The sequence below is a fragment of the Streptosporangium sp. NPDC006930 genome, assembly GCF_040635605.1.
In the GTDB taxonomy this organism is placed as follows: domain Bacteria; phylum Actinomycetota; class Actinomycetes; order Streptosporangiales; family Streptosporangiaceae; genus Streptosporangium.
The window spans coordinates 39,967-150,288 of the sequence record NZ_JBEYID010000016.1 but is presented as its reverse complement, the minus strand read 5'-3'; the positions used below and the strand labels follow the sequence as shown (position 1 = coordinate 150,288).

Annotated in this window: 115 protein-coding genes and 3 pseudogenes (1 of these 118 only partly in view); 84 read left to right on the top strand and 34 right to left on the bottom strand. The window is 69.0% G+C overall.

Features of this window, described 5'->3' with window-relative positions; translation table 11 throughout:
- From ABZ664_RS26450 to ABZ664_RS26420, 7 genes and pseudogenes are all read left to right on the top strand, one after another.
- Window positions 1-194, top strand: the 3' portion of a protein-coding gene (locus ABZ664_RS26450; protein ID WP_362515355.1) for a uroporphyrinogen-III synthase. 1,387 nt of this gene lie to the left of the window's left edge; the window shows 194 of its 1,581 coding nt (coding positions 1,388-1,581); its start codon lies beyond the left edge, outside the window; it ends in the stop codon at window positions 192-194.
- A 241-nt stretch (window positions 195-435) separates the two neighbouring features.
- On the top strand, window positions 436-1,422 hold the full coding sequence (gene hemB, locus ABZ664_RS26445; protein ID WP_362515352.1) for a porphobilinogen synthase: 987 nt from the start codon (window positions 436-438) through the stop codon (window positions 1,420-1,422).
- Window positions 1,423-1,614: 192 nt separating this feature from the next.
- Window positions 1,615-2,256, top strand: a complete 642-nt coding sequence (locus tag ABZ664_RS26440) for a bifunctional DNA primase/polymerase (RefSeq protein ID WP_350942598.1) — start codon at window positions 1,615-1,617, stop codon at window positions 2,254-2,256.
- A gap of 42 nt (window positions 2,257-2,298) precedes the next feature.
- The gene (hemL, locus tag ABZ664_RS26435) at window positions 2,299-3,597 is read left to right on the top strand and encodes a glutamate-1-semialdehyde 2,1-aminomutase (protein ID WP_362515347.1); all 1,299 of its coding nucleotides are present in this window, start codon (window positions 2,299-2,301) and stop codon (window positions 3,595-3,597) included.
- A 494-nt stretch (window positions 3,598-4,091) separates the two neighbouring features.
- Window positions 4,092-4,319 (top strand): annotated as a pseudogene (locus ABZ664_RS26430) (Scr1 family TA system antitoxin-like transcriptional regulator); the annotation flags it as partial.
- Window positions 4,312-4,515, top strand: a complete 204-nt coding sequence (locus tag ABZ664_RS26425; protein WP_362515345.1) for a DUF397 domain-containing protein — start codon at window positions 4,312-4,314, stop codon at window positions 4,513-4,515. The pseudogene ABZ664_RS26430 and the gene ABZ664_RS26425, both read left to right, overlap by 8 nt.
- A 45-nt stretch (window positions 4,516-4,560) precedes the next feature.
- On the top strand, window positions 4,561-4,776 hold the full coding sequence (locus ABZ664_RS26420) for a DUF397 domain-containing protein (protein WP_362515343.1): 216 nt from the start codon (window positions 4,561-4,563) through the stop codon (window positions 4,774-4,776).
- An 8-nt stretch (window positions 4,777-4,784) separates the two neighbouring features.
- On the opposite strand, the gene ABZ664_RS26415 is transcribed toward ABZ664_RS26420, so the two are convergent.
- Entirely contained in the window at window positions 4,785-5,381 is a 597-nt protein-coding gene (locus ABZ664_RS26415; protein ID WP_362515341.1) for a Uma2 family endonuclease, read from the bottom strand.
- Window positions 5,382-5,468: 87 nt separating this feature from the next.
- Window positions 5,469-6,344 carry an EamA family transporter gene (locus tag ABZ664_RS26410; protein ID WP_362515338.1) on the bottom strand — a complete coding sequence of 292 codons (876 nt, stop codon included), beginning with the start codon at window positions 6,342-6,344 and terminating at the stop codon, window positions 5,469-5,471.
- A gap of 74 nt (window positions 6,345-6,418) precedes the next feature.
- On the opposite strand from ABZ664_RS26410, the gene ABZ664_RS26405 reads away from it, so the two are divergent.
- On the top strand, window positions 6,419-7,369 hold the full coding sequence (locus ABZ664_RS26405; RefSeq protein ID WP_362515336.1) for a LysR family transcriptional regulator: 951 nt from the start codon (window positions 6,419-6,421) through the stop codon (window positions 7,367-7,369).
- Between the two features lie 42 nt (window positions 7,370-7,411).
- On the opposite strand, the gene ABZ664_RS26400 is transcribed toward ABZ664_RS26405, so the two are convergent.
- Window positions 7,412-8,278, bottom strand: coding sequence for a DMT family transporter (locus ABZ664_RS26400; protein WP_362515334.1), 867 nt, complete (start codon window positions 8,276-8,278; stop codon window positions 7,412-7,414).
- A gap of 87 nt (window positions 8,279-8,365) precedes the next feature.
- Here ABZ664_RS26400 and ABZ664_RS26395 point away from each other — a divergent pair, with 87 nt between their 5' ends.
- Genes ABZ664_RS26395 through ccsA form a run of 5 tightly spaced genes read left to right on the top strand, consistent with a single transcriptional unit; the run spans window position 8,366 to window position 12,885 of the window.
- Complete coding sequence (locus ABZ664_RS26395) at window positions 8,366-8,992, top strand: histidine phosphatase family protein (protein ID WP_362515332.1); 627 nt, start codon at window positions 8,366-8,368, stop codon at window positions 8,990-8,992.
- 56 nt (window positions 8,993-9,048) lie between these two features.
- Window positions 9,049-9,618: a TlpA disulfide reductase family protein gene (locus ABZ664_RS26390; RefSeq protein ID WP_362515330.1), complete on the top strand. Its 570-nt coding sequence runs from the start codon at window positions 9,049-9,051 to the stop codon at window positions 9,616-9,618.
- Window positions 9,619-9,633: 15 nt separating this feature from the next.
- Complete coding sequence (locus ABZ664_RS26385; RefSeq protein ID WP_362515327.1) at window positions 9,634-10,368, top strand: cytochrome c biogenesis protein CcdA; 735 nt, start codon at window positions 9,634-9,636, stop codon at window positions 10,366-10,368.
- Between the two features lie 35 nt (window positions 10,369-10,403).
- Window positions 10,404-11,939: a cytochrome c biogenesis protein ResB gene (locus ABZ664_RS26380; RefSeq protein WP_362515325.1), complete on the top strand. Its 1,536-nt coding sequence runs from the start codon at window positions 10,404-10,406 to the stop codon at window positions 11,937-11,939.
- Entirely contained in the window at window positions 11,929-12,885 is a 957-nt protein-coding gene (gene ccsA, locus ABZ664_RS26375; RefSeq protein WP_362515322.1) for a cytochrome c biogenesis protein CcsA, read from the top strand. The genes ABZ664_RS26380 and ccsA overlap by 11 nt, the downstream gene beginning before the upstream one ends.
- A 163-nt stretch (window positions 12,886-13,048) precedes the next feature.
- On the opposite strand, the gene ABZ664_RS26370 is transcribed toward ccsA, so the two are convergent.
- Window positions 13,049-13,345: a PLD nuclease N-terminal domain-containing protein gene (locus tag ABZ664_RS26370; protein WP_362515320.1), complete on the bottom strand. Its 297-nt coding sequence runs from the start codon at window positions 13,343-13,345 to the stop codon at window positions 13,049-13,051.
- A gap of 192 nt (window positions 13,346-13,537) precedes the next feature.
- Between ABZ664_RS26370 and ABZ664_RS26365 the strand changes: the two genes are divergently transcribed.
- Together ABZ664_RS26365 and ABZ664_RS26360 are read left to right on the top strand one after the other, a co-directional pair.
- Window positions 13,538-14,296, top strand: a complete 759-nt coding sequence (locus tag ABZ664_RS26365; RefSeq protein WP_362515318.1) for a hypothetical protein — start codon at window positions 13,538-13,540, stop codon at window positions 14,294-14,296.
- 10 nt (window positions 14,297-14,306) lie between these two features.
- The gene (locus ABZ664_RS26360; protein ID WP_362515316.1) at window positions 14,307-14,546 is read left to right on the top strand and encodes a hypothetical protein; all 240 of its coding nucleotides are present in this window, start codon (window positions 14,307-14,309) and stop codon (window positions 14,544-14,546) included.
- A 235-nt stretch (window positions 14,547-14,781) separates the two neighbouring features.
- Here ABZ664_RS26360 and ABZ664_RS26355 read toward each other — a convergent pair whose 3' ends face one another.
- Window positions 14,782-15,021 carry a BldC family transcriptional regulator gene (locus ABZ664_RS26355; protein ID WP_012887349.1) on the bottom strand — a complete coding sequence of 80 codons (240 nt, stop codon included), beginning with the start codon at window positions 15,019-15,021 and terminating at the stop codon, window positions 14,782-14,784.
- Between the two features lie 263 nt (window positions 15,022-15,284).
- On the opposite strand from ABZ664_RS26355, the gene ABZ664_RS26350 reads away from it, so the two are divergent.
- The gene (locus tag ABZ664_RS26350; RefSeq protein ID WP_350942619.1) at window positions 15,285-15,482 is read left to right on the top strand and encodes a DUF4229 domain-containing protein; all 198 of its coding nucleotides are present in this window, start codon (window positions 15,285-15,287) and stop codon (window positions 15,480-15,482) included.
- Here ABZ664_RS26350 and ABZ664_RS26345 read toward each other — a convergent pair.
- Window positions 15,466-16,791, bottom strand: coding sequence for a hypothetical protein (locus ABZ664_RS26345; protein ID WP_362515313.1), 1,326 nt, complete (start codon window positions 16,789-16,791; stop codon window positions 15,466-15,468). The two genes, ABZ664_RS26350 and ABZ664_RS26345, sit on opposite strands and share 17 nt — an antisense overlap.
- A 78-nt stretch (window positions 16,792-16,869) precedes the next feature.
- On the opposite strand from ABZ664_RS26345, the gene ABZ664_RS26340 reads away from it, so the two are divergent.
- The 18 genes from ABZ664_RS26340 to ABZ664_RS26255 all read left to right on the top strand — a co-directional run bounded on the left by ABZ664_RS26340 (window position 16,870) and on the right by ABZ664_RS26255 (window position 36,777).
- Entirely contained in the window at window positions 16,870-17,595 is a 726-nt protein-coding gene (locus ABZ664_RS26340; protein ID WP_362515310.1) for a demethylmenaquinone methyltransferase, read from the top strand.
- 152 nt (window positions 17,596-17,747) lie between these two features.
- Complete coding sequence (locus ABZ664_RS26335) at window positions 17,748-19,025, top strand: geranylgeranyl reductase family protein (protein WP_362515308.1); 1,278 nt, start codon at window positions 17,748-17,750, stop codon at window positions 19,023-19,025.
- A 121-nt stretch (window positions 19,026-19,146) separates the two neighbouring features.
- Window positions 19,147-19,506, top strand: coding sequence for an NADH-quinone oxidoreductase subunit A (locus ABZ664_RS26330; protein ID WP_362515305.1), 360 nt, complete (start codon window positions 19,147-19,149; stop codon window positions 19,504-19,506).
- Window positions 19,507-19,508: 2 nt separating this feature from the next.
- Window positions 19,509-20,063: an NADH-quinone oxidoreductase subunit B family protein gene (locus ABZ664_RS26325; protein ID WP_350942624.1), complete on the top strand. Its 555-nt coding sequence runs from the start codon at window positions 19,509-19,511 to the stop codon at window positions 20,061-20,063.
- On the top strand, window positions 20,060-20,746 hold the full coding sequence (locus tag ABZ664_RS26320) for an NADH-quinone oxidoreductase subunit C (RefSeq protein ID WP_362515303.1): 687 nt from the start codon (window positions 20,060-20,062) through the stop codon (window positions 20,744-20,746). Before ABZ664_RS26325 ends, ABZ664_RS26320 begins: the two co-directional genes overlap by 4 nt.
- The gene (locus tag ABZ664_RS26315; RefSeq protein WP_362515301.1) at window positions 20,743-22,110 is read left to right on the top strand and encodes an NADH-quinone oxidoreductase subunit D; all 1,368 of its coding nucleotides are present in this window, start codon (window positions 20,743-20,745) and stop codon (window positions 22,108-22,110) included. Before ABZ664_RS26320 ends, ABZ664_RS26315 begins: the two co-directional genes overlap by 4 nt.
- Window positions 22,111-22,271: 161 nt before the next feature.
- A complete protein-coding gene (gene nuoE / locus ABZ664_RS26310; RefSeq protein ID WP_362515496.1) occupies window positions 22,272-22,934 on the top strand; it encodes an NADH-quinone oxidoreductase subunit NuoE in 663 nt (220 codons plus the stop codon).
- 130 nt (window positions 22,935-23,064) lie between these two features.
- The gene (gene nuoF, locus ABZ664_RS26305) at window positions 23,065-24,351 is read left to right on the top strand and encodes an NADH-quinone oxidoreductase subunit NuoF (RefSeq protein ID WP_362515299.1); all 1,287 of its coding nucleotides are present in this window, start codon (window positions 23,065-23,067) and stop codon (window positions 24,349-24,351) included.
- Between the two features lie 67 nt (window positions 24,352-24,418).
- Window positions 24,419-27,004, top strand: coding sequence for an NADH-quinone oxidoreductase subunit G (locus ABZ664_RS26300; RefSeq protein WP_362515297.1), 2,586 nt, complete (start codon window positions 24,419-24,421; stop codon window positions 27,002-27,004).
- A complete protein-coding gene (gene nuoH, locus ABZ664_RS26295) occupies window positions 27,004-28,353 on the top strand; it encodes an NADH-quinone oxidoreductase subunit NuoH (protein WP_362515295.1) in 1,350 nt (449 codons plus the stop codon). Before ABZ664_RS26300 ends, nuoH begins: the two co-directional genes overlap by 1 nt.
- Window positions 28,340-28,855, top strand: coding sequence for an NADH-quinone oxidoreductase subunit NuoI (gene nuoI / locus ABZ664_RS26290; RefSeq protein ID WP_350942633.1), 516 nt, complete (start codon window positions 28,340-28,342; stop codon window positions 28,853-28,855). Before nuoH ends, nuoI begins: the two co-directional genes overlap by 14 nt.
- Window positions 28,848-29,681 (top strand): NADH-quinone oxidoreductase subunit J, encoded by an 834-nt coding sequence (locus ABZ664_RS26285; RefSeq protein ID WP_362515292.1) that lies wholly within the window; start codon window positions 28,848-28,850, stop codon window positions 29,679-29,681. Before nuoI ends, ABZ664_RS26285 begins: the two co-directional genes overlap by 8 nt.
- Window positions 29,678-29,974, top strand: a complete 297-nt coding sequence (nuoK, locus tag ABZ664_RS26280) for an NADH-quinone oxidoreductase subunit NuoK (protein ID WP_350942636.1) — start codon at window positions 29,678-29,680, stop codon at window positions 29,972-29,974. Before ABZ664_RS26285 ends, nuoK begins: the two co-directional genes overlap by 4 nt.
- Before the next feature lie 66 nt (window positions 29,975-30,040).
- The gene (nuoL, locus tag ABZ664_RS26275) at window positions 30,041-31,903 is read left to right on the top strand and encodes an NADH-quinone oxidoreductase subunit L (RefSeq protein WP_362515494.1); all 1,863 of its coding nucleotides are present in this window, start codon (window positions 30,041-30,043) and stop codon (window positions 31,901-31,903) included.
- Window positions 31,903-33,516 (top strand): NADH-quinone oxidoreductase subunit M, encoded by a 1,614-nt coding sequence (locus tag ABZ664_RS26270; protein ID WP_362515289.1) that lies wholly within the window; start codon window positions 31,903-31,905, stop codon window positions 33,514-33,516. Before nuoL ends, ABZ664_RS26270 begins: the two co-directional genes overlap by 1 nt.
- Window positions 33,513-35,063 (top strand): NADH-quinone oxidoreductase subunit NuoN, encoded by a 1,551-nt coding sequence (gene nuoN / locus ABZ664_RS26265; protein WP_362515285.1) that lies wholly within the window; start codon window positions 33,513-33,515, stop codon window positions 35,061-35,063. Before ABZ664_RS26270 ends, nuoN begins: the two co-directional genes overlap by 4 nt.
- Window positions 35,064-35,077: 14 nt before the next feature.
- Window positions 35,078-36,073, top strand: a complete 996-nt coding sequence (locus tag ABZ664_RS26260; RefSeq protein ID WP_362515282.1) for a polyprenyl synthetase family protein — start codon at window positions 35,078-35,080, stop codon at window positions 36,071-36,073.
- A gap of 302 nt (window positions 36,074-36,375) precedes the next feature.
- The gene (locus ABZ664_RS26255) at window positions 36,376-36,777 is read left to right on the top strand and encodes a MarR family transcriptional regulator (protein ID WP_362515279.1); all 402 of its coding nucleotides are present in this window, start codon (window positions 36,376-36,378) and stop codon (window positions 36,775-36,777) included.
- On the opposite strand, the gene rarD is transcribed toward ABZ664_RS26255, so the two are convergent.
- Window positions 36,690-37,721, bottom strand: a complete 1,032-nt coding sequence (gene rarD, locus ABZ664_RS26250; protein WP_362515276.1) for an EamA family transporter RarD — start codon at window positions 37,719-37,721, stop codon at window positions 36,690-36,692. The two genes, ABZ664_RS26255 and rarD, sit on opposite strands and share 88 nt — an antisense overlap.
- Before the next feature lie 136 nt (window positions 37,722-37,857).
- Between rarD and msrA the strand changes: the two genes are divergently transcribed.
- Entirely contained in the window at window positions 37,858-38,547 is a 690-nt protein-coding gene (msrA, locus tag ABZ664_RS26245; protein WP_362515273.1) for a peptide-methionine (S)-S-oxide reductase MsrA, read from the top strand.
- 302 nt (window positions 38,548-38,849) lie between these two features.
- Complete coding sequence (locus tag ABZ664_RS26240; protein ID WP_362515271.1) at window positions 38,850-39,320, top strand: hypothetical protein; 471 nt, start codon at window positions 38,850-38,852, stop codon at window positions 39,318-39,320.
- Between the two features lie 857 nt (window positions 39,321-40,177).
- Here the strand turns inward: ABZ664_RS26240 and ABZ664_RS26235 are convergent.
- A complete protein-coding gene (locus ABZ664_RS26235; RefSeq protein WP_362515267.1) occupies window positions 40,178-41,953 on the bottom strand; it encodes an ATP-binding protein in 1,776 nt (591 codons plus the stop codon).
- Entirely contained in the window at window positions 41,950-42,636 is a 687-nt protein-coding gene (locus ABZ664_RS26230) for a response regulator transcription factor (RefSeq protein ID WP_362515264.1), read from the bottom strand. The genes ABZ664_RS26235 and ABZ664_RS26230 overlap by 4 nt, the downstream gene beginning before the upstream one ends.
- A 90-nt stretch (window positions 42,637-42,726) precedes the next feature.
- On the opposite strand from ABZ664_RS26230, the gene ABZ664_RS26225 reads away from it, so the two are divergent.
- Together ABZ664_RS26225 and ABZ664_RS26220 are read left to right on the top strand one after the other, a co-directional pair.
- Complete coding sequence (locus ABZ664_RS26225) at window positions 42,727-43,485, top strand: L,D-transpeptidase family protein (RefSeq protein ID WP_362515262.1); 759 nt, start codon at window positions 42,727-42,729, stop codon at window positions 43,483-43,485.
- A 30-nt stretch (window positions 43,486-43,515) separates the two neighbouring features.
- Window positions 43,516-43,722 (top strand): hypothetical protein, encoded by a 207-nt coding sequence (locus ABZ664_RS26220; protein WP_362515259.1) that lies wholly within the window; start codon window positions 43,516-43,518, stop codon window positions 43,720-43,722.
- A gap of 132 nt (window positions 43,723-43,854) precedes the next feature.
- On the opposite strand, the gene ABZ664_RS26215 is transcribed toward ABZ664_RS26220, so the two are convergent.
- Complete coding sequence (locus tag ABZ664_RS26215; protein WP_362515256.1) at window positions 43,855-44,874, bottom strand: TNT domain-containing protein; 1,020 nt, start codon at window positions 44,872-44,874, stop codon at window positions 43,855-43,857.
- 690 nt (window positions 44,875-45,564) lie between these two features.
- On the opposite strand from ABZ664_RS26215, the gene ABZ664_RS26210 reads away from it, so the two are divergent.
- Window positions 45,565-46,359 carry a DUF2306 domain-containing protein gene (locus ABZ664_RS26210; RefSeq protein ID WP_362515253.1) on the top strand — a complete coding sequence of 265 codons (795 nt, stop codon included), beginning with the start codon at window positions 45,565-45,567 and terminating at the stop codon, window positions 46,357-46,359.
- A 67-nt stretch (window positions 46,360-46,426) separates the two neighbouring features.
- Here ABZ664_RS26210 and ABZ664_RS26205 read toward each other — a convergent pair whose 3' ends face one another.
- Window positions 46,427-46,582 (bottom strand): hypothetical protein, encoded by a 156-nt coding sequence (locus ABZ664_RS26205; protein WP_362515252.1) that lies wholly within the window; start codon window positions 46,580-46,582, stop codon window positions 46,427-46,429.
- A 25-nt stretch (window positions 46,583-46,607) separates the two neighbouring features.
- Here ABZ664_RS26205 and ABZ664_RS26200 point away from each other — a divergent pair, with 25 nt between their 5' ends.
- Both ABZ664_RS26200 and ABZ664_RS26195 read left to right on the top strand, forming a co-directional pair.
- Window positions 46,608-47,150 carry a CGNR zinc finger domain-containing protein gene (locus ABZ664_RS26200; RefSeq protein ID WP_362515251.1) on the top strand — a complete coding sequence of 181 codons (543 nt, stop codon included), beginning with the start codon at window positions 46,608-46,610 and terminating at the stop codon, window positions 47,148-47,150.
- Window positions 47,147-47,392 (top strand): hypothetical protein, encoded by a 246-nt coding sequence (locus ABZ664_RS26195; RefSeq protein ID WP_362515249.1) that lies wholly within the window; start codon window positions 47,147-47,149, stop codon window positions 47,390-47,392. Before ABZ664_RS26200 ends, ABZ664_RS26195 begins: the two co-directional genes overlap by 4 nt.
- 308 nt (window positions 47,393-47,700) lie before the next feature.
- Here the strand turns inward: ABZ664_RS26195 and ABZ664_RS26190 are convergent, their stop codons facing one another.
- Both ABZ664_RS26190 and ABZ664_RS26185 read right to left on the bottom strand, forming a co-directional pair.
- Window positions 47,701-48,171 (bottom strand): SRPBCC domain-containing protein, encoded by a 471-nt coding sequence (locus tag ABZ664_RS26190; RefSeq protein WP_362515244.1) that lies wholly within the window; start codon window positions 48,169-48,171, stop codon window positions 47,701-47,703.
- Window positions 48,168-48,503 carry a metalloregulator ArsR/SmtB family transcription factor gene (locus ABZ664_RS26185; RefSeq protein ID WP_350942677.1) on the bottom strand — a complete coding sequence of 112 codons (336 nt, stop codon included), beginning with the start codon at window positions 48,501-48,503 and terminating at the stop codon, window positions 48,168-48,170. Before ABZ664_RS26185 ends, ABZ664_RS26190 begins: the two co-directional genes overlap by 4 nt.
- Window positions 48,504-48,740: 237 nt before the next feature.
- Between ABZ664_RS26185 and nhaA the strand changes: the two genes are divergently transcribed.
- Window positions 48,741-50,777 (top strand): Na+/H+ antiporter NhaA, encoded by a 2,037-nt coding sequence (gene nhaA, locus ABZ664_RS26180; protein ID WP_362515241.1) that lies wholly within the window; start codon window positions 48,741-48,743, stop codon window positions 50,775-50,777.
- A 238-nt stretch (window positions 50,778-51,015) separates the two neighbouring features.
- Window positions 51,016-51,591: an HD domain-containing protein gene (locus ABZ664_RS26175; RefSeq protein ID WP_362515239.1), complete on the top strand. Its 576-nt coding sequence runs from the start codon at window positions 51,016-51,018 to the stop codon at window positions 51,589-51,591.
- A gap of 12 nt (window positions 51,592-51,603) precedes the next feature.
- Here the strand turns inward: ABZ664_RS26175 and ABZ664_RS26170 are convergent, their stop codons facing one another.
- The 4 genes and pseudogenes from ABZ664_RS26170 to ABZ664_RS26155 form a co-directional block, all read right to left on the bottom strand.
- The gene (locus ABZ664_RS26170) at window positions 51,604-52,770 is read right to left on the bottom strand and encodes a CU044_5270 family protein (protein ID WP_362515236.1); all 1,167 of its coding nucleotides are present in this window, start codon (window positions 52,768-52,770) and stop codon (window positions 51,604-51,606) included.
- Window positions 52,767-53,294 carry a sigma-70 family RNA polymerase sigma factor gene (locus ABZ664_RS26165; RefSeq protein WP_362515234.1) on the bottom strand — a complete coding sequence of 176 codons (528 nt, stop codon included), beginning with the start codon at window positions 53,292-53,294 and terminating at the stop codon, window positions 52,767-52,769. The genes ABZ664_RS26170 and ABZ664_RS26165 overlap by 4 nt, the downstream gene beginning before the upstream one ends.
- A 249-nt stretch (window positions 53,295-53,543) precedes the next feature.
- Window positions 53,544-53,984 carry a hypothetical protein gene (locus ABZ664_RS26160; RefSeq protein ID WP_362515509.1) on the bottom strand — a complete coding sequence of 147 codons (441 nt, stop codon included), beginning with the start codon at window positions 53,982-53,984 and terminating at the stop codon, window positions 53,544-53,546.
- Window positions 53,985-54,281: 297 nt separating this feature from the next.
- A pseudogene (locus ABZ664_RS26155) lies at window positions 54,282-54,491 on the bottom strand (helix-turn-helix transcriptional regulator); the annotation flags it as partial.
- Window positions 54,492-54,713: 222 nt separating this feature from the next.
- On the opposite strand from ABZ664_RS26155, the gene ABZ664_RS26150 reads away from it, so the two are divergent.
- From ABZ664_RS26150 to ABZ664_RS26140, 3 genes are all read left to right on the top strand, one after another.
- Window positions 54,714-56,066 (top strand): M23 family metallopeptidase, encoded by a 1,353-nt coding sequence (locus tag ABZ664_RS26150; protein WP_362515232.1) that lies wholly within the window; start codon window positions 54,714-54,716, stop codon window positions 56,064-56,066.
- A gap of 122 nt (window positions 56,067-56,188) precedes the next feature.
- Entirely contained in the window at window positions 56,189-56,770 is a 582-nt protein-coding gene (locus tag ABZ664_RS26145; protein ID WP_362515230.1) for a TetR family transcriptional regulator, read from the top strand.
- 300 nt (window positions 56,771-57,070) lie between these two features.
- Window positions 57,071-57,964: an SDR family NAD(P)-dependent oxidoreductase gene (locus tag ABZ664_RS26140; RefSeq protein ID WP_362515227.1), complete on the top strand. Its 894-nt coding sequence runs from the start codon at window positions 57,071-57,073 to the stop codon at window positions 57,962-57,964.
- 165 nt (window positions 57,965-58,129) lie between these two features.
- On the opposite strand, the gene ABZ664_RS26135 is transcribed toward ABZ664_RS26140, so the two are convergent.
- The 4 genes from ABZ664_RS26135 to ABZ664_RS26120 all read right to left on the bottom strand — a co-directional run bounded on the left by ABZ664_RS26135 (window position 58,130) and on the right by ABZ664_RS26120 (window position 62,862).
- Complete coding sequence (locus ABZ664_RS26135) at window positions 58,130-59,119, bottom strand: NAD(P)-dependent alcohol dehydrogenase (RefSeq protein ID WP_362515225.1); 990 nt, start codon at window positions 59,117-59,119, stop codon at window positions 58,130-58,132.
- A gap of 259 nt (window positions 59,120-59,378) precedes the next feature.
- Window positions 59,379-60,035 carry a response regulator transcription factor gene (locus tag ABZ664_RS26130; RefSeq protein ID WP_362515223.1) on the bottom strand — a complete coding sequence of 219 codons (657 nt, stop codon included), beginning with the start codon at window positions 60,033-60,035 and terminating at the stop codon, window positions 59,379-59,381.
- Window positions 60,032-61,171, bottom strand: a complete 1,140-nt coding sequence (locus tag ABZ664_RS26125) for a sensor histidine kinase (RefSeq protein ID WP_362515221.1) — start codon at window positions 61,169-61,171, stop codon at window positions 60,032-60,034. Before ABZ664_RS26125 ends, ABZ664_RS26130 begins: the two co-directional genes overlap by 4 nt.
- Window positions 61,172-61,467: 296 nt before the next feature.
- Window positions 61,468-62,862: an aromatic acid/H+ symport family MFS transporter gene (locus ABZ664_RS26120; RefSeq protein ID WP_362515219.1), complete on the bottom strand. Its 1,395-nt coding sequence runs from the start codon at window positions 62,860-62,862 to the stop codon at window positions 61,468-61,470.
- Window positions 62,863-63,651: 789 nt separating this feature from the next.
- On the opposite strand from ABZ664_RS26120, the gene ABZ664_RS26115 reads away from it, so the two are divergent.
- The gene (locus tag ABZ664_RS26115; protein ID WP_362515217.1) at window positions 63,652-64,593 is read left to right on the top strand and encodes a hypothetical protein; all 942 of its coding nucleotides are present in this window, start codon (window positions 63,652-63,654) and stop codon (window positions 64,591-64,593) included.
- A gap of 27 nt (window positions 64,594-64,620) precedes the next feature.
- Here ABZ664_RS26115 and ABZ664_RS26110 read toward each other — a convergent pair whose 3' ends face one another.
- Both ABZ664_RS26110 and ABZ664_RS26105 read right to left on the bottom strand, forming a co-directional pair.
- Window positions 64,621-66,021: an FAD-binding oxidoreductase gene (locus tag ABZ664_RS26110; RefSeq protein ID WP_362515215.1), complete on the bottom strand. Its 1,401-nt coding sequence runs from the start codon at window positions 66,019-66,021 to the stop codon at window positions 64,621-64,623.
- A gap of 480 nt (window positions 66,022-66,501) precedes the next feature.
- Complete coding sequence (locus tag ABZ664_RS26105) at window positions 66,502-66,819, bottom strand: hypothetical protein (protein WP_362515212.1); 318 nt, start codon at window positions 66,817-66,819, stop codon at window positions 66,502-66,504.
- Window positions 66,820-67,028: 209 nt separating this feature from the next.
- On the opposite strand from ABZ664_RS26105, the gene ABZ664_RS26100 reads away from it, so the two are divergent.
- Together ABZ664_RS26100 and ABZ664_RS26095 are read left to right on the top strand one after the other, a co-directional pair.
- A complete protein-coding gene (locus ABZ664_RS26100) occupies window positions 67,029-67,571 on the top strand; it encodes an anti-sigma factor antagonist (protein WP_362515208.1) in 543 nt (180 codons plus the stop codon).
- Between the two features lie 186 nt (window positions 67,572-67,757).
- Window positions 67,758-68,249: a GNAT family protein gene (locus ABZ664_RS26095; protein WP_362515205.1), complete on the top strand. Its 492-nt coding sequence runs from the start codon at window positions 67,758-67,760 to the stop codon at window positions 68,247-68,249.
- Window positions 68,250-68,310: 61 nt separating this feature from the next.
- On the opposite strand, the gene ABZ664_RS26090 is transcribed toward ABZ664_RS26095, so the two are convergent.
- Both ABZ664_RS26090 and ABZ664_RS26085 read right to left on the bottom strand, forming a co-directional pair.
- Window positions 68,311-68,739, bottom strand: coding sequence for a DUF742 domain-containing protein (locus tag ABZ664_RS26090; protein WP_362515201.1), 429 nt, complete (start codon window positions 68,737-68,739; stop codon window positions 68,311-68,313).
- Window positions 68,736-70,751 carry a nitrate- and nitrite sensing domain-containing protein gene (locus ABZ664_RS26085; RefSeq protein ID WP_362515198.1) on the bottom strand — a complete coding sequence of 672 codons (2,016 nt, stop codon included), beginning with the start codon at window positions 70,749-70,751 and terminating at the stop codon, window positions 68,736-68,738. The genes ABZ664_RS26090 and ABZ664_RS26085 overlap by 4 nt, the downstream gene beginning before the upstream one ends.
- A gap of 276 nt (window positions 70,752-71,027) precedes the next feature.
- Here ABZ664_RS26085 and ABZ664_RS26080 point away from each other — a divergent pair, with 276 nt between their 5' ends.
- Window positions 71,028-71,369 carry a hypothetical protein gene (locus tag ABZ664_RS26080; protein ID WP_362515195.1) on the top strand — a complete coding sequence of 114 codons (342 nt, stop codon included), beginning with the start codon at window positions 71,028-71,030 and terminating at the stop codon, window positions 71,367-71,369.
- Here the strand turns inward: ABZ664_RS26080 and ABZ664_RS26075 are convergent.
- Window positions 71,279-71,590, bottom strand: a complete 312-nt coding sequence (locus tag ABZ664_RS26075; protein WP_362515191.1) for a barstar family protein — start codon at window positions 71,588-71,590, stop codon at window positions 71,279-71,281. The genes ABZ664_RS26080 and ABZ664_RS26075 overlap by 91 nt on opposite strands.
- A gap of 480 nt (window positions 71,591-72,070) precedes the next feature.
- Here ABZ664_RS26075 and ABZ664_RS26070 point away from each other — a divergent pair, with 480 nt between their 5' ends.
- The 17 genes from ABZ664_RS26070 to ABZ664_RS25990 all read left to right on the top strand — a co-directional run bounded on the left by ABZ664_RS26070 (window position 72,071) and on the right by ABZ664_RS25990 (window position 90,752).
- A complete protein-coding gene (locus tag ABZ664_RS26070) occupies window positions 72,071-72,439 on the top strand; it encodes a hypothetical protein (protein WP_362515187.1) in 369 nt (122 codons plus the stop codon).
- Window positions 72,440-72,630: 191 nt separating this feature from the next.
- The gene (locus ABZ664_RS26065) at window positions 72,631-74,139 is read left to right on the top strand and encodes a sugar transferase (RefSeq protein ID WP_362515491.1); all 1,509 of its coding nucleotides are present in this window, start codon (window positions 72,631-72,633) and stop codon (window positions 74,137-74,139) included.
- The gene (locus ABZ664_RS26060; protein WP_362515184.1) at window positions 74,139-75,206 is read left to right on the top strand and encodes a glucose-1-phosphate thymidylyltransferase; all 1,068 of its coding nucleotides are present in this window, start codon (window positions 74,139-74,141) and stop codon (window positions 75,204-75,206) included. The genes ABZ664_RS26065 and ABZ664_RS26060 overlap by 1 nt, the downstream gene beginning before the upstream one ends.
- Window positions 75,203-76,345, top strand: coding sequence for a dTDP-glucose 4,6-dehydratase (gene rfbB, locus ABZ664_RS26055; RefSeq protein WP_362515181.1), 1,143 nt, complete (start codon window positions 75,203-75,205; stop codon window positions 76,343-76,345). Before ABZ664_RS26060 ends, rfbB begins: the two co-directional genes overlap by 4 nt.
- Entirely contained in the window at window positions 76,342-77,199 is an 858-nt protein-coding gene (gene rfbD / locus ABZ664_RS26050; protein ID WP_362515179.1) for a dTDP-4-dehydrorhamnose reductase, read from the top strand. Before rfbB ends, rfbD begins: the two co-directional genes overlap by 4 nt.
- 120 nt (window positions 77,200-77,319) lie before the next feature.
- Window positions 77,320-78,738 (top strand): class I SAM-dependent methyltransferase, encoded by a 1,419-nt coding sequence (locus tag ABZ664_RS26045; RefSeq protein WP_362515176.1) that lies wholly within the window; start codon window positions 77,320-77,322, stop codon window positions 78,736-78,738.
- The gene (locus tag ABZ664_RS26040; RefSeq protein WP_362515173.1) at window positions 78,735-79,664 is read left to right on the top strand and encodes a sugar phosphate nucleotidyltransferase; all 930 of its coding nucleotides are present in this window, start codon (window positions 78,735-78,737) and stop codon (window positions 79,662-79,664) included. The genes ABZ664_RS26045 and ABZ664_RS26040 overlap by 4 nt, the downstream gene beginning before the upstream one ends.
- Window positions 79,661-80,311 (top strand): PIG-L deacetylase family protein, encoded by a 651-nt coding sequence (locus ABZ664_RS26035; RefSeq protein ID WP_362515169.1) that lies wholly within the window; start codon window positions 79,661-79,663, stop codon window positions 80,309-80,311. The genes ABZ664_RS26040 and ABZ664_RS26035 overlap by 4 nt, the downstream gene beginning before the upstream one ends.
- Before the next feature lie 7 nt (window positions 80,312-80,318).
- On the top strand, window positions 80,319-81,353 hold the full coding sequence (locus ABZ664_RS26030; protein ID WP_362515167.1) for an SDR family oxidoreductase: 1,035 nt from the start codon (window positions 80,319-80,321) through the stop codon (window positions 81,351-81,353).
- A complete protein-coding gene (locus ABZ664_RS26025) occupies window positions 81,350-82,726 on the top strand; it encodes a DUF4910 domain-containing protein (protein WP_362515165.1) in 1,377 nt (458 codons plus the stop codon). The genes ABZ664_RS26030 and ABZ664_RS26025 overlap by 4 nt, the downstream gene beginning before the upstream one ends.
- Complete coding sequence (locus ABZ664_RS26020; protein WP_362515163.1) at window positions 82,723-83,766, top strand: hypothetical protein; 1,044 nt, start codon at window positions 82,723-82,725, stop codon at window positions 83,764-83,766. Before ABZ664_RS26025 ends, ABZ664_RS26020 begins: the two co-directional genes overlap by 4 nt.
- Before the next feature lie 67 nt (window positions 83,767-83,833).
- Entirely contained in the window at window positions 83,834-85,357 is a 1,524-nt protein-coding gene (locus ABZ664_RS26015; RefSeq protein ID WP_362515161.1) for a lipopolysaccharide biosynthesis protein, read from the top strand.
- Between the two features lie 51 nt (window positions 85,358-85,408).
- The gene (locus tag ABZ664_RS26010; RefSeq protein ID WP_362515159.1) at window positions 85,409-86,302 is read left to right on the top strand and encodes a glycosyltransferase family 2 protein; all 894 of its coding nucleotides are present in this window, start codon (window positions 85,409-85,411) and stop codon (window positions 86,300-86,302) included.
- Between the two features lie 137 nt (window positions 86,303-86,439).
- Window positions 86,440-87,336, top strand: a complete 897-nt coding sequence (locus tag ABZ664_RS26005) for a hypothetical protein (protein WP_362515157.1) — start codon at window positions 86,440-86,442, stop codon at window positions 87,334-87,336.
- A gap of 219 nt (window positions 87,337-87,555) precedes the next feature.
- Window positions 87,556-88,539: a hypothetical protein gene (locus ABZ664_RS26000; RefSeq protein WP_362515155.1), complete on the top strand. Its 984-nt coding sequence runs from the start codon at window positions 87,556-87,558 to the stop codon at window positions 88,537-88,539.
- 101 nt (window positions 88,540-88,640) lie between these two features.
- Entirely contained in the window at window positions 88,641-89,351 is a 711-nt protein-coding gene (locus ABZ664_RS25995; protein WP_362515153.1) for a hypothetical protein, read from the top strand.
- Window positions 89,352-89,360: 9 nt separating this feature from the next.
- Window positions 89,361-90,752 (top strand): O-antigen ligase family protein, encoded by a 1,392-nt coding sequence (locus tag ABZ664_RS25990; protein ID WP_362515151.1) that lies wholly within the window; start codon window positions 89,361-89,363, stop codon window positions 90,750-90,752.
- Window positions 90,753-90,796: 44 nt separating this feature from the next.
- Here ABZ664_RS25990 and ABZ664_RS25985 read toward each other — a convergent pair whose 3' ends face one another.
- A complete protein-coding gene (locus ABZ664_RS25985) occupies window positions 90,797-91,345 on the bottom strand; it encodes a dTDP-4-dehydrorhamnose 3,5-epimerase family protein (protein ID WP_362515149.1) in 549 nt (182 codons plus the stop codon).
- Between the two features lie 69 nt (window positions 91,346-91,414).
- On the opposite strand from ABZ664_RS25985, the gene ABZ664_RS25980 reads away from it, so the two are divergent.
- Genes ABZ664_RS25980 through ABZ664_RS25970 form a run of 3 tightly spaced genes read left to right on the top strand, consistent with a single transcriptional unit; the run spans window position 91,415 to window position 95,764 of the window.
- Window positions 91,415-92,200, top strand: a complete 786-nt coding sequence (locus tag ABZ664_RS25980; RefSeq protein WP_362515147.1) for a WecB/TagA/CpsF family glycosyltransferase — start codon at window positions 91,415-91,417, stop codon at window positions 92,198-92,200.
- A gap of 59 nt (window positions 92,201-92,259) precedes the next feature.
- Window positions 92,260-94,365, top strand: a complete 2,106-nt coding sequence (locus ABZ664_RS25975; protein WP_362515145.1) for a glycosyltransferase — start codon at window positions 92,260-92,262, stop codon at window positions 94,363-94,365.
- Between the two features lie 13 nt (window positions 94,366-94,378).
- Complete coding sequence (locus ABZ664_RS25970) at window positions 94,379-95,764, top strand: hypothetical protein (protein ID WP_362515143.1); 1,386 nt, start codon at window positions 94,379-94,381, stop codon at window positions 95,762-95,764.
- Between the two features lie 101 nt (window positions 95,765-95,865).
- Here ABZ664_RS25970 and ABZ664_RS25965 read toward each other — a convergent pair whose 3' ends face one another.
- Both ABZ664_RS25965 and ABZ664_RS25960 read right to left on the bottom strand, forming a co-directional pair.
- Window positions 95,866-96,615, bottom strand: coding sequence for an ATP-binding protein (locus ABZ664_RS25965; protein ID WP_362515141.1), 750 nt, complete (start codon window positions 96,613-96,615; stop codon window positions 95,866-95,868).
- Entirely contained in the window at window positions 96,612-97,037 is a 426-nt protein-coding gene (locus ABZ664_RS25960) for a hypothetical protein (protein ID WP_362515139.1), read from the bottom strand. The genes ABZ664_RS25965 and ABZ664_RS25960 overlap by 4 nt, the downstream gene beginning before the upstream one ends.
- A 460-nt stretch (window positions 97,038-97,497) precedes the next feature.
- Between ABZ664_RS25960 and ABZ664_RS25955 the strand changes: the two genes are divergently transcribed.
- Together ABZ664_RS25955 and ABZ664_RS25950 are read left to right on the top strand one after the other, a co-directional pair.
- Complete coding sequence (locus tag ABZ664_RS25955) at window positions 97,498-98,319, top strand: helix-turn-helix transcriptional regulator (RefSeq protein WP_362515137.1); 822 nt, start codon at window positions 97,498-97,500, stop codon at window positions 98,317-98,319.
- The gene (locus ABZ664_RS25950) at window positions 98,310-98,522 is read left to right on the top strand and encodes a DUF397 domain-containing protein (protein ID WP_362515135.1); all 213 of its coding nucleotides are present in this window, start codon (window positions 98,310-98,312) and stop codon (window positions 98,520-98,522) included. The genes ABZ664_RS25955 and ABZ664_RS25950 overlap by 10 nt, the downstream gene beginning before the upstream one ends.
- A 39-nt stretch (window positions 98,523-98,561) precedes the next feature.
- Here ABZ664_RS25950 and ABZ664_RS25945 read toward each other — a convergent pair whose 3' ends face one another.
- Window positions 98,562-98,726 carry a hypothetical protein gene (locus tag ABZ664_RS25945; protein WP_362515133.1) on the bottom strand — a complete coding sequence of 55 codons (165 nt, stop codon included), beginning with the start codon at window positions 98,724-98,726 and terminating at the stop codon, window positions 98,562-98,564.
- A gap of 123 nt (window positions 98,727-98,849) precedes the next feature.
- A complete protein-coding gene (locus ABZ664_RS25940; RefSeq protein ID WP_362515129.1) occupies window positions 98,850-99,593 on the bottom strand; it encodes an MBL fold metallo-hydrolase in 744 nt (247 codons plus the stop codon).
- 190 nt (window positions 99,594-99,783) lie between these two features.
- Here ABZ664_RS25940 and ABZ664_RS25935 point away from each other — a divergent pair, with 190 nt between their 5' ends.
- The 6 genes and pseudogenes from ABZ664_RS25935 to ABZ664_RS25910 form a co-directional block, all read left to right on the top strand.
- Window positions 99,784-99,954, top strand: a complete 171-nt coding sequence (locus tag ABZ664_RS25935) for a hypothetical protein (protein WP_362515126.1) — start codon at window positions 99,784-99,786, stop codon at window positions 99,952-99,954.
- A 338-nt stretch (window positions 99,955-100,292) separates the two neighbouring features.
- Window positions 100,293-100,589: a hypothetical protein gene (locus ABZ664_RS25930; RefSeq protein ID WP_362515122.1), complete on the top strand. Its 297-nt coding sequence runs from the start codon at window positions 100,293-100,295 to the stop codon at window positions 100,587-100,589.
- A gap of 209 nt (window positions 100,590-100,798) precedes the next feature.
- The gene (locus ABZ664_RS25925; protein WP_362515119.1) at window positions 100,799-100,948 is read left to right on the top strand and encodes a hypothetical protein; all 150 of its coding nucleotides are present in this window, start codon (window positions 100,799-100,801) and stop codon (window positions 100,946-100,948) included.
- Entirely contained in the window at window positions 100,935-101,306 is a 372-nt protein-coding gene (locus ABZ664_RS25920) for a MerR family transcriptional regulator (protein WP_362515115.1), read from the top strand. The genes ABZ664_RS25925 and ABZ664_RS25920 overlap by 14 nt, the downstream gene beginning before the upstream one ends.
- Before the next feature lie 35 nt (window positions 101,307-101,341).
- Window positions 101,342-102,370 (top strand): zinc-binding dehydrogenase, encoded by a 1,029-nt coding sequence (locus tag ABZ664_RS25915; protein ID WP_362515112.1) that lies wholly within the window; start codon window positions 101,342-101,344, stop codon window positions 102,368-102,370.
- Window positions 102,367-102,474 (top strand): annotated as a pseudogene (locus ABZ664_RS25910) (IS481 family transposase); the annotation flags it as partial. The gene ABZ664_RS25915 and the pseudogene ABZ664_RS25910, both read left to right, overlap by 4 nt.
- Window positions 102,475-102,484: 10 nt before the next feature.
- Here the strand turns inward: ABZ664_RS25910 and ABZ664_RS25905 are convergent.
- Window positions 102,485-103,000: a hypothetical protein gene (locus ABZ664_RS25905; RefSeq protein WP_362515110.1), complete on the bottom strand. Its 516-nt coding sequence runs from the start codon at window positions 102,998-103,000 to the stop codon at window positions 102,485-102,487.
- Window positions 103,001-103,302: 302 nt separating this feature from the next.
- Between ABZ664_RS25905 and ABZ664_RS25900 the strand changes: the two genes are divergently transcribed.
- On the top strand, window positions 103,303-104,433 hold the full coding sequence (locus ABZ664_RS25900) for a LuxR C-terminal-related transcriptional regulator (RefSeq protein ID WP_362515107.1): 1,131 nt from the start codon (window positions 103,303-103,305) through the stop codon (window positions 104,431-104,433).
- A gap of 34 nt (window positions 104,434-104,467) precedes the next feature.
- Here the strand turns inward: ABZ664_RS25900 and ABZ664_RS25895 are convergent, their stop codons facing one another.
- Entirely contained in the window at window positions 104,468-104,947 is a 480-nt protein-coding gene (locus tag ABZ664_RS25895; protein WP_362515104.1) for a MerR family transcriptional regulator, read from the bottom strand.
- On the opposite strand from ABZ664_RS25895, the gene ABZ664_RS25890 reads away from it, so the two are divergent.
- From ABZ664_RS25890 to ABZ664_RS25870, 5 genes are all read left to right on the top strand, one after another.
- Window positions 104,940-105,626: a methyltransferase domain-containing protein gene (locus ABZ664_RS25890; protein WP_362515101.1), complete on the top strand. Its 687-nt coding sequence runs from the start codon at window positions 104,940-104,942 to the stop codon at window positions 105,624-105,626. The two genes, ABZ664_RS25895 and ABZ664_RS25890, sit on opposite strands and share 8 nt — an antisense overlap.
- A 139-nt stretch (window positions 105,627-105,765) precedes the next feature.
- On the top strand, window positions 105,766-106,434 hold the full coding sequence (locus ABZ664_RS25885; protein ID WP_362515097.1) for a DNA alkylation repair protein: 669 nt from the start codon (window positions 105,766-105,768) through the stop codon (window positions 106,432-106,434).
- Window positions 106,435-106,593: 159 nt separating this feature from the next.
- Window positions 106,594-107,427, top strand: a complete 834-nt coding sequence (locus ABZ664_RS25880) for a CPBP family intramembrane glutamic endopeptidase (RefSeq protein ID WP_362515094.1) — start codon at window positions 106,594-106,596, stop codon at window positions 107,425-107,427.
- Window positions 107,424-108,581 carry a histidine kinase gene (locus ABZ664_RS25875; RefSeq protein ID WP_362515091.1) on the top strand — a complete coding sequence of 386 codons (1,158 nt, stop codon included), beginning with the start codon at window positions 107,424-107,426 and terminating at the stop codon, window positions 108,579-108,581. The genes ABZ664_RS25880 and ABZ664_RS25875 overlap by 4 nt, the downstream gene beginning before the upstream one ends.
- Window positions 108,578-109,237 carry a response regulator transcription factor gene (locus tag ABZ664_RS25870; RefSeq protein WP_362515088.1) on the top strand — a complete coding sequence of 220 codons (660 nt, stop codon included), beginning with the start codon at window positions 108,578-108,580 and terminating at the stop codon, window positions 109,235-109,237. Before ABZ664_RS25875 ends, ABZ664_RS25870 begins: the two co-directional genes overlap by 4 nt.
- A 150-nt stretch (window positions 109,238-109,387) precedes the next feature.
- Here ABZ664_RS25870 and ABZ664_RS25865 read toward each other — a convergent pair.
- A partial coding sequence (locus ABZ664_RS25865) for a hypothetical protein (protein WP_362515084.1) occupies window positions 109,388-110,322 on the bottom strand: 935 nt, incomplete at its 5' end.

The window sequence follows — 110,322 nt, the reverse complement described above, 5'->3', positions numbered from 1 at the left end:
GCCCGCAGACCGCCAAAACCGCCGAGGAGTTCGGACTCCGCGTCGACGTCATGGCCGACAAACCTGCGGCTTCCGCCCTCGCGGCGGCGCTCGCCGAGTATGGTGCCAAGCAGCGGCAGGCCGCGGTCATGGCGGGGGACACCCCTCGTAGGCCCTCGCAGACCCGGCGGGGAGCCCGGCGCCGCGCGAAGTAACCTTGGAAGTGGTCGCCGCCCGCGCACGACGGGCGGGCGGGCCGCGTTCGACGGCCCCCGGCGAGCGTCGCGGGCCGTGATCGGCGTTGCGGTGACACCACGATCGGTCTCACGATCGATCTCATGATCGGCGTTGCGGTCGGCGGCACGATCGGTGCCGCGTCGCGTGGTGAGTCAGGAACACACAACCGAGATCCTCCGGCCCGCGGTTCCCTTACCGGCCGGGGGGAGGGGAAGCACCATGACGGCTCAGTTCCCTGTCGCGCGTCCGCGCAGGCTCCGTCGTACGGCGTCGATGCGCCGGATGGTGGCCGGGACCCGGCTGCACCCGGCGGAGCTCGTGCTGCCGATGTTCGTGAAGGAGGGCATCACCGAGCCGAATCCGATCGGCTCGATGCCCGGGGTGTTCCAGCACACCCGCGACTCGCTGCGCAAGGCCGCCCACGAGGCCGCCGAGGCCGGGGTCGGCGGGCTGATCCTGTTCGGCATCCCCGAGGTGAAGGACGGCCGGGGCTCGGCGGCCGACGACCCGGAGGGAATCGTCCAGCGCGCCGTCGCCGACCTGGTCGCCGACGTGGGCGATGCGCTGGTCGTGATGACCGACACCTGCCTGGACGAGTTCACCGACCACGGGCACTGCGGCATCCTGACCCCCGAGGGGGAGGTCGACAACGACGCCACCCTGGAGCGCTACGCGTCCTCCGCAGTGGCCCAGGCGCGGGCCGGGTCGCAGGTCATCGCGCCGAGCGGCATGATGGACGGCCAGGTCGCGGCGATCAGGGCGGCCCTGGACGGTGACGGCTTCGAGCAGGTCCCGATCCTGGCGTACTCGGCGAAGTACGCCTCGGCGTTCTACGGCCCGTTTCGCGAGGCGGCCGAGTGCGCTCCCCGGTTCGGTGACCGCAACGCCTACCAGCAGGACGCGGCGGGACCGATCGGTGAGGCGCTGCGCGAGGTGAGGCTGGACCTCGACGAGGGCGCCGACGCCGTGATGGTCAAGCCCGCGCTGGCCTACCTCGACATCCTGCGCCAGGTGCGCGACGCCGTGGACGTGCCGGTGGCGGCGTACCAGGTCAGCGGCGAGTACGCGATGGTCGAGGCCGCGGCGGCGAACGGCTGGGTCGACCGGGACCGGGTGATCATGGAGTCGCTGGTCGCGATCCGCAGGGCCGGGGCCGACATGATCCTCACCTACTGGGCCACCGAGGTGGCGGGGAAACTGAGATGAGACCGGCGGCGCGTGCCGAGAACTGGAGGTTCGCCGCTTGATGGAGAAGCGGGTGCGTTAGAGTGCGATAACCGGTGCGGATGTGTCCCAGGTGGCGTAAACCCTGGATATTCGACGTTCTGACTGACCAGAGTGTGGACAGGTCGACCGCATCCGGGGTGCACGCGGGATGCGCGGACGACGGAGGACACAATGGTCGGGGTACCGATGGTTCGTCGAAGCAGACGGCATGGCCATCCGAAGCAGATGATCAACTTTGTGCTGGAGTACGCCGCCCTGGGCTGGGCGAGCTGTCCCGGCGCGAAGCCGCTGAAGGGCGGTTCGCGCTCCTGTTCCTGCGACAGGATCGGCTGCCCCGACCCGGGGGCACACCCGCTCTCGCGGGCCTGGCAGATGCAGGCCACCACCGACCCGGCCCTGCTCACCAACTGGTGGCGGTACGAGCCGGAGGCGAACGTGATCCTCCCCACGGGACGGGTGTTCGACGTCTTCGACGTACCGCTCGCCGCGGGGCGCACCACCCTCGCGAACATGGACTCCGCCGGAGTCGCCTCGGGCCCGGTCGCCGTCAACGGCGACCGGGCCCTGTTCTATGTGGCCACCAGGAACGCCTCCGACGACGAGGACGAGTGGTGGACCTGCGCGCTGGACTTCGGTCCTTCCACCATCGAGGAGATGCCCGGCCTGCGCTGGCACTGCCGCGACAGCTACGTCCTCGCCCCGCCCTCGCTCCTGCCGACCGGTGGATCCGGCTCATGGCTGCGCCCGCCAGACGGACGCCCGCTGCCCGACCCGCTGCGCGTCCTCGACTGGCTCGCCGACACCTGCGAGTGACGCTTTTTCCGGGGCCCTTCGGTGACTACTACCCTGGAGGGCGTGAGCCGTACTGAGAACTCCGAGGCCCTGTTCGCCCGCGCACGTGAGATCGTCCCCGGAGGCGTCAACTCCCCGGTCCGAGCCTTCGGCGCCGTCGGCGGGACACCGCGCTTCATGACCTCGGGGCAGGGGCCCTACATCACCGACGTCGACGGCAACCGCTACGTCGACCTGGTCTGCTCGTGGGGACCGATGATCCTCGGCCACCGGCACCCCGCCGTGATCGAGGCCCTTCAGGAGGCGCTGCGCGACGGCACCTCGTTCGGTACGGCGACACCCGGCGAGGTCGAGCTCGCCGAGGAGATCGTCGCCCGCGTCGAGCCGGTGGAGAAGGTCCGCCTGGTCAGCTCCGGTACCGAGGCCACCATGTCCGCGGTGCGGCTGGCCCGCGGATTCACCGGCCGGTCCAAGATCGTGAAGTTCGCGGGCTGCTACCACGGCCACGTCGACGCCCTCCTCGCCTCGGCCGGCTCCGGAGTGGTGACCTTCGGTCTGCCCGACACCCCGGGGGTGACCGGCGCCTCGGCCGCCGACACCGTGGTGCTGCCGTACAACTCGGTCGAGGCGGTCACGGAGGCGTTCCAGACCTTCGGCGCCGAGATCGCGTGTGTGATCACCGAGGCGTGTCCGGCCAACATGGGTGTCGTCCCGCCGCTCGACGGGTTCAACGCCACGCTGCGCGAGCTGTGCACCGCGCACGGCGCCCTGCTCATCGTCGACGAGGTGCTCACCGGGTTCCGGGTGTCGGAGTCCGGCTGGTACGGGCTCGACCCGGTCGAGGCCGACCTCATGACCTTCGGCAAGGTCATGGGCGGGGGCCTGCCCGCCGCCGCGTTCGGCGGGCGGGCGGACGTGATGGCGCACCTGGCCCCTGAGGGGCCGGTCTACCAGGCGGGCACCCTGTCGGGAAACCCGCTCGCCTGCGTCGCCGGCCTCGCCACCCTGCGCGCCTGCGACGAGGGGGTCTACGACCGGGTCGACGCCGCCGCTCTGGTCATCGGCCGCGCCGCCGCCGACGCCCTCTCGGCGGCCGGGGTGCCGCACCGCCTGCAGCGGGCCGGGAGCCTGTTCTCCATCTTCTTCACCGACGAGCGGGTCACCGACTTCGGCATCGCCCAGAAGCAGGACACCGCCGCCTACCGGGCGTTCTTCCACTCGATGCTGGAGCAGGGCGTCTACCTGCCTCCTTCGGCGTACGAGGCGTGGTTCCTGTCCTCCGCCCATGATGATGAGGCTCTTTCCCGTATCGCCGAGGCGCTTCCCGCTGCCGCTAAGGCCGCGGCTTCTGTTTCTGGTTAGCGGTGTGAGTGTTCGTTGGTGCCCGGCTGGGTGTTTCGGGCGGTCAGGGTTTCTTGTGGGGATGTGTTCCTGCTTCGGGCGGTGAGGGTTCGCTCGTGGGGGGCGCGTTCGTGCTTTGGTGGGTGCTTTGGTGGGTGCGCGCTCCGGGCGGTCGTCGTTGGTGACGGGTCTGGGTGTCCGGCCGGTGTTCAAGGTGGGTGCGCGCTCCGGTGGGCGGGTGCTCCGGGCGGCCGTCGTTGGTGGTCGTCTGGTGGGTCAGGCCTCCGGCCTGGCGGGCGCGCTGGTTGCGGATTTTTATAAGCCGCCCGGAACACCCACCCACCTCCGCACACGGCCCGTCTCGCCGTAGGTGGTGCGGTCCGTAGTGGCTTTCTTACGGGCCGCCCAGGGTGCGCTGGGACGCTGAAGCAATCCGTACGGGGTCGTTCGGGGTCCGTCGCCGTAGCTGAAGCGCCGGTGCGGAAAGGAGCGCAGCGGACTCGCCGTATAGCGCCGGAGCACACGCTGGACTGGAAGGGGCGTTCACCGTCCTGTCCTTTTCGGAAGAGATCGATCCCGCCGTCGCCTACGTCGAAGGTACGGCCGGTGACGTCTATATCGAGAGCTCAGATCAGGTAGATCGCTATAAAATGACATTCGCACGCATATGTGGTGCGGCTCTGTCCCCAGAGGCATCCATGGGACTGATCACCGAGGCGAAGGAGCAGTTACACCATGACTGATCTGACGAACATCCTCTGGCGCAAGAGCAGCTTGAGCGGCAGCGGCAACAACTGCGTTGAAGTCGCCCGTATGGACAACCGCTACCTCGTCCGTGACTCCAAGGATCCCGACGGCGCCGTACTTTCCTTCTCGTCGGGTGGCTGGACAGCCTTCCTGAGTCGCGTCAAGACCGGAGACTTCGACACACGCCCTTGAGTGTGTGATCGGTCTACGAAGATCCCCAGTCGTGAGGGGGTACAAATGCCTCGGTCTTACCTGGCCTATGTCTTGTGGCGTAAGAGCAGTCTCAGTGGCAATGGGGGTGCCGACTGCGTGGAGGTCGCCGTTGGCCTTCCTGGTGTTGTGGGCCTTCGAGACAGCAAAGATTCCTCAGGCCCGGTGCTGCTTTTTTCCTTTGAGAACTGGCGAACCTTCGTCAGGGGCGTCAAGGGCGGTGATTTCGACGACCTGGGCTGATCCGGGGTCTACCTGGGAAGGTTGCTGAGGTCGATGGTGATGGGGAAGGGGACGGGTACGGTCAACCGGTTGTGGTGGATGCCGGTGAGAGCGTATGCGTGGGTGGCTGGGTCGAGTTCGTAGACGTAGACCACAGGGGAGCCGCTGTTGTTCTCCACCCGCCAGAAGTGTGGGATGCCCGCCTCGGCGTAGCGGGAGGGCTTGGTCTTGCGGTCGCGGTCCTCGGACTCGGGGGAGACCACTTCGACGGCGAGGTGCACCTCGCCGGGGGTGTAGAAAGTCCGTTCATCGTCATCGGCTGCTTTCACGTCAACGACCACGACGTCGGGGCAGGGACGCATCCGGTGGCCGAGCTTGACGTCCATCTGGAGCACGGCCGCGACGTGCTCGGGAGCCTGGGAGTTCAGGGCCACGCGAAGGCCGAACAGCACACGCTCGTGGAAGCGTTTTTGGGGGGACATGAAGACGAGAGCTCCATCGATGAGTTCGACGTGCTTGAAGAAGTCGGGTTCGCCGTTCGGCCCCTCAGTCGGGAGGTTGTCGAGGTCGTCGGCGGTCCATCCCCACGGGGGAGGGGAGGGCCAGTAGTCGAGTGCGGCGCTCACGTCGGTCACCGTAACATCGTCCCCGTCACTTGGTGTGTTCATTCAGATCGTCTCCGTTGCCCTCGTTTCATTCTCTCCCGTTTTGGCCTAAACGGAAGAAGGTGAGGGCACTGAGGAGGGAAGAGGCCGGGCGCGGGTGCTGGAGTAGAGGACGCCGGAGATGATCAGGGTGGCGGCGAGGAGTTTGGTGGGGGAGATCGACTCGCCGGTGAACAGGGCGGCGGAGGACATGCCGAAGACCGGGACGAGCAGGGCGGAGGGGGCGACCACCGAGGCGTCGTAGCGCTGGAGCAGGAAGCCCCAGATGCCGAAGCCGCCGAGGGTGGAGATCAGTGAGACGTAGAGGACCGAGAGGCTGCCCTCCACGGAGAACTCCAGGTGGGGGACGCCCTCGACCAGCAGGGACAGGGCCGTCATGGGCAGGGCCGCGACCGCGCTGACCCAGACCATGAAGCGGAACGAGTTGGGTGGGGCGGCGTTCCTGACCGCGATGTTGCCCATGCCCCAGAAGAACGCCGCGCCGATGACCAGCAGGAACGCGCCGATGGGGCTGCCGGTGCCCAGGTCGGTGGCGATCAGCGCCAGACCGGCGAACGCGACCGCCATGCCGGTGATCCGCCGCCGGGTGAGCCGTTCGCCCAGGAGGGCGACCGCCAGGATCGCGGTGAAGATCGCCTGGACCTGGACGACGAGCGAGGTGAGCCCGGCGGGCATGCCCGCCCGCATGCCGGTCAGCAGCAGGGCGTACTGGCCGATGCCGAGCGTGGCGCCGGCCACGAGGACCTTTCGCCAGGGCACCCCGGGGCCGCCGACGAGCAGTACGGCGGGGAAGGCGGCGAGCAGGAAGCGCAGCGCCACGTAGAGCAGCGGGGGGAAGTGCCGGAGCCCGGCCTCCATCACCACGAAGTTGAAGCCCCACAGGGCGGTGAGGGTGATGGCGAGGAGGAGGTGCCGGGTACGCATGCAGCAATCGTCGTTTCCGACGACATTTCAGCACAAGCGAGAACTTCTTGCTTGTGTCGTTTAGAGTTGCTTACATGTTGGATCTCAACCGGCTCAAGGCCCTGCACGCGGTTTCCGTCTACGGTTCGGTGGGGGCCGCGGCCGAGGCGCTCATGGTGACTCCGTCGGCGGTCTCCCAGCAGCTGGCCAAGCTGGAGCGGGAGACGGGGGCGCCCCTGCTGGAGCGTCACGGGCGCGGGGTGCGGCTGACCGACGCGGCCGGGTTGCTCGCCGACCACGCCGAGCGCATCCTCGCGCTGGTCGAGATGGCGGAGGCCGATTTCGAGGCGCTGCGCGGCGAGGTCGTGGGGCGGCTGGGCATCGGCGCCTTCCCCACGGCGGCGAGGGGCCTGATGCCCGCCGCGCTCGCACTGTTGCGCTCACGCCACCCCGACCTGCGCCTGCAGCTCATGGAGCGCGAGCCGGAACGGCAGATCCGTGAGGTGGCGAGGGGCGAGCTCGACCTCGCGGTGATCCAGGACTGGATGAACCGTCCGATGGCGATCCCCGAGGGGTTGTCCCGGGCCACGCTCTTCGACGACATCGCCGACGTGATCCTGCCCGCGTCGCATCCGCTGGCGGGGCGTCCCGAGATCGAGCTCGCCGAGATGTCGGGGGAGCAGTGGATCAGCTCCTCACCCGGTACGGTCTGCCACGACTGGCTGGTCTACACGCTGCGCTCGGCCGAGCTGGAGCCGGACATCACCTGCATGGCGGACGAGTATCCGACCCAGATGGCCCTGGTCGCGGCGGAGCAGGGGTGCGCGATCATCCCCCGGCTGGGCCGCGACTTCGTCCCGCAGGGGGTGCGGGTCGTCCCGATCCGGTCGCGTCCGACGCGCAGGATCTACGCGCTCTGGCGCAGTGACGCCGCCCGCCGCCCGGCCATCCGCGCCGCGGTGGAGGCGCTGAAGGCCGTCTCGGTCGAATTTCGCGGGCCTGTGTCCGAGCCCGTCGAGTCGGCGACGATTCCGGTCGGTGGGTGAGCGACGCCAGGTCGATCGGGGCGTTCACCTCCGTCCTCACTGTCAGCCGAGGGCGATCGTCACCACGCCGCCGACGATGACGCAGGCCGCGAGCAGCCGCCGGGTCAGGTCGCCCTCGGCGAGCAGTCTGCCGCCGAGCACCACCGCCACGAGCACGCTGACCTCGCGTACCGGGGCCACCGCGCTGATCGGCGAGAACGTGTACGCGGTCAGCGCGAGGAGGTAGGAGAGGGGCATCAGCACCGCCGCGCCCAGCACCCGCGCCCGGTGCTTCCGCCAGACGGGCAGGATCAGGCCCCTGCGGCGGGAGCCGAGCACCGGCGAGGTGAGGACGAGGGCGCGGCCGAGGTCGCCGCCGTAGTTGAGCAGGATCGGCGCGACCGCGAAGGCGCTGACGACCTGCTTGTCCCAGACGGTGTACGCCGCGATGAACAGTCCTGTGGCGAGCCCGTACCCGATCCCGCCCAGGTCCTGGCGGCTGGGCCCGTGCGCCGCGCCGAGCAGGAAGACGCCCACCCCGACGAGCAGGATTCCCGCGACGCCGACCGCGCCCGGCCGCTCGCCCAGGAAGAGGATGGCCACCAGGCTGGCCAGCATCGGCCCGGTGCCCCGGGCGATCGGGTAGACCATGGAGAGGTCGCCGTGCCGGTAGCCGCGCTGGAGCAGCATGAAGTAGCCCAGGTGCAGCGTGGTGCTGGCGGCGATCACCGCGAGGTCGGCCCAGGAGGGGCCGGTGCCGCCGAGGAGGAGATAGCCCACCGCGACCGGGGTCCAGACGAGGGTGGACGCGGCGGCGACCATCCAGACGAAGACGACACCGTCGGCGTCCGCCGCCTGCTTGCTCATGAGGTTCCAGCAGGCGTGGGCGACGGCGGAGGAGAGGACGAGGGCGAGCGCGAGGGGGCTCACGGGGGTGACCCTATCCTGCCTCGTTCGACTCGAGTGACCCACCTGCCAGGCCATCACCCCGTGCCTCTCGGTAGGCTGGCGAACACCATGGCTGAGACCACCGTCGTTCACCTCCTGCGCCACGGTGAGGTGCACAATCCCGCGAACGTCCTGTACGGCAGGCTTCCCGACTACCACCTCTCCGACAACGGCATCCAGATGGCCGAGACGGTGGCGAAGGCGGTCGCCGGACGCGACGTCACCGCGCTGTTCTCCTCGCCGCTGGAGCGCGCCCAGGAGACGGCGGCCCCGCTCGCCGCGACCTTCCACCTGGACGTCACGATCGACGAGCGGCTCATCGAGGCCGAGAACATCTTCGAGGGCCTCTCCGTCGGTAGCTTCCGTAATCCGCGCTTCTACCGCTACCTGTGGAACCCGCTCCGCCCCTCCTGGGGGGAGCGTTACATCCACATGGTCAGCCGGATGAGGGCCGCGATCGACACCGCCCGTGACGCGGCGCGCGGCCATGAGGCGATCATGGTCAGCCACCAGCTCCCGATCTGGACGATCAGGCTCGCGGCCGAGGGCAGGCGCCTGCCGCACGACCCGCGCCGTAGACAGTGCGGCCTCGCCAGCCTCACGAGCTTCTCCTTCGAGGGGAACCGTCTGATCAGCGTCGGATACAGCGAGCCCGCGGCCGCGCTCGTCAAACGCCCCACTGTGCCGGGCGCCTGACTCCGCCGGTACAGTGATTGCTCTACCGGTTGTAGTACAGGGAGCCTCCGTCACCCATGCGCGCACAATCCTTCGCCGCCGTCGCGCTGCTGATCGCCGTGGCCGGATGCGCCGGAAACCAGGGGTCGCAGCCACAGAGCGGTGACACCCGTTTCGTGGCCGGTGACGGAAAGATCACCCTGTTCCAGGCCGCTGACCGCAAGGTCGCCCCGCAGGTGGAGGGGGAGACCCTCGACGGGGGCACCGCGAACCTCGCGGCGCACAAGGGCAAGATCGTGGTGCTCAACTTCTGGGCCTCATGGTGCGCGCCCTGCCGGGCCGAGGCGCCGGTGCTCAAGGACATCTACGCCAAGAAGAAGGCCGAGGGCGTGGAGTTCCTCGGCATCGACTTCAAGGACCGCAAGGCCGACGCCCTCGCCTTCGAACGCAGCCACGAGCCGGGTTACCCGAGCATCTTCGACCAGCCGGGCAAGGTCGCCCTCTCCTTCCAGGGGACGGTCCCGCCGGCGGCCATCCCGTCGACCCTGATCATCGACCGGCAGGGCAGGATCGCCGCCAGGGCCCTCGGCGCGGTGAAGTACAACGACCTTCTCGACGCCGTGACCAAGGTCGGCGATGAGAGATAACCGCTCGGGGTCGTCGTGAGCGCCGACCTCGTGGGCACCGTCGCCGGCGGCTCGCTGGCGCTGGCACTGCCGATCGCGGTCGCGGCCGGGCTGGTGTCGTTCATGTCGCCGTGCGTGCTGCCGCTGGTCCCCGGCTACCTGTCGTACGTGACGGGCATGAGCGCCGACCCCAGGCGGGGGCGCATGGTGGCGGGCATCGTGCTGTTCGTCCTGGGCTTCGCGGTCGTGTTCGTGGCCGGGGGAGCGCTCTTCGGCGGCCTCGGCGCGGTGCTGTTCACCAACGCGGGGATCATCACGCGGGTGCTCGGCGTCCTCACGATCGTGCTCGGCCTCGCCTTCATGGGGGTGATTCCGGGTCTGCAGCGCGATTTCCGCATCCATCGGGTCCCGGCCGCGGGGCTGGCCGGGGCGCCCCTGCTCGGCCTGGTGTTCGGCCTGGGCTGGACCCCCTGCATCGGCCCCACCCTCGGGGTCGTGCTCACCCTCGGTTTGAACGAGGGCAGCGCCGGTCGCGGCGCGATACTCGCCTTCGCGTACGCGCTCGGCCTCGGCCTGCCGTTCGTGGCGGCCGGGCTGGCGTACAGCAGGGCGTTGAGGACGTTCAAGGCGGTACGCCGGCACTCGCGGCTGATCACGAGGGCGGGCGGCGTCATGCTGGTTGTTGTTGGGGTGCTGCTCGTCACCGGGCTTTGGGGGCAGCTCGTCGCGATGACGCAGGGCTGGGTCGGCGGATTCGAGCCGGTGATCTGATGGTGTCGGTCGACCCGAAGACGGGGGAGCGAACGGTGAGCGAGGCGCGGCGGCCCGCGGGTCTCGGGGTCGTGGGGTGGGCGCGCTGGTTCTGGCGGACGCTCACCTCGATGCGGACCGCGCTGATCCTGCTGTTCCTGTTCGCCCTGGGCACCATTCCCGGCTCGATCTGGCCGCAGCGCGGGGTCTCCGACGCCATGGTCGCCCAGTACTTCGACGACAGCCCCGGGCTCGCCGAGTGGCTGGACAGGTTCTGGCTGTTCGACGTCTTCAGGGCGCCCTGGTTCGCCGCGATCTACCTTCTGCTGTTCGTGTCCCTGATCGGCTGCGTGCTTCCCCGCACCGCGACCCACCTGCGGGAGCTGCGCAGGAAGCCGCCCGCGGCGCCGCGCAACCTGGGCAGGCTGCCCCAGCACGCCTCCTTCGAGGCGGATCTCACCGTCGAGGAGGCCGCCGCGAGGCTGCGCGCCAGGCGGTTCCGGGTGACCACCGGGCCCGGCTGGGTCGCCGGGGAGAAGGGCTACCTGCGCGAGACCGGCAACCTGCTGTTCCACGTGGCCCTGCTCGGCCTGCTGGTCGCGGTCGGGATGGGGTCGCTGTACGGCTACCGGGGCAACGTGCTGGTCGTGGAGGGCGAGGGGTTCGCCAACACGGTCGCGGCCTACGACCGCTACATGCCGGGCACCCAGGTGAACGCCGAGTCGCTGGAGCCGTTCTCCTTCACCGTCGACGACTTCCAGGCGACCTACATCGCGCAGGGCGAGAAGAGGGGGCAGGCCCTCGACTACGAGGCCAGGCTCAAGGTCGAGGACGCCCCGGGCGCGGCCCCGCGCGACTACGTGCTGAAGGTGAACGAGCCGCTGGACGTCAACGGCACGCTGAGCTACCTGATCGACCACGGCTACGCGCCGACCTTCAAGATCACCGACGGTGAGGGCGAGGTCGCCTTCGACGGGCCGGTGCCCTGCCTGGTGGTCCAGCCCGCCACCTTCACCTCCGAGTGCGTGATCAAGGTCCCGGACGCGCGGCCGGAGCAGCTCGGCGTCCTCGTCGGCTTCCTGCCGACGACCGTCCCGATGGGCTCGGAGTGGGTCTCGGTCTTCCCCGGCGCCGCGAACCCCACCGCCCAGGTGTACGGCGCGTTCGCCGGTGACCTGGGGCTGAAGGACGGCCGGCCGCAGTCGGTCTACGAGCTCGACCCGGCGAGCCTGAAGAAGATGAAGCCGCTGGTCATGAAGGCCGACCCGCTGGCGCTCGGCGAGAAGCTCACACTGCCGAACGGCGCGGGCTCGATCGAGTTCACCGGCGTGCGGGAGTGGATCGCCCTGCAGATCACCCACGACCCGGGCCGGATGCCCGCGCTCGTGGCCTCGATCCTCTGTGTCGTCGGCCTCGTGCTGACCCTGACCGTCCGTCGCCGCAGGATATGGGTGCGGATCCACGGGGACCGCAAGGTCGAGGCGGGCGGCCTCACGCGCACCGAGGGCGGCGATTTCAGCGAGGAGTTCACCGAGATCGTCTCCGTTTTGAACCCAGGAGTTCCCGATTCAGGAGTGAAGGATGTCCGCTGAGGTCGACGTCGGTCTCGCCACGCTGAGCGATCAGCTCATCTTGGCGACGGTGCTGTTCTACGTCTTCGCAATGATCGCTTACGCCTTCGACCTGGCCTTCGGCCGACCGGCGAGGGCGTCGGCCCGCGTGGACCGGCCCGTCCTGGCAGGTGTCGGCGGGAGCGAGCCGGCCGACGCGGCCCCCGCCGAGGGCGGTCCCGCGGTCAAGGCGCCGCCCGCCTGGGTGGTGTGGGTGGGGCCGGTGGGTGTCGGGCTGAGCTGGCTCGGCTGGGCCGCCAACCTCGCCTCCATTCTCACCCGTGGCCTGGCCGTGGACCGGTGGCCGTGGGGCAACATGTACGAGTTCGTCGTCGCGATGTGCTTCGCGGCGGTGAGCGCGTTCCTGTTCATGCAGCTCCGCTACCCGATCCGCTTCCTCGGCGCGTTCGTCACGGTCGCGGCCGCGCTGGGGCTCGGTTTCGCCGTACGGTACCTGCACGTGCAGGCCGGTCCCGTGGTGCCCGCGCTGAACTCGTACTGGCTCGTGATCCATGTGTCGGCGGCGATCGTCGCGAGCGGGCTGTTCATCGTGGCGGGAGTCTGCGGCATCCTCTATCTGGTCAGGAAGGACACCTCGGTCCGGCTGCCGTCCCGGCAGGACCTGGAGCGGGTCGCGCACCGGGCCATCGTGATCGGCTTCCCGATCTGGACCTTCGCCGTCATCGCCGGGGCGCTCTGGGCCGACAAGGCGTGGGGCCGTTACTGGGGCTGGGACCCCAAGGAGATCTGGGCGTTCATCACCTGGATCGTCTACGCCGCCTACCTGCACGCCAGGGCCACCGCGGGCTGGAAGGGAAAGGCGGCCACGATCGTGCAGCTCATCGCCTTCGCCTGCCTGCTGTTCAACCTGGTCGGGGTGAACATTTTCATCGGAGGGCTGCACTCCTACGCCGAGATGCCCGGCTGATTCTCGACACCGAGATTTCCTCGGGTTGAATTCTTCCATTGGGATTTCCGGCCGAATTCCCACGCCGAATTTCCCGCCGATCCTCGCACCGGGGTTCGCGCGGGAATTCGGCCGACCTTAACGACCGTATCGGGCACGCACAAAGATCGATTCCGGTGCGTTCTCAGTCGTCGTCGCGCAGTCGGCGGTCGAGATCCTTGAGGAAGTCGGGGTCGTCGTCGGGGCCCTTCGGGGCCTCGGGGCGCGACGGCCTGTCCTCGACACGGAGGAAGCGGGGCGGCCTGGGGCCGGTCGGCCGACCGAGCAACAGCCAGAAGACACCCCCCGCCACCGGCATCAGCACCACGATGAGCACCCAGAGGAGCTTGGGGAGGTTCCTGGATTCCTTGTCCGGCGTGGTGATGACGTCAAACAGGCAGTAAAGCCAGAAGGCGAGTATCGCCAGACCAAGCAGGGGCATGCCCGAACTGTAAGCCATCATGAGACCTGCTGCGGTCCGGCACCACGTTACGGATGACTGGCAAGGCTCCCACCCCTTACCGTAGGAGCCGTTGCCACTTCCCCAGGGGGTGTGATGGCACATTCGGGCGACAAGGGCCGCCATCGACGGCGGTGGTGGCAGCGAGGTCCGGCCACGCGTGCGGAGAGTGCCGTGAGGGAGGCTCCGCGTGAGGTTCCCCGCGAGGCGGAGCGCAGGGTCGGGACGGTCACGGCCCCGGTGGCCGACCGCCCGCAGTACACCTGGAGAGACTTCGAGCTCGACGACGAGAGTCCCCGGGCCCAGCCCAACTCTCCCGACACCCCCGACCTGGGTGACGGCCTGCGCCACTGCGGGCGTCTGGAGCGCATCCTGCACCGCCAGTGGGACTCGCGGTGGGAGGCGCCGCCCCCCGAGGCCGTACGGGCGGTGGAGAGCCTCGCGAGGCTGCCCGACGCGTTGAAGGACAAGCTGGCCGACGGGCTCGACGGCATCTACGTCGGCGCGGGCGGCGTGCCCGACCTGGACGACATGGGATACCTGCGCGGCGCGCCGCTCCCCTCGGGCCGGGCGACGTGGGACATCTGCGCCGGGGCGTACGGCGACCGCAAGATCGTGGTGGGAGACCGGCCCTCACCCACCCCCGACGTGATGATGCACGAGGTCGGGCACGCCCTGGACGACGTGGACGCCCCCGGCGGCGGCTGGGTGTCCGACTCCCCGGAGTTCGCCGCCCTTTACGACCAGTGTGTTCCCGCGCTCGCCTCGGCGTTCCATCTCCAGTCTGCGGACCTGGGCCGCAAGGAGTTCTTCGCCGACGCCTTCGCCGCGATCGTCTCCCGGCAGCGCCCCGCGCTGGTCGACATGCTGGGCGGCGACACACGAATGGCGCTCAACGTCATGTTGTTCTTCAACCGGCGCTACGGAATCTAGGTGATCTGGGATGTACGTCGTCAGGCTCGCCGACGGGACCCTGCGCGTGCCGCAGACCCTGGTCGGCGATGACGGGCGTCTGATCGGCAACGCCTACGTGGAGGTCTCTCCGGGAGATCCCGACTACGACCGATGGCTTGCCGAGTCACTCACCGAGGAAGAGTGGGCCGAGCGACGGCGCCGATGGCTGGAGGAGAACGACGAGCTGGAGCGGGAGTTCCTGGCGTTCAAGGCCGAGCAGGAGACCTAGAGGCTCCGAGGGCCGCACAGGGCGTCGTTCGAGGCCGGGCGAGAAAGCCGGAACCGGGGAGATCGGGAGCCGGAGCGCGCCGGGCGGGTTCAAGCGAGGAAGGCTGTGGAGCGGGTGGGCCGGTGACGGGGGAGGTCACCGTCCGTGTCGTGTCGTGGCTCACACGACTCCACGGTGACCCTGCGGCTTCCGGGTAAGGCGCGCAGGATCACCGATGGTGTGACGTCCTAAGTCGTCAGACGCGCGGGGACTCGCCTGCCGGCCGTTCGGCCGTCAAGACGTCCTCTCCACGCAGAAGGGCGTGCACTTCCGACTCGCGGAAACGCCGGTGCCCTCCGGGGGTACGGATGCTGCTGATGCGGCCTGCCGCGGCCCAGCGTGTAACCGTCTTTGGGTCGACCCGGAAGAGGGCGGCAACCTCTCCGGGCGTCAGCAGACGCTCGCTGCTACTCTCCACAATCTCTCCCCCTCGCATCCCGCTTCCTGCCAGCGGGCGGACAGGTAACCAGTGTGCCGAGCGAAGCCTGATTTATCCGTGCTTTCCAACAAAGATCACGGGTTGTTATCTACTGCCTGCCCGATTGTTATATGATAGAGCCTTTTTGGGACTCTCGTGGGTGTTTCTTTACGAAACAGATCTCTTGGGAAGACTAGCAGCGCTCGCAGTCCATGCGAAGAGTTACCCGTAGGGCCACCGCGATCGCGACCGGGTGGGTGGAGTGACGTAGCCTCGACGCTGTGCATCCCGTCATCGTTTACACCGCGTCCAGGATCGGCCTGCTGGCCGTGAGCCTGGGAGTGCTCTATATCCTCGGCCTGCGTCAGCCCCTGGTTCTCCTGATCGCCGCATTCCTGGTCAGCGGTGTGGCCAGTTACGTCCTGCTCTCGAAGCAGAGAGACGCGGTGAGCGAGCGAATCACTAAGAACCGGGAGTGATCGGCAACGGGAACATGCCGACCCGGGCATGGTACTCGTGACCAAGGCGAGTTGTGTCACTACCAACCAGTAATCCGCCGGGATGCGCGAGGAATGCCTTGACCCCGATTCCGCGGTCCCGCGTGGGGTTCCATGCCAGGGCCCTGCCGGTGCGCGGATGGATCGCGCCGATTCCCGGCCGCGCCACCGCCCCCGGACCCGCGGAGTCACGTCCGTCCGGATTGTTCAGCCAGCGCTGGTGCCCGCCGACGTAGACGGCCGCCCCCGTCGCCGCCACCGAATACAGCGAGTCGCCCCCGGTGTGGTTCACCCATGTCGGCTTCACCGCGCCGCGCGCGCCGGTCTCGAAGCGGGCTGCGGTGTCGCACATCCTGTCCGGACCTCCGGGCCCGCCGGTCGTGACGACGACGAGATAGCTCCCGTCGGGGGCGAAGTCCACCCCTCGCAGATAGCCGGGGAAGTCGGCCATGCACCGGCCCCGGTAGGCGTCGGTCCGCCACGGCGCGACCGCGGCCGGGGAGGGGGCGAGGCCGGGCGACGAGCCGTCGGGTGAGGCGGCGTTCGGCGCGACGAGGCCGGGAGGGGTGACGGAGATCAGGCCGAGCTGGGCGCGCGACAGGCCGCCCAGGGTGGTGAAGTCGCCGGCGACCGCGAGCCTGCCGTGGCTGAGGGCCATCGCGTGGATCCTCGTCCTGCCGCCCCTGGGCGCGCCGGGCTCGATCGTGAAGGACGGGTCGGCCGCGCCGGTGACGGCGTCGAGCCTCGCCAGCGCCGTACGGGCGAGGGGGCCGACGTGGGTGAAGTCGCCGCCCGCGTAGAGGTGGCGTCCGAGCCTGGCCAGGCCGGTGACCGCGCCGCCGCGCACCTGGGCGCCGAAGTGGGAGACCGGTGAGCCGTCGGAGAGCCGGAGCAGGACCAGGCCCCGCGTCTGGGCCCCGCCGGTCTTCGTGAACCGCCCGCCCGCGTAGACGGTGCCGCGGACCCCCGCCGCCAGCGCCTGGACCGGCCGGTCCAGGCGCGGCGCGAATCCGGGCAGGACCCGGCCGGTGGCCAGGTCGTACGCGAAGAGGTTGGAGCGCGCCAGCACCGTCGCGCTCCCGGCCTCGCGCACCTCGCCGAACGAGCCGCCCACCACCACCGTGCCGCCCACCAGCGCGATGGCGTTCACGATCCCGTCGAGCACGTGGGGAGTGGTGTCCACCGGGTCGACCGAGACGACCCCGCCGTGCTTCGTGGTGCCGGCGACGGCGACCCCCGCGGGGAGCAGGGTGAGGGCCGCGACCAGCGCGTAAGTGGCTCTGGCAAACATTCGACAATTTTTAGCATGCCGACGGTAATGGAATGACTACTTTCCGTGGATTGTCGGGGCGGCCCTAGGGTGGGAGTCATGACGCGCGCTTCTCTGGACAAGCAGCCGCACGAGGTCGCCGCGATGTTCGATCGCACGGCCAGGCGGTACGACCTTGTCAACGACGTTATCTCCCTGGGCCAGGTCCGGCTGTGGCGCAAGGCCGCCGCCGCGGCCGTCGACGCGGGCCCCGGCGAGCTGGTCCTCGACCTGGGTGCGGGCACCGGTACGTCCACCGACGCGTTCACCACGCTGGGCGCCCGCGCCATCGCCTCCGACTTCTCGCTCGGCATGCTGAGCACCGGGGTGAGGCGCAGGGGCGGCTCCGGCATCCACGGAGGGGGCGTGCGGGGGGTCAGCTTCGTCGCGGGCGACGCGCTGCGGCTCCCCTTCGCCGACGGGGTCTTCGACGCGGTGACGATCTCCACGGCGCTGCGCAACGTGCACGACACCGGCCAGGCGCTGCGCGAGATGTACCGGGTGGCGAGGCCGGGCGCGCGGCTGGTGATCCTGGAGTTCTCGCACCCGACGCCGAAGTCGTTCGACCTCGTGTACTCGCAGTACCTGATGAAGCTGATGCCGCGCGCCGCGAAGCTCTTCGGCTCCAACGACGACTCCTACGAGTATCTGGCGGAGTCGATCAGGGCCTGGCCGGACCAGGCGGGGCTGGCGAAGATCATCCAGGGGGCGGGCTGGGAGCGCGTGGCCTGGCGTAATCTGACGATGGGGATCGTGGCCCTCCACCGTGCGTACAAGCCCTCCTGAGTTTCTCAGGCGATGGCGACACCCGCCTGACACTTTGCCCTCCGAAGGCGTTAGACTTCGGCGCGACAAGTTTGTGAAGACCTTCACAAAGGAACGAAAGGCCCCTTACCCCGAGGCCCCCACAGCGTGTAGGACAGGACAGGACAGGTCCCGTGACCGTGCCAGCCGCCACACAGCGGAAAGTCGCTGAGGCTGACGCCGACGTCATCGTCGTCGGCGCCGGGCCCGCCGGTTCGACAACCGCTTTCCATCTCGCGCAGGCGGGGCTCGACGTCCTGCTGCTCGAGAAGACCACCTTCCCGCGCGAGAAAGTCTGCGGCGACGGGCTGACCCCCCGGGCGGTGAAGCGGCTCATCGCGATGGGGATCGACATCGACGCCCCCGGCTGGGTCCGCAACAAGGGCCTGCGCGTGGTCGGCGGCGGGATGCGCTTCGAGCTCGACTGGCCCGAGCTGTCGAGTTACCCCGACTTCGGCCTGGTCCGCACCCGCCAGGACTTCGACGAGATCCTCGCCGCCAACGCGGTCAAGGCGGGCGCCCGCCTGCTGCAGGGGGTGAACGTCACCGCCCCGATCCTCGACGAGCGCAGCGGGCACATCGTCGGCGTCGTCGCGAAGCGGGACGGCGAGGAGGTCACCTACCGCTCGCGGCTGGTGGTCGCCGCCGACGGCAACTCCACCCGCGTCTCCCTCGCGATGGGGCTGCACAAGCGCGAGGACCGCCCGATGGGCGTCGCGGTGCGGACATACTTCGAGAGCCCCCGCCACGACGACGACTACCTGGAGACCTGGCTGGAGCTGTGGGACGGCGACACCCTGCTGCCCGGCTACGGCTGGATCTTCGGCGTCGGCGACGGCACCTCCAACGTGGGCCTCGGACTGCTGAACACCAGCGAGTCCTTCAAGGGCATGGACTACCGCGACCTGCTCAAGCGTTGGGTGAAGGGGATGCCCCCCGAGTGGGGCTACGTCGAGGAGAACATGACGACCCCCATCAGGGGCGCCGCGCTGCCCATGGCCTTCAACCGCCAGCCGCACTACACGCGGGGCCTGGTGCTGGTGGGCGACGCGGGCGGGATGATCAACCCGTTCAACGGCGAGGGCATCGCGTACGCGATGGAGAGCGGCCACATCGCCGCCGAGACGGTCGTCCAGGCGCTCGGCAGGGTCACCCCCGCGCAGCGGGAGCGCGTGCTGCGCGCTTACCCCCAGAGGCTGAAAGACGCATACGGTGGTTACTTCACCCTCGGCAGGGGGTTCGTGGAGCTGATCGGGCATCGCGGGGTGATGAACTTCGCCACGCGTCACGCGTTGCCGCACCCCCACCTGATGCGGTTCGCGCTCAAGCTCCTTGCTAATCTCACCGACCGGCGAGGTGACGCGTCCGACCGCATCATCAACGCCCTGTCGAAGGTGGCGCCACCGGCATGAGGTCGACAAGTGCCGAGCACCTGGAGCCGTGGGCGATGATCGCTTTGCCTAGACTTTCGAAATACACCACAACGCAGAGCTACGCGCCGGCGCGCGTGGAGATGGGAGAGGAGGCGTAGCGATGGAGTTGTACGCACCCATCCTGGTGCTCGCCGTGCTCGCGGCGGGATTTGCGATCTTCTCGGTGACGATCGCCCCCTTCACCGGTCCCAAGCGCTGGAACCGCGCGAAACTCGACGCCTACGAATGCGGCATCGAGCCGACGCCCCAGCCCGTGGGCGGAGGACGCTTCCCGCTGAAGTACATGATCACCGCGATGTTGTTCATCGTGTTCGACATCGAGATCATCTTCCTCTATCCGTGGGCGGTCGCGTTCGACAAGCTCGGGATCTTCGGGTTGGTCGAGATGCTGCTGTTCATCGTCACCGTGCTCGTGGCCTACGCGTACGTGTGGCGCCGCAAGGGTCTGGACTGGGACTAGATATGGGTCTTGAAGAGAAACTTCCGAGCGGGTTCATGCTCAGCACGGTCGAGCAGGTCGCCGGCTGGGCGCGCAAGAACTCCGTCTGGCCGGCGACGTTCGGCCTCGCATGCTGCGCCATCGAGCTGATGTCCACCGGCGGTCCCAAGCACGACCTGGCGCGCTTCGGCATGGAGCGTGCCTCGGCGTCTCCGCGCCAGGCCGACCTGATGATCGTCGCGGGACGGCTTTCGCAGAAGATGGCCCCGGTGCTGCGCCAGATCTACGACCAGATGGCCGAGCCCAAGTGGGTCATCGCGATGGGCGTCTGCGCCTCCAGCGGCGGCATGTTCAACAACTACGCGATCGTGCAGGGCGTCGACCACGTCGTCCCCGTCGACATCTACCTTCCCGGCTGCCCGCCGCGCCCCGAGATGCTCATCGACGCGATCGTCAAGCTGCACGACAAGATCCAGAACATGAAGTTCGGCGCGCACCGCGCCAAGCAGATCGACGAGCTCGAACTGCAGGCCCTGCGGACGCTGCCGCTGATCGACCAGGGGAGCGCCAAGAAATGACGAGCGAACCCACCGAGAACCTCCCCGAGGTGCCGAAGCAGCCGATCGCCCATCTGGGCATGTTCGGCGCCTCGGGCACCGGTGACACCTCTGGCTACGGCCGCCTCGTCGTGCGGCGCAAGCCCGAACTGTCCAGCGCCCGCCCGTACGGCGGCTACTTCGACACCATCGCCGACGAGCTGGAGCGCGCCCTCGGCGGCGACCTCGGCGAGGCCGTCGAGCGCGTGGTCGTCGACCGCGGCGAGCTGACCTTCCACGTCAAGCGTGAGCGCCTGCTCGACGTGATGAGGATCCTGCGCGACGACGCCGCCCTGCGCTTCGAGCTCTCGCTCGGCGTCTCCGGCGTGCACTACCCCCACCTGGAGGGCGAGGAGCTGCACGCGGTGATCCACCTGTGCTCGATCACCCACAACCGCCGCCTGCGCGTCGAGGTCTCCTGCCCCGACGACGACCGGCACATCCCCTCCACGGTCTCCGTCTACCCGACGCACGACTGGCACGAACGCGAGACCTGGGACTTCTTCGGCATCGTCTTCGACGGGCACCCGGCGCTGACCCGGATCATGATGCCCGACGACTGGGACGGTCACCCCCAGCGCAAGGACTACCCGCTCGGCGGCATCCCGGTCGAGTACCGCGGCGCCGAGATCCCCGCGCCGGACCAGAGGAGGTCCTACACATGAGCGTCCCTCACCAGGAGACGAAAGAGACCATCGACGGCCCGTACGACGCGTACGACGAGGCCACCGAGGGCAAGGTCTACACCGTCTCGGGCAACGACTGGAGCGAGCTGGTCGAGAGCCTCTCCGGCCAGCAGGACCAGCAGCTCGTCATCAACATGGGCCCCCAGCACCCGTCCACGCACGGCGTGCTCCGCCTGGTCCTGAACCTGGACGGCGAGACGGTCACCGAGGCCCGCACGGTCATCGGCTACCTGCACACCGGCATCGAGAAGAACCTCGAATACCGGACGTGGACCCAGGGCACGACGTTCGTCACCCGGATGGACTACCTGGCGCCGATCTTCAACGAGACCGCCTACTGCATGGGCGTCGAGCGGCTGCTGGGCATCACCGACCGGGTCCCCGAGCGGGCCCAGGCGATCCGCGTGATGATGATGGAGCTCACCCGGATCTCCTCGCACATGGTGGCGATCGGCACCTTCGGCATGGAGCTGGGCGCGACCACGCCGTTCCTCTTCGGGTCGCGCGAGCGCGAGATGGTGCTCGACGTGATGGAGTACATCACCGGCCTGCGGATGAACATGGCCTACGTCAGGCCGGGAGGCGTCTCCGTCGACCTGCCCGCGGGCGCCGTCGACAAGGTCGGCGAGCTGCTCAAGGTCATGCCGGGGCGCATCAGGGACATGCGCAAGATGCTGGACGCGAACCCGGTCTACCTGGCCCGCACCAAGGACGTCGCCTACCTCGACCTCACCGGCTGCATGGCGCTGGGCGTCACCGGCCCGATGCTGCGGGCCGCCGGCCTGCCGTGGGACCTGCGCAAGTCGCAGCCCTACTGCGGCTACGAGACCTACGAGTTCGACGTCCCGACCGAGAAGACCGCCGACGTCTACGGCCGCTACCTGGTACGGGTCGCCGAGATGGAGGAGTCGCTCAAGATCATTGAGCAGGCTCTCGACCGTCTCTCCGGGCCGCTCAAGAACGGCCGGGTGATGGTCGACGACAAGAAGATCGGCTGGCCCGCGCAGCTCGCGCTCGGCCCCGACGGCCTGGGCAACTCGCCCGACCACATCGCGCACATCATGAGCGGCTCCATGGAGGCGCTGATCCACCACTTCAAGCTGGTGACCGAGGGCTTCCGGGTCCCGGCGGGGCAGGCGTACGCCGCCGTCGAGTCGCCCAGGGGCGAGCTCGGCGCCCACGTGGTCAGCGACGGCGGGACCCGCCCCTACCGCGTACACTTCCGCGACCCGTCCTTCACGAACCTGCAGGCCATGCCCGTGACGTGCGAGGGCGGCATGATCGCCGACGTCATCTCGGCGGTGGCCTCGATCGACCCGGTGATGGGAGGTGTCGACCGATGAGTTCCAGCAAGGGCCAGGACGGCCGGCCGGCGCACGAGAAGCTCGACGCGAGCACGGGCACCGGCCTGACGGGCGAGAGCGCCCTCGGGACGACCACCGCCCTGGGCGGCGAGCCCTCGAACGAGGCCGCCCGCACGGGCGGCGAGGAGGTGAGCGCGACCGTGACCAAGGGGTACGCGCCGGAAGTGCGGGAGCGCCTGGAGCGCGACGCCAAGGAGATCATCGGCCGCTACCCGAAGCCGCGGTCGGCCCTGCTGCCCCTGCTGCACCTGGTGCAGTCGGAGGACGGCTACGTCTCCGACGACGGCCACGAGTTCTGCGCCGAGATACTCGGCCTGAGCAAGGCCGAGGTGGTCGGTGTCTCCACCTTCTACACGATGTACAAGCGCAGGCCGATGGGCCAGTACCACGTGGGCGTGTGCATCAACACGCTCTGCGCGGTGATGGGCGGCGACCAGATCTGGGACGAACTGTCCGAGCACACCGGCATCGGCCACGACGAGACGACCTCCGACGGCAAGGTCTCGCTGGAGCGGCTGGAGTGCAACGCCGCCTGCGACTTCGCCCCGGTGATGATGGTCAACTGGGAGTTCTTCGACAACCAGACCCCGGCGTCGGCCAAGCAGCTCGTCGACGACCTCAGGGACGGCAAGGAACTCTCCCCGACCCGGGGTCCGAAGAAGCTCTGCACGTTCAAGGAGGCCTCCCGGGTGCTCGCGGGCCTGCCCGACGGCCTGGCCGGCGACGGCCCCTCCGCGAAGGGCGCCTCCCTGGAGGGCCTGAAGATCGCGAAGGCGAACGGATGGAAGGCTCCGGAGGCGTGAGCGTGACACGGAGCGGAGCCACCACGAGCGGGCGCGCCGGTCAGACCGGCGCGTGCGGGCGTAACGAGCGTGCCGACAGGCACGGCGCGGCCTCGTCACGGAGCGACGGGCTGTCAGGCGAGGAGACGAAGTGACCACTCTCACCCCGGTTCTCACCGCGAACTGGGACCAGCCCAACTCCTTCACCCTGGAGGGCTACGGCGACTACTCGGCGGCCAAGAAGGCGCTGGGCATGGACCCCGACGCCGTCATCCAGGCCGTCAAGGACTCCGGACTGCGCGGCCGAGGCGGCGCGGGCTTCCCCACCGGCATGAAGTGGGGCTTCATCCCCCAGGGGGACGGCAAGCCGCACTATCTGGTGGTGAACGCCGACGAGTCCGAGCCGGGCACGTGCAAGGACATCCCGCTGATGATGGCGAACCCGCACGCGCTCGTCGAGGGCGTCATCATCACCGCGTACGCGATCCGGGCCAACCACGCCTTCATCTACGTGCGCGGCGAGGTGCTGCACGTCGTGCGCCGCCTGCAGGCGGCCGTGGCCGAGGCGTACGCCAAGGGCCACCTCGGCACCGACCTGTTCGGCTCCGGCTTCGACCTGGATCTGGTCGTGCACAGTGGCGCCGGCGCCTACATCTGCGGCGAGGAGACGGCGCTGCTCGACTCGCTGGAGGGCTACCGCGGCCAACCTCGGCTCAAGCCCCCCTTCCCCGCCGTGGCGGGCCTGTACGCCTCGCCGACCGTCGTCAACAACGTCGAGTCTGTCGCGAGTGTTCCCTCCATCATCGCGAACGGCGCCGACTGGTTCGCCGGGATGGGCACGGAGAAGTCCAAGGGCTTCGGCATCTTCTCGCTGAGCGGCCACGTGACCAGGCCCGGCCAGTACGAGGCCCCGCTCGGCATCACGCTGCGCGAGCTGCTGGAGATGTCCGGCGGCATCCGCGAGGGCCACCGGCTCAAGTTCTGGACCCCCGGCGGGTCGAGCACCCCGATCTTCACCGACGAGCACCTCGACGTCCCGCTGGACTTCGAGTCCGTCGGGGCGAAGGGCTCGATGCTCGGCACCCGAGCCCTGCAGATCTTCGACGAGACCACCTGCGTGGTGCGCGCGGTGCTCCGCTGGACGGAGTTCTACGCGCACGAGTCGTGCGGCAAGTGTACCCCCTGCCGGGAGGGCACCTTCTGGCTCAAGCAGGTGCTCAAGCGGCTGGAGAAGGGGCAGGGCACCGAAGAGGACCTGACCACGATCACCGACATCGCCGACAACATCCTGGGACGCTCCTTCTGCGCCCTGGGCGACGGTGCCACCAGCCCCATCCACTCGTCGGTGAAGCACTTCCGCGACGAATACCTCAAGCACTTCGAGATCGGCGGCTGCCCGTTCGATCACGCCCCGTCCACGGTGTGGGGTGCCCAGTGAGCGCGCGGATCCAGGCAACCGGCAAGCACAGCACCGTCTCGGTCACCAGGCCGACGGAGGAGACGCCATGACCGTCGAAACCACCCCGGAGCAGCAGGCGCCGGTGAACCTGGTCACCGTCACCATCGACGGCTTCCAGGTGAGCGTCCCCAAGGGCACGCTCATCATCCGGGCCGCCGAGCTGCTCGGCATCCAGATCCCCCGGTTCTGCGACCACCCGCTGCTTGAGCCGGCCGCCAACTGCCGCCAGTGCCTGGTGGACATCCCCGACGCCGGCAACGGCCGCGGCTTCCCCAAGCCGCAGCCCTCCTGCGCGATCGAGGTCGCCGAGGGCATGGTCGTCCAGACCCAGCTCACCTCCCCGGTCGCCGAGAAGGCGCAGCGCGGCGTGATGGAGCTGCTGCTCCTGAACCACCCGCTCGACTGCCCGGTCTGCGACAAGGGCGGCGAGTGCCCGTTGCAGAACCAGGCGATGTCCAACGGCCAGGGCGAGAGCCGCTTCACGGAGAAGAAGCGGATCTTCGAGAAGCCGGTCGCGCTCTCCTCGGAGGTGCTGCTCGACCGCGAGCGCTGCGTCCAGTGCGCGCGCTGCATCCGCTTCTCCGACGAGATCGCCGGCGACCCGCTCATCGACTTCTTCGAGCGCGGGGCCAAGGAGCAGGTCGCCACCGCCGACGGCCGCCCGTTCGAGTCCTACTTCTCGGGCAACACCGTGCAGATCTGCCCGGTGGGCGCGCTGACCGGTGCCGCGTACCGCTTCCAGGCCCGCCCGTTCGACCTGGTCTCCACGCCCAGCGCCTGCGAGCACTGCGCGAGCGGCTGCTCGCTGCGCACCGACCACCGGCGCGGCAAGGTCACCCGCCGCCTCGCCGGGGACGACCCCGAGGTGAACGAGGAGTGGAACTGCGACAAGGGTCGCTGGGCCTTCACCTACGCGACCCAGCCCGACCGGCTGAAGACCCCCCTCGTCCGTGACGAGGAGGGACGCCTGGTCCCCGCCTCCTGGCCCGAGGCGTTCGCCGCGGCCGCCAAGGGCCTGTCCGCGGCGCGCGGGCGCGCGGGCGTGCTGGTCGGCGGTCGCCTCACCGTCGAGGAGGCGTATGGGTACGCGAAGTTCGCCCGGATCGCCCTCGGCACGAACGACATCGACTTCCGCGCCAGGCCGCACTCCGAGGAGGAGGCGCGGTTCCTGGCGCACGCCGTCGCCGGCCGGGGCATCGAGGTCCGCTACGCCGACCTGGAAAAGGCGCCCGCGGTGCTTCTGGCGGGGTTCGAGCCCGACGAGGAGTCGCCGATCGTCTTCCTGCGCCTGCGCAAGGCGGCACGGAAGAAGGGCCTGAAGGTCTTCTCGGTCGCGCCGTTCGCCGGCCCCGGCCTGGCGAAGATGGGCGGCACCCTCATCCCGGCGGTGCCGGGCTCGGAGACCGCCGTGCTGGACGACCTGGCCACCGTGGACGCGATCGCCGCCGAGGCGATCAGGCAGCCGGGCACGATCATTCTCGCCGGTGAGCGGCTCGCCACCGTGCCGGGCGCGCTCTCGGCGCTGCTGCGGCTCGCCGACTCCACCGGCGCCCGGCTGGCCTGGATCCCGCGCCGCGCCGGCGAGCGCGGCGCGATCGAGGCCGGTGCGCTGCCGAACCTGCTGCCGATCGGCCGCCCGGTCGGCGACGAGACCGCCCGCGCCGAGGTGGCGAGGGCCTGGAACGTCGCCTCACTGCCCGAGGGTGAGGGCCGCGACACCACCGCCATGCTGGCGGCGGCGCTCGACGGCCAGATCGACGCCCTCGTCGTCGCCGGTGTCGACCCCTACGACCTGCCGGCGCCGCAGGCCGCACTGCTCGCCCTGGAGAACACCCCGTTCATCGTGAGCCTGGAGCAGCGCGCCAGTGCGGTCACCGACCGCGCCGACGTGGTGCTCCCCGTCGCCGTGGTGGCCGAGAAGTCGGGCACCTTCGTCGACTGGGAGGGACGCGGGCGCACCTTCGCCGAGGCGATCCCGGTTCCGGGGATCATGAGTGACCTGCGGGTCGTCTCCGCCATCGCCGACGCGATGGACGTGCACCTCGGCCTGCCCGACCCGGCCGCCGCCCGCCGCGAGCTCGGCTCGATCGGCGCGTGGCGCGGCTCCAGGGCAGCCGCCCCCGACGCGGCAGGCCGGACCGCGGCCGGGCCGCGGGCGGGAGAGGCCGTCCTGGCCAGCTGGCACCTGCTGCTCGACGACGGTCGCCTGCAGGCCGGAGAGCCGTACCTGGCGGGCACCGCCCGCCCGGCACACGCGCTGGTGTCGGAGTCGACCGCGGCCGAGTCCGGCCTGGTCGACGGCGGCGAGATCGTCGTCAGCACCGAGCGCGGCTCGCTGAGCCTGCCGGTGCGGATCGCGGACCTGCCCGACCGGGTGGTGTGGCTGCCCGCCAACTCCGCGGGACGCTCGGTCACCCGGGACCTGCGCGCCGTCGCCGGTGACGTCGTCAGGATCGGCGCCTCCTCGCCAGGCCCCGTGTCCTGGGAAGACGCCGCCGTCGCGCCCGCCGCGGCGAGCCCGGTCACGCCGGGCTCGGCGAGCACCGTCGCGGGCACCGGACCCGACGAGCGTGCCACCGGCACGACGGCCGGCGAGGCACGTGCCGCCGGCGAAGCCAACGAGGAGCGGTAATGAATGCCCGGACTCTTCTAGCGGCCGATCCGACCCTCGCCGACTTCGGCAAGGACCCGCTCTGGATCAGCATCATCAAGGCCGTCGTCATCTTCATCGTCCTGATGCTGGGCGTGCTGTTCGGCGTGTGGTTCGAGCGCAAGCTCATCTCCCGCATGCAGAACCGGTACGGCCCCAACCGGGCGGGCAAGTTCGGGTTGCTCCAGTCGGTGGCCGACGGTCTCAAGATGGGGCTGAAGGAAGACCTGATGCCCAGGACCGTCGACAAGGTGATCTACTTCATCGCCCCGGTCGTCCTGGCGGTCCCGGCCTTCATGGCCTTCTCCGTGATCCCGATGGGCCCGATGGTCTCGATGTTCGGGGTGCAGACGCCGCTGCAGCTCACCGACCTTCCGGTCGCGGTGCTGCTGGTGCTCGCGATGGCCTCGATCGGCGTGTACGGCATCGTGCTGGCCGGCTGGGGCTCGCGCTCCCCCTACTCGATGCTCGGCGGCCTGCGGGCCAGCGCCCAGGTGGTCTCGTACGAGATTGCGATGGGCCTGTCGTTCGTGGGGGTCTTCCTGTTCGCCGGGACCCTCTCCACCTCGGAGATCGTCGCGAAGCAGGCGTCCGGCGGGGAGCTCAACCTGTTCGGCCTGCAGCTCTCGATGCCCTCCTGGTACATGGTCCTGCTGATCCCGTCCTTCCTGATCTACATCATCACGATGCTGGGCGAGACGAACCGGGTCCCCTTCGACCTGCCCGAGGGTGAGGGCGAGCTGGTCGGCGGTTTCCAGACCGAATACTCCAACTCGTTGAAGTTCGCGGTCATCATGCTCGCCGAGTACGTCAACGTCTTCGTGGTCTCCGCGGTCTCCATCACCCTGTTCATGGGCGGCTGGCGGGCCCCGTGGCCGATCTCGATGTGGGACGGGGCCAACACCGGCTGGTGGCCGCTGCTGTGGTTCTTCCTCAAGATGGTGCTGGTCTTCTCCTTCTTCGTCTGGTGCCGCGCCTCGCTGCCGCGCGTCAGGTACGACCAGCTGATGGCCCTCGGCTGGAAGATCCTCATCCCGGTCAACCTGGCCTGGATCATGCTCGTCGCCACGGTGCGGGCCCTGCAGCTGGAGGGCACCGACCGCTCGCTCGTGCTCATCCTGGCCGCGGTCGTGATGATCGCCTGCCTCGGGATCTGGTGGCGCTTCGACAGTGTGCTGCAGAAGCGCAAGGAGGCCAAGGCCGCCCAGGTCGAGGCCGAGTTCGAGCAACTCCAAGCCGAGCCGTCCGCGGGTGGCTTCCCGGTGCCGCCGCTCGACCTGCCGCACTACCACGGTGTAGCGCGCAAGGAGGTTCCCAGTGGGAGCAACTGATTGGCTGAACCCGATAAAGGGGTTCGGCGTGACCTTCCACACGATGTTCAAGAAGGTCGAGACGGTCAACTATCCCGAGGAGCAGCGGCCCACGGCGCCGCGCTTCCACGGCCGGCACCAGCTCAACCGCTGGCCCGACGGCCTGGAGAAGTGCGTCGGCTGTGAGCTGTGCGCCTGGGCGTGTCCGGCCGACGCGATCTTCGTCGAGGGCGCGGACAACACCGACGAGGAGCGGTTCTCGCCGGGTGAGCGCTACGGGCGCACCTACCAGATCAACTATCTGCGGTGCATCCTGTGCGGCCTGTGCATCGAGGCGTGCCCGACACGGGCGCTCACGATGACCAACGAGTACGACCTCGCCGACACCAGCCGTGAGAGCCTGATCTACACCAAGGAGATGCTGCTCGCGCCGCTCGGTCCCGGCATGGAGATCCCGCCGCACCCCATGCGTCTCGGCGAGAACGAAGAGGACTACTACCGGCTGGGACGTAACAATGGGTGAGACCATCACGTTCTGGGTTCTCGCGGTCGTCTCGGTGGGGGCCGCCCTCGGGCTCGTCTTCAGCCGCAGGGCGGTCTACTCGGCGCTGATGCTGGGCGTCGTCATGCTGTCGCTCGCCGTGCTGTACGCCGTCCAGGAGGCCCCCTTCCTCGCCGCGGTGCAGATCATCGTCTACACCGGCGCGGTCATGATGCTCTTCCTGTTCGTCCTGATGCTCGTCGGCGTCGACTCCGCCGACTCACTGGTCGAGACGATCAGGGGACAGCGCCTGTGGGCGTCCGTCGCGGGCCTGAGCTTCGCGGTGCTGCTCGCCCTGGGTGTCGGCAACGCCGTCTACGCCGCGCCCGTCGGCCTCGACGCGGCCGTGCAGGCGGCGGGCGGCAACGTGCCCGGCCTGGCGGAGCTCATCTTCACCAGATACGTCTTCGCCTTCGAGGTCACCTCGGCGCTGCTGATCACCGCCGCGCTCGGCGCGATGGTGCTGGCGCACCGCGAGCGCATCCGGCCCAAGGCCACCCAGCGTGACCTGGCCCGCGCCCGCTTCGCCGGCCCGCAGCCCTCGCCGCTGCCGGGACCCGGCACCTACGCGCTGCACAACGCGATCGACATGCCGGCCCTGCTGCCCGACGGCACGGTCTCGGAGAAGTCCGTCAACCGGGTGCTCGCCCGGCAGGTCGCGGAGGGCTTTGAGCCGACCGACCCGGAGAAGGCGGCGCTCATCAAGCAGGTCCTGGAGAAGGAGGCGGCGCAGGGCCGTGACTCCGACTCGGGCGACGAGCCCGTCCATGTGAGGGACGCGGCACTCCAGCAGGAGGACGGCAAGTGACGACTCACTATCTGGTGCTCTCCGCGCTGCTGTTCGCGATCGGCGCCGTCGGTGTGCTGGTGCGGCGCAACGCGATCGTGGTGTTCATGTGCGTGGAGCTCATGCTCAACGCCTGCAACCTCGCGTTCGTCACCTTCGCCAGGCAGCATGGCAACCTGGACGGCCAGATCATCGCGTTCTTCGTGATGGTGGTGGCCGCGGCCGAGGTCGTCGTCGGCCTCGCCATCATCGTGATGATCTTCCGAACCCGCAGGTCCGCGTCGGTGGACGACGCCAACCTGCTGAAGTACTAAGAGGTGGCCGTGGAACCCGCTGAGATCATCCAGCATTCCGGGGGCGTGATCGGAGTCTCCTGGCTCATGATCGCCCTCCCGCTGCTCGGCGCCGCGGTCCTGTTGCTGGGCGGGCGTCGCACCGACCGCTGGGGGCACCTCCTCGGCGTCGCGATGTCCCTGGGCGCCTTCGTGGTGGCGGTCGCCGCCTTCGTCGAGATCCTCGGCCTGCCCGAAGCGCAGCGCCGTCAGGGCGTCTCGCTCTACCAGTTCATCCCCGGCCTCGCCGACATGGGGCTGCTGATCGACCCGCTCTCGATCAGCTTCGCCCTGCTGATCACCGGTGTGGGATCGCTGATCCACATCTACTCGATCGGCTACATGTCGCACGACCAGGACCGGCGCAGGTTCTTCGCGTACCTGAACCTGTTCGTCGCGGCGATGCTCCTGCTGGTGCTGGCCGACAACTACGTCGCCCTGTTCATCGGATGGGAGGGCGTGGGCCTCGCCTCGTACCTGCTCATCGGGTTCTGGCAGTTCAAGCCCTCGGCGGCGGCCGCGGCGAAGAAGGCCTTCATCGTCAACCGCGTCGGTGACGTCGGCCTGCTGATCGCGATCTTCACGATGTTCACGACGTTCGGCACGGTCGCCTTCGGCGAGCTGTCCGGCCAGACCGTGAGCGGGGCGATCCAGTCCGGCGGCGCCTCGCAGGGCACGATCACCGCGATCGGCCTGCTGCTGCTCCTGGGCGCCTGCGGCAAGTCGGCCCAGCTGCCGCTGCAGTCGTGGCTGCTGGACGCGATGGAGGGCCCGACCCCGGTCTCGGCGCTCATCCACGCCGCGACCATGGTCACCGCGGGCGTCTACCTGGTCGTCCGCTCCGGTGCGTTCTTCGAGGCGGCCCCGACCGCGCAGCTCGTCGTGACGATCGTCGGTGTGGCCACGCTGCTCGCCGGTGCGATCATCGGTTGCGCCAAGGACGACATCAAGAAGGGCCTCGCGGGCTCGACGATGTCGCAGATCGGCTACATGATGCTCGGCGCGGGCCTCGGCCCCGTCGGCTACGCGTTCGCCATCGCGCACCTGATCGGGCACGGCTTCTTCAAGGCCAACATGTTCCTCGGGGCGGGCTCGGTGATGCACGCCATGAACGACGAGGTCGACATGCGCAAGTACGGCGGGCTGTTCTCGGTGATGAAGGTCACCGCGGCCACCTTCATCGTCGGCTACCTCGCGATCATCGGCTTCCCGCTGCTGTCCGGTTACTTCACCAAGGACGGCATCATCGAGACGGCGATGCACCACAACCAGATCCTGGGCTGGCTCGCGGTCCTGGGCGCGGGCATCACCGGCTTCTACATGTCGCGGATGGTCTTCATGACCTTCTTCGGCAAGAAGCGCTGGGCCGACGACGTGCACCCGCACGAGTCGCCCTCGGTGATGACCGTGCCGCTCATCGTGCTCTCGATCGGCTCGATCGTCCTGGGCGCCTTCATGATCCTGGACAACCGGCTCATGAGGTTCCTCGCCCCTGCGGTGGGCCTGCCCGAGGAGCTCCCCGGGTTCCACCCCTTCAGCGTCCCCGGCCTGACCACGCTCGCGCTGGTCGCCGTCGGTGTCGTGCTCGCCTGGTTCCGCTACGGTGCCGCCGAGGTTCCCCGGGTCGCCCCGCGCGGCTCGTTCGTCACCACCTTCGCCCGCCGTGACCTGTACGGCGACGCGCTGAACGAGGCGCTGTTCATGCGCCCCGGCCAGTGGCTGGCCCGCATCGCGGTGTTCTTCGACAACCGCGGCATCGACGGCCTGGTCAACGGCCTGGCGGCGGGGATCGGCGGGACCTCCGGGCGGCTGCGCCGCATCCAGACCGGCTACGTGCGGTCCTACGCGTTGTCCATCCTCTTCGGTGCCGCCGTGGTCGTTGGCGCGCTGCTCTACGTAGGGAACATGTGATGCCCTGGCTCTCGACCCTGATGGCCGTGCCCGTTCTGGGCGCGGTGGGTGTCTCCCTTGTCAAGAGTGACAAGCTCGCCAAGCAGCTGGCCCTGGTGGTCTCGCTCGTCGTGCTGGCGCTCACCGGCGCCATCGCGGCCCAGTTCAGCCCGAACTCCGAGACGCGGTTCCAGTTCGCCGAGGTCTACGAGTGGATCCCGAGCTTCGGCGTCCGCTACGGCGTCGGCGTCGACGGCATCGCCCTGGTGCTGATCGCGCTGTCGGCGGTGCTCGTGCCGATCGTGATCCTCGCCTCCTGGCACGACGCCGACGGCTCGGGGGCCGCGGCACCGCCCAAGCGGTCGGTGAAGACCTACTTCGCGCTGCTGCTGGTGCTGGAAGCGATGATGATCGGCGTCTTCGCGGCGACCGACGTCTTCCTGTTCTACGTCTTCTTCGAAGCCATGCTCATCCCGATGTACTTCATGATCGGGTCGTACGGCGGGGCGCAGCGGTCCTACGCGGCCGTGAAGTTCCTGCTGTACTCGCTCTTCGGCGGCCTGCTCATGCTGGTCGCGGTGATCGCGCTCTACGTGGTCGCCGAGAAGAACACCTTCATGTTCCCCGAACTGATCGGGGCCGTTCAGGACCCGACCACGCAGAAGTGGCTCTTCGCGGGCTTCTTCATCGCGTTCGCGGTGAAGGCGCCGCTGTGGCCGTTCCACACCTGGCTGCCCGACGCCGCCGCGCAGGCCCCGGCCGGTGCCGCGGTGCTGCTGGTGGGCGTGCTGGACAAGGTCGGTACGTACGGGATGCTCCGCTTCTGCCTGGAGCTGTTCCCCGAGGCGTCGAAGTTCTTCACCCCGCTGGTGATCGTGCTCGCGGTCGTGGGCATCGTCTACGGCGCGATCGTGGCGATCGGCCAGACCGACATGAAGCGCCTGATCGCCTACACCTCGATCTCGCACTTCGGCTTCATCGCGCTGGGCGTCTTCGCGATGACCGCGAACGCGGGCGCGGGCGCCACCCTCTACATGGTGAACCACGGCTTCTCGACCGGCGCGCTGTTCCTCATCGCCGGATTCCTGATCTACCGTCGGGGTTCCAGTCAGATCGCCGACTACGGAGGCGTGCAGAAGGTCGCCCCGCTGCTCGCGGGCACCTTCCTGATCGCCGGTCTTTCCGGGCTCTCCCTGCCGGGTCTGTCCACGTTCGTCAGCGAGTTCATGGTCCTGGTCGGCACCTACGAGCGCTACCCGATCCCGGCGATCATCGCGACGAGCGGCGTCGTCCTCGCGGCCGTCTACGTCCTGTGGATGTACCAGCGCATGATGACCGGTGCCACGAACCCGGCGTACGCCGTGGCCGCCTCCTCCGCGAAGGAGCCGGTCTCCTCGGGGGAGGAGCCCGTGCGGGTCGAGGGTGACTCCCCGAAGAGGACCTACGCCATGCCCGATCTCGACCGGCGCGAGAGGCTCGTGGTGATCCCGCTGATCGCGGTGCTCCTCGCCCTGGGCTTCTTCCCCAAGCCGGTGCTCGACGTGATCAATCCCGCGGTGGACAAGACGCTCACCAGCGTCAAGATCGACCAGCCCAACCCCGCCGTGGCAGACCAGAAGGGGGCCGGCGAGTGAACGGCACCATCAAAGCCCCGATGATCGAGTACGCGTTGCTCTCGCCGGTGCTGCTCGTCTTCGGCGCGGCCATTCTCGGCGTGCTGATCGAGGCGTTCGCGCCCCGCTACCTGCGCAAGTCGATCCACATGCCGCTCACGCTGCTCGCCCTGCTCGGGGCGTTCCTCATGACGGTGCTCAACGCCGTCAACGGCCTGCCGGACACCCCGGCGGCGATGGGCTCCATCGCGGTGGACGGGCCCTCCCTGTTCATCTGGGGCATCATCCTCGTTCTCGCCCTGGTCAGCACGCTCCTGATCAACGACGAGGATCAGTTCGTCGCGCAGGCGGCGGCGGTGCCGGGAAGCCCCGACGAGGAGGAGGCGATCCTCAGCGGTCACGCCCAGACCGAGGTCTATCCGCTGCTGCTGTTCTCGGTCGGCGGCATGCTGCTCTTCGCCGCATCCAACGACCTGCTGGTCATGTTCGTCGCGCTTGAGGTCCTGTCCCTGCCGCTGTACCTGCTCTGTGGCCTGGCCCGTCGTCGCCGCCTGCTCTCGCAGGAGGCCTCGGTCAAGTACTTCCTGCTCGGCGCGTTCTCCTCGGCCTTCTTCCTGTACGGGATGGCCCTGGTCTACGGCTACGCCGGGTCGGTGGACCTGCGGGCCATCAGCGACTCGCTCAGCGCGGTCAGCGGCCAGGAGACGCTGCTGCTGATCGGTACCGCGATGCTCGGCATCGGCCTGCTCTTCAAGATCGGAGCCGCGCCGTTCCAGGCGTGGAAGCCTGACGTCTACCAGGGCGCGCCCACCGCGGTCACCGCCCTGATGGCCTCCACCGTGCTCGTCGCGGCCTTCGGCGCCGTCCTCAGGGTCTTCTGGGTGGCTCTGGGCGGTCTTGAGTGGAACTGGAAGCCGGTCATGTGGGGCGTCGCGATCCTGACGATGATCGTCGGCGCGGTCCTGGCCATCACCCAGACCGAGATCAAGCGGATGCTCGCCTACTCCTCGATCGCGCACGCGGGCTTCCTGCTCACCGGTGTCGTCGCGGTCGGCGCCGCCGAGCAGAACGCGCAGGCCCTGTCGGCGATCCTGTTCTACCTGGCCGCGTACGGCTTCACCACGGTCGGCGCCTTCGCGGTCGTCACCATGGTCCGCGACGCGGGCGGCGAGGCCGGGCACCTGTCCCGGTGGGCGGGTCTGGGCAAGCGCGCCCCGGTGCTCGCGGGCATCTTCGCCTTCTTCCTGCTCGCCTTCGCCGGCATCCCGCTCACCAGCGGCTTCTTCGGTAAGTACGCCGTTTTCTCCGCGGCGGTCGCCGGTGACGCGCTGCCGCTGGTCGTCGTGGGTGTGGTCAGCTCGGCGATCGCGGCGTTCTTCTACGTCCGCGTCATCGTGCTGATGTTCTTCAGCGAGCCCTCCGCCGACGGGCCGTCCATCGCGGCTCCCACGGTGGGCACCTCGGCTGTGGTCGCTCTCGCGGCAGCGGCTACGGTAGTGCTCGGAGTCTTCCCGCAGCCGGTGCTCGATCTCGCGGACAAGGCTGCGTCCGCGCTGTTCATTCGCTAGAGGAGTAACGTTTCATGGCTGCGCCACCGGTTGTTGATCTCCCTCTTGTCGACGAACGGCTGGCGCAGGACCTCGCTACCGGACTGGCGGAGGTCGAGAAACTGCTGCGGTCCTCGGTGCAGAGCGAGGACGCCTTCGTCACGGAGGCGTCCAAGCACCTCATCGAGGCCGGCGGTAAGAGGTTCCGGGCGATGCTGGTCCTGCTCGCCGCCCAGTTCGGCTCACCGGAGTCCGAGGGCGTGGTGCCGGGGGCCGTGGTGATCGAGCTGACCCACCTGGCGACGCTCTATCACGACGACGTGATGGACGAGGCCTCGGTCCGCAGGGGCTCCGCCTCGGCGAACGCCCGCTGGAACAACACCGTGGCCATCCTGACCGGCGACTACCTGTTCGCCCAGGCGTCGGAGATCCTCGCGGACCTCGGCTCCGACATCATCAGGATCCAGGCCCAGACGTTCTCCCGCCTGGTGCGCGGCCAGATTCGCGAGACCATCGGCCCGCGCCCCGGTGACGACCCGGTGGCCCACTACATCGGGGTGCTGGCCGACAAGACCGGCTCGCTGGTGGCCACCGGCGGCCGGTTGGGCGCGATGCTCAGCGGTGCCCCGCCCGAGATCATCGAGCGTGTGACCCGGGCCTGCGAGGCGATCGGGGTCGCCTGGCAGCTCGGCGACGACCTGCTCGACGTCGCCGCCGAGACGGGCGAGTCGGGCAAGACGCCAGGAACCGACCTGCGCGAGGGCATCAAGACCCTTCCGGTGCTCTACGTCCTCGCCTCGGACGCTCCCGAGAACGCCCGCCTACGCGAGCTGCTGGCCGGTCCGGTGGCGGAGGAGGACATCGAGGAGGCCCTGCGCCTGCTCCGCGCCGACCCCGCCATGGAGCGTGCCCGCGCCGAGCTGCTCGCCTGGGCCGACCGTGCCCGCGAGGCGCTCGCCGGCCTTCCCGACATCCCGGCCCGCGCCGCCTACCTGGCACTGTGCGACTACGTGGTGGAGCGGTCCGGCTGACGCTCGGCCCATCGTGTGGGTCGGGCCGGGTCCCGTCGCCCGGCACGTGCCGGGGAGCCGTTCTGCCTGGTCCTGACCACGTCGGGGAGTTGTTCGCCCGGCCCTGACCCCGCCGGGGGCCGGTCACCTGACCCGCGCGACCACGTCGTGAAACGTTCGGGCCGGCTGTCGCGGGCATGATCACCGGCCGGCTCGGCCAAGCCTGTTTTTCGTGTCTTTTCCACGATATTACTTGCAGATAAAAGCAAATAATGTACGTGCATGTAGACTCCTGCCGATGGAACACCCTGGGAGGAATCACCATGTCATGGGACCGTTTCGCCCTCTTACACGCTCGCGTGGAGGCGGAGTTGACCAAGGCACTCCAGCGCGGGCACGGCCTCGGCCTGTCGGAGTACCGCGCACTGGGACGGCTCGCCACCGCTCCTAGCGGCTGTATGCGCATGCAGGAGCTCGCCGAGGCGGTGGGACTCAACCAGAGCTCGGTGACCCGTCTCGTCGCCCGCCTCGAAGGGGCCGGGATGACCCGGCGCGACCTCTGCTCGGACGACCGTCGAGGCGTCTACTCGGTGATCACCGATGAGGGGCGCACCCGCCTGGCGGGGGCCACGCCCACCTACGAGCGCTCCCTCGCCGCGGCCCTGGAACAGGCTGACATCGACCCGGAGCTCAGCCCTCTCGTCCTCGCCGTACGCGGCTCCTGACCGTCCCCGGTCACCGTTTCCACGTTCCCGGTCTCTCGTACCGGGACGGATTTCGCGGCCGTTCGGCGGGACCGGGCGGCCGTTCTGAGGCTGTCCCAGGTGAAGACCGCCAGTGCCAGCCAGATGACACAGAACCCCAGCCAGCGACTGGGCGGCATGACCTCCCGCATGACGAACACGCCGCACAGGAACTGCAGCAGCGGGGCGATGTACTGCAGCAGGCCGATCGTGGTGAGCGGTATCCGGATCGCGGAGGCGGTGAAGCAGAGCAGCGGGACGGCGGTGACCACACCCGCCCCGGCCAGCAGCAACGCGTGGCCCGCTCCCACGTTGCCGAACGTGTTCGTTCCCTGCTGTTCCAGATAGACCAGGTAGCCCAGCGCGGGTAGCAGCAGCACCAGCGTCTCGACCGTCATGCTCTCCGCCGCGCCCACCCCGGCGGTCTTCTTTACCAGCCCGTACGTGCCGAAGCTGGCGGCCAGCACGAGCGCGATCCACGGCGGACGTCCGTAGTCGAAGGCGAGGATGACCACCGCCACCGTGCCCAGTCCCACCGCGACCCACTGCCACCTTCGCAGCCGCTCCTTCAGCAGGAACACTCCGAAGAGCACGCTGACCAGCGGGTTGATGAAGTAGCCGAGAGCTCCTTCGACCACGTTGCCGCTGTTGACGGCGTAGATGTAGAGGCCCCAGTTGACCGTGATGATCGCCGCCGCCAGGACGAGGAGGCCGAGCTTCCGCGGAGTGCGCAGGAGTGCGCGGAACCAGGACCAGTGGCGTCGTACCGCCAGGATGGCGACCACGGCGACGAGGGACCACGCGATACGGTGAGCGAGGATCTCCAGGGCGGTGGAGGGCTTCAGGAGCGGCCAGTACAGCGGGAACAGTCCCCACATGCTGTAGGCGGCGATGCCGTACAGGACTCCCCGGCGTGTTTCAGGCATGTAGCCCATCTTCGCCCCTTACTTTATTTAACACAATTTAGTAGTGCTTTTCTCTCTGTTAAGAGATCCTTACGGGAACACGGAGGGGCGGCCCATGGTTGCCTCCTGGTGAGAACGTGTCAGGAGGAGGTTCACAATGGGCTGGTTGTTCGGCAAGGACAAGACGACGATGGTGTCCCCGGAGAACGCGCTCCCGGGCCGCCCCACACCGATCATGGCGCCCGGCCGCCACGCTGTCCTCGACTCTCCGCTCGCCCCGCCGTACCCCGAGGGAAGCGAGATCGCAGACTTCGGCCTCGGCTGTTTCTGGGGCGCCGAGCGCATCTTCTGGCAGACCCCGGGCGTGATCTCCACCTCGGTCGGATACGCGGGTGGCTACACCCAGAACCCCACGTACGAGGAGGTCTGCAGCGGCCAGACCGGTCACACCGAGCTCGTCCGCGTCGTCTTCGACCCCTCCAAGGTGTCGTACGAGGAGCTGCTGCGCGTCTTCTGGGAGGCGCACAACCCCACCCAGGGCATGCGCCAGGGCAACGACGTCGGCACGCAGTATCGCTCGGCGATCTACTTCAACTCCCCCGAGCAGGAGAAGTCGGCTCTCACCTCGCGTGACGCCTACCAGCAGGTGCTCACCGAGTCGGGCTACGGCCCCATCACCACCGAGATCGCCCCGGCGGGTGCCTACTACCTTGCCGAGGAGTATCACCAGCAGTACCTCTACAAGAACCCGAACGGCTACTGCGGCATCGGCGGCACCAACGTCAAGCTAGGTGACCCATCTGAGTGGGGCGCCTGCCAGACGGGCCTGGTTCCGACCGAGGAGTAGCACCGACTTCACCGGTACGGCTCGCGCCGGGCTTCTGGGGGCAGACCGTACCCGCCTGCGGGGCTCGCCTCTGCCTTCCTGGTCGTGAGCCGTGTCCGTCTGCGCGGCTTCGCCGTTGCTCCTTCATCGAGCTGGGAACTGATTCAGGGCGACCTTCTAAGGGCTGCTGCGCGATTCATGCCTGTTTTTCGCGCTGAGAGTCATTTGGCCGCTCGATCTGGCCTGCTTACTGCCAGGCGACCGTGCGAGGCCCCTTCCCTGGTTCACCAACTTCAGAATGTGTTCTGACTTACGATGGCAGGGTGAGCACCATCAACGCCGACGCCGTCACCTTCTCGGACCTGTCGAGAAACCCCCGAGCCGTCGCCGAACGCGCCGCACGCCTCGGTCGGGTACGCGTCACCCACCGCGATGCCCCGGACTTCTACCTGATCGCCGCCGACCGTGAGGATCAGCGCGGGCAGACGCTGGCTACGGCATCCCGTCTGTTCCTCGCGCTCATCAAGCACGATCCGACCGCCCGCACGCTGGTCATCGCCATGCCCGAGGTCTTCCCCTGGGTCCGCCACCTCACCTCCGCCGAACTGCGTGCCTTCACGCTCGAACTGGTGGAGGCGCTCTCCGACGCCGCGGAACTCGATGTCGATGTCACCACACAGGAGGTCATCGCGGGCTGGCGGGCGACCGCTCGGATCAAGGCCGACCCCGTGCACTACGCCCAGGCTCGCAAAGCCACAAGTGGCGACTTCGGGCCGGTAGAGGTTTCAGCATGAGTCCGAAGCGTGGCGACCGGGTCACGGTCCCGCCTTCGGAGGACGAATGGGATATCCGGTTCGGTACCGGTGATGCGGTCAAGGGGTGGGAGGAGTTGTGCCGTCACGCCCTGGGCAACACACGCCGATGTTTCGAGGCACTGCGAGCCGATCCACGCTCACGGGCAGATCATGAGCGTCAACATCGCCTACGCGGTGACCTCGCGACTCACCGTCATAACGGCCAGGACCTGGAGCAATGGGAGTTCGAGGTCACCAGTGGCGGGCGTGTCCGCTATGCCATCGATGACACCACTCGCACTGTCTGGGTCGTCTACGCCTCACCTCGTCACCCAAAAGACACCGACGGCTGAAACCGGAGGCGGGACCCAACCAGGTGATCTCTTGTCCGGACCGCGGTTAGCCTCCCGAGCCTCGGTGATCACTGCGGCATCGGCGGCACCGGCGTGAGCTACCCCGTCGGCCTGACCTCCGGCTAGGCCTGACCTGGATTTCACCGGCCGTACTCCATCCGGGTGCGGCCGGCAGCACCTGTTCATGACCCAGAACGGCCGCTGCGGCATCGACGGCACCAACGTCAAGCCAGGTGACCCGTCCGAGTGGCCCGCCCGTCCGAGTGGCCCGCCTGCCATACGGGCCTGGTCCCGACCGAGGAGTGGCGCCGACTTCACCGGTACGGCTCGCGCCCGGCTTCCGCCGCGTTCCTGGTCGTGAGCCGGGTCCGTCCGCGCGGCCTCGCCATTGCTCCTCGAAAGACACCGATGGCTGAAAGAGGTGCGTACACATACCCTGCGTCTCGTCCACCTCGATGAGGCCGAGTCGCGCCAGGAGTGGTCGCCCGCTCGCTTCGGGTCTCGCTATGAAGGAAGGCGCAGGGTGAACGTCGTGCGAACGCCTGGCACGCTGGTGGCCGTGGCCGTGCCGCCGTGCGCCTCGGCCAGGTTGCGCACGATGGCGAGCCCGAGTCCGCTGCCCCCGGTCCGCCGGTTGCGGGACTTCTCGGCCCGCCAGAACCTGTCGAAGACGTGGGGGAGATACTCGGCGCGGATCCCGACCCCCGTGTCGGTCACCTCGATGACGACCCGGTCGCCGTCCTGGCGGGCGCACAGCGTGATGTGCCCGCCGCGTGGCGTGTAGCGCAGGGAGTTGGTGACCAGGTTGCCGACGGCCTGACGGAGTCGTACCGGATCCGCGGTCAGCGAGGGGTCGCCGATGACGGCGGTGGTCAGGGTGAGCCCCGCGGCCTCTGCCCGGCTTCGGTGAGCGGTGGCCACCTGGTCGAGAAGGTCGCCGAGGTGAACGGGTTCGACGTGCAGACGGAGTTTGCCCGCGTCGGCGAGGGCGAGCTCCTGAAGGTCGTCGACGATGTGCTGCAACAGCAGGATCTCCTCGACCAGCGAGGCGATCAGCGCCGGGTCGAGCTCGGCGACGCCGTCCTGGGCCGCCTCCAGCCACCCCCTGAGGTTGCTCAGCGGGGTCCGCAGCTCGTGGGAGACGTCGCTGACCATGGCCTTGCGCTGCTCCTCCATGCGCTGAAGGTGTTCCGACATCTCGTTGAACGCCGTGGCGAGCTCGTTGATCTCGCCGGTCGTCCTGACGGTGACGCGGGCGGAGCTGTCCCCGTCACGCATCCGTCGCGCGGCGTGGGTGAGCGCGTTGACGGGCATGACCAGGCGCCGGGCCGCCATGACGCTCACGCCCACGGTCAGCACGAGCACGAGGAGGGCGGCGCCGGCGATCGAGGGGAGCGGGAAGCGCTGGCCGGCGGCCTCGGCGGGGGAGCCGATGTACAGGTAGGCCGCGGGGGCGACGTAGGGATCGAGTTGCTCCTTGCGGGCGGTGACGATGCAGGACGAGATCGTCTGATCGGGTTCCGCGCCAGGAGGTCGCCTCTCCTTGGAAACCCAGGCGAAGTCGAGGCCGACCGAGCCCCGTTCCTTGCTCTTTCCTTTGAGGCACCTGCCGACCAGGTGGTTGAGCTGTTTCAACGCGGCCTTCTCGGTGCGCGTCGGCGTGCTGAAGATGGTGGCGTCGCAGACGTCCCTCAGCATGGCGGCCTCGCGCGGCATCGGGCGCGGCTCCTGGTCGGCTTCCATGGCGGTCGTCGTCACGACGGGCCGGCCGGTGTTCGAGACGGTCATCTGTACGGTCTGTCTGACACGGCCCGCACAGATGGCGTAGGTGTCGACGGCCTTGACCAGCCGGGCGCGCTCGGAGGCGGGCAGCAGGAAAGGACCCACCGCGCGTGGATCGATCCGGTCCCTGGCCGCCCCAGGCACCAGGGTCACGTCCACGGCCAGCGGGTCGACGACGGCCGACACCCTGGAGGGCAGTGGGGTCCCGGGGGTCGCCGAGTCCGCGATGAGGACGCCCTTCTCGGTGGTCAACGCGATGCGACGGCTGTGACGGGCGGCGAGATCACGTACGGTGACGGCGACGCCCGACCAGTCCGGATGGCTGGAGGCGTAGCCGAGGAGGTTGTTGTTGATCTGGGCGTCGCTGGCCAGTGTCTGCCCCTGCTCGCGCTGGATGGCGCCGGAGGTGCTGCTCGCGGCCAGCCACGCCGTCGCGCTGATCGAGCAGACCGCCACGACGGCCGAACTCGTGAGCAGCCTGACGAACAGCGACCTCATGTGTGGGTCAGCTTGTAGCCGACGCCGTACACGGTCAGCAACCGGACCGGGCGGCGCGGATCAGGCTCGATCTTCCTGCGCAGGTTCATCACGTGCACGTCGACCGTGCGTTCGGTGATGAACCTGTCGAAGCCGTGGACACGCTCCAGCAGTTGCTTCCTGGTGAACACCCGTTCCGGCTCGGCGGCCAGCGTCTCGATGATCCGGAACTCCGCGAGCGTACACTCCACCGGCGTGCCCGCCGCGGTGACGGTGTGCCTGATCGGGTCCACGACGAGATCGCCCGCCTGGAACAGCCGCCGGTCGGCGTCCTGGGACTTGCCGGTACGGCGCAGCAGCGTCCGCACGCGGGCCATCAGTTCACGGGGGCTGTACGGCTTGGCCACGTAGTCGTCGGCGCCGAGGTCGAGCCCCAGCAACAGGTCGTCCTCGGTGGACCTGGCGGTCAGCATCAGGATCGGCAGGTCGGACTCGGCACGTAGCACCCGGCAGACGTCCAGCCCGTCGACCTTCGGCATCATCACGTCGAGCACCACGAGGCCGGGATCCGCCCGCCGGGCCTCGTCGATCGCGGAACGCCCGTCGTGCACGACGAGGACCTCGTGGCCCTCCCGCTCCAGATACCGCCTGAGCAGTTCGGCCTGCTTGGGATCGTCCTCGGCGACCAGTACGTACGCGCACATGACCTGAGGTTATGCGCATGCCAGGGGTGCATATGGGATCTGCATGACAACCAAACAGGTTTCACACATTCTGTCGCGAGGCTGTGGCGGGTGAGAACCAACCTGCTCGGTACGGCCGCCGCGGTGACACTCGTCCTCCTGCTGACCGGCTGTGCGGCCGACGCGCGCGGCGCCGTAGGGCATGAGCCTCCGAGCGGTGGCGCGCGGCCGGAGTCTCCGAGCGGTGGCGCGCGGCCGGAGTCGGCGAGCGGCGTCGGATCGAAGATCGCGAGCGTCAAGGGGGCTCGGATCACGGTCTACCGGAACAAGGAGGGGGTGGTCCAGCGGACGATCACGAGCCCCAACGACTACGGCGCGACGCGGGTCTTCCTGGTGGACCGTGACGAGGGTGAGTGGCTCCAGGTGCTGCTGCCGATTCGGCCGAACGGCAGCAAGGGCTGGATCAGGGCCACCGACGTGACGCTCGCGGAGACCTCCCACCGGGTGGAGATCGATCGCGGGGCGTTCAGGTTCACGGTCTACGACGGCGACCGGGCCGTCAGGACGGGCAAGGTCGCGACGGGCGAGGCGGGAACGCCGACGCCTCCGGGCCGCTACTTCTTCACCGAGCTGGTGAAACCCGTCGACGACGGCGGGGCCTACGGCGCCTACGCCTTCGGGCTGAGCGGCTTCTCGCCCGTGCTGAAGAGCTTCGCCGGAGGCCCGGGCCAGCTGGCGGTTCACGGGACGAACAAGCAGTCCGCCATCGGCACACGAGCCAGCCATGGCTGCGTCCGGGTCGGCGACGACGACATCAGGTGGATGGCGAAGAACCTGGCGATCGGTACTCCGGTCGTCATCAAGGGCTGAGGCCCGACTCGAATGAACAGGGGAATCCATATGAAGATCAAAGCCACGCTCATCGGCTTCAGCGCGGCGCTGGCCCTGGCCGCGGGTCTCGCGGGCTTTTCCGGTACGGCCGCGGCCGATCCCAGGGAGCCGTCCGCCTCACCCTCCCCGGCCCCGGCCGAGCGCCGGCCCGCGGTCGAGGAGCCGAGGCCGGTCCCGAGAGAGGCCGTCGTCGTCAGGCCGGCCTACACCGGCTGATCATGGAGCATCGCCGCGGTTTCCGGGGCCCGCGGCGACGTTTCTTGGCGCCTGCGGGCTCATGACGGTCCTCTCCTGCCCGCGGTCGCGTCGGCGACCAGGCCATCGCGGGCAGGAGCAGGACTCCGCTCCTCAGAGACGCGACGACCGGTGCGGCCGCGGGCGATCAGCCGGCCTTCCCGCCGCGGATATCCGCTGGTCGGCGGCTGTCGGCGGCCGGTTGACGGCCCGACCGCGAGAGGGAGAGGCGTGACGTGTGTCGGGGCCGAGGCCTTCGCGTCCCGCCGAGGCGAAGCACCGCCCGGCGGCAGACCGCTTCGCCCTCACCGACGGTGAACAGAGAGGTTTTCCGGCGTCGGCTCTTTCTGTCGGCTCGTCCTGGTCGGCGTCCTCGGGCACCGTCATTCCTACGGTGATTCGGTGAGGCGGGGGAGGGGGAGGCAGGATGGGCGGTGGAAGCTCCTCCAGGTATCCGTTCTGCAGCAGCCAGCTCACCGGAACCTCATCGCTCGTCTGCGGGGCGTCGGGAATGTACTTGCTGAGCACGTGATACTGCGTGCCCCAGCCCGGCATCTGGAACGCGAGGGAGACCGGGCCCACGTCGACGCGGAACGACTTGAGCACCTTGAACACGTGATAGTTGCACAGGTGCGTGGGATCCAGCGGGTTGGTGTTCAGATTTCGCGGTGGCAGCGCGCGCCTGGTGAACAGGTCTCCCATCGGCGCAAAGAACGAGCCTCCGTAGCCGCCGAAACGGTCGAGTTTCATGCCGATCTGCAAAAACGTCGTCTTGACCAGCGGCCTGCCGTTGGGGTAGTCGCCGGAGTTGGCGAATCCGGAGTTGGGCGGGTAGCGATAGTCGTTCACGGTGTAGTTCCAGTAGCGCGAGAGGAAGTGCTGGGGGGTGAGACCGCCCAGTGGCACGTAGCCGCGCAGGAGTGCGCCGAGATAGCCGGTCCGTGGCAGGAGTGTCGGTCCGAGGTCCGGGTCTCCGGTCACGTACGGCGGTCCGCAGACCTGCGCCCCGTTCTGCGGGCTCTGGTCATGAGCCGCTCTCTCGGCAGACGGCGGTGCGGGTTGGAGATCCGCCAAGGTGATCAGTGGGGTTTTCCGCTGGGCGGGGCTGTCGGCACGCGCGGCCGTATCGCTCATGGCGCAGACCATCGCGCATATCGCGGTGGCCAGTACGACGCTCCGTCGGTAATGTGGCATGACTTCCCTGCTGGTGTTAAAGGCAGACGGACGAGAATTGACCGACCACAGGCGATTCGATGACACGCCGACCTGCGATGCGCGCAGAAGAACCAGATGCCTCGGCTCCAAAAGCGAGAGGGTCATCCAAATTCGGGCACGTCGGTACAGGTGTGGTCGTACACGTTGGATCAGTGATCGATTCCTACATTCCCGATGTCGCGCGGATTGCATTGTCGAAGCCATAAGGGAAGGGCAAAAAATGCGACGGGAAAGCGTTGTCTCGCCATATGACAAATGTCGGAATATGCGAGCTCTTGCGTGTTGAGTTAGCTATGTGCGCTATTTGCGGATCTCGTCATGATAATGTGGGGAAAATGGGCGGAGGTGTACGCAGACCTTTCGCCGGGTGTCGCCGACACCTCTGTGATCGCGGTGGCCGGCAGACTCGGAGCGCCCGAGGCGGCCACGTCCGGTCGCCGTCATCTTCGTTCGGCGAGTGCCGGGCAAAGGTCATGGGAGTGAGCGGTTTCCGGGCCGCGGGGAGCTCGACGTGAGCCGAAAGTACGGCTCGCCGATGGATGATCGGCCGGTTCGGATCGGACCGTCCTGCCGATGAGCGTCCGGGGTGCCGGCCGTCACGATCGGATCATGACCGATGAGAGCTCGACGGGACGACCCCCGTCCGCGCAGTCACCGCGAAGCAGCCGGTCGACGAATGACCGGAACACGGCGGAGACCTTCGCTGTTCGTGGCCACAACGTCGCCACAGCCTCCCGGCGGCCGGGCTGGCTCCTGCCCACCGCGCTGATCGCGCTCAGTGCCGTTCCGATGATCGCCGGAGCCGTCCGCCTGACCGAGTTGACGGTCGGCGCGGAGATCACGCCGGGAAACGCGCGGTTCTTCGCGGCACCTCTGCCGGTGGTGCTGCACATTTTCAGCGTCAGCGTGTACAGCATCCTGGGAGCTTTCCAGTTCGCCCCCCGTTTCCGTGGCCGTAGACCGGGCTGGCACCGCATCGCCGGGCGGGTCCTGGTTCTCTGCGGCCTCGTCGCGGCGCTTTCCGGTCTGTGGATGAACCTGTTCTATCCCCGCCCCGTCGGTGACGGTGATCTTCTCGCCGGCATCCGGCTCGTGTTCGGCTCCGCGATGGTCGTGGCCATCGTTCTCGGCTTCACCGCGATCCGGCGGAGGGACATCGCCCGGCACCGCGCCTGGATGATGCGCGGTTATGCGATCGGCCTGGGTGCGGGCACGCAGGCGCTGACCCACCTGCCGTGGTTCCTGATTTTCGGGACGCCCGACGAGTTCCCCAGAGCACTACTCGTGGCCGCAGGCTGGGTGATCAACCTCGCCGTGGCCGAATGGTTCATTCGCAGGCGGCCGGTCGGTCGGAGTCGCGTCTCTGCGGGCCGTACCTCCGTGGGCGGCCTCGCCGACCGGTGAAGGCGACAGCGGCGTCCGGCCTCCATGATCCATGTCGGCGGCGCGCCCGGTCGGATGGGGCGCGCCGCTAGGCGCTCCACGCCACCACCGTCGTGGCGGGCGGGTCGAGGGCCTCGCACAGCACCCGCCAGGTACCGCAGTGGCAGGCCTGGTAGCGCACCAGCCCTTCGCTGGTGCGGTGGTGGGAGCGGGTGTGCCAGTCATGTCCGTCGTGGTCGTTCATGGATCCAGCGTGCTGTAATGGCATTGTGCATCTCAACCCTTACGGAGCGGACGCGGTCCTGCTGATGGCGGACCTGGTCAACTTCCCGCCCGCCTCCCTCGACGACCTGGTGAAACGGTGCGCGGACGCCGGCCTCGTCATCGACCGCTCCCCGGAGGAGGCCGACCTGGCCGCCGCGCTCAACCTGTCCGAGCGGTGGTGCGAGATCGTCGACACCCGCGACGAGCGCGCACGGGTCGCGCTGCTCAACGACCTGCTGGCCACCTCGGCGGCGTATCCCCGCGTCACCGACCACGCCGGAACCGGCTGGCACCTGCACTATCGCGACACGGGCCTGTCGCTCGGCGGCGTACTGCGCGCACTGGTCGCGGTGGGCACCGCCCTGCATCTGACGGGGCGCGGCATGTCACGGCTGGCGCGCTGCGCACGCGACGGCTGTGGGCTGGTCTACGCGGACGTCTCGCGGAGCGGCCGGCAACGCTACTGCTCGCCGCGCTGCGCCAACCGCGACGCGGTGCGGCGGCACCGGGCCAGGCACGCTCCTCCTTCTGCGGTGGATCGGCAGTGAACCTCTGCGGGCTGCTGTGGGTCGCCGCCACCGCCGCCGCGGCGGCCGGTGTCCCGATGCCGACCTGGCTCCGTATCGCCGGTGTGATCGCCGCGATCTCAGGTTTGGCCGCGGTCGCGCTTCCGTGGACGACCGGGACCGACGGGCCGACGGCGGCGCTGGAACAACTCGGGTACGCTCTCCACCTGCCGATCATGACCTGGTACGGGGCGCTGGGCTGGCGGTACCTGCGTGACCGGTGACCGTGAACCTGTACATCCTTTCGGCCGTGCGGCTCTGAGTGAGGCGCCGAAGGTGCCGCCGCGCTGCCGGCGGCCCCAACGTCAAGCCAGGCGGCCCACTGCGTGGGTCTCGTCAGGTGGTGCGAGGCCGATCGGAGAGTGACCGCGATCGCGCGGGAAGCCCGGGACAACGACTTTCGGGTCGTCGTCAGCGCGATGACACCGATCGAGGCCCAGGCCGACCGGACATCGAGGTCTACGGTCGGCCCGACCTCTGGCGAGGCGTGGACCCGCGGGTTGAGCCGGATCCTGGATCTTCGCGCTCTCCTTCAGGGCCGCGTCTGCACGCCGCGCAGGTACGTCTCGATCCGGTCGAGTGCTCCCGGCAGGACCTCTCCCACGAAGAAGTCGCGCATCTCGGGCGTCGGGAATCCGGTCTGCGTCACGGTGAAAAGCGTTCCGTCCTCGTGCTCCTCGAACGTGATCTCGATCGTGGTGGTCATGGTCATGCCGTCCGGGCTGGAGCCGACGGATTCGGTGACCAGACGATGCGGGCGGTCGATGACCAGGAAGGTCTGCGTCTCTCGAAACAGGGTTTCGGGGTCAGGCCCCCACACCGCGGTCTGCCGGCCTCCGACGCGCAGGTCGACGTCGATCTCGACGATGCCGGGTTTCTCGTTGAGGATGTTGAACCAGATCTTCTGCTTCTCGGCGTCGGTGTAGGCGTCGAAGACCTCTTCCGGCTTCGCGGGCAGGACACGGCTCAGGTGGAGCCGATCGGTCTCGATGTTCTGGGTCATTGGTCGTCTTCCTTCGTGAGGGTGAAGTAGGCGTCGAGGCCGTCGAGCCGACGTTCCCAGAGCCGCTGGTAGAACCTGATCCAGGACATGGCGTCCTCCAGTCGTTCGGTGCCGAGGCGACACTGCCGCGATCGTCCGACCTTCTCCGTGGTGACCAGCCCGGCGTTCTCCAGGACGTGCACGTGCTTCTTCATGCCGGTGAGCGACATGTCGAACGGTGCGGCCAGTTCGCCGATCGTGGCGGGCCCCTGGCCGAGCCGGATGAGGATCTGTCGTCGCGTGGCATCTGCGAGGGCCGCGAACGTGCGGTCAAGGACCTCTTGCTGAACCATATGGTTCACTATAGCTCATTGAACCATGTGGTTCAATGATTGGTCTGGAGTGCTCCCGCTCGCCCCCTGGCCGGTTACCGCGTCGCCACGTGGTCGCGTGCCGTCGTCACGTGCTGACGGTTTTCGGTGGACATCGCGTCCCTCTACGAGGTTGCGGGCCTTCGCCATATACTGACGGCTTTTCAGCGGATGCTGTGTCCCCTGCCGTGCCCCCACGAGGTTCCGAGGACCTGACGTATGGCGAACTCGACGACCACTCGGCAATCACCGAATCCTGAGCAGGTCGACGCGCACTCGGTCACCTCGCGTTCGATCGCCGAGCGCGTTCGTGCGTTGGGCCAAAACCGGATCGGGGCGTTGCTCCTGCTGCTCGCGACCTTCGCCGCGATCATCTGGGCGAACGCCTCTCCCGGCTCACACGACGCCTTCTGGGACACGCACCTCACCATCGGTGTCGGCGATCTTCATCTCGACTTCACCCTGCACGCGCTCGTGAACGACGCGTTCATGGCGATCTTCTTCTTCACCGTCGGGCTCGAAGTGCGCCGCGAGTTCGCGATCGGTGAGCTCACCAGCTGGTCCCGGGCGGTCGTGCCGGTGGCCGCGGCCGTCGCGGGGCTCGCGATCCCCGCGTTGCTGTTCGTGCTGATCGCCGGGGGGTCGGGGCACGAGTACGCGTGGGGCGTCGTGATCTCGACCGATACCGCGTTCCTGGTGGGCGCCCTCGCTCTGATCGGCCCGCGGATACCGGGCAGGCTGAGGGTCTTCCTCCTCGCCCTCGCGGTGGTCGACGACATCGGCGCGCTCAGCATCATCGCGATCATGTACACCGAGAACCTCGACCCCCTCCCGCTGATCGTCGCGGCGGCCGGGCTCGCGGGCGTCTACTTCACCCGGTACCTGCGCGGCGGGCGCGGTCCCGTGTACGGCACGCTGGCGATCATCGTCTGGCTGGCGTTCCTCGCCTCAGGCGTGCACCCCACCCTGGCGGGCGTCGCCATCGCCCTTCTCGTACCGGTCTACCGACCCGATCGACGGGACGTCGAGCACGCTCTCGACCTCGCGCGTGTGTTCCGCCAGTCACCGAACACCGCGTACGCCCGCGCGGCGGCGAACAGCCTGCGGGAGTCGATCTCGATCAACGAACGGCTCCAGTCGGCGTACGCCCCGTACGTCGCCTACGTCATCCTGCCCCTGTTCGCGTTGGCGAACGCCGGCGTCGAGATCAGCCAGGAAAACCTCGCCGCGGCGCTTCGATCACCCCTGACCTGGGGCATTGTGGCCGGTCTCGTGGCGGGCAAGTTCGTCGGCGTCTTCGGCTCCACCGCGATCCTTCGCGTCCTGCGACTTGGAGAGCTCGGACCCGGGCTGACGCTCGACCGCGTCGCGGGCGGGGCCGCGCTGTGCGGTATCGGCTTCACGATCTCGCTGTTCATCGTCGACCTCGCGATCGACGACCCGGCGGCACAGAACGAGGCGCGAGTCGGGGTGCTCGCGGCATCCGTCATCGCCCTCCTCATCGCGACGGTGATCTTCCGTGTCTCCGACGCCCTGCGCCCGGGACCCGACTCCGAGGCGGCGCTCGCCCGCCCGGTCGATCCGAAGCGGGACCACGTCTTCGGACCGGTGGACGCGCCCTACACCATCGTCGAGTACGGCGACTTCCAGTGTGGCTTCTGCCTCAAGGCCTCCGGTTCCATCCTGGAGGTGCACGAGGTCCTCGGCGACGAACTCCGATACGTCTGGCGGCACGCGCCACTCACGCAGTATCACCCGAACGCCCTCGCGGGCGCCGAGGCAGCCGAGGCCGCGGCGCTTCAGGGCAGGTTCTTCGAGTTCGAGCGCGGCCTGTTCGCGGACCAGGAGAACCAGCGGCCGTCCGACATCATCCGCCTCGCGCGCGACCTCGGACTCGACGTGGAGAAGTTCGAGCGGGACCTCACGGCACCGGAGGTCACCGGCAGGGTCCGCGACGACATGCTGGACGCCGAGGCGATGGGCATCACGGCGGTGCCGACGCTCTTCGTCAACGGCCGTCGGCACGTCGGCCCCTACGACGCGCAGTCCCTCATCCGCGCGCTGGAGAAGTCGCGCCGGGACGTCGCGCCCGCCCTACCGGAGGCGGTCGAGACCCTCGCGCCCACCGCACCGGGCTCACTCGGTACGGCCTCCGCACCGGAGGCGGCCGAGCCCGGTGCGGAGGCCGTACCGGGCTCGGCCGACGCCCCCGCGCGGGAGGCTGACCGGTCTCCTGATCGCCCGGAGACGACCTGACGGCACGAGAGGGAACCTCTCGTGTGAGCCTCGCCCGTGCCGCGTGCCGCGTGCCGCGTGCCGCGTGCCGCGTGCCGCGTGCCGCGGGCCGCGGGCCCGACGCCGGACACGCTGACCACGGGCGACACTCAAGGAAGCGGTCATCCGTACGCTGGAGGAGGCCACCGCGGTCCGCGTCGGAAACGGGGCGGTCGGCTACGCGCCGCGCATGATCCACCGAGGGGGAGAGGGGATTTCCATGGCGGAGGAACTGTCGAATCTGACGGGCCTGCTGTACGAGATCGGGCTGCTCAAGCGTTACCGGCGCACGGGCTGGCTGGTCGCGGGGGTACGTGACCCCGAGAGCATCGCCGACCACTCCTTCAGGACGGCGGTCATCGCGAGTGTGATCACGGCGTTGGAGGGCGGAAATCCCGAGCGTGCGGCGTTCATGAGCCTCTTCCACGACACGCAGGAGACCCGCATCACCGACATCCCCTATCTCGGCAAGCTGTACCTGAAGGCGACGCCGAACGAGGAGGTCACCGCCGACCAGGTGCGCGGGGTTCCCGGACCGGTGGCGGAGATGGTGAGCGGCGCGGTCGGCGAGTACGAGGAGAAGGCCAGTCTCGAAGCGGTCTGCGCCCGGGACGCCGACAAGCTCGAATGCCTGATTCAGGCGATCGAGTACCGCGAGCAGGGCCACCAGAACGTCCAGCCGTGGATCGACAGCTCACTCGCCGCACTGAAGACGACGTCCGCGAAGCGCCTCGCGGACGAGGCGCTTCGCACGGGGTCGCTGGAATGGGTGAAACGCGTCCTGAACGGAGGCTGAGACACCTCGCGGTTACGGCTTGACCGGCTCCCGGTCGGTCCACTCGGCCTTGACGATCGCGTTCCAGTGGACGGCGGTGCCCGGCTTCGCCCAGCCGTAGGTCCCGGTCGGGGCGACGGCGACGAACCGGTCCGTGAGCAGGATGCCGGTCCGCGGGTCGACGACGAGCTGGCGCTCGAACTCGCCGGTGGGCCACCTCTCGGTACGGGCGATGCCCTCGCCCCTGCGGTCCAGCGCGTCGGTCACCTCACCCAGCGACCGCACGCCGTCCAGCCCGGCGAGCACCTGGTAGGCCGCAGCCCGGACGGCGGGCTTGACGGGCATGTCGCTCAACAGGCCCGCGGTCACCTGGAAGAGCCAGGAGTCGGCGTCCTGCGGGTCGCCCTCGGATTCGGTGCTGTGCCCCCGGTACCCCTTGAGCAGGTACGCCTTCAGCTCGGCCGCGGTCGTGGGCAGATCTTGGAGCTCGGCCATCGAGACGTTCTTGCCGGCCAGGTCGGCGACCTTGTCGCCCACGTTGACAGCGTTCCCGAAGGGCTTGCCGCCCTTGGCCTCGATGATCAGCTGTGCCTTGGCGTCGGCGTTCTTGTCCATCTTGTCTATGGTCACCGTCCACGTGGACGGCGAGCCGTCCCGCTTCCAGGCCTCCTCCGAGCCGGACGCGGGCTTGGTGCCGAGGTTCTGGGACACCCACCAGCTTTCCCGTTCAGGCGAGCGGGCGATCCACGTCTGGCTGCGGTCCAGGCTGTCCACCGTGTACCGCGCCTTGGTGCCCACCTGCTGGGTGCTGCCGCTCACTTTCTCGACGTACCAGTAGGCCCCGCTGCCCTGTTGGGCCTTGAGCGACGACTCGGCCGCGACGAGGAGGAGCTGCCTGGCCGACAGCCGCGCCACCGGCTCCGACGAGTGCGTCGTCGGCTGCCGGTCCGTGGCGATCGGGGAGCCCGGGGGCGGTGTCGTGCCGCCGGTCGTGGTGATCGTCACGGCCACGGCGGCGGTGGCGGCGGCCACGCCCGCCAGCCCGAGCGCCCACCCCGGCCTGGGGATACCGGCCTTGCGGGTGCGCCCCTTCCTGGGCTGTGACATGGCGTAGGAGAGTTCGGTGGCACGGGTGTGCTCGTCGGCCGGGGTGTCGAGATGGGCCGGGCGGGCCGCCCGCAGCTGGTCCATCGGGTTCATGACCACTCCTCACTGAGATTGCGCACCCGGGGCTTGGGGCGGATCGCCGGTGCCGACTTCATCGCGTGGACCAGCCGCTTGCGGGCCCGATGGAGCCGTACGCGGAAGGTCGCGGCGGAACATCCGATGACGCGTGCCGCTTCGCGCGGCGTGAGTCCCTGCCAGGCCACCAGGATCAGCAGCTCGCGCTCGTCCTGGTTCAACGAGGCGAGCGCGGTCATGACGGCGAGGCGTTCGGCGACCTGGTCGGCGTGGTCCTCCGCGGTCCACGCGCGCAGCTCGCGGGCGAGCGACTCGCGCCGGATCTCGGCGCGGACGTTGTCGCGAAGCACGTTGCGGGCCACGCCAAGCAGCCATGGCAGGGCGGGCTCCGGTATGTCGTCGAACCGCCGCCAGGCGATCGCGAACGTCTCGCTCACCACCTCGTCGGCGATCTGCCTGCCCGCCTGGCTGACCACGTAGGCCCAGACCCGTTGTCGGCATTCGTCATACATCGTGGTGAACCGCTGTGACTCGTCCGTCACCGCCTGGCCCCCCTTCGTCCCGGATGATTGCTTCGACACCGGGAAGTGGGCCGGGATCCTCAGATGTTACAAACGACTCAAAATCACCCCTCACCTGGAAGTCGCGGGGACCCTTCGTCACCGTGTGCGGCGGCACCTACGTTCGGGCGGGTGACTTCGGGGCGGCAGAGGTTACGACAGAGGGTTCGGTGTGCGCCGGAAACGCGGCGTCCGGATCATCGGCCGAGAGGGAGGACGACTGACTGATATTCATCGCATGTCTCCGCATGGCGGCATGTTCTGGATGGGATGAGTGGGGGCGATGACGTTTTCGGCTCCGACGTAGCCCCAGCCCCCCAAGTGGCTCTTGCCCGGCTCCGCGCGGTCTCCCAGGGTGTAGTACCAGACCCTCTCCCGGTCATCCTGGACGCGGCCCAGTCGCCAGCAGACGAACCAGCTCTTCGCGGTGTCCAGGGTCGCTATTTTCTCCGTGCTCTCCGCGTCGAGGTAGAGCGGTGCCTCGGTTCGGCTGGCGCACACGAAGTCTCTGGTCCAGACATAGCCGCCCTGCCGTTTGTCCACATGCTCGATCCCTTTGCGGTCGACGCAGGCATGGACGCTTTGCGCGTCCGCCCTGAAGTCCAGGCCGAGGCGCCAGAAGAGGACTCCGCCCATGACCAGGAGTCCCATCCCCGCCAGCGTCCACCACATGAGCCTCCTGCGCGGGAACGGGCGCTGCTCGGACGGGCCCTTCGAGGGGGGCGGGGAGGCCGGTGACGGACGAGAAAGCGTACGCGGTGACGCTTTCCGGTCATCCGGAAACGGAGATAGGGATACATTCGGTGACGTCGCGCGGTCGCCGGGAAGCTTGGCGGGCTGTTCCGTGTCGAGTTCCGCTTCGGGCACATATGAGGTCTGCGTCCGTACCCACCGCCGGTGCAGCTCGATGATTTCTGCCTGACTCGCCCGACATTCCTTGGCGAACTGCTCCAAGAGGGTGAAACGCGGTGGCACTCCGGCTCCGGAGCAGTAACGGTGCAGGGTGGATTTGCCGATGTTGAGCCTCTTGGCAAGGGCGTCGTAACTACGGCCGGTTTTGTCCTTCAAGTGGCGCAGATATGCGGCCAGATCCTCGACGGCAGAGGGCTCTGACAATCCAGGCTCCCGAGCTTCGGACCCGAGTTCGTACCCGAGTTTGATACCCCAAAGGGTAGTCATAAGGACGTCAGTATCTATGGATATATCCCGCCTTATCCCACAGTGCGTGGGATTGCGCTGGTCAGAGTGGTTTTTCGTCCCATGAATCCTTGCCTGCCTCGTCCCTCTTGCGATGGGACGGGCCCTCGGCCACGGTGATGCTCGTCAGACGGAGATGATCCACAGGTCTGACCAGGACCCATCGGTCATACCGACCACTGGACCGTCAGGAGATACATGTTCATGAGTTCGTTCTCTTTCCTCTCCCCGCAGCGAGGAAAAAGACGTCCCACGGGGGTGGCGGCGGTGACCACGGTGGTGGCCGCTCTTCTCGTCGGCGGCCTGCCGGCTCTTCCGGCACACGCGACCGCGGCGGCCCCCAACCTCCAACTACCCTTCCCCTGCGATCAGAAGTGGCGGCTGGACACCTGGGGGCATGCCCCGGCACTCGACATGGTCAAGGAGCCGGACCAGCACGGCACCGAGGGAGCCACGCTGGTAGCACCCGCCGCTGGAACGGTGAATCAGTCGTTCTACCACAGCAACGCCGGCAACGTGATCCAGATCAATCACGGCGGCGGCTACTTCACCACCTACCTGCACCTGCAGTCCCGGGCCGTGAACGTGGGCACGAAGGTGGCACGGGGGGCCACCATCGGGAAGGTCGGCCGGACGGGGCCCACGGCCAACGACCACCCACACCTCCACTTCGAGCTCGGTCACGACTCGAACGGTGACGGAGAGGCGTCCTGGGGATTCGCGGGCTCCGAGCGGGTCAAGCCGACGTTCAACGGCGTCACCTACGGCGGCGGCAACAACCAGACCTCCAGGAACGTCACCAGCCGCAACTGCGACGACCCTCCCAACCCGGGTCTGGGGGTGTTGGAGTTCTATCTGACCGATGACTGGGCTTCCGAGGAGGCGACTCGGGCGGTCGTCAAGTACGGCAACAGTCCGATGGTGCCGATCGTGGGTGACTGGGACGGTAATGGTTACGACACGGTGAGTACCTATGATCCGACCACGGGCCGGTTCTACATCAGTAACAATCCGGCCGGTGGAAAGGCCGAGTACACCTTTCAGTACGGCAACGCGAATGTCGGGGCGGTTCCGTTCGTGGGGGACTGGAATGGTGACGGCTCGGACGAGGTGGGGGTGCGCATGGGCAACGTGTTCCATATGCGTACCAGCCCGGTCACCGAGCCGGATGTCGAGACGACGGTGAAGGTGTCCTACGGCGACACTCCGATGATTCCGTTGGCGGGTGACTGGGACGGTAATGGTTACGACACCGTCAGTGCCTACGATCCGCGTACGGGGCAGTTCCTCATCAGTAACAATCCGGCCGGTGGGAAGGCCGAGTTCACCTTCAAGTACGGCAATGTCAACTCCGTTCCGTTGGTGGGCGACTGGAACGGTGACGGCTCGGACGAGGTGGGGGTGCGCATGGGCAACGTGTTCTATATGCGTACCAACCCGGTTACCGATACGAAGAGGGAGGTCACTCATTCGGTGAGTTACGGCAACACCGCCGACCTGCCCGTGATCGGCGACTGGAACAACGACGGCAAGGACACCCAGGGCACCGTCCGCTGACCTCGACCCTCGACCCGTGGATGTTCGCGCACTCCTCCGGCAGACGACCGCAGCGCCTGAGGAGTGCGCACCCACGTTTGGTGCCGCACGGCGCCTGACCGGCGAACCGTTAGGCTGACGTGATGACACCCGGTGCTGAGCGTGAGACGACGTTGCGCGCGGACGCGGCGCGCAACCGCGCTCGGGTGTTACAGGTCGCGAGGGAGCAGTTGGCCGCGGGTGACGACTCGCTCATGCTGAACACCATCGCCCGGCTCGCGGGGGTGGGCGTCGGGACCGTGTACCGGCATTTTCCCAACCGGCACGCGCTGCTGGAAGCACTGCTCGCGGAACGCTTTCAGCAGTTCGTCCATGAGGCGCAGGTCGCGGCGGCCGACGAGGACGCGCGTGCCGGTCTGCACCGCCTCCTGCGTTTCGCTCTCGAACACGCGTTGAACGACGCCGGGTTCGCGGCGGTGCTCGGATCCGCCAGCGACGTCGACGCGCGGACCTCGGCGATGAAGGCCGAGCTCGACCGGGCCGTCGCGGAACTGCTCGACCGTGCCCGCGACGCGGGGGTCGTCCGGCATGACGTCGAGGCGGACGACATCCGCCGCCTGCTCTGCGGCGTCGAGCACGCGGTCCGCTCCGGCGACGATGACGCCAGGCACGCGCGGATCTATCTCGACGTTCTCCTTGAAGGGCTGCGTCCCCCGCCGCGCTGAGAGGCCGAAAGACCGCCTACCGCGCCGAGGGACCGAAAGGCCGCACACCGCGCTGACTTTGAGGGGCGGCCACCCTTGCTGACGGTGTCCGGGACCTTTGAGAGCCGTTCCCCGCGCTGACGGCGGTCCGAAGCCGTTGAAAGCTCGCCTCCGGTGGTGGCGGCGGTCGGGAAATCCAGGTCCGGAGGTACGCCGCCGCATGCCCGTTCCGTCTAATCGGATAGCCATCCGTTTATGCTACGGTACGAGCCAGGAAACGGATGGCTATCCGATTAGGACCGGTAGGCGGAGGGCGGAGCCATGGAAAAACGGGCTGTGGTGACAGCGGGGACCGGGGGGATCGGCCTGGAGACCGCGATGGGGCTCGCGGCGATCGGTTACGCGGTGACCGTGGTGGGGCGGAACGCCGAGCGGGGCGCCCGCGCGGTCGAGCGGATCGACGCGGTGGCGACCGGTCCGGCGGCGAGGTTCGTCGCCGCGGATCTCGCCTCACTCGACGCCGTACGAGCGCTCGCGGCCGGCTTTGCCGAGGAAGGGCCACTGAAGGTTCTGGTCAACAACGTCGGGGCGATGTTCGCCGACCGGCAGCAGACGGTGGACGGAATCGAGGCGTCGTTCGCGGTGAACCACCTCTCCCCGTACCTGCTGACCGAGCTGCTGCTGGAAACGCTCCGTGCCGGAGGGCCGAGCCGGATCGTGAACATCACCTCGGGGTCGATCCGGACGGCCAAACGCTCCTTCGACGCCATCGAGCCACCGGGCGGCTACTACGGCTTCCACTGGTACGGCCGGGCGAAGCTCGCCAACCTCGCCTACACCCTGGACCTGGCGGAACGGCTGCGCGGCACCGGCATCTCGGTCTTCGCGGCCGATCCGGGTGGCGCGGCCACCGACATGACCGACGGCACCATGAGGTCGCCCAAAATCGTCTCGCCGGGGCTGCGGCTGCTCTGGCCGCTGGTCCGGCGAGTCTTCGAACGCGCCACGTCCGGTCCCGCGTCGGTGGCGGCACGGCCGTCGATCCTCGCCGCGGCCGACGCCTCGCTCGACGGGCGGACCGGCCTCGTCATCGGGCCAAGGGCACGTCCCGTCACCCCCTTCGCCCCCGCCGCCGACCCGCGAACGGCGAAGGCCGTCCTCACACTCAGCCGGCAGGCGGCCCCGCTCGCTCCACCCGCCGACGTGATCGCATGAGGTGAACCACCGCCGACGGTACGCGAACCGGAACCCGGGCGGCTCCAGCCGACGGCCGGCCTCCCGCGTCGCTCAGGAGCAGGAGGGTTTCGAATGTTCCGGTCGCTCGCGGGAGATGATCGTCGTGCGCGTGGCGGGTCGGGCGTCTCAGAGTGTTCGGGCATCTCAGAGCGTGATGATGACCTTTCCCGGAGCGTGCCCCTCCTCCTGGTATCGGACGGCCGTCTGGGTGTCCTTGAACGGGTAGCCCCGGTCGATGACCGGGGTGACCTTCCCCGCCTCGATGAGCTCGGTCAGCGTGATCAGGTTCTGCCTGTTCCCCACGCCTCGGGTCGCGTCCACGATGACCGCCCTCTGGGACACGAACGGCGAGACCGCGAGTGCCGTGAACATGTGACTCATGGGCCGCAGCCACCGGCCGGCCCGCCCGCCGATGAGGACGTAGGCCCCCTTGGGAGTCAGCGCCCGCCGGCACGCCGAGACCGAGTGGCCCCCCGCGATGTCCAGCAGGAGGTCGTAGCGCTTTCCACTGCGGGTGAAGTCCTCCTTGGAGTAGTCGATGACCTCGTCCGCGCCGAGCGACCGGACCAGGTCCATCTTCCTCGTGCTGCAGACGCCGGTGACCTCCGCGCCGAGCGCCCGGGCGATCTGCACGGCGAACGTCCCCACACCTCCCGAGGCCCCGTTGATGAGGACCTTCTGCCCCGGCTGCAGCCGTCCCTCGTCACGCAGGCCCAGCAGGGCGCTGATGCCCGCCATCGGCACCGCCGCCGCCTGCTCGTACGACAGGTTCTGAGGTTTCGGCGCGAGCCTGTCCTGCCCGACGCACACGTACTCGGCGAGGCCGCCCTGCTTGAGCAGCGCGAACACCTCGTCGCCGGGGCGGAACCCCGTCACGTTCCTGCCGACGGCCTCGACCTGCCCGGCCATGTCGGCGCCCAGGATGTCGATCTTCGGTTTGCGCAGCCCGAGGAGGCCGCCGCCCATCAGGCGCGCGGCGTAGGGCTCGCCTCTCATGATGTGCCAGTCGTAGGGCTGGACGGAGGTGGCACGCACCCGGACGAGCACCTCGTCGTCGCCGGGAACGGGCGTGTCGACGTCCGTCAGGTCGAGGACATCGGGTGAGCCGTACGAGCGCAGAACAAATGCCTTCAACGCATTCTCCTCATCCATCGCGGGTGGGTGCGGATCCGCCGGGAGCGCCGTACTCGTGGACCGATGTCGTGGCCGGCATCGGGTGAGGCGAAGGCGCCTGCCGGGTGGCATCGAGCGTGTCCCGTGCCACGAAAATCAATGTAGGAGGGCCCCGCGAAGAGCTCATCGGGCGAAAGTACGCCCGATCGATGGATGATCGGCCAGGCGATTCCGGCCCCTCACGCGCAGCCGCGCCGAGGGACCCGTCACCGCGGCGGGATCAGCTCTTGACGCGCCTGGTCTCGTAGGCCCACATCGCGATCTCGACGCGGTTGCGGGCGCCGAGCTTGGCCATCAGGCTGGCGATGTGCGTCTTGACGGTGCTGAGCGAGATGTGGAACTCGTCGGCGATCTCGTTGTTGGTCCGCCCCCGCGCCACGGTGACGAGGATCTGCTCCTCCCGGTCCGTGAGCGCCTCGATGGGTTGCGACACCGCTGAGGTGGGCCCGGTCTCGGCGAAGGCGCCGAGCAGCCGAGCGGTGATGCTCGGGGCGATGAGCGCGTCGCCGTTCGCGGCGGCGTGGATGGCCTGGGTGAGCAGGACGGTGCCCGCGTCCTTGAGCAGGAAACCCCGCGCGCCGGCCCTCAGCGCGGCGTAGACGTATTCGTCCAGGTCGAACGTGGTGATGACGACGACGGCGAGAGGATCCTCGACGGTCGGCCCGGCGAGGAGGCGGGTGGCCTGGATGCCGTCGAGACCGGGCATGCGAATGTCGAACAGGCACACGTCGGGGCGCAGGCGCCGCGCGAGTTCGACGGCTCGCCGCCCGTCGGCGGCCTCGCCGACGACGTCGATGTCCGGCTGGGCGTCGAGAATCATCGAGAGTCCGGTACGGACGATCTCCTGGTCGTCGGCGACGAGCACCCGGATGCTCATGTGACCGACCCGGTGCGGGGCAGCACGGCGGTGACGGTCCAGCCTCGGTTGGGGTTCGGGCCGGCCTCGCAGGTGCCGCCGAGCAGGTCGGCGCGTTCGATCATGCCGATGAGCCCGTACCCCGGCGGTCCTGGCGGGCGGATGGAACCGGTGTCGCCGTCGTCGCTCACCCGCAGGTGCACCGACGTGTCGTCGGCGCTGACGCGGACCGCGACGTAGGTGGCGTGACGGGCGTGCCGCCGGGCGTTGGTGACCGCCTCCTGGGCGAGGCGGTAGATCGCGGCCTCGACCGACGGGGGGAGGTCGCCGAGGTCGTCGGGGATCTCCACCTCGACGGACAGGTCGGACGAGTCCTGGCTCGCGAGTTGCCGGAGATCGGTGACACGCCGGCCGGGTGCCATGTCCGCCGGCTCGTCCCTGCGCAGGACACGGACCATGGCGCGCATCTCGGCGAGGGCGCGCGACGCCTCGGCCTCGATCACCTGGAGCGCCTCTGTCGCGGCGTTCGGCCGCGCCGCCGAGGTGGCGATGCCCGCCTGGGCGCGGATCGCCATCGCCGAGACGTGATGGGCGACGGTGTCGTGCAGGTCGCGGGCGAGCTGCTCGCGTTCGAGCAGCTTGACCTGGTCGAGCTCGCGTGCCCTCGCCCTCGCCCGATACCGGAGCGTCCCGCCCAGCGCGACGGCGGAGAACACGACGGCGAACCCGGCGATCGCGTTGGCGGGGGCGAGGCGGCCGAAGACGATCGAGAGCCCGACCGCGACGAGGATGATCGCCAACCCGATCACGACCTCGCGCCCGGACCCCCAGCGGACCAACGCGTACACCACGATCAGGAGGTACACCATCGTGTTCGTCTCCGCGGAGACGCCGCCCGTCAGCAGGGGGGCCAGGCTCGTGGTGCCGAAGACGATCGCGACCACCAGCAGCGGTCTGGTCCGGCGCCACAACAGCGTTGGGACCAGCCCGATGGTGACCGCCACCGAGAGGACCCGCGACGGAAGATCCGGTCGCAGCGCTCCTTCGAGCAGTGCGATCGGCACGAGCAGTCCCACCAGCGCCCAGTCCCGCCACACCCGCACCGGCGGGTCGGGGGGACGGGGCTCATCCCACACGGATCGCACAAGGGGGAGCACCCCATCATGGTACGAGAGGTCGTACCGATCTGGATCGGCCCAAAGTAGGAGAGAGGCGTTCACCGAAAGTTCGGCGTTCTGGCGGTTCGGCGGTTTGGTGGTCCGACGCTTTCGCGGTTCAGCGGTTCAGCGGTTCAGCGGTTCAGCGGTTCAGCGGTTCAGCGGTTCAGCGGTTCAGCGGTTCAGCGGTACGGAGGGATGGCGGTTCGGTGCTTTGGGGGTTCAGCGATTCGGAGGGGTGGCGGTCCGGCCGCCACCCCTCCTAAGGTGTTTCCCCGACTCCCCCGACGGGGTCGTCACCGCATGACCTCGTGGGAGGTCTGCGCCCGCCTCTGGGACGGGATGGTGCCGAGCGCACCGCTTTCCACGGGGAGTGTCTCGACCACCGACGCCCGCCGACGGCGGTTGGCGCGCGGGATCGCGGCGATGAACAGCGCGCCCAGCAGGGCGGGCAGGACGAACCCGTAGAAGTTCCACTCGAATCCGAGCCCGGAACCCAGCAGCCAGCCGCCCAGGAGCGGCCCGGCGATCGCACCGGCCCTGCCCACGCCGAGCGTCCAGCCGAGGGCCGAGCCCCTGCCCGCGGCCGGGTAGAAGATCGCGACGTAGCCGTTGACCAGGATCTGGGTCCCCACGCTGCCGAGTCCCGCGACGGCGACGCAGAGCATCAGCAGGCCGGTGCCGAGGTCGAAGCTCATCAGGTAGATGGACACGGTGGCGGCGAGGAAGGCGCAGACCGTGATGGCCTTGGCCCCGATCCTGTCGGCGAGGACGGACATCACGATGGTGCCGACGATCGCTCCGATGTTCAGGACGAGCAGGAATCGCAGTGAGGGGCCGAGGGGATAGCCGGCCTGGCGCATGATCTGCGGCAGCCAGGTGTTGAGACCGTAGACCAGCAGCAGGCCGCAGAAACTGGCAGCTCCGAAGAGCAGGGTGGCGGCGAGGTAGCCCCGCCGGAACGGCAGGGTGAAACCCTTCCTGTCGCGCGGCTCGCCGGGCTCACCGGCCTCACCGTGACCGTTGCCGAGGTCAAGCCCGTAGCGGGCGGCCACCGCCTCGGCCTCCGCCCGGCGTCCCCGCGCGAGCAGGTAGCTCGCCGACTCGGGAAGCAGCCAGATCGCGAGCGGCAGGATCAGCACGATGGGCGCGGCTCCGACCAGGAACATCACGCGCCAGCCGTGTTCGGCGAGAAGCGCCATCGCCACCAGCGCGGTCAGGCAACCGCCCACCGGATAACCACAGAACATGAGCGCGTTGTAGAGATTGCGCCGGTTCTTCGGGGCGTATTCGACGGTCAGAGCGATCGTCGTCGGCACGACGCCTCCGAGACCGAGGCCCGCGACGAAACGGAACAGGCCGAGGAGTTCGGGGGACGACGCCGTGGAACAGAGTGCCATCGCGACGGAGAACCACGCGATGCTGACGAGGATTATCTTGCGCCGCCCGACGACGTCGGTGATCATTCCCGCGACGACCGCGCCGATCAACATTCCGATCAGCGCGTAGCTGCCGATCGCCCCGGCCTGCGCCGGAGTGAGCGCCCATTCCTGGTTGCCGAGCAGGCTGGGAACGACCGACCCGTAGACGATCAGGTCGTAGCCGTCGAAGACGATGGTGAAGAAGCAGATGGCGACAACGGCGAGCCCGCTCCTGGGGCGCGCGGGTGACGAACGCTCGGTCGTGTGCATTGTTCACTCCGGGACGTGAGGCTCGGATATGGGCGTTGTGGCGAAATTACAACGCGTGCACGACGACGGTCCAATAAAACTTGGCACCGAAAACGATAAGGGTGTTTTAATTTCCGGTTTTCACTGTCTTTCTGTGTGTGAAAGGCGTGGTGGGCTGTAATTAATATATGGATATTGGGTTGATCGTAGATTCTGGGACTTTTGAGAGGACCGGAAGGCGAGTCGTCCCTGCCGGAGCGGCGGGCGGACCGGCGGGGTCTCCGGAAAATCTCACCACTTGTGATCGCCTTGGTGTGTCGAGGGCCGGCCGGGCGCGGCCTGTCCACCCGATGCCCGTCCGGTCGGCGTCCGCGTCCCCGTCCGGTGGCGCCCGCTCGCCCTCCGCGTCCCCGTGCCGGTGTGGGAGAAGGCGTGCTGCCCGGCCGCGCCGTCAGTTCTCGTCGGCGGGCATGGCGAGAAGTCGAATGTGTGTGGCGAGAAGTCGAATGTGTGTGGCGAGAAGTCGGACGTGCGTGGAAGGCGTGCCGGAGGCTTTGGGGGGAGGGTGTCGTGGCGCGGCCATGCCTGCTGTGCGCCCGCATCCGGCCGCACCTGTGGAGAGGGCTGTACGCCGCTCCACGGTGACCTGGTTCCTGTCTGCGGCGAAAAGAAATGAGCTGTGTGCGCCTGGAAGGTTCCAATCGGCTGAAGTCGAGAGGGATAAGTGATATAAGTATTAAAAAATCACTTATCAATAGCGATTCTGGTATACGGGATATTTGTGGTGGTATGAGAGCTTTCTTATTGTCCGTGGTGGCCGTTGGCACGCTGATCACCGTCATCGGCTGGATGGGTGCCATCGACATCCGAGACACCTTCTCCGCCTCGGCCGTGAGCCCCGCCGCGAGTGACAAGCGGGAGATCAGGAGCTTCGCGGAGGCGGGCCAGGGCGTGAGCGGCGCCTCCACGCCGGTGGACAGCGGGCTGAGCACCGCTCCCACCGCGACGGACAAGCGGGTGGTCAAGACCTCCGTGACGAAGGTCGGCGGCAAGTCCTACCTCAGGGTGCAGGTGACGAACGGGTACGGCGCCGCGAGGCGGTTCTCCGTGAAACAACGGGTCTGCCTGAAGAAGAAGTGCCGGACGGTGACGACCGCCCTGTCGGTGAACGCCGGGCGGACGGCCTGGCAGGAAACGTATCTCGGTGTCGGCAGCTACAAGAAGAGCGGCACCTTCTCCGTCTCCGCGACGAAGCCGAAGCCGAAGCCGAAGCCGGCGAAGTCCACCCCCGCACCCCGGGTGACCGTCACCGTGGGACCCACGCCCCCGGCCGTGACCACCACGATCACGGTGACCGAGACCGTAACCACCACGGTGACCGCGACCGTCACCGCCACCGCCACCGTGACGGCCACCGCCACGGTGACCGCCACACCGACGTTCACTCCTTGGCCGACGCCCACTCCCTGGCCGACACCCACCCCCACGCTGCCACCCAGCGTGGAGCCGACCGGTCCGTTCTGCGCCGCGCCCCCCAACATCTACGGGTTCACGTTCTGCCCCACGGGAAACCGGGTGTATCCGCCGGCGGACGAAGCCTGCCTGGTTTTCCGGTGCATCGAGAACTTCCGCAACGGGACGGGCTACCTGGTCATGTGCAACGACGGCACGGTGAGCATGTCGGGCGGGCTCAACGGAGTCTGCTCCCAACACGGCGGGTGGCAGCGGGACATCAACCGCAACACCGCCTGAGCCCGCGGCCACTCGTGAACGTGACGTTCAGACGCGGGGCACGACGTGGCCGAAACGGAACATCCGGGTCGGGTCGTAGTGGTCCTTGAGGGCGGCGAGCCTGCGCAGCGTCGGCTGCGGCCACGCGCGGGACAGGTCGGCGGGCGCGAGCGCCGACCCGTGGAAGTTGAGCTGCGTCCCGCCGGTCTGCCAGGGAGCGAGGGCGTCGATCACGGCACCGCCCACGGCGGGGATGACGGTGTCCAGCAGTTCCGGCACGGGAGCGCCGATCACCAGCAGGGAGAAGGCCGCGTCCCGCCCGCCCACGGCGTTCGGCAGGTGCGGCTCGCGGGCCAGCGCCCCGCCCAGGTGGCGCAGTTCCACGACGGTGAGGGGCACGTCGGCCGCCGGGCCCGCCACCGCGAGGAGTGCCTCCAGGGTCTCCTCGCCGAGCTCGCGGAGGAGGGCGCCGCGATCCCAGGCCGGCAGGGGGTCGACCGGGTCCCTGTGCACGGAGTCGATCGCGCCGAACGGCATCTGCCCGATCTCGCCGAAGATCGGCTCGGCGACGGCCCGCATCGGGGCGAGAAGGGCCTCCGCCTCCTGGGCGTCGCCGAGGTGGACGAAGCGCAGGTGGGTCACGAAACGCCCGCGCAGCGGCGGCGGGAGCTGGGGCAGCGGGGGCAGGCGCAGCATCGCCACCGAGGTGGTCGTGGTCTCCGGCAGCGTGTCGGTCCAGGTCCGGTAGGCGTGCAGGACAGCCGAGGTGTCCTCGGCGCTGAAGTAGAGGCAGCCTCCGTGCAGGGTCGACACGGGGAACAGGTCGACGACCATGGAGGTGACCACGCCGAGGCTGCCCTTGCCGCCGCGCAGCCCCCAGAACAGGTCGGGCTCCGTGTTCCGGTCCGTCACCCGGATCGTGCCGTCCGAGGTCACGACGGTGATCTCCCGTACGTGGTCGGCGGCGAAACCGAAGGTTCGTGACATGGGGCCGATGCCGCCGCCCAGCGTGTAGCCCACCGCTCCGACACCCGACGACGAGCCGCTCAGGGGGGCCAGGCCGTGCGGGGTCGCCTGCTCGATCACGTCGGCCCAGCGGGAGCCGGCGCCGATCCGCGCGCTGCGGCCGGACGGGTCGACGGTGACCTCGCGCATCCTGGAGGTGTTGATCAGCAGCGCCCCGTCGGCCGCCTGGACCGCGCCGTGGCCAGTGGCCTGTACGGCGACGGGAAGGGAGTGAGCCGCCGCGAAGCGGATCGCCGCCGCGACGTCCTCCGCGCCGGTGGCGCCCACGACGAGGGCGGGCCGGTGCAGGATCGCGGTGTTGAATCCGGCGATCTCCTCGTCGTAACCGTCCTGCCCGGGGGTCAGGACAGGGCCGACGACCTGGTGGCGCAGGGTTGCCAGCCCTCCGCCGAGGTCTTCCGCCGGGGGAAAGACGGTGGTCATGAGCGTTCTCCAGTGCTTCGTGGTGCGGGTGGGGGGCCCGGTGCCGATCGGACGGCCCCTCATTTCTCGCATCCGGCACTTGGAGATGACTGTATTACCACTGGTATCGCGGCTGCTCGGGGGTTCCGGTAGGACGAGACGGTCGTGTTCCGGTTTGGCGGCGTGCGCTCGGGGCGCTCGATCCGTGGGCGACGGAGGGCGGGTCAGGCACTCGGCCGAGGCATTACTCGACAAGGCCCAGGCGCATGCCGAGCGGGTGAAGAAGATCCACCGGCGCCCTGGGCCGTGGTGCCTTGAACACCGCGGTGTTGTGCCGGCCGAGAAGATCCGTGGTGCCTTGAACACCGCGGTGTTGTGCCGGCCGAGAAGATCCGTGGTGCCTTGAACACCGCGGTGTCGTGCCGGCCGAGAAGATCCGTGTGAGCCGATCTCCTGCCGGGTCCCCGCGCCGGTGGTCCCCCTCGGTGTCGCCCGTCGTGTTCAGTGGTCCTTTTTCCGCGTGGCGGGAGTCCGTTGATCCGCCTCGTCGGCCAGCTGATCTTCCACGATGGCGCACCAGCGATGCCATCGCGCTAGATCGAGATGCTCCTCCACATCGCCCACCCCCGCCTCGGCCATGAGCTGGTGGCTGCTCGCCGCCGCCTCGTGGGCGTTGACCAGCGCGTGGTGACCGTGATTGGCGAGTGATTCGCTAACAGCCAGATTCACGGCTATCTCTCCCATTGTCTTCGGTCGGTCAGAAAATTCGTCGCCGAGCCCCTTCCCGGTGAAGTCGCGGCTCTCCGAATCGTCGCTCATAGCTGCTGAGTGCCCCACACGCCCTAGATCTATCTGCGACCTCCCATCCGATGTGAACGATTTCCGTACGTGGGAGCCGCGCGCCGGGTCCGGAGGGTCCCAAGCCCAGGACGCGATTCGCTTACGGGCGGGTTGCAGTTGGCCGGAGAGGGTCTTCTCACCAAGATCTTTAAAATAGCCTCGGCTCAACCGGCATAAGGATCGTGGGGATGACGACGCGGCTTGATCTCTCGGTTCGCAGGCACGAAGGCGCCTCGGTGATCGTGCTCGCCGGTGAGCTGGACAAGCTGTCCAGCCCGCGGCTCCGTGATGTCCTGGTCACGCAGCTGGACGACGGGGTGGGGCACCTGATCCTCGATGTCACCGCTCTGAGATTCTGCGACTCCACCGGTCTGTGGACCATGTTGGAGCTCCAGCGGCGCGCGAGTGCGGCGGGGGGCTGCCTACGGCTGGTCGGTGTTCACGGGGTTCTGGAACGGATCCTGACGGTCACCGGCCTCGCGAGCGCGTTCTCCCTCGACCCCGACGTCCCCGCGTCACTGCGGGCCGTGACCCCGGCGGCCTCGGATGCGGAGGCCCTGCCATCTGTGCCCCCTGCGGCCCCGGACGTGGAGGTCCCACCACCCATGACCCCTGCGGCCTCGGATGCGGAGGTCCCACGGTCCGTGGACTCATCCGCCCCGGGCACGGAGCCCCCGCCATCCGCCGCCCCATCCGCACCGGACGCGGAGCCCTCCTCCGGCCCGTGCTGAGACGAGGCCCTTCATGGCGGCGGTATGGCCGGCCGCGGTGAGGACCGCCCTGTCGCCCCTGAAACCGCTCTCACCAGATCTGTTTCTCCTTCATGGCCCACCCCGGCCGCACGGTGCCGCTCCTCTCCCGCCGGATTCGGTGTCCGCGCACTTCACGGGCCGGTCGACGGGTACTACCCTGCACGAATGACGGAAGTGGAGTTGCGCGGATGGCGACCCGACGACATGCCGGTCGTGCTCGACGCGTTCGCCTCTCCGGACATGGCGGATCAGGCGGCCCGGCCCATCGACACCGCGCAGGCGGCGCTGGAGTGGATGGGGCTGTGGGGGTTTCGTGACGACGCGCGGGCGTTCGCCGTGGTCTCCAACGGCGAGGTCGTGGGAAACGTCGCGGTGAGCAACATCGACGCGCACGGCACCGGCTGGGTCTCCTACTGGACGCTCCCGCGCGCCAGGGGGCGGGGGGTCGCCGTGGCCGCCACCAGGAAGATGACCGAGTGGGCGTTCGGGGAGCGGGGCCTGTTCCGCCTGGAACTGGCACACCGGGTCGGTAACACCGCCTCCTGCGCGGTGGCGACCAGGGCCGGATTTCTGCCCGAGGGCGTCGAGCGGGCCAAGATCAGCTACGAGGGCGTCCGCTACGACGTGGAGCGGCACGCCCGCCTGGCCACCGACTGACCGATCGAGCGGCGGTCCTCGGGTACGTCGGCGGCCCCTCGATCGTTGACGAGACGGTGGTTCAGAGGCTTCTGAGACCGGCGAGGAGATCACGGAGCAGGTTCTCGCGGGGGATCGCGGACGGGGGTGCCGGGGGCCGTACGGCGATCAGGCCGCTGTCGCGCAGGTCGCCGAGGAGCACCCGGAGCACCCCGACGGCGAGGGCGGTCCGTGCGGCCAGTTCGACGACGGGGGTCGGCGCGCGGCAGGCGTTCAGGATCGCCAGGTGCTCGGGCTGCAGCCCCTGGTGGGGGTCGCCGACCGTCACCACGCCGTTCGCCGCCCGGTCACCGCGTCCGGCCGGGGGCCGCGGCCCCCGGTGGTGGTCGACCGCCACCACCACGGACATGAGGTCGAAATGGGCTCCCGTGACCCTGGTCCGGCCGCGGGTCATCGTGTAGGGGCGGATGATCGGGCCGTGCTCCCGGTCGATCGGGCGCTCCTGTGTCACGGTCCATCCTCCTGCCCGGTCTGCCCGGCGCGTCGCCGTCCGTCGGGGAGCGCTCCGGACACGCCGCTCGGGACGGCGCCTCCGCCCTCGCGGGTCTCCCGGGTTCCCGCGATCGAGTTCCCCCGGGAGGGGCGTTCCGCGGGTACGGTCTGGCGCACCCGTCTGGGCAGTTCGTCGCCCGGGGGTAACCGTTCGACCTCGACCGAGTGGATGAACCGGGGATCGGCCGGCTCGACCACCAGCTCGCCGGGGAGCAGCACGATCGCCGTGGTGCCGCCGAAGGGGGAGGGGCGCAGGAAGACGCGGATGTCGTGCCGGACGGCGAGCTGCGCGACGACGAACAGGCCGAGCCGGTCGCTGTCCGCCAGGTCGAACTCGGGCGGGTCGGCCAGCAGCGCGTTGAGCCGGGCGGTCTCCTCGGCGGAGATGCCAAGCCCTCTGTCCTCGACCTCGATGGCGTAGCCCTTCGCGACCGTGTCGCCGTGGACGCGTACGGAGGTGTGCGGGGGGGAGAACATGGCGGCGTTCTCGACCAGTTCGGCGAGGAGGTGGATCACGTCGGTGGCGACCGCGCCGACCACGGACGGGCCGTGCGGGACGCCGATCGTCACGCGCGGGTAGTCCTCGACCTCCTCGACCGCGGCGCGGACCACGTCGTAGATCGTGACCGGGTCCCGCCATCCCCGTCCTGGAGCGGCACCGGACAGGATGAGCAGGCCCTCGGAGTGGCGGCGCATCCGGGTGGTGAGGTGGTCCAGGCGGAAAAGGTCCTCAAGGGCCGCCGGGTCGTCGGTCCGCCGCTGCATGCCCTCCAGCATGGTCAACTGCCGGTACAGCAGGGACTGGCTGCGCCTGGCGAGGTTCACGAAGACCTTGTTGACGCCCTTGCGCATCCGGGCCTGGCCGACGGCGGCCTCGACCGCGGTGCGCTGTACGGAGGAGAACGCCCTGGCGACCTCGGCGACCTCGGTGGTGCCACCCGTCTTGATCTCGGGAGCCTCCGAGGAGACGTCCTCGCCCCGCCGGAGCCGCTGGACCACGTCCGGCAGCCGCTTGCCCGCGAGATCGAGCGCCGCCTGCTGGAGGCCGACGAGTTCACCGGCGAGCCTCCGGCCGAACCGTACCGAGACGAAGACGGACAGCCCGACCGCGACCAGGCCGAGCCCTCCGGCGAGACCGATCCGGACCATGATGTCCCCGGCGAGGGGCGCCGTCCGCTCGCTGATGCGCATGCCGACGTCCCCGGCCCGCCTGTCGAAGTCGTCGGAGAGCCGTCCGGCGACGCCGGCCCAGGCGGGTTCGGGCACGGCCGACGCGACGACGGCTTCCTCGATCCTCTCGAACGAGGAGTGGTCGGAGGAGTCGCGCAGCGGGGTGTAGAGCGACTGGAACTCCGGGTCGAGCTGGTCGAAGCCCATGGAGTAGAGGAGCCTGCGGCCGGTGACCAGCTGACCGAACCTCGCGCGTTCCCCGGGGCTCATGGTCCCCTCGACGGCGGCTCCCGATATCAGCGCGGCCTGCTGGCTGAGCATCTCGCGGCTCCGCCCGACCATGACGACGGCCCGCGTCTGGTCGGTCAGCTCCATGTCGGCGGATATCCGGATCTTCTCGTAGGTGTCGAAGGCGGCCGCGATGATCCCGCTGTAGGCGTCGAGGACCCGCAACCGGGGCTCGGTACGGGTGTCGACTCCTCTGCGGATCTCGGGGAGCCGGTTCAGCGAGGCGAGGAGCCCGCTCAGGCGGTCCCAGGTGGCGGGGGTGACGTCGGGACGGGCTTCGGCGGTGAGTTGTTCCAGCTCGGCTCGGGCGCCGTTCGTCCGCAGGCGCTGGGCGTCCAGTTGCGAGCGCGGGACGCCGACGTCTCCCAGGACGGAGAGCGACAGCATCCGCTCGTGCTGGAGCGCGGTGGTCACCTTCCTGGTGGGTACGACCACGTGCTCGTAACCGCTACGGATCTTGAGTAACTCATGCCCGTCCTGCACCGTGAGGCTGGCCGCAAATACCCAAATCACTACAAGGGATATAATAGGTACCAAGAGTAAGGCGAAAATCTTTACCCTGATTGAGTATTTTCGGCTGGCCATAATACCTCGCACACCTTGAGATGCGTGGTTAACAATGGCCAAACATAGCAATGTGGGTCACTTGGGACCAGGCGTGCACGTGAGTCACGTTGAGATGATTTATCACGTTACGTTGGTCCGGAACCACGAGCACCTCATGGTCGGCCCGGAATCACGAGTCCCTCATGAGTGTCTCTGAGATGGTCGAACAGGAGGGGGCCGACGATGCGGAAGATCGCGGACCTGATCGAAACCGAGGCCGAGCGCGCCGACCGGGCGGCGCTGGCCCGCGGCGGCGAGCTGGCGAGGGCGGGAGCGGTGCAGCTGGTCAGGTTCGGACCGCCGCGGGTGACCGCCGAGGTGGACGACGGCGCCGCGTGCGTCGACTTCCGGCTCGTCGACGAGACCCTCCGCTGGCACTGCAGCTGTCCCGAGGGCAGGCAGGGTGTCTTCTGCGCCCACTGCGTGGCGACGGCTCAGTCGGTCAGGATCAGGACGGACAAGAAGGAATCTCCCGTCGCGCCGTCGGCGACGGCCTCGGAGAGAACGGTGAGAATCGCGTCGTAGGCCGGGCGGTCCTCCGCCCGGAGCGTCGACGGCTCCGACCAGATCAGCACGTGCTCGCCCGGTGGCAGCCACGACAGGTCGGTCAGCACGTCGTAGAGCGCGTCGAGGTTGTGCCCGAAGGTGCCCGGCAGGTCGAGGGCCTCGGCGATCGTGTCCATCGCCTCGGCCGAAGTGGTGATCTTCACGCCGTCCAGCGGGTGCGGCGTGGCGCCGCCGAGCATGGACCGGACCTCCGTGGCCGGCCCATGGCGAAACGTTCCCCTGGACACCGTGGTCATCGTCGCCCCCCGCGGGTGACGGCGGGCATGTCCGTGCGGTCGCCGGTCTCGTGGGCGGCGCCTTTGGTCACCATCGGCCATGCCCCCTGAGCTGCGTGGTCGGCACTGTCTCTGGGAGATCTCACCCCGCCGAACTACCCGCGCGCGAACCCGCGAAAACGGGGTGACGGGCGTGTCTTCGCTGCTCACGGCCTGGTTGAGCATCTGCCCGGCGAGCCGCTCGTCGCTTGGCGTGCACGTCTGCCCGGCGAGCCGCTCGTCGCTTGGCGTGCACGTCTGCCTGGCGAGCCGCTCGTCGCTTGGCCGAGCGGCTGGCGGGGGAGGTGGCCGCGGGGCGTCTCGATCACAGTCGGGGTGATCATCGGGGACCGACTTGCATGGCTCTATTGCACGCGGAGCCCTGAAGTCGTCACAATCGCGCCCATGCACGGCAACTCAGTGCCGGACTCCTACGTATATGTCACCGAAGAAGGCGTGGCCCGTCACTACGAGGACGGCAGCGTTGACGCCCTCGCGTGGGAGGACGTCGTCGAGGTGCGGATAGTGGGCGATACGGACCCGGACGGCTCAGACGACTCGGACATTCTGTACATCCTTCTCGATCGACAAGGTCAGGGGTGTGTGGTGCCCCACTCGGCGACCGATGCGACCTTCCTCGCCCGTCTTCGATATCTCCCGGATTTCGACCTCGACCGGCTCGGCGCGGCGGTGGAGTCCGCGCCCGACGATTATGTCGTCGTATGGCGCAGTCCAGAACCACCTTCTGCTCTCCCGGATTTTGAATACGACTGATTCCCTCATTGCTCCCAAATGCAGCGGCCAAACTTACACGTTTGGATCGTTCCGTCAAGATGCCATCTCTGCCGTACTTCGGCCAATAGTGGACAGTGGTCGGTATTCCCCTACTCAATGGTGATCACTAGGATTTCCTAGGGTATCCACGCTCCTGATGCATTAGGGGATGCTGTCAACCATTGAATGAGATGCGCGGCGCCTTATTTGGCTGCCGCGGGGCATCTCGGGTGGGACGGGATGATATGAGAGTGGAAACCGAGGAGCTCGCCGTCGGGCTTCTCAAAGGTCCCGCACGCACCGATCCAAGCATCTGGACGCGATCCTATGTCCGTATCCTTCTTGCCGGGGATATCGCGTGCTCTGTCATCGCCTGTGAGGCCGTTCTGGGCGTTCGGCTGTGGTTCGGCGCCTTCATTCCGGTGGAGGAGGCCCTGCTCGGGCTGGGTCTCGCTCTGATCTGGCCGCTCGCCCTGGCGTCCGGAGGCGCCTATCGCCAGCGTACGCACGGTGAGGGTACGGACGAATTCCGGGCGGTTTTCAATGGTGCCGCCGGCCTGACGGCGGCGGTTGCGATCGGTGCGTATGTCACGCAAACTCCGATCGCCCGGAGTTTTGTCATGGCGATGTTCCCACTCGCTTTCACCCTCACGCTTTTCTTCCGCTACCGGATGCGCAAGCGGCTTCACCGCAGGCGCTCACGCGGCGACTACATGCGCCATGTGGTCGCCGTCGGCCATCGGGAGTCGGTGCTCGACCTGGTGATGCAGCTGCGCAGGCAGCCGCACCACGGCATGACCGTCGTCGCCGCGTGCCTGCCCGCCGGCCCCGACCTGGTGGAGATCGACGGGGTTCCGGTCCTCGGCAACTTCTCCGACGTGCCCACGGTGGTGGCCGAGGTCAACGCCGACGCCGTCGCGGTTTTGGCCTGTCCGGAATTGGACGGCGCCGCGCTGCGCAGGCTCGCCTGGGGGCTGGAGGACGCCCGCACCGACCTGTTCGTGGCCCCCGCGCTCATGGACGTGGCGGGCCCGCGCATCAGCATCAGCCCGGTCGCGGGCATGCCGCTCCTGCATGTCGAGCACCCCGACTTCCGCGGCGCCCGGCGACTGGCGAAGAGCCTGTTCGACCGGGCGGGGGCGGGTCTCGCCCTCCTGGTGCTGGGGGCGCCCATGCTGGTGATCGCCGGGCTGATTCGCGCGACGAGCCCGGGACCCGCCCTCTTTCGCCAGGTCAGGGTAGGTAAGGGAGGCACAGAGTTCCAGGTCGTGAAATTTCGCACGATGGTGGTCGATGCGGAGCAGCTCAAGATCGACCTGGAGCGCGAGAACGAGTTCGACGGTGTCCTCTTCAAGATTAGGAACGATCCAAGAATCACCCGCGTGGGTGCCTTCCTGCGCCGATACTCCCTCGACGAGCTACCCCAGCTGCTCAACGTGCTGCGCGGCGAGATGTCCCTCGTCGGTCCGCGCCCTCCCCTGCCCGACGAGGTCAGGCAGTACGGCGCCGACGTACGCCGCCGCCTCGTCGTGAGCCCGGGCATGACCGGCCTGTGGCAGGTCAGCGGGCGCTCGGACCTGACCTGGGAGGAGTCGGTTCGCCTGGACCTCCGCTACGTCGAGAACTGGTCGCTCTTTCTGGACCTGCAGATCCTCTGGAAGACCTGGGGCGCCGTGACCGGCGGAGAAGGGGCCTACTAGTGAAAGCACTCGTGCTCGCCGGAGGGTCGGGCACCCGGCTACGGCCGATCACCCACACCTCCGCCAAGCAGCTCGTCCCCGTCGCCAACAAGCCCGTGCTCTTCTACGGGCTGGAGGCGATCGCCGCCGCGGGCATCCGTGAGATCGGGATCGTCGTGGGCGACACGTACGCCGAGATCGAGGCGGCCGTCGGCGACGGCCGCGCGTTCGGGCTGGAGGTCACCTACGTCCGGCAGCGGGCGCCGCTGGGCCTGGCCCACGCGGTGCTCGTCGCCCGCGACTACCTCGGCGACGACGACTTCGTCATGTATCTCGGCGACAACTTCATCGTCGGCGGCATCAACGACGTCGTCGAGCGCTTCGCCCGCGAGCGGCCCGCGGCCCACATCATGCTCACCAAGGTCGGAGATCCCCGGCAGTTCGGGGTCGCCGAACTCGACGCCACCGGCCGGGTGATCGGCCTGGAGGAGAAACCGCCCGTACCCAAGAGCGACCTCGCGCTGGTCGGCGTCTACCTGTTCACCGCCGCGATCCACGAGGCGGTGGCCGAGCTCAAGCCGTCGTGGCGGGGAGAGCTGGAGATCACCGACGCCCTTCACTGGCTGATCGCCGACGGGCGGAGGGTCGAGTCCTCCCTCATCTCCGGCTACTGGAAGGACACCGGGAACGTCACCGACATGCTGGAGGTGAACCGGCTGGTGCTGGAGTCCCTGCGGCCACGTCTGGACGGCCTGGTCGACGAGGCGAGCCAGCTGATCGGCCGGGTGGTCGTCGAGGAGGGTGCCACGATCGAGCGGTCCCGCGTCGTCGGACCCGCGATCATCGGCCCGGGAGCCCGGATCCGCGACAGCTACATCGGCCCCTTCACCTCGATCGCGGCGGACTGCGCGATCAGCGCGAGCGAGATCGAGTACTCGATCGTCCTGCCCAGGTCCTCGATCGCCGGGGTCTCGCGCATCGAGGCGTCCCTCATCGGCCACGACGTCGAGGTCACCCCCGCCCCCACCACCCCCAGAGCCCACCGCCTCGTGCTGGGCGATCACAGCAAGGTCCAGATCAGTTCATGACAACAGCCGACAGCGGGACGACCTCCACTCCGTCGAAAACTCCGTCGAAGGTTTTGGTCACCGGGGGAGCCGGATTCATCGGCTCCCACTTCGCCCGCCTGCTCGCCGCGAGCGGGACCGCCGTGACGGTCCTCGACAAGCTCACCTACGCGGGAAACCGGGCCAACCTGAAAGGGACGCCCCACGACTTCGTGCACGGCGACGTCTGCGACACCGAACTCCTGGCGGGGCTCGTCCCCGGCCACGACCTCGTCGTCAACTTCGCCGCCGAGTCCCACGTCGACCGGTCGATCGACGGCGCCGCCGACTTCGTGAGGACCAACGTCCTCGGTACGCAGGCGCTGATGCAGGCCTGCCTGGAGGCGGGCACCCCGAGGGTGGTGCAGGTCTCGACCGACGAGGTGTACGGGTCGATCGACGAGGGCTCCTGGGACGAGGGCGCGCGGCTCGGCCCGCGCTCGCCCTACGCCGCGGCGAAGGCGAGCGGAGACATGGTCGCCCAGGCGTACGCGATCACCCACGGCCTGCCGGTCTCCATCACGCGCTGCGGCAACAACTACGGCCCCCGCCAGTATCCGGAGAAGCTGATCCCGCTCTTCGTCACCCGCCTCCTGCGGGGGCACAGGGTCCCGCTCTACGGTGACGGCGGCAACGTCCGCGACTGGGTCCACGTCGAAGACCACTGCGCGGGCATCCGCATCGTCGCCGAGCGCGGCGAACCCGGCGAGGTCTACCACATCGCCGGTACGGCGGAGCTGAGCAACATCGAGCTCACCGCCCGGCTCCTTGAGGCCTGCGGCGCCGGATGGGACATGGTCGAGCGCGTCCCCGACCGCAAGGGGCACGACCGCCGCTACTCCCTGGACGACTCCAGGCTCCGCGCGCTCGGCTACCGGCCGTCCGTGCCGTTCGAGCGCGGCCTGGCGGAGACGGTCCGCTGGTACGAGGAGAACCCCGGCTGGTGGGAGGCCGCCGCGGAGGAGGCGGGCGCCGGCCCGGCGGGGCCGGTGGGCGCGGCCGGTTCGGCGGCCTCGGTGAGTCCAGCCGGTCCAGCCGGTCCAGCCGGTTCGGCCGGTCCGGCGGGTCCGGCGGGGATGGCCGGTGCGGTGGACGGACGGCGAGGAGGGGCGGCCGGATGACCCGCTGGATGATCATCGGTGCCTCCGGCATGCTCGGGACCGAGTTGGCGGCCCGCCTGCGTGCCGAGAAACACCCCTTCCTCGCGTTCGGCAGGCACGAGCTGGACCTCTGTGACACGCCCGCCGTACACCACCTGATCGCGGCCTGCAGGCCCGACGTCGTGGTCAACTGCGCCGCGTGGAACGCCGTCGACGAGGCGGAGACGCGGGAGGACGAGGCGCTCGCGGTCAACGGCACCGCGGTGCGCGCGCTCGCCGAGGCGTGCGGGCGCGTCGGCGCGCGGATGATCCAGCCCTCCAGTGACTACGTCTTCGACGGCACCGCGCTGGACCCCTACCCCGAGGACGCGCGGCCCTGCCCGGTCAACGCGTACGGCAGGACCAAGCTCGCGGGTGAGCGCGCCGTGCTCGAGATGCTGCCGCGCGGCGGCTACGTGGTGCGCACGGCCTGGCTCTACGCCGCGACCGGCCACAACTTCGTCCGCACGATGATCCGCCTGGAGGGTGAGGGGATGGCCCCCGAGGTCGTCGGCGACCAGTTCGGCCAGCCCACCTGGGCCGGTGACCTCGCGGCGAGGATCGTCGACCTGGCGGTGAGTGAGGCGCCGCCCGGCGTCTACCACGCCACCAACTCGGGCCACACGAGCTGGTACGACCTGGCGAGGGAGGTCTTCACGCTGCTCGGCGCCGATCCCGGCCGGGTGAAGGAGATCCCCTCCAAGGACCTCACGCGTCCCGCGCCCCGGCCCGCGTACAGCGTGCTGGGGCACGACGGCTGGCCCAGGGCGGGCCTGCCGCCGATGCGGCACTGGAAAGAGGCGCTGAGGGAGTCCCGTGTGCTCGCGGCGGGCTAGCGGGGGCGTCCGTGTCGAGGGCCGGGCACGGGAGGGGCCGGGCGGGGCCCGGTCGCCGGGCACGAGAACGACCCAGTCGAAGAACCGTCGGACCGCGTCACGCGGCGAGGGAGCGCATTCATGACAACCTGCAGGCTGTGCGGCTCGACGAGCCTCGCCAGCGTCGTCGACCTCGGGGCGACACCGCCCTGCGAGCGGTTCCTCACCGAGCCGCAGCTGGAGGAGCCAGAGGTCACCTACCCGCTGCACCTGCGGGTCTGCACCGACTGCTGGCTCGCGCAGATCCCGCCGATGATCACCCCGGAGGAGACCTTCACCGAGTACGCCTACTTCTCCTCGTACTCCACCTCGTGGGTGGAGCACGCGCGGGAGTTCGTGCGCGGGGCGGCCGAGCGGCTCGGGCTGGGGGCCGGGTCGTTCGTGGTCGAGGTGGCGAGCAACGACGGATACCTGCTGCGGCACGTCGTCGAGCGGGGCATCCGCTGCCTGGGCGTCGAGCCGTCGGAGAACGTCGGCCAGGCCGCCAGGGACGCCGGGGTGCCGACCGTCACGGCGTTCCTCGGCCCGGAGACCGGCGCCTCGGTGCGCGCGGAGCACGGGCCCGCCGACCTGGTGGTCGCCAACAACGTCTACGCCCACATCCCGGACATCGTCGGCTTCACCCGGGGGTTGCGCGCCCTCGTGGCCGACGACGGCTGGGTCTCCATCGAGGTCCAGCACCTGCTCACCCTGATGGAGCGTAACCAGTACGACACGATCTACCACGAGCACTTCCAGTACTACACGGTCGCCTCCGCCCAGCGCGCCCTCGCCGCCGGCGGGCTCGCTCTCGTGGACGTCGAGTCGCTGCCCACGCACGGGGGCTCGATCCGCCTGTGGGCGAGACCGTTGGAGGCCGTGGACGCGCAGGGGGAGCAGGGCATCCGGGGAGAGTGGGGCGTCCTGGGGGAGCCGGGCGTCCGGGGAGAGCCGGGCGGACAGGACGGGCCGAGCGAGCAGAACGGCTCGGGTGAGCGAAACGGCTCGGGCGAGCGGAACGGCTCGGACAAGCAGAACGGGTCGGGCGAGCGGAACGGGTCGCCGGACGGACCGAGCGAGCGGGTGGCCGCGCTGCTCGCGGCGGAGAAGGCCGCCGGTCTGCACGAGCTGTCCGGGTACGCCGAGTTCGGCGAGCGGGTGGCGCGGGTGCGGCGGGACCTGCTGGGCTTCCTCCTCGACGCCGCCCGCGAGGGCAGGACCGTCGCGGGCTACGGAGCGCCGGGCAAGGGCAACACCCTGCTCAACCACTGCGGCATCCGGCCCGACCTGCTTCCTTTCACCGTCGACCGCAACCCGTACAAGCACGGCAGGTTCACCCCCGGCACGCGCGTACCGATCCTGCCGCCGGAGAGGCTCGCCGAGGAGCGGCCCGACTACGTGCTGGTCCTGCCGTGGAACCTCCGCGAGGAGCTCGTCGACCAGCTGTCCTTCGTGCACGCCTGGGGAGGCCGGCTGGTCTTCCCCATCCCCAATCTGGAGATCGTCGAGGTGAACCCGTGAAGGTCGTCCTCTTCTGCGGCGGATACGGCACCAGGATGCGGGCCGGCACCCCCGGTGACGTGCCCAAGCCCATGCAGCTCGTGGGGCCCCGGCCGCTCATCTGGCATGTGATGCGCTACTACGCGCACTTCGGGCACACGGAGTTCATCCTCTGCCTGGGGTACGGCGCGCACCACATCAAGGACTTCTTCCTGAACTACCAGGAGACGACGTCCAACGACTTCGTCCTGCGCGCGGGCAGGGTCGAGCTGCTGTCCACCGACATCTCCGACTGGTCGATCTCGTTCGTGCAGACCGGGATCGCCTCCCCGATCGGCGAGCGGCTGCGCCGGGTCCGCGACCACCTGGACGGCGAGGAGATGTTCCTCGCCAACTACGCCGACGTGCTCACCGACGCGCCGCTGCCGGAGATCGTCGACCGCTTCGCCCGGTCGGGCGCGGGCGCGTCGATGATGGTGGTGCCGCCCGCCGACACCTTCCACTGCATCGAGCTGGGGGAGCGCGGCACGGTCGGCGGGATCACGCCGGTCAGCGAGATGCCGCTCTGGGTGAACGGCGGATACTTCGTGCTCCGCCAGGAGATCTTCGACCACATCCCGGAGGGCGGCGACCTGGTCGCGGACGGCTGCGCGGAGCTGGCCAAGCGCGGCAGGCTGCTCGCCTACCCGCACCGCGGCTACTGGCGGCCCACGGACACGGTCAAGGAGCGGGTGGCCCTCGACGAGGCGTACTCGCGCGGCGACCGCCCCTGGGCACTGTGGGAGCGCGGGCCCGTACCCGGACTCGTGACGGCCCCGGAACGCGACCCCGTACCCGGATCCGTGACGGCCCCGGAGCGTGAGCCCGCGCCGGTGCTCGGGCAGGCGCCGGGGTACGAGTCGGCGGCGGTGCTCGAAGGCGGGCCCGCGGCGGTGACGGTCACGTGATCCGGTTCAGAGCGGCCAGGACGGCCCGGATCGCGCTGCTCGCCGCGCACTGCGACGACCTGGCGATCGGGGCGGGCGGCAGCCTGCTCACCCTCTGCTCCGCGCGCCCCGGCGTCCAGGTGGACGCCCTGGTGCTCTCCGGCGGCGGAACCGAGCGGGAGGACGAGGAACGCGCCGCGCTCGACGCGTTCTGCCCCGGCGCCGACCTGCGGCTCACCGTGCTCAAGCTGCCCGACGGGCGGTTGCCCGCGCGCTGGGAGGAGGCGAAGGAGGCGGTGGAGGAGCTGCGGGCGCGTACCGACCCCGACCTGCTGTTCGCGCCGAACCCGGCCGACGCCCACCAGGACCACCGGGGCCTGGCCAAGCTGGTGCCCACGGCCTTCCGCGATCACCAGGTGCTCGGCTACGAGATCGCCAAATGGGACGGGGACCTGGGGCGGCCCACGACCTACCAGCCGCTCACCCCGGAGATCGCCGAGGCGAAGGTGGGCCTGCTCCACCGCCACTACCCGTCGCAGCGCCACCGCTCCTGGTACGACCGCGAGGCGTTCCTGGGACTGGCCCGCATCCGCGGGATCGAGTGCCACGCCCGCTACGCCGAGGCGTTCCACGTCAACAAGCTGACCTTCGATCTGGCTGGAGGCTGAACCGGATATGCGCGTGCTGCTGACCGGGCACCAGGGCTACCTGGGGAGTGTGATGGCCCCGGTGCTCGCCGCCGCGGGCCACGAGGTGACCGGGCTCGACTCCGGGCTTTTCGCCGGATGCCTGCTGGGGCCCGCGCCCGACGACCCGCGGGGACACGCGGTCGACCTGCGGGACGTCACCCCCGAGGTCCTGGCGGGGGTCGACGCGGTGGTGCACCTCGCCGCGCTCTCCAACGACCCGCTGGGCGCGCTCGCGCCCGAGCTGACCTACGACATCAACCACCGCGCGGCGGTGCGCCTGGCGAGGCTGGCCCGCGACGCGGGCGTGCGCCGGTTCCTGTACGCGTCCACCTGCTCGGTCTACGGAGCCTCAGGCTCGGACCTGGTCGACGAGGACGCGCCGCTGCGCCCGGTCACCCCGTACGCCGACTCCAAGGTCCGGGTGGAGAACGACCTGCTCACGCTGGCCGACGACGACTTCAGCCCGGTGTTCCTGCGCAACGCCACCGCGTTCGGGTTCTCGCCCAGGCTGCGCGCGGACATCGTGCTGAACAACCTCGTCGGGCACGCGCTGCTGTCCGGGGAGGTCAGGGTGCTGTCCGACGGCACCCCGTGGCGCCCGCTGGTGCACGCCGCCGACATCGCGAACGCCTTCGCGATGGCACTGGACGCACCGCGCGACGCCGTCCACGCGAAGGCGTTCAACGTCGGCACCGAGGAGAACAACGTGACGGTGGCGGAGATCGCCGCCGAGGTCGCGGAGGCGGTGCCCGGCTCCGAGGTCGTGATCACCGGGGAGGCCGGGGCCGACCCGCGCTCCTACCGGGTCGACTTCTCCCGCATCCGCGACGCGCTCCCCGGCTACCGGGCGCTGTGGACGGTGAAGGCGGGCGCGGTCGAGCTGGTCGAGGCGTACGGGCGGTTCGGCCTGACCGAGGACGCCTTCCGGCGCCGTTTCACCCGGCTGGCGTGGCTGTCGGCCCGTCGCGAGACCGGAACCGTCGACGGCGCGCTGCGACCACGGCGGGACGGTGAACGATGACGGGCGAGGGCGGCGAACGACGGACACCGGGAGCGGAGTACGGCGGCGCGGCGCCGGGGGTGAGAGGCGACGGCGAGACGTCGGAGGTGGAGAACGGCGAGGCGCGGGAGATGCACGACCTCGTGGAGCGGCTCTACCCGCTCTGCAGGAGCATCACCGGTGACGGCGTGCGCCGCACCCTGGATATCGTCGAGGAGTTCCTCCGCCTGCAGGTCCGCGAGGTGCCGACGGGCACCCAGGTCCTCGACTGGACGGTGCCCAGGGAGTGGAACATCCGCGACGCCTACGTCAAGGACGCCTCGGGGACCAGGGTCGTCGACTTCGCCGCCTCCAACCTGCACGTGGTCGGCTACAGCGTCCCCGTGGCGGCGACCATGACCCTGGACGAGCTCCGGCCACACCTGCACACGCTCCCCGAGCAGCCCTCCCTGATCCCGTACCGCACGAGCTACTACGCGGAGACGTGGGGCTTCTGCCTCGCCCACGACACCCTGGAGAGCCTGGAGGACGGGCCGTACGAGGTCATGATCGACTCCACGCTCGCCGACGGGCACCTCACCTACGGCGAGCACGTGGTGCCCGGCAGGGTCGCCGAGGAGGTGCTCGTCTCCTGCCACGTGTGCCACCCCTCGCTCGCCAACGACAACCTGGCGGGCATCGCGGTGGCGGTCAGGCTCGCGCGGCGGCTCGCCGGCGCCGACCCGTGGTACACCTACCGCTTCCTGTTCGCGCCGGGCACCATCGGCGCGATCAGCTGGCTGGCGCGCAACAGGGAGCGCGCGAGCCGGATCAGGCACGGCCTGGTACTGGCCTGCGCGGGGGACCGCGGCCCGCTGACGTACAAGCGCAGCAGGCAGGGCGACGCCGAGATCGACAGGGCCGTCCGGCACGTCCTGCGAAGCTCGGGGCGCGCCCACACGGTCGTCGACTTCTCCCCGTACGGCTACGACGAACGGCAGTTCTGCTCGCCCGGCTTCGACCTGCCCGTCGGCTCGCTCACCAGGACCCCGTACGCGGGCTACCCGGAGTATCACACCTCCGCCGACAACCCGGACTTCGTCTCTCCCGAGGCGATGGCCGACACCCTGGAGACCTGCTGGGAGGTCACCCGGGTGCTTGAGGACAACCGCGCCTACCTCAACCTCAGCCCGTACGGGGAACCGCAGCTGGGCAGGCGGGGCCTGTACGGGTCGCTGGGCGGGCGCAGCGACACCAAGGAGACCCAGATGGCGATGTTGTGGGTGCTGAACCTCTCCGACGGGAGGCACAGCCTCCTGGACATCGCGGAACGTTCGGATCTTCCCTTCCGTGCCGTGGCGGAGGCGGCGGGGGCCCTTCGTGGTTCGGGACTTCTCAAGGAGTGTTCGCTGTGACGCGGTTCCAGGTAGTGACGGGCTCCCGGGCGAGCGTGGCGCTCAACCTCCGGGTCGGCGAGACGGTGGAGGTGCTCGGCGAGGCCGAGATCATGGCCACGCTGGACGAGAAGGGGGAGCTGGACCAGCTGCCCTTCATGCCGGAGATGCTCGCCTTCTGCGGGCGGCGGCTCACCGTGCACAAGGTGGCGCACAAGCTCTGCGACACGATCGGCGGCAGCGGCATGCGGCGGATGGAGCGCGCCGTCCACCTGACCGGTGCCCGCTGCGACGGGCAGGCGCACGGCGGCTGCCAGACGGCCTGCCAGTTCTACTGGAAGGAGGCCTGGCTCAAGCGGGTGGACCCCGACTCGCCGGCCTCCCCCGCCCCTGTCTCCACCGGCGAGAACGGTCTCGCCGAAGGCAGGCCCCTGCTGCCGATCCTGCGGGCCGCCACCAGGAAGGAGCCGGGCCCCGACGGGGAGGAGCGCTTCTCCTGCCAGGCGACCGAGCTGCTGCGCGCCGCACCCACCTGCCTGCCCTTCAAGGACGTCAGGCAGTACGTCACCGACGTGCGCAGCGGGAACGTGGGCGTGCCCTGGATGCTGCGCTCGTTCCTCGTGGGACTGTTCAACCGCTTCCAGCAGGTGGCGAAGCGCATCCTGCCCAGGTGGATGTGGATCAAGGGCGGGATGCGCTGGGGGTTCGTCAGGGGCGAGGCGGGGCCCACCACGCCGACGCTGAGCCTGGACCTGCGCCCGGGAGAGCTCGTCCGGGTGAAGTCCAAGGAGGAGATCCTCAAGACGCTCAACGACGACCTGCTCAACCGCGGCATGGGGTTCGAGGAGGAGATGTCGCGCTACTGCGGCCACGTCGCGCGGGTGAGCGCCCGCGTCGAGAAGTGTCTGGACGAGAAGACCGGCCGCATGCTGCGGATGAAGAACCCCTGCATCATCCTCGACGACGTCATCTGCGCGGGCGCGTACAACGTCAGCTGCCCACGCGAGTTCGTCCCCTTCTGGCGGGAGATCTGGCTCGAACGCGTCGAGGAGCCCGGCTGAGCGGGCCGTCCCATGAAACAGACGGCGAAACAGACGGATCAGACGGAGAGACGGGCGGAAGACACGGATGGAGCAGCGGACCGAGCCGAACCGTGAACAGGACGGGGACGCCGGTGAGCAGGTCGGGACGATCGGCAGGAAGGCCGGTCGAGGGCTGCGCTGGAGTCTCCTGGGCAACCTGGGCACGAAGGCGACCACCTTCGTCATGGGACTGGTGCTCGCCCGGCTCCTCGTGCCCGAGGACTTCGGCCTCTACGCCATCGCGCTCGCCGCGACCACCTTCGTCATGCACGTCAACGACGTCGGCATCATCGCCGCCACCGTGCAGTGGCGGGGCAGGGTCGAGGAGATGGCGCCGACGGCGACGGTGATGGCCGTGGCGTTCAGCGCGGGGATGTACGGGATCTTCTGGGTGGTGGCCCCGTACTTCGCGGAGCTGGCGGGCAGCGCGGAGGCCACCCCGGTGGTCCGGCTGCTCACCGTGATCATCCTCATCGACGGCGTCACCGCCGTGCGGGCGGGCTCGCTGATGCGCGGGTTCGGGCACGACAGGCTGACCAAGGCCAACATCGCGGGCTCGCTGGTCAACGCCGGGGTGGCCATCGCGCTCGCCGCGAACGGTGCCGGTGCCTACAGCTTCGCCTGCGGGCAGGTGGCGGCCAACACGGTCACCGGCGCGCTGGTGCTCGCCTGGGCCGGGCTGCCGTTCCGCGTCGGCTTCGACCGGGAGGTGGCGGTCAGGCTCCTGCGGTTCGGGGCACCGCTGGCCCTGGGGCTCGGTATCGAGGCGGTGCTGATGAACGCCGACTACGTCATCGTCGGCGCCGTGCTCGGCCCCGTCGCCCTCGGCTTCTACCTGCTCGCGTTCAACGTCTCCAGCTGGGTGCCCAGCGTGATCGGGACCGCCCTGCGCTACGTCACCGTGCCCAGTTTCTCGCGGCTGGCCGAGCAGCGGTCGGAGTCGTTGTCGCTGGGAGTGCAGCGGTCGGTGCCGTTGCTGGTCGCGTTCGTGCTGCCGGTCGCCGTGGTGACGGCCACGCTGGCCCCGGCGATCGTGGCGTTCCTCTACGGCGAGAAGTGGGCTCCGGCCGCCGGGGTCCTGGCGCTGCTGGCGGTCCTGATGGTCGTGCGGATGCTCACCTCCCTCGCCTTCGACATCCTCACCTCGGCGGGCGCCACCAAGGCGACCGTGTGGATGAACCTCGCCTGGGCCGTGGCGCTGGTGCCCGCCCTGTGGGTGGGCACGCACTGGTACGGCATCCGCGGCGCGGCGGTCGGGCACGCGCTCGCCGGCGTCCTGGTCGCCCTGCCGGTGTCGGCGTTGATGCTGAGCCGCGCGGGGGTGCGTCTCGCCCCGATCCTGCCCGCCCTCCTGCGCCCGCTGCTGGGCGCCGTGGTCGCGGCGGCCGTCACGACGACGCTCACCGGCCTGACGGACGGGCTGACGGGCGGCGGGGTGACCGCGGTTTCCGCGTTCGTCCAGCTCTGCGTGGCCGGAGGCGGGGGACTGCTCGCGTACGTCCTGATCGCCGTACCCATGACACGGCTCAAACAGCTGGGCGCACGGGTGGTCCCCGCCCGCGCCCGCTGACGGAACACCCGAACCCACGAGACCGACGAGATCTGCGAGAGGAGAGGTCGGATGGAGAACTCCGACACGCTGGTGTCCATCGTGCTTCCCGTACGCAACGGGGCCGGACGGATCGAGGGCGCGATCCGTTCGGTGCTCGGCCAGGACCACGAGCGCCTCCAGCTGGTGATCTCCGACAACGCGTCCACGGACGGCACCGAGGAGATCTGCCGCGACCTGGCCGCGACCGACGACCGGATCGTCTATCGCAGGCACCCGGAGAACGTGGGCCTGTTCGACAACTTCGTTCGTACGACCGAGCTGGTGGCGGGCACGTTCTTCCGCTGGGTGGGCGACGACGACCGGTTGGAGCCCACATGCGTGTCCCGGTCTCTCCAGGCGTTCGCGGAGGACGACCGGCTCGTCCTGGTCACCACGCAGGTCGCCTACACCGGCCCCGACGGGACCGTGACCACCACTCCCCTCGATCGCTCCGGACTCACCTCGGACGACCCGGTCGAGCGGTTCGCCGAGATGCTGGGGCTGCTCAACGAGAGTCACCTGCTCATCGACCCGCTGTACGGCACGCTGCGGCGCGACCCCCTCGCGAGGATCCCCCGGCGGAACATGCTCCGCGAGGACGAGGTGTTCGCGGCGAAGCTCGCTCTCGCCGGACCGTGGGGACACGTCCCCGAGGTCCTCGCCCACCGCAACTGGAAGCACGACAGCCTCTCCGCGATCGCCCGACGACTCGACGTGCCGCCCTGGCGGGCCCGCTGCTCCACCGTCCTGCAGTGCGCGGAACTGTTCCGCTGGCTGCGGCAGGCCGATCTCACCGCCGACCAGCGCCACCGCGCCCGCGCCGCCGTACTCGGCATGTACGCGCGGCGCCAGCGGCTCACCGCGGCCCGCCGGGGCCGCAGGCTCGCGCTGCTCGCCTCGGGGTTCGTCCCCGGTGGACGGTGAGCGATGTTCACTCGTGAGGCCGTCGCCGAGCCGCGGACCCCCGAGCCTCGAAACCGGGGACCTCGAATTCCGAGATCCAGGACCTTCCCCGTCCCTCCCGGTGATCCCAGACCAGTGATTCCAGAAAGGAGAACCCCGTGACCACCGTCTTCTCCAACAGCCTGGTGGATGACGACACGCGCAGGGAACTGCTCTACCAAGGGCAGGTCTTCGTCTACTCGGCGACGCCCGCCTCCACCCTGCTCGCCCTCTTCGCCAGGGAGCTGATCGCCGAGGCGTTCGGCGAACGTGACCCGGAGACCGCGCAGTTCGACATGCCGGTGGAGGAGTTCGCCGCCCTGCTCGCCCGGCTCAAGCCCCGCTTCATCCATCATCCCCGGTGCAAGGAACTGCTGCCCGCGGTGCTGGAGGAGCTGGGCTGCGACCTGGACCGCACCTACTTCGACGTGCCCCGGTTGCGCACCTCCACCTCCCACGACTACCTCACCTCCGGCATCTCCTACGCCTTCCATCCTCATCGTGACTGCTGGTACTCGGCCCCGTTCAACCAGCTCAACTGGTGGATCCCCGTCTTCGAGGTGGTCCCGGAGAACGTGATGGCCTTCCACCCCCAGTACTTCGCCAGCCCGGTGCGCAACGGCAGCGCGCGCTACGACTACGCGGAGTGGAACAGGACCAGCCGTCTCACCGCCGCACAGCACGTGCGCGGCGACACCAGGGACCAGCCGCGTCCCGAGGAGGCCGTCGTGCTCGACCCGCAGGTGCGGGTGGTGCCGGAGCCGGGTGGCGTCATGCTGTTCTCCGGCGCCCAGCTGCACTCCACGGTGCCCAACACCTCGGGCAGGACCCGCTTCAGCATCGACTTCCGCACGGTGAACATCGACGACGTGCGCACCCACCGGGGCGCACGCAACGTGGACGCGAAGTGCACCGGCACCACCCTGCGCGACTTCGTACGCTGCTCCGACCTCGACCCGATGCCGGAGGAACTGGCGCTGGAGTACGAGGCGGAGGCCCTGAGCAGGGTCGGGTGAGCGGCGGATCCACGGCCACACGGCCACACGGCCGTGACGCCGACGCCGTGACGTCGCCGACATCGTGACGCCGTGACCGTGACGCCGTGACCGTGACACCGACGCCGTGATGCCGGGTGACGCCCGGTGACGCCCGTAGTGACAAGGAGTTCGTGTGCCGCGACCAATACGCATCGTGTCCTGGGCGTCTGGCGCGCTCGGGGGAGCGGGGACGACGTAGTGGAGTTCTGGAAGACCATCCTCGACCTCGCCAAAAGGAAGCGGGTCGGGTTTCCGCTGGTCGGCATGGCGCTCCTCGCCGCCGTGGTCGTCTTCTTCCTGGTGCCCCCGCGCTACGTGTCGAGCGCCTCCATGGTGCTGACCACGCCCCCCGCGGGAGGAACGACGGACCCGGCCAAGCCGCTGGGGCGGAGCAACCCGCTGCTGCAGTTCAGCGACGGCCTCAGAACCACGGCGGGCATCCTCATCCTGTCCATGAACACCGAGGCGGTCGCGACGGAACTGGGGATCGTGAAGGACGGTCCCGTCGAGGTCACGATCAACGACGGACGCACCAACCCCAACATGCTGGGCATCCTCATGAACGGCCCGTTCGTGTACGTGGAGGTGGAGAGCGACTCGGCCGAGGTCACCCGTACGATCATGGCCAGAACCCAGTTCCGCCTCAGGACCGAGCTGGTCCGCAGGCAGGAGGTGCTCGGCGCCCCCCGCTCCACCTTCATCGGGTTCGTGGAGGTGGTGCCCGCCGGCCTCCCCGTGATGAACCGGAGCGGTACGTGGCAGGCCGCGGGTGGAGCGGCGTTCGCCGTCGTCTTTCTCGGGCTGGGCGCCACGTACGCGGTGGAGCGCCGCAGGGTGTTCCGGCGAAGGGCCGAGGCCGGGAGGCCCGACGAGCCCCGCCCGGACACGGCCCCCGCCCTGCCCATGGAGACGGCCGGGGCAGGCCGGACCGACGAGACGAGTCCCGGTGACCATCAGGAAAAGGGCCGGGCGCGCGAGGGCGGCGAGGAAGACGGGGAGCCCGCGGCCGACAGGGAGGGCAACGGCCGTGGGAGCCGTGACGGCAAGAGCGGCAGGGGACCTGGAAGCCGCGACGGCAGAGGTGCCCCCGAGCCTCAGGTCACCGTGTACCCGGCGGAGGTGATGTCCCCGGCGCCCTCGGCGACACCCGGACGACAGCGACACGCGGACGACGACACATAGACCACGACACGTAGCGACGACATGTGAACGGCTACCCGCAGGCGACGACACGCAGAACGGCGACGAGCAGGCGACCGCGACAGGCATACGGAGGGAAACGCGTGGACTTCTGGGGGACCGTACTCATCGTGTTACGGCGTTGGTACGTCGCCCTGCCGGCGTTCCTGCTGTCCATCGGCGGCGCGTTGGGCGTCTACTCGTCGATCCCGACGGTCTACGTCTCGAATGCGGTGCTCGTGCTGACCATCCCGCCCACCGGTGGAAGCCTGCCGAACGATCCCGAGCGCCCCAACGGGCTGACCAACCCCCTGCTGAACTTCGACTGGGGCCTGAGCATGTCCGCCTCGATCCTCATCCAGGTGATCAGCGCGCCGGAGACGGTGGAGTCGCTCGGCGTCCACCCCGAAGGTGACACCACCTTCACGGCCACCAACGGCAGCACCAACCCGGAGGCACTGGACGGCGGGCCGTTCGTGTACATCGAGGGTACGAGCACATCGCCGGCCGGGGCGCGGGACATCGTGACGCGGGTGAGGGACCGGGCGAGGATCGAGCTCGCCGGTCGCCAGAGGCAGCTCGACGCACCACCGGCGACCTACATCACGATGGACGAGATGGTGCCGCCGACGGAGCCGCAACCCCAGCGAGGGGGGAAGATGCGCGGGGCCGCCGCCGCACTGCTGCTCGGGGTGCTCGCCAGTCTCGCCTCGGTGTTCTCCCTGGAGAGTTTCCTGGACGCCAGACGGCGAAGGCGCGGGGTGCCCGTGGCGGCGTCCGGGTTGCCCGCCGAGCCCTCCCTCCTGAGGCGGTGAGGGCTCGGCATGGCCTCCACACTTCGCACGGCCTCGGCACCGGCCCCCGTGTCCGTCGCCTCCCTCGACCGTCCCGGCCTCCGCCGTGCCGACGGTGCCACCCTCGCCGCCGCGTTCGCGGTGGTCCTCATGCTGTCTCCGGCGCGGCTGGTCTTCCGCGGCCTGCCCTTCTCGCTCACGCCCGCCGACGCGGTCGGTCTCTTCGCCGCGCTGTGGTGGTTCTGCGCGCACCTCACCACCACACTCGGCGCGGCGAAGGGCTCCAATCCCGTACGTACCGCGCTGTTTTTGTACAGCGTGGCGATGCTGGCCACCTACGGATACTCCAGCGCCGCCTACCTGCCGCCCGACGAGCTCGACATGGCCGACCACAGCATCGTCCTCGTGGTGGCGACGGTGGGCATCGGTCTTCAGGCGTGCGACGGCATCCGGGGGCGGGATCGGCTGGACTTCGTCCTGAGGTGTCTCGTGATCTCCGGTGCGGCCGTCGGGGTCATCGCGGCACTCCAGTTCGTGCTCGAATTCGACCTGACGAAGTACCTGACCTTCCCCGGTTTCCGGTTCACCTCGGATCTGCCGGCGATCCTCGAAAGAAACACCCTGCGCCGGGTCGCGGCGACCGCCGGACACCCCATCGAGCTCGGTGTGGTCTGCGCGATGATCATTCCTCTCGCGCTGCACTACGCGTTCGGCGCCCGCGACCGGGGTGAGCCCTCCCTGCGGTGGTGGGTCTGCTGCGGGCTGATCGGTACGGGGCTGATGTTCTCCGTGTCGCGCTCCGCGGTCCTCGGGATCGCCGTCGTCGGCGCGGTGCTGGTCACCGGGTGGCCCGCGCGCAGGCGGCTGTGGGCGGCGATCGGCGGCGCGGGCTTCCTGGTCGTGATGAAGGTCGCCGTGCCCGGCCTGATGAGCGTCTTCCTCGGGCTGTTCACCAGCCTGTCCAGCGATTCGAGCATCCAGTACCGGACGCACGACTACGCGGTGGCGGCCACCGAGATCGGAAACCACTTCTGGGTCGGCAGAGGACTGGGCACCTGGTACGCGCCCAAGCATCTGATCTTCGACAACCAGTACATCCTGTCGCTGGTGGAGACCGGGGTCATCGGCATGGCCACCTTCGCAGGGATCTTCCTCACCGGTATCTGGGCGGCGTTACGCGTCCGTCGCCTCAGCTCCGACCCCGCCGTACGGGACCTGGGGCTCACCCTGGCCGCGTGCCTGGTCGTCCCCCTGGTCGGGGCGGCCACCTTCGACCTGCGCTCGTTCGCGATCGTGACGGGCCTGTCGTTCCTGATCATCGGGTCCGCCGGCTCACTGCTGCGCGCCACCCGGCAGCCGAGGACTCGGGCCGTCCGCCCGCCGGAGAAACCGGGCGGAGAAGCCGGGCGGGGAGTGCGGTGAAGGGGCCGGTGAGGTCACCGAGACCGATGAGGTCGCCGGGAGGATCACCCCACCAGCCGGTCGCGCAGGTCGGCCCAGGATCCCGCGGCCAGGTCGCGCTCGCTGATCGCGGTGACCGGCAGCGGCCAGCCGATGGCGAGGTCGGGGTCGTCGTAGCGGACGGAGACGTCCTCGGCGGGGTCGTGCTCCCGGTCGATCCGGTAGCAGACGTCGGCCTGCTCGGTCAGTGCCTGATAGCCGTGCAACAAGCCAGGAGGAACGTAGAGGTGAACGAACGTCTCATCGTCGAGAACCACCGACATCTGGCGGCCGAAGGTGGGGGAGTCCGGCCTGGCGTCGACGAGCACGTCGTGTACGGCCCCTCGGGCGCACCGGACGAGCTTGGCCTCCCCCCGGCCGCCCCGGCCGTGCAGGGCCCTGATCGTCCCCAGCCGGGACCGCGACTGACTGTCCTGGACGAACGCCTCGGGCCGCAGCCCGTGGGCGGCGGCGAGCGTCGCGTCGAAGGTGCGGGTGAACAGCCCGCGATCGTCCCTGTGCTGGGTGGGGACGAACAGCAGGACACCGTCGATCTCGGCGCGTTCGACTCTCATGCGCCCATCTTTCCGGTTCCCGAACCTCCCGGTCACGAAGAAACGAAAAACGGTACCCGCTCGCCGGAGATGCCCGAGGCCGGGTTCGCGCGGATCAGGGTCGGGGCCGTCGAGGTCATGGCGGTCAGCGAGGAGGAGCTTCTCGACCACGTGGCGGAAGGGTGGCGGCGAGGGCGCGGCGGCGCGATCGTCACCGCGAACGTCGACATCGTCCGCGCCGCCACGCGCGACCCCGCCCTCGCGAACCTCGTCACCCGCTCCGAGATCGTGGTCGCCGACGGCATGCCGGTGGTCTGGGCGTCGAGGCTCGCCGGTCTGGCGGTTCCCGGAAGGGTCACCGGCGCCTCGCTCGTACACTCCCTCACCGGGCGGGCCGCGCGCGAGAACCGTTCGGTCTACCTGCTCGGAGGGGAGCCCGGCGTGCCGGAGGCCGCGGCGCGCGCTCTCGCCGAACGCTGCCAGGGACTGCGCGTGGCGGGCACCTGCTCGCCTCCCTTCGGGTTCGACGGCACGCCGGACGGGGTGCGTGCGGTGGTCGAGGAGGTGGTCGCCGCCGTACCCGACCTCGTCCTCGTCGGGCTGGGCTTCCCCAAGCAGGAAAGGGTGATCGAGGCGCTCAGGGCGGAGCTGCCCGACGCCTGGTATCTCGGCTGCGGGGCCGGGATCCCCATGGCGGCCGGGCGGTTCAGCCGAGCCCCCGGGGCGGTGCAGCGGGTGGGCGCGGAGTGGCTGTACCGGCTCGCCCTGGAGCCGCGCCGCCTGGCCCGCCGCTACCTGCGCGACGACGCGCCGTTCGCGATCGCCCTCCTCGCGGGCGCCCTGCGCACCCGCCTCACACCGGGGCGACGCCCATGACCGCCGACTCCCCGACCGCTCTCCCCGTACGGTCCTCTTCCACGAGAAACGGCTCCGACATGGCTGTTCCAGACTGGCCCCCGCTCGCCATAGTGATCGTCACGTATTCGAGTGGCAAGGTCATCGAAGACTGCCTGCGCTCGCTCGACGCGGCACTCGCAGACGCGGGTCCCGCACGGGTCGTGGTGGTGGACAACGCCTCGGCCGACGACACCGTCGCGCGGGTGCGCGAGGTCGCTCCGGAGGCCGAGGTGATCCAGACCGGGCGCAACGCGGGCTTCGCAGCCGGAGTGAACGCGGGCATCGCCGCCGCGGACGGCTGCGACGTACTGGTGCTGAACCCCGACATCCGGCTCGCGCCCGGTTCCGTGCTCCTGCTCAGGCAGGCGCTCGCCCTGCCGGGAACCGGGATCGCCGCCCCCCGCCTCACCGGTGAGACGGGGGAGCTCCACCTCTCCCTGCGCAGGCGCCCCACCGTGCCGAGGGCGCTCGGGGAGGCGCTGCTCGGCGGGCACAGGGCCGGGCGGATCCCGGCGCTCGGCGAGTTGGTCGTGGACCCGGCCGCCTATGACAGGCCGCAGACGGCCGACTGGGTGTCCGGTGCGGCCTGGATGATCTCCCGCACGTGCCTGGACGCCCTGGACCCCCTGGAGGAGCGCTACTTCCTGTACTCGGAGGAGACCGAGTACATGCTCAGGGCGGGGGAGGCGGGCTTCGCCGTCCGGTACGAGCCCCGTGCCGTGGCGGTGCATCTCGGTGGCGAGCAGTCCACGTCGAGCATGCTGTGGGCGCTGTCGTCGGCCAACCGGGTCCGGATGCACCGGGAGCGGTACGGCCGCCCACGCGGGCAGCTGATGCGGCTGGCCGTCGGGCTCAACGAGCTGGTCCGCGCGGTCGCGAAGGGCCGGGCGGGCGGGAGGCGACACCGGGCCGCCCTGCGCCAGCTGTTCCCCCTGCGCGAGTGGCCCCCCCTACCCGGCGAGGCAGCGGCACCCTCCCCCGGCTACGTCTGCTTCTCGGCGCAGGACTGGTGGTACCACAACCGAGCGCACTCGGACTTCCAGCTCATGCGTTCGATCGCCGCTCACCGGAAGGTCCTCGTCGTCAACAGCATCGGGATGCGCATGCCGATGCCGGGCAGGTCCACGCAGGTGCTGCGACGCGTCGGGCGCAAGCTGCGCAGCGTCGCGATGCTCGTCAGGAGGCCGCTGCGGGAGCTGCCCGGCTTCTACGTGATGTCCCCGCTGCCGCTGCCCTTCTACGGGTCGCCGCTGGCGAGGCGGGTGAACGCCCTGCTGGTCCGTGCCCAGGTGCTCGCCGTCTCGTGGGCACTCGGCCTGCGCCGACCCGTGATCATGGTGACCATCCCCACGGCGTGGGACGTGGTGCGGCCGATGCGCAGGCGCGCGCTGGTGTTCAACCGCTCCGACCGGCACTCGTCGTTCCCCGAGTCCGACCGGCCGACCATCGAGGCGCTGGAACGCGGCCTGCTGGAGCGCTCCGACCACGTGATCTACGTCAGCAGCGCGCTGATGGGCGAGGAGAAAGGCGTGACCGGAGAGCGCGCGCACTTCCTCGACCACGGTGTGGACACCGACCACTTCCGGCGGCGCCCGGAGAGCGAGCAGCCCGCCGACCTCCGTGCGATCCCCGGACCGAGGGTGGGTTTCTTCGGTGCGCTGGACGACTATCTCGTCGACTTCGACCTGCTCGAACGGCTCGCCGTCGAGCTGCCGGACGTCTCGCTGGTCCTCATCGGCGACGCGACCGTCCCGATGGAACGGCTCACTCGCCACCCGAACGTCCACTGGCTCGGCTTCAGGCCGTACGAGCGGATTCCCGCGTACGGATCGGGGTTCGACGTCGCGATCATGCCGTGGCTGGACAACCCGTGGATCAGGCACTCGAACCCGATCAAACTCAAGGAGTACCTCGCCCTGGGCCTGCCGGTCGTCAGCACCGACTTCCAGGAGCTCGCGAACTATGCCGACCGCGTGAGAATCGCGGCCGACGGCGGCCTTTTCGTCGATGCTGTTCGTGCGACGCTGCGCGACGGCGGGTTGCAACCGGCCGAGACCGTGCGGGGATCCGTGCTCGGTGCCTCCTGGGCGTCGCGTGCCGCTCAGCTGATGGCGCTCGCCGAGCTGTCACCGGGTCCGCGATGAGAAGGACAGGGGCATGAGATCTGAGAACCACGCCGGGACGCCGGGACGCCGGACCAGACGGTCGTTGCCGCTGCTGGTCGGGGCGGGAGCCGTCTCGGTGTCGGTGGCGGTGCTCGGACTCACCCTGATCGGCGCGCCCGGGGGCGAGGACCGGGGTCCGCTCGCCGGGGCGTCGGCCGACGCCGACAGTGCGTGGGCCGCGGGGCCTCCCGGAGGCGCCGCGCGGGTGCCGTGGGAGGGCGGGCCCGCCTACTACGGGCGGTTCGCCGCGCCGACGGCGGCGGGCTGGACGAACTCGTCGTTCTTCCCGGTGGGCGTCTGGTTCGAGTCCGTGATCACCCAGGGTGACGTGGACAAGGACCGGGCCGCCGGGATCAACACCTACGTGGAGCTGACCGAGACCAGCGACATGGCGCTGGTGCGCAGGAACGGCATGTCGGCGCTGACGCGCGCCCCCCTGCCCGGCTACGGCAACGAGACGGTGGGCTGGCTGCTCAACGACGAGGTCGACATGTGGGCGAAGGCGGGAGACGCGCAGTGGACCGGCAAGCACCCCGGTGAGGGCTCCCTGTGCGTGCCCGAGGACAGGGGGTGCGGTTTCACCGTGCTGCGTACCCGCAAGGAGGAGGTCCCGAAGGGCGACGGCAGGATGCACTACGCCAACTACGGCAAGGGCGTGATGATGTGGGAGAGGGACGCGGACGCCGCCACGTTCGTCAACCGCTTCACCGACGTCGTCTCCTCCGACGTGTACTGGTACACCAGCGCGAGCGTCTGCCTGGACGGGCAGAACTTCCTGTCCCTGCCTGCCTCCAGGTGCCGCAGGGCGGCCAACTACGGCGCCGTCCTCGACCGCCAGCGCGAACTGGACGCGCTGGACGGCCGTCGCCAGCCGATCTACGGCTTCGTCGAGGTCGGCTGGCCCGCCGAGAACGACACCCGGGCGATCCGGCCGGAGCAGGTGACGGGCGCGGTGATGAGCTCGCTGATCCACGAGGCCAGGGGCATCATCTACTTCAACCACAACTTCGGCGGGCCGTGCCACTCCCAGCACGTGCTGCGCGAGGGGTGCGGAAAGGAGGTCAGGCCCGCGGTGGCCGAGATCAACCGGCGGATCGGGCAGCTCGCCCCGGTGCTGAACACCCAGTCGTACGCGCACCGCTTCGGCCCCGGCCTCGACACCATGCTGAAACACCACCAGGGCTCGTACTACGTCTTCGCGATGCTCGACGCGAACACCTCCCCCGGCAGGCGCACCTTCACGCTGCCGCGCGGGCTGCGGGCCGCCCGCGCCGAGGCCCTCTTCGAGAATCGGACGGTCCCCGTCGACGCGCAGGGCAGGTTCACCGACTCCTTCGCCGCCGAACACTCCCACCACATCTACCGGATCACGCCCTGACCCTTGTCATGGACGCTGGGGCGCGGCCAAGTGGTCCGCGAAGGCGGTCTGTTCGCATCGGCGCTGATGAGCCTGGCAAGTCATGAGCGGTCACCACTGGTTCAGAAAGCGGGCCGGACAACTCGTGGGGGTAGGTGCCAGCGGGCCCAGACGGTTTTGCCGGGGCGGTCGGGAAGAGGATTGACGCCGTGATCGTGGGCGAGGGCCCTGACGATGGCCAGCCCGCGGCCGTGCAGCGACTCGGGATCCAAGGTTAGATGACGCGGCTGCCCGGGACCTCGGTCGGTGACCTGGACCTGGAACTCGTCGGCGTCGGCCCACAGGGAGAGCCTGACCACGGGCTCGCCGTGGACGATCGCGTTGGCGAGCAGCTCGCCGACCACCAGGGCGACATCGTCGACGAGGTGGTGCAGCCCCCAGGCCGCGAGGGTCTCGCTCGCCATGGCGCGGGCCTTGCCGACGATCGGCAGGTCGTGCGGCAGGTCCCAGCAGACGGTGCGGGGGTCGGCCGGAGTCCGCGAGTCATCCGGCTCCGGTGGGGTGTCAGGGGTCTCGGGCATGGATCCTCCTCGGGGTGGCGGTGTGGTGTCCTCGGCCTCGCGCATCAGGGCGCGTAGTTCGTCGGCGGTGCGGGCCCGCACGATCAGGGGTTCGGCGGCGGGCCAGACGGCGACGGCGTGGAAGTGCCGGGTGCCGGTGCCGTACCAGACGGTCCAGGCGGGCTCGATCTGGTCGAGCTGCTCGGCGGCGGCGCGCTCGGCCAGGTCCCAGGGGCGGGAGTCGACCCGCTCGGTGACGGCCCCGCGCCGGTGTCTCCCGCTCTGCCGGGGCTGGGGGACGCGTTCGTTCATGTCGTCGCTCCCTGCCGGTACGGGGTGTGCTTGCCGGAGGGGGTACGAGTGCTCGGCGGTCGTCCTCGCCGGTACGGCACGGGAGCCGTGACGCCGGGCTGCTCCGGTCGCCGGTGCCGACCGGGGGAGACCGCCACGGACCGCGCGGGGAGAGCGGCGGAGGGTGTGGGGCCGGGGATCGTGCGGATGGGCGTTGAGACGGGTGGGCGGCTGGAGAGGTTGAGGCGGCGGCGGACGGTCATCCGGGCGTGGACCTGCGCGGGGGTGGGCTGCTCCCAGTGGTGGCGGGCACGGTGCGGCAGGCTCGCGGCCTCGTGCGCGTACGGGGGATGACCGCACCAGCGGCAGCCGAGCGGCATCGGTGGCCGGCCCGCGTGCCAACGCACCCTGATCGGCCTGGGGTTTCCTCTAGGGTGATGCATCAGATCGGACCTCCTACGTCCGGTCGAGGGGCTTGTCATGGCGTGTCGTGCCGTGGCAGGCCCCGCTTCGTTTTGGGGTATTAGGGGCAACAGGGCGAGGTATTTCCGTCTTGCGCGAAGTGACTGCTGTTCACGGGGTGAGACTTACTCGGCGGTGACAGGTGTGTGTCCGGAAGAGGCGTGAGCCGTGCCTAGGGTGCGTTTTCCAGTGAATCGACGGACATTTTCACTCCCCTTATCCGGACATACCTGGTGATTTTTTCGACGGCAGTAGGAAGCCGCTCTCCGCGCGTAAGGCAGGGCTGATCCGGCAGATTTTCCGCTCCCCCTGACCTCTTCACAGGGTGCCTCCGAGTGACTACTTTTGGTATCGAAAGTCGAGGCACATCAGTGTGACAGTTTGTGGAAAGCTGTGTTTTTTGTGCCACGATGTGGAATCCCCCGACTGGACGGAGCTGAAATGCCGAAGAACCCAAAAATCAACCCCAAAAACGAAAAGTGGGCTCTCTTTGGCGCGGAGCTCCGCAAGTATCGAAAAAAGGCAAAAATGACCCAGAATGAGCTGGCCGAGGTGACCCAGTTCAGCAGGAGCCTGCTGAGCTTCACCGAGAGAGGTGAGCGCAAACCCGGCCACAACCTGGCGCAACGCTGCGATGACGCTCTGGGGGCGAACGGAGAGCTCCTCCATTGCTGGACGCACATCACCCACGCGGCGAGCCCTCGATGGTTCCGTGACTGGCTCGACATCGAACCGGAAGCGCATGCTTTGCATGCTTGGGAGCCACTCGTCGTGCCCGGTCTTCTCCAGACCGAGGAGTACGCGCGGGCGGTTATCCGTGGGGAGCCTGGCATAACCGACAAGCAGGTAGGAAAGGCTGTCGCGGCTCGCATGGAGCGGCAGAAGATCTTGCTGCGATCTACGCCGCCCATGCTCTGGGTTATCCTCGACGAAGGAGTTCTTCACCGCCCGATCGGTGGAGAAGAGGTCATGCAACACCAACTCCAGTATCTTCTGGAAATGGCCGAGCGGCCGCGGATCGGTATCCAGATTCTTCCTTTGGTGCGGGGATCGACCACGGGGACTTCGGGAGGATTCGTGATCGCCCAGATTCCAGGAAATCCGGATATGGTATATGCCGAGTCTGTAACGCGCGGACATGTGGCGAATCGGCCAGAAGATGTCGAGGCTGTCCGTGCCCGATACGACACCATCCGAGCTGAGGCAAGCCCTCAGTATGTCTCGATCGAATTGATCAGAGAGGCGGAGAGGCTATGGGCGTGAGTGATGAGCTGAAGAGCGCGGCCTGGCGTAAGGCCACCAAGAGTGCGTCAAACCAAGGGAACTGCCTGGAGGTGGCTCCGTTGTCGGGGGGCAGGGTGGGCCTGCGTGACACGGAGGCTCCGGAGCGGGCGCCGTTCGTGGTGAGTGCGAGTGTCTGGGACGCATTCGTGGACGGCGCGAAGAAGGGCGAGTTCGACTTCTGACTCCGTTCCCGGAGCCCCCATGGTGGTGGTCGCATTGAGTCAGATCCTGCTCATGCTGATCTCCGCGAGCTTGTGCGCCCTGACCTCAGCGGCGAGCCGCTCCATCGCGGCGGACTTCTCACCATCCGATTGCACGGGCAGTCCCGCAGCCTGATGCCGCTCCCGCGCCCGCTGCTTCACCTCGTCCCAGTTGACCGTGCTCATTCATACTCCCTGTCAGTTGGCTCCGCTAACTGTCCCGAAGATGATGATCGGTGCCATCGAAGTGCACCGCATTCTGGAGGCCGGAGAACCGCGCGAGGCGTTCGAAGCCCGGGGAGACCTTCCTCAGGAAAGATCGATGGCGAGGCCGGAAGTGGCGATGCCGGTCTCGCCGTCGTATTCGGCTCCGGCGGCGGCTCGCGCGGCTGTGACGTCCGTCCCCGGCTGCAGGTGAGTCAGCAGCAGGTGCCGGACGTCGGCTTCCCTGGCCTGACGGCCTGCCTGGCGGGCGCTCGACAGGTTGCGCCGCGAAACCTCAGGGACCCGGTCCGCATAGGTGGCCTCGGCCAGAAACAGGTCGGCGTCGCGTGCCAACTCCACCACCTCGGGGCTCGGGCCGGTATCGCCGGTGTAAGCGAGCACCCGCCCTCCCGCCGTCAGCCGTACGCCGGCATTGGGCACCGAGTGCGGCAGCAGACGGGTCTGAGCATGGAACGGGCCGATGTCGATCCGGTCGCCGGCGGTGAACTCACGCAGGGCATGGGCGTTGGTCAGCATTCCCGGGCGGTCCAGCGCGAGCACCGCGTCCAGGGCGCCGGGCAGTGAGTACACCGGCAAGGGAGGCGGCGGATCGTCACGGAACGCGCGTGCCCGCAACAGCGGGTTCAGATCGGCGCAGTGATCGGGATGTCCGTGACTGACGAACACCGCGTCGACCTGATCAGCGGTGATCCGTTCCAACAGCCGCGGCACCGTCGCGTACCCGGGGTCGACGAGCAGCCTGAACCCGTCGTGCTCCACGAGATAACCGCTGCAGGCCTGACCTGCTCCCGGCCACGCACCGCATCCGCCAAGGATTGTCAGCAGCATCCACGAACCCTAACGGCGCCGGCCGTGGCGCGTCCGTGGGAGTGCCGACGAGGAATTCCGGTCGCGTACGGCTCGGGCCGGTCGGAGGCGAGCAGGACGGAGACCTTCGGCTCCTCCCAGTGACTTACAAGTGGATTTGCAGAAGCCCTTGGTTTGATCCTGGAGCACACACCGATGGAAGGGGAATTCAATGAGGACTCTTGTCAGGCGTACGGTCGCCCTCGCCGCCACCACCACCGCGGCGCTGATGATCGTCGGTTTCGCGACCGCGGGTGCCGCCCAGGCCAAGCCGCGCGAGCTCACCTGGTACTCGTGCGTCATCGACGGCAAGCCGATGATGTGCTCCGACGGTCCTTTCTAGTCCCCATCGGGACGGCCCCGAAGTGACGGAGCGAGCGTTCGGCCGTTTTCGGAAACTGAGAAGGCGTCCCGGTCACCCCTGACGAAGCCCCGCCCCTCGTGGTTTTCCAGAGGAGACGGGGCTTCAGCATGCGCCGCCGCGAAAGCCCGGGGGAGGGCCGGACGCGTGGCAAGGCCGTCATTGTCGACGGCGGGTGAGGTGCTTCCACCTCCCCGGGCCGGAGATGGTGCCGGTTTTCGGGTTCGATGGATGGCCACTGTCGGACACGTTTGGTTGCCGGTGAATCACCAAGGGTATGTCGTGGCACGTTTCCAAACCCCCGCGAAAAGGCATTTCCTATGACCTTCTTCCGCACGACCATCAGCCGCGCCGCCCTACTTCTGGCAGTTCTCGCCGCACCGTTCGTCACCCCGGCCACCGCGCACGCCGACAGCCACTACGTCTGCGCGGACGGCACCCGCTTCCAGCTCTCGGAGATGCTCGGCTACCACGTGCTGGCGAACCAGTGCACCGGCAGCGGGACCGAGAGTCCGGTCATGATCACCATCACCTCCGGCTACTACGCGGGCGAGCACTTCTGTCAGCAACTCCTCGCCCACGGACCGGAGCTGGTCAGCGGCATGCAGTGCACCTGAGCCGGATGGCCCGCTGCTTCTCGCCCAGGCCCATTGCCAACACCTCCACGATCAAGGTGTTGCGACGGCCGGTTGAATCCACCCTGGAACCCAGGTGCCGATAAAGGGGGCACAGTTCGAACGACGCCGACAGTCGGGTGGGTCTGCGGGATACGGAGGCTCCGGAGCGGGCGCCGTTCGTGGTTAGTGCGAGCGTGCGGGAGGCGTTCGTGGAAGGCACGAAGAAGGGCGAGTTCGACTTCCAGCTGTCGTGGGGCAGCAGGTTCGTGACGCCCGTGGTCGCTCTCGGGTGTGTCGCGGGATGGTCTGGGAAGATCGTGGCGACTTCGTGGGTTGGGATCGAGTATGAGGATCGGTGAGGCGGCCAGTATCAGTGGCGCCAGCGTCAGGTCGCTGCGGTTCTACGAGGACGAAGGTCTCATCGTCCCTGGTCGGCGTGGCAATGGATACCGCGACTACTGCGACTCCACCATCGACCGAGTGATCGTCATTCGCTTGCTGCTGGATTCGGGACTGTCCGTGCGACTGATCAGGGACGTGCTGCCCCACGTCACGGGCGAATCCATGGGGCGCGATCAACTGTGCGAAGAGTTCTTGGTCGAGGTCCGGCGCTATCGCGATCGCCTCAAGACCCGCGTTGCCGCGCTCACCACCCAACTGTCGGCGCTCGACGCGTTCCTGGACGAGAGCTCACGCCGGCCGAAGCGAACGACTTGACCTTGACACCAGCGTGAGGCTCCTACGTTCCGGGGATGGACATCGAGAACGTGACATCCGCCGAAACGATGCGTGCCCTGGTGCAACACTCACGCAGCGGCCCGAAGGACCTGGTCCTGGTGGTTGACCATCCGCGTCCCATCGGTCCGGGGCCGGGTGACTACGTGATCCGGGTGGGTGCGGCGGGGATCAACTTCGCGGACGTGATGCAGACCCACGGGACTTACGGTGGCGGGCCGCGTCCTCCCTATGTGGCCGGGTTCGAAGCAGCCGGTGAGATCGTCGCCGCCGGTGCCGAGATCGATGATCCGCTCCCGGTCGGCACCCATGTCATAGGAGTCGGCCCCGGTGCCTTCGCGCAGTACATGCTGATGCCGGCCACGGGTGTCCTCCCGGTTCCTTCAGGGTGGAGCGACGCCGAAGCCCTGGGCATGGTGCTGAACTGGGCGACGGCCCTGGCGGCGCTGCGGCCGCTGGGCGAGCTCAAGGCCGGTGAGGTGGTGCTCATTCATGCCGCCGCGGGAGGCGTGGGACAGGCCGCCGTCCGCCTCGCCCGTCACTACGGGGCTCACGTCATCGCCACCGCGTCGGCGGCGAAACACGACGACGTCAGGGCGCTCGGAGCCGACGTGGTTCTGGATCCTTCTCGCGGCGATCTGGCCGAGGAGATCCTGCGCCGGACCGCCGGTGTCGACGTGGTACTCGAATCGGTCGGCAAGACCACCTTCGAGGCCGGTTTGTCGGTGACCAAACCTTTCACCGGCCGAGTCGTCGTCTTCGGCGCCGCCTCCGGAGACGCCCGCCTGACGACCCACGACCTGGTCTTCAGGCACCGGGTGCAGGTCAAAGGACTCCACATCGGTGCGTTGGCAGAGGCAGTACCCTCCATCTACCAGGGGTTGCTCGACGAGATCGAGCGGTTGATCGCGCAGGGCGTCTACGTGCCCGGCACCCCTCAGGTGCATCCCCTCGACGAGGGTCCGATGGTCCTTCAAGAGCTTGAGGCAGGCCTGACCCGCGGCAAGCACGCCCTGGACCCGAGGCGCTCAAGGAGCGCAAGGTGACTCACCGCGATGCTCATCTGTCCCCGGAGGGGCGTTGGCGCCTCGTCGAACGCGGCCGGACACGCCCGATCGCGTATGTGGCAACCGAGTCGGGCGTCTCACGCGTGAGAACGCTCAGTCCACCCACTCGTAGCCCGAGTAGAGGGTGCCGCCGAACCAGAGGAAGCGGCCGGCGCTGTCGACGTAGCGGTAGCTCTGCGCTTCGGCCTTCGTCTGGTGCCAGCCGGGACCGCAGGGGGTGTAGGTCAGGCTGATGCTGGGTCCGGTGAGGCCGAACTCGTTTCTGCCCGTCGTGCCCTCCACCCAGTTCGCGGTCGCGCACACCTCCCACGCACCGCGGGACTCGTTCCACTTCTGCACCTCCAGCCGCACCCTGGCCCGCGCGCCCTGCACGGTGGTGCAGTCTCCCGCGAGCGCGTAGGCGCGGGCCCACGCCTGGTTGCCGGAGAACACGCCGGGGATGCGGTGGTCGATGCCCGCGGTGGCCTGGACGCAGAAGGAGGCTCCCCGCTCCACCGTGACCTGGTGCTGTTGGGTGTACGCCTGCGCCGGCTGTGGCATCGCCACGGTCAGCAGCAGTGCGGAGATTGCGGACAGTGGGCCAAGAAGCAGGGCGTTCCGTCTCGGCATGGCCTCTCCCATGGGTCGTCCGGTCGGTGGGCACGGATCCGGTGTGACGTCGTCGGCGCGGTGCGACGTGGCCGTGGGGAGCGCCTTTTCGCGGAAGGGCTGTGGTGCTTCCTGGGGGGCGACTCCACGGCTGGATCCGCGGTGGTCTTCGGCCCCGAGACACCCGTCCCGGGCCTGCTGTCAGCTTCCAGACTGCGTTCTGGCCCGTCGGTCGAGGGACCCCGCAAATGTGTGCTGAACGGATTGTGAATACCCCCATTTGGGGTCTTGCGTGACGACATATGGTCATTCATTGTCAAGCAATGGAGTCAGCCCTGCGTCGTGCACCGGCCCGGCACACGTTCGAGCGGATCCTGCGGTTGACGCGGACGGGCATCGCCGACGGCGAGTTCCTGGCCGACCTCTCGCGCCTGCTGCGCGAGATCGTTCCTTTCGACGCCTCGTTCTGGACGGGGGCCGATCCGGTGACGATGCTCGCCACCTCGCCCTCGCGACTGGAGAACCTGGGGTCCGGTGAATACTGCGACCTCTACTGGGAGAACGAGTTCTTCGTCGAGGACGTCAACCACTTTCACACGCTGGCCGGTCTGCCGACGCCGGCCGCGTCCCTGTATCGCGTCACGGGCGGGCGTCCGGCGCGGAGCTCCCGCTATCGCGCTGTGAACCTCGTGCAGGGACTCGGTGACGAGCTGCGGTGCGTGTTCCGGACCGGAGGCGATGTCTGGGGCTACATGTGCCTGTGGCGAGCCGCAGACGCGCAGCCGTTCGACCTCGGGGAGGAACACCTGATCGCGAGCCTCTCCGCTCCGATCGGTGAGGCCTTCCGGCGCTCGGCGCTGTTGCGGCCGAACCCGGTGATCGGTGTGCCCGACGGCCCCGGGCTGCTCATGTTCGACCGGACCGGGGCCCTCGAATCGCTCAACGAGCCTGCGGGGGTATGGCTGCAGCAGCTGCCGTTCACCCGGTTGAGCCATGACGACCCCGAGGTCACCCCCATACCCGCCGAACTGCGTTCGGTGGTGAACAAGGCCCGCGCCATCGCCGCCGGGCGCGACACGGGTACCGCTCGGGCCCGGCTACAGGTCGGTGGGCGGTGGGTGGTGATCCACGGTTTCGTGTTGCGGGAGGCCGGTAACGAGGGCGGCCGGACGGCTCTGGTGATCGAGTCGGCCAACGCCGCCGAGATGGCGCCCCTGATCGTGAGGGCGTACCAGCTGGGACGAAGGGAACAGCAGGTCATCCACCTGATCGCCGCGGGCCTGACCACTTCGGAGATCGCGGTGAGGCTCTGCCTGTCCACCCACACCGTTCGCGGCTACCTCAAGCAGATATTCGAGAAGGTGAAAGTGTCGACCCGGGGTGAACTCACCGCGAAGATCTTCGCCGACCACTACAGGGAGACGATGCACCCGGACTTCGCCCTCGACTTGTGAGGCGTCCGCCGCGGTCGGGAAACCGGGCGGGCCTTCAGGGGGCAGGCGTGTCCGGCCGCGTCCGATCCGCGTTGTGGCGATCCGCGTCCGTCACGGAAGACGGCCGCAGCCGGTCGGTCAGAAGACCCTGAAAATGCGGACATGTCATGAGATCGTCGTGCGGGCATTCCAGACCGCCCTCCAGCATGACGAGCGCGACCTGCGCTCGGGCGATCCGTGTCAGCAACCTCTCGCGGTGGTGGGCCATCACCTCGTGGCGAGCCGGTGCGGACCGGGCGGTCAGCATCGTCCGGATGTCCGCGAGTCCGAAGCCCGCCTCCTTCGAGATCAGGATCGCCGCCACCCGGTGCAGGTCCGCGTCGGTGTAGCGGCGGCGGTCGCCCGCGCGGGCCGGGGTCATCAGCCCTTCCGCCTCCCAGTGGCGCAGCACGTGTGCCGGTAACCCGAACTGAGCCGCCACCTCGCCAATTGACTTCATGTCGACATTAAGTCGCACAATGACGCCCATGTCCATGTTACTTAGTGTTCTTGACGCCTATGACGCCCTACCTAAGGCCCGCGACCTGCGGGAACGCACCTACCAGGCGCTGGGCGACACCGTCCTCGACGTCGGCTGCGGGGGCGGGCGCGCCGTCGGCGAGCTGGCCGCCCGTGGGGTGAGGGCGATCGGCGTCGACCTGGACCCCGCCATGATCGAGGTCGCCACCGAGCGCTGGCCCGCAGGAGAGTTCCATCTCGCCGACGCCACCACACTCCCTCTCGACGACGGCTCGGTCACCGGCTACCGCGCCGACAAGGTCCTGCACACCCTCGCCGAGCCCGAACGAGCCGTCGCCGAGGCTCGCAGGGTCCTGGCGAGAAACGGCCGCGCGGTGCTCGTCGGCCAGGACTGGGACACACTCGTGATCGACTCCGACGATCCCGACCTCATCCGCACGCTCGTCCACGCTCGCGCGGACATCGTGCCGAGCCCTCGGGTCGCCCGCCGATACAGGAACCTCCTGCTGGAGAATGGGTTCGTAGACGTCACCGTCGAGGTCCACACGATCGTGTGGACCGGCACCGAGGGACTGCCGGTACTCGCCACCCTGGGCGAAGGCGCCTGGCTCGACGACCAGGCCGCGAGGGCACGCGACGACCGGCTGTTCGTCGCCATCCCCTTCTTTCTCGCCTCCGGGACTCGCGCCGACTGAGTGCCGACCGAGTACTGGGTCGGCGGCCCCGGACGGGGAAACCGCCCTCCTCGCCGGTGGCCGCTGCCGGACCGGAATGTACGACAGGGGCAGGCTGCCGCCATAGGCTGATTTTCGCCCGTGACGAAGGGAGCCCGAAGTGGCCGAGACGACGGTGGCCGACGTGATGGCCGAGCTGGCCGAGCTTGAGGACCCGAGGATGCGCGAGGTGAACGAGAAACACGGTGACGATCACGGCGTGAACCTCGGCAGGCTGCGCGCGATCGCGAAGCGGCTGAAGACGCAGCAGGAGCTCGCGTGCCGGCTCTGGGAGACCGATGACACCGCGGCGAGACTGCTCGCACTCCTGATCTGCCGCCCGAAGGCGTTCGGACGTGACGAGCTGGACGCGATGGTGCGCGAGGCGCGCGCACCGAAGGTGCACGACTGGCTGGTGAACTACGTGGTGAAGAAGAGCCCGCACTCCGAGGAACTGCGGCTTGCCTGGTCGGCCGATCCGGACCCGGCGGTCGCGAGTGCGGGGTGGGCGCTCACCGTCGAACGCGTGGCGAAGAAGCCCGAGGTCCTCGACCTCGTAGGGCTGCTCGACGTCATCGAGGCGGAGATGAAAGGCGCCCCGGATCGCCTGCAGTGGTCGATGAACCACTGCCTGGCCCAGATCGGGATCGAGCACGCCGAGCACCGTGCCCGCGCGATCGACATCGGTGAGCGCCTGGAGGTGCTCAAGGACTATCCGACCTCCCCGGGCTGCACGTCTCCGTTCGCACCCGTCTGGATCACCGAGATGGTGCGCCGACAGCCACGCTGAGACGGTGGCTCATCCGGCGAGCCTGCGGTGGTGCGGTTGTCCCCCGTGCGAGCTACCCGCGAGTGTCCACCGCGCGGTGACGATTCCCGGGCGCTGAATCCATAGCGTTCTCGACGTGACCGCGGCGCTCCGGCCGCGGTGTCTCGTGAGGGAGTCGTCATGCGCCTGTTGAAGCAGTTTCTGGCCGTCGCAGTGGTTGCCTTCGTCGGCAAGGCGGGTGTGGACGCGGTACAGGGGAACGTGTTTCTCACCCTGGTTCTCGGGGTCGCGACAGCCGTTCTCGCGGTGGTCGCGTACGCCTGGGTGGTGCGGTGGTCCGAGCGCAGGGCGCCGGTCGAGGTGGCCACGGCAGGCGCCACCGCCGCCGTCGGCCGGGGGCTGCTGATCGGTGTCGGGATGTTCGCGGCGGTCATCGCGAACATCGCCCTACTGGGCGGCTACCGAATCGACGGCGAGGGCTCGGTGACGGGCGCGGTCGCGCTGTTCGGCTTCATGGCGGCCGTCGCCGTGACGGAGGAGCTGATCTTTCGTGGCGTCCTGTTCCGGATCATCGAGGAACGCGTCGGCACCTGGATCGCGCTGGCGCTGACCAGCGTGCTGTTCGGCCTGGTGCACCTGCCCAACGAGCACGCCGACCTGTGGGGTGCGATCGCCATCGCGATCGAGGCCGGGGGCATGCTCGCCGCCGCCTACGTCGCCACCCGCACCCTGTGGGTGCCGATCGGCCTGCACTTCGGCTGGAATTTCGCGGCGGCCGGCATCTTCGGCACCGAGGTCTCGGGCAACGGCGCGTCGCAAGGGCTGCTGAACGGCGTGACGTCGGGCTCGGCCCTGCTCACCGGCGGTGAGTTCGGGCCGGAGGCGAGCCCGTACGCGGTCCTGTTCGGGGTGCTGCTGACGATCGCCTTCATGTGGCTGGCCCGCCGACGCGGCAACCTGGTCCCCCGTCGCCGCGGTGTGCGGTCCGGCGAGACCGCTACGCTCACCCAGTGATCGATCTGTGGCGGCTCCCGGATCTGTGGCGGCGACTCGACGTCACGGTCCGGGACCTTCCGTTCGCGCTGTTGTTGATCGTCGCGTCACTCCTGCCGGCGCTTCACGACAACGGGACGCAACTCGGCGACCTGCCGGGCCGCCCCTTCGACGCGGCGGCCGTCGCGGTGATCGCCCTGGAGTGCCTCCCGCTCACCGTACGCCGGCGGTGGCCGGTCGTCTGTCTCGTCCTGGTGTCGCTCGGCTTCGCCCTCGACCAGCTCCGCGCGTACCACCTGGTGGCGGGCGTCGCCCTGCCCATCGCGCTCGTGAGCGCGGGCGCCTATCTGGAACGCCACCGGCGCGTCACCGCGCTCCTCCTCTCCGCGGCGTACCTGTCACTCGCGCTCGCGCTCGACCGGCTCGGCTCGACCGAGGGGCCGGAAGGGTACGTGACGTTCTACCTGGCGCTGGTTCTCGCGTGGGGCATCGGGGCCTGGCTGCGCTCCACCTGGGCCGCCGAGGCCGAACGCCGCCGCCACGTCGCCGAGACCACCCGCACGGCCGAACGCACCCGCATCGCCCGCGAACTCCACGACGTCGTGACCCACCACGTGACGGCGATGGTCGTGCAGGCCGAGGCGGCACGCTACCTGACCGCCGCCCCCGATCGCCTTGACGCGGCCCTGAGCGCCGTCACCGACACCGGCCGGCGGGCCATCGCCGATCTGCGGCACCTGCTCGATCTGCTCAACCCCGACCACGACGAGGTCGTCAGGAGGATGCCGTCCATCGGCGAGCTTCACCCGCTCGTGGAGCAGACGCGCCTGGCCGGGCAGCCGGTGGAGTTCACCGAGGAGGGAAGCCCGGCGCGATCGGCGGGCAGTGCCGAGTTCGTCGCCTACAGGGTCGTGCAGGAGTCCCTGACGAACGCCCTCAAATACGCCCACGGCAGCCGCACCGTGGTCCATGTGCGCTTCGGCGAGAAGGAGATCACCGTGCAGGTCGGCACCGACGGGTCCGGGTCGCGGGCCGGCTCGCCCGGCGGGAGCGGGCGGGGCCTCGCCGGGCTCCGCGAGCGGGTCGACGCCCTGGGCGGCGAGTTCGGCGCCGAACGGCGGGCGGACGGCGGTTTCGTCGTGCGGGCACGCATCCCGGTGGGGAGCCCGTCGTGAACGCGCCGATTCGGGTCCTGGTCTGCGACGACCAGGCGCTGATCCGTACCGGGTTCGCGACGATCCTCGACGCGCAGGCCGACCTTGAGGTGGTGGGCGAGTGCGGGGACGGTCGCGCCGCGGTCGACCTCGCCCGACGGCTGGACCCGGACGTCGTGGTGATGGACGTACGCATGCCGGTGCTCGACGGCATCGAGGCGACCCGCCTGCTGGCCGGTGCCGGAGTGGCGCACCCCGTCAAGGTCCTCGTGGTGACGACGTTCAACCTGGACGAGTACGTGTACGAGGCGCTGCGCGCGGGGGCGAGCGGGTTCCTGCTCAAGGACGCCCCGCCGGCGCAGTTGCTGCACGGCATCCGTACCGTCGCGGCGGGTGCCGCGCTGCTGGCGCCCGAGGTGACGCGGCAGCTCGTCGGCAGGTACGCGGCGCGGATTCGTCCCGCGGAAGGCGCGCCGGGCGAGATCGCGCTGACCCCGCGCGAGCTGGAGGTACTGCGCCACATCGCCGAGGGCCTGTCCAACAGCGAGATCGCCGCGACGTTGGTGATCAGCCAGGAGACCGTGAAGACGTACGTGTCGCGCATCCTCACCAAACTCGACCTGCGTGACCGCGTGCAGGCGGTGGTCTACGCCTACCGCACGGGTTTGGTTACCTGAGGCGCGGCGAATGACCATGCCTGGGTGAAGACTGCTCGTCGTCCAGAACATGCCGTGGTGAGCCGGCCGATGAAGATCGAGTCACACCGTTGAGTGACGCCCCGAGGCGCGGGGAGCGAGCGCCTCGCTCCCCGCGCCGTCAATCTGAACTCAGCCGGTGACGGCTCCGGAGATGGTGCCGATCGCCGGGCCGGACGGATCCACGAAGATCGTGTAAGTACCCGTCGTCGGTAGGGCGAGACTTGGGAAACTGACACTGGCAGAGGAGGTGGACTTGCTGGTCAGCGTGGTGCCGTCGGGTTTGCGGACGATGAAGGACGTGCTCCCGTAGGTGTTCCCCGTCAACGTGACCGTGACGGTCTGGCCTGCCGTGCCGGAGAACGCGAAGTTCGCGTTCTGGCCCGGACTCGTGGTGGTGACGGGGCGGCTGCCACCGTTGACCGTCAGGGCGGTGGTGACATCCGCCGGGACCTCGGTGAGCGTCACCGTCAACGCGCCGACGGCGGCCGCCTGTCCGTCCAGGAGGATCGTGTACGTGCCGTCCACGGGGAGAACCGTGGTGTCCCACTGACAGGACGTCCCGCAGCCCTGATCACTCTTCAGCGTCGAGCCGTCGGGTTTTTTGAGCGAGACTTTGGCGTCGTAGAGGTCGCCGAAGGTTCCGCCGGTGAAACGCAGGTAAACCTTCTTGTTCGCGGTGCCCGTGAACTTCCACATACCGTCCTGGCCGGGCGAGACGAGGGTGATGGTGGAAGGGGAACCTCCAATGGTGATGTTGTTGGTGATGTATCCGGTGTCGATTGTTGCGGTGAGTTTTCCGGTGTAGGCGTCTTCGGGGACGAGGGCGACGGTGTAGGTGCCGTTGGTGGGGAGGGTGGCGGGGGTTAGTGAGCAGGAGGTGCCGCAGGCTTTTGGTGGGATGAGTGTTGTTCCGTCGGGGTTTTTGACGGAGATTCTGGCGTTGTAGAGGTCGCCGAAGGTGCCGCCTGTGAATCCGAAGGAGACGTGTTGGCCTTGGGTGCCGGTGAATTTCCAGGCGCCGTTTTGGCCGGGTGAGTTGATGGTGATGGTGGTGGCGGGGTCTC

Bases quoted from the DNA above. Each gene is read 5' to 3' on its own strand.
- hemB (WP_362515352.1), top strand. From the start codon at position 436: ATGACGGCTCAGTTCCCTGTCGCGCGTCCGCGCAGGCTCCGTCGTACG.
- ABZ664_RS26230 (WP_362515264.1), bottom strand. From the start codon at position 42,636: ATGTGCGCGTACGTACTGGTCGCCGAGGACGATCCCAAGCAGGCCGAA.
- ABZ664_RS26015 (WP_362515161.1), top strand. From the start codon at position 83,834: ATGGAGCAGCGGACCGAGCCGAACCGTGAACAGGACGGGGACGCCGGT.
- ABZ664_RS25980 (WP_362515147.1), top strand. From the start codon at position 91,415: ATGCCCGAGGCCGGGTTCGCGCGGATCAGGGTCGGGGCCGTCGAGGTC.
- ABZ664_RS26330 (WP_362515305.1), top strand. From the start codon at position 19,147: ATGGAGTTGTACGCACCCATCCTGGTGCTCGCCGTGCTCGCGGCGGGA.
- ABZ664_RS26210 (WP_362515253.1), top strand. From the start codon at position 45,565: ATGACCGATGAGAGCTCGACGGGACGACCCCCGTCCGCGCAGTCACCG.
- ABZ664_RS26170 (WP_362515236.1), bottom strand. From the start codon at position 52,770: ATGAACCCGATGGACCAGCTGCGGGCGGCCCGCCCGGCCCATCTCGAC.
- ABZ664_RS26405 (WP_362515336.1), top strand. From the start codon at position 6,419: ATGTTGGATCTCAACCGGCTCAAGGCCCTGCACGCGGTTTCCGTCTAC.
- ABZ664_RS26300 (WP_362515297.1), top strand. From the start codon at position 24,419: ATGACCGTCGAAACCACCCCGGAGCAGCAGGCGCCGGTGAACCTGGTC.
- ABZ664_RS25890 (WP_362515101.1), top strand. From the start codon at position 104,940: ATGTCCATGTTACTTAGTGTTCTTGACGCCTATGACGCCCTACCTAAG.
- nuoL (WP_362515494.1), top strand. From the start codon at position 30,041: ATGATCGCCCTCCCGCTGCTCGGCGCCGCGGTCCTGTTGCTGGGCGGG.
- ABZ664_RS25970 (WP_362515143.1), top strand. From the start codon at position 94,379: ATGAGATCTGAGAACCACGCCGGGACGCCGGGACGCCGGACCAGACGG.
- ABZ664_RS26130 (WP_362515223.1), bottom strand. From the start codon at position 60,035: ATGAGCATCCGGGTGCTCGTCGCCGACGACCAGGAGATCGTCCGTACC.
- ccsA (WP_362515322.1), top strand. From the start codon at position 11,929: ATGTCCGCTGAGGTCGACGTCGGTCTCGCCACGCTGAGCGATCAGCTC.
- rfbB (WP_362515181.1), top strand. From the start codon at position 75,203: ATGACAACAGCCGACAGCGGGACGACCTCCACTCCGTCGAAAACTCCG.
- nhaA (WP_362515241.1), top strand. From the start codon at position 48,741: ATGGCGAACTCGACGACCACTCGGCAATCACCGAATCCTGAGCAGGTC.
- ABZ664_RS25945 (WP_362515133.1), bottom strand. From the start codon at position 98,726: ATGAGCACGGTCAACTGGGACGAGGTGAAGCAGCGGGCGCGGGAGCGG.
- ABZ664_RS26150 (WP_362515232.1), top strand. From the start codon at position 54,714: ATGAGTTCGTTCTCTTTCCTCTCCCCGCAGCGAGGAAAAAGACGTCCC.
- ABZ664_RS26420 (WP_362515343.1), top strand. From the start codon at position 4,561: ATGCCTCGGTCTTACCTGGCCTATGTCTTGTGGCGTAAGAGCAGTCTC.
- ABZ664_RS26270 (WP_362515289.1), top strand. From the start codon at position 31,903: ATGCCCTGGCTCTCGACCCTGATGGCCGTGCCCGTTCTGGGCGCGGTG.
- ABZ664_RS25930 (WP_362515122.1), top strand. From the start codon at position 100,293: ATGACCTTCTTCCGCACGACCATCAGCCGCGCCGCCCTACTTCTGGCA.
- ABZ664_RS25900 (WP_362515107.1), top strand. From the start codon at position 103,303: ATGGAGTCAGCCCTGCGTCGTGCACCGGCCCGGCACACGTTCGAGCGG.
- ABZ664_RS26315 (WP_362515301.1), top strand. From the start codon at position 20,743: ATGAGCGTCCCTCACCAGGAGACGAAAGAGACCATCGACGGCCCGTAC.
- ABZ664_RS26075 (WP_362515191.1), bottom strand. From the start codon at position 71,590: ATGCTCGGCGGCGCCACGCCGCACCCGCTGGACGGCGTGAAGATCACC.
- ABZ664_RS26440 (WP_350942598.1), top strand. From the start codon at position 1,615: ATGGTCGGGGTACCGATGGTTCGTCGAAGCAGACGGCATGGCCATCCG.
- ABZ664_RS26325 (WP_350942624.1), top strand. From the start codon at position 19,509: ATGGGTCTTGAAGAGAAACTTCCGAGCGGGTTCATGCTCAGCACGGTC.
- rarD (WP_362515276.1), bottom strand. From the start codon at position 37,721: ATGCCTGAAACACGCCGGGGAGTCCTGTACGGCATCGCCGCCTACAGC.
- ABZ664_RS26070 (WP_362515187.1), top strand. From the start codon at position 72,071: ATGCACGGCAACTCAGTGCCGGACTCCTACGTATATGTCACCGAAGAA.
- msrA (WP_362515273.1), top strand. From the start codon at position 37,858: ATGGGCTGGTTGTTCGGCAAGGACAAGACGACGATGGTGTCCCCGGAG.
- ABZ664_RS26345 (WP_362515313.1), bottom strand. From the start codon at position 16,791: ATGTTTGCCAGAGCCACTTACGCGCTGGTCGCGGCCCTCACCCTGCTC.
- rfbD (WP_362515179.1), top strand. From the start codon at position 76,342: ATGACCCGCTGGATGATCATCGGTGCCTCCGGCATGCTCGGGACCGAG.
- ABZ664_RS26095 (WP_362515205.1), top strand. From the start codon at position 67,758: ATGACGGAAGTGGAGTTGCGCGGATGGCGACCCGACGACATGCCGGTC.
- ABZ664_RS26320 (WP_362515303.1), top strand. From the start codon at position 20,060: ATGACGAGCGAACCCACCGAGAACCTCCCCGAGGTGCCGAAGCAGCCG.
- ABZ664_RS25965 (WP_362515141.1), bottom strand. From the start codon at position 96,615: ATGAACGAACGCGTCCCCCAGCCCCGGCAGAGCGGGAGACACCGGCGC.
- ABZ664_RS25915 (WP_362515112.1), top strand. From the start codon at position 101,342: ATGGACATCGAGAACGTGACATCCGCCGAAACGATGCGTGCCCTGGTG.
- ABZ664_RS26030 (WP_362515167.1), top strand. From the start codon at position 80,319: ATGCGCGTGCTGCTGACCGGGCACCAGGGCTACCTGGGGAGTGTGATG.
- ABZ664_RS25950 (WP_362515135.1), top strand. From the start codon at position 98,310: ATGGGCGTGAGTGATGAGCTGAAGAGCGCGGCCTGGCGTAAGGCCACC.
- ABZ664_RS26235 (WP_362515267.1), bottom strand. From the start codon at position 41,953: ATGAGGTCGCTGTTCGTCAGGCTGCTCACGAGTTCGGCCGTCGTGGCG.
- ABZ664_RS25935 (WP_362515126.1), top strand. From the start codon at position 99,784: ATGAGGACTCTTGTCAGGCGTACGGTCGCCCTCGCCGCCACCACCACC.
- ABZ664_RS26260 (WP_362515282.1), top strand. From the start codon at position 35,078: ATGGCTGCGCCACCGGTTGTTGATCTCCCTCTTGTCGACGAACGGCTG.
- ABZ664_RS26360 (WP_362515316.1), top strand. From the start codon at position 14,307: ATGTACGTCGTCAGGCTCGCCGACGGGACCCTGCGCGTGCCGCAGACC.
- ABZ664_RS25975 (WP_362515145.1), top strand. From the start codon at position 92,260: ATGGCTGTTCCAGACTGGCCCCCGCTCGCCATAGTGATCGTCACGTAT.
- ABZ664_RS25895 (WP_362515104.1), bottom strand. From the start codon at position 104,947: ATGGACATGGGCGTCATTGTGCGACTTAATGTCGACATGAAGTCAATT.
- nuoH (WP_362515295.1), top strand. From the start codon at position 27,004: ATGAATGCCCGGACTCTTCTAGCGGCCGATCCGACCCTCGCCGACTTC.
- ABZ664_RS26215 (WP_362515256.1), bottom strand. From the start codon at position 44,874: ATGAGCGATACGGCCGCGCGTGCCGACAGCCCCGCCCAGCGGAAAACC.
- ABZ664_RS26045 (WP_362515176.1), top strand. From the start codon at position 77,320: ATGACAACCTGCAGGCTGTGCGGCTCGACGAGCCTCGCCAGCGTCGTC.
- ABZ664_RS26175 (WP_362515239.1), top strand. From the start codon at position 51,016: ATGGCGGAGGAACTGTCGAATCTGACGGGCCTGCTGTACGAGATCGGG.
- ABZ664_RS26100 (WP_362515208.1), top strand. From the start codon at position 67,029: ATGACGACGCGGCTTGATCTCTCGGTTCGCAGGCACGAAGGCGCCTCG.
- ABZ664_RS25920 (WP_362515115.1), top strand. From the start codon at position 100,935: ATGAGGATCGGTGAGGCGGCCAGTATCAGTGGCGCCAGCGTCAGGTCG.
- ABZ664_RS26340 (WP_362515310.1), top strand. From the start codon at position 16,870: ATGACGCGCGCTTCTCTGGACAAGCAGCCGCACGAGGTCGCCGCGATG.
- ABZ664_RS26220 (WP_362515259.1), top strand. From the start codon at position 43,516: ATGAAGATCAAAGCCACGCTCATCGGCTTCAGCGCGGCGCTGGCCCTG.
- ABZ664_RS26160 (WP_362515509.1), bottom strand. From the start codon at position 53,984: ATGTGGTGGACGCTGGCGGGGATGGGACTCCTGGTCATGGGCGGAGTC.
- ABZ664_RS26065 (WP_362515491.1), top strand. From the start codon at position 72,631: ATGCGCGGCGCCTTATTTGGCTGCCGCGGGGCATCTCGGGTGGGACGG.
- ABZ664_RS25880 (WP_362515094.1), top strand. From the start codon at position 106,594: ATGCGCCTGTTGAAGCAGTTTCTGGCCGTCGCAGTGGTTGCCTTCGTC.
- ABZ664_RS25990 (WP_362515151.1), top strand. From the start codon at position 89,361: ATGGCCTCCACACTTCGCACGGCCTCGGCACCGGCCCCCGTGTCCGTC.
- ABZ664_RS26185 (WP_350942677.1), bottom strand. From the start codon at position 48,503: ATGGTTCAGCAAGAGGTCCTTGACCGCACGTTCGCGGCCCTCGCAGAT.
- ABZ664_RS26190 (WP_362515244.1), bottom strand. From the start codon at position 48,171: ATGACCCAGAACATCGAGACCGATCGGCTCCACCTGAGCCGTGTCCTG.
- ABZ664_RS26025 (WP_362515165.1), top strand. From the start codon at position 81,350: ATGACGGGCGAGGGCGGCGAACGACGGACACCGGGAGCGGAGTACGGC.
- ABZ664_RS26010 (WP_362515159.1), top strand. From the start codon at position 85,409: ATGGAGAACTCCGACACGCTGGTGTCCATCGTGCTTCCCGTACGCAAC.
- ABZ664_RS26120 (WP_362515219.1), bottom strand. From the start codon at position 62,862: ATGCACACGACCGAGCGTTCGTCACCCGCGCGCCCCAGGAGCGGGCTC.
- ABZ664_RS25905 (WP_362515110.1), bottom strand. From the start codon at position 103,000: ATGCCGAGACGGAACGCCCTGCTTCTTGGCCCACTGTCCGCAATCTCC.
- ABZ664_RS26255 (WP_362515279.1), top strand. From the start codon at position 36,376: ATGTCATGGGACCGTTTCGCCCTCTTACACGCTCGCGTGGAGGCGGAG.
- ABZ664_RS26395 (WP_362515332.1), top strand. From the start codon at position 8,366: ATGGCTGAGACCACCGTCGTTCACCTCCTGCGCCACGGTGAGGTGCAC.
- ABZ664_RS26110 (WP_362515215.1), bottom strand. From the start codon at position 66,021: ATGACCACCGTCTTTCCCCCGGCGGAAGACCTCGGCGGAGGGCTGGCA.
- ABZ664_RS25985 (WP_362515149.1), bottom strand. From the start codon at position 91,345: ATGAGAGTCGAACGCGCCGAGATCGACGGTGTCCTGCTGTTCGTCCCC.
- ABZ664_RS25960 (WP_362515139.1), bottom strand. From the start codon at position 97,037: ATGCATCACCCTAGAGGAAACCCCAGGCCGATCAGGGTGCGTTGGCAC.
- ABZ664_RS26410 (WP_362515338.1), bottom strand. From the start codon at position 6,344: ATGCGTACCCGGCACCTCCTCCTCGCCATCACCCTCACCGCCCTGTGG.
- ABZ664_RS26355 (WP_012887349.1), bottom strand. From the start codon at position 15,021: ATGCGAGGGGGAGAGATTGTGGAGAGTAGCAGCGAGCGTCTGCTGACG.
- ABZ664_RS26105 (WP_362515212.1), bottom strand. From the start codon at position 66,819: ATGAGCGACGATTCGGAGAGCCGCGACTTCACCGGGAAGGGGCTCGGC.
- ABZ664_RS26390 (WP_362515330.1), top strand. From the start codon at position 9,049: ATGCGCGCACAATCCTTCGCCGCCGTCGCGCTGCTGATCGCCGTGGCC.
- ABZ664_RS26140 (WP_362515227.1), top strand. From the start codon at position 57,071: ATGGAAAAACGGGCTGTGGTGACAGCGGGGACCGGGGGGATCGGCCTG.
- ABZ664_RS26205 (WP_362515252.1), bottom strand. From the start codon at position 46,582: ATGAACGACCACGACGGACATGACTGGCACACCCGCTCCCACCACCGC.
- ABZ664_RS26285 (WP_362515292.1), top strand. From the start codon at position 28,848: ATGGGTGAGACCATCACGTTCTGGGTTCTCGCGGTCGTCTCGGTGGGG.
- ABZ664_RS25940 (WP_362515129.1), bottom strand. From the start codon at position 99,593: ATGCTGCTGACAATCCTTGGCGGATGCGGTGCGTGGCCGGGAGCAGGT.
- ABZ664_RS26145 (WP_362515230.1), top strand. From the start codon at position 56,189: ATGACACCCGGTGCTGAGCGTGAGACGACGTTGCGCGCGGACGCGGCG.
- ABZ664_RS25955 (WP_362515137.1), top strand. From the start codon at position 97,498: ATGCCGAAGAACCCAAAAATCAACCCCAAAAACGAAAAGTGGGCTCTC.
- ABZ664_RS26370 (WP_362515320.1), bottom strand. From the start codon at position 13,345: ATGCCCCTGCTTGGTCTGGCGATACTCGCCTTCTGGCTTTACTGCCTG.
- ABZ664_RS26425 (WP_362515345.1), top strand. From the start codon at position 4,312: ATGACTGATCTGACGAACATCCTCTGGCGCAAGAGCAGCTTGAGCGGC.
- ABZ664_RS26080 (WP_362515195.1), top strand. From the start codon at position 71,028: ATGCGGAAGATCGCGGACCTGATCGAAACCGAGGCCGAGCGCGCCGAC.